This is a genomic window from Actinomadura parmotrematis (assembly GCF_019458805.1).
GTDB lineage: Bacteria > Actinomycetota > Actinomycetes > Streptosporangiales > Streptosporangiaceae > Spirillospora > Spirillospora parmotrematis.
The window spans coordinates 167,482-276,643 of record NZ_JAIBOA010000006.1 but is presented as its reverse complement, the minus strand read 5'-3'; the positions used below and the strand labels follow the sequence as shown (position 1 = coordinate 276,643).

At 75.4% G+C, this 109,162-nt stretch carries 108 protein-coding genes, 1 pseudogene and 1 riboswitch (1 of these 110 cut by a window edge); of the genes and pseudogenes, 51 read left to right on the top strand and 58 right to left on the bottom strand.

The features are described 5' to 3' along the window. The first annotated feature begins 222 nt into the window (after positions 1-222). Positions 223-582 (top strand): hypothetical protein, encoded by a 360-nt coding sequence (locus K1Y72_RS12100; protein ID WP_220166095.1) that lies wholly within the window; start codon positions 223-225, stop codon positions 580-582. 142 nt (positions 583-724) lie between these two features. Here K1Y72_RS12100 and K1Y72_RS12095 read toward each other — a convergent pair whose 3' ends face one another. Then, positions 725-1,405, bottom strand: coding sequence for a FadR/GntR family transcriptional regulator (locus K1Y72_RS12095; RefSeq protein ID WP_220166094.1), 681 nt, complete (start codon positions 1,403-1,405; stop codon positions 725-727). Between the two features lie 21 nt (positions 1,406-1,426). Here K1Y72_RS12095 and K1Y72_RS12090 point away from each other — a divergent pair, with 21 nt between their 5' ends. Continuing rightward, positions 1,427-2,641, top strand: a complete 1,215-nt coding sequence (locus K1Y72_RS12090; protein WP_220166093.1) for an MFS transporter — start codon at positions 1,427-1,429, stop codon at positions 2,639-2,641. Here the strand turns inward: K1Y72_RS12090 and K1Y72_RS12085 are convergent. Then, entirely contained in the window at positions 2,629-3,921 is a 1,293-nt protein-coding gene (locus K1Y72_RS12085; protein WP_220166092.1) for a hypothetical protein, read from the bottom strand. The genes K1Y72_RS12090 and K1Y72_RS12085 overlap by 13 nt on opposite strands. A 9-nt stretch (positions 3,922-3,930) precedes the next feature. Next, positions 3,931-4,767, bottom strand: coding sequence for a sigma-70 family RNA polymerase sigma factor (locus tag K1Y72_RS12080; RefSeq protein WP_220166091.1), 837 nt, complete (start codon positions 4,765-4,767; stop codon positions 3,931-3,933). 98 nt (positions 4,768-4,865) lie between these two features. Between K1Y72_RS12080 and K1Y72_RS12075 the strand changes: the two genes are divergently transcribed. Beyond that, positions 4,866-5,465 (top strand): flavodoxin family protein, encoded by a 600-nt coding sequence (locus K1Y72_RS12075; protein ID WP_220166089.1) that lies wholly within the window; start codon positions 4,866-4,868, stop codon positions 5,463-5,465. A gap of 7 nt (positions 5,466-5,472) precedes the next feature. Here the strand turns inward: K1Y72_RS12075 and K1Y72_RS12070 are convergent, their stop codons facing one another. Together K1Y72_RS12070 and K1Y72_RS12065 are read right to left on the bottom strand one after the other, a co-directional pair. Then, a complete protein-coding gene (locus K1Y72_RS12070) occupies positions 5,473-6,099 on the bottom strand; it encodes an MBL fold metallo-hydrolase (protein ID WP_220166087.1) in 627 nt (208 codons plus the stop codon). Continuing rightward, a complete protein-coding gene (locus K1Y72_RS12065; protein ID WP_220166085.1) occupies positions 6,089-6,970 on the bottom strand; it encodes a 3-methyladenine DNA glycosylase in 882 nt (293 codons plus the stop codon). Before K1Y72_RS12065 ends, K1Y72_RS12070 begins: the two co-directional genes overlap by 11 nt. A 54-nt stretch (positions 6,971-7,024) precedes the next feature. On the opposite strand from K1Y72_RS12065, the gene K1Y72_RS12060 reads away from it, so the two are divergent. Then, positions 7,025-7,399, top strand: a complete 375-nt coding sequence (locus K1Y72_RS12060) for a hypothetical protein (protein ID WP_220166083.1) — start codon at positions 7,025-7,027, stop codon at positions 7,397-7,399. 767 nt (positions 7,400-8,166) lie between these two features. Further along, positions 8,167-9,666, top strand: coding sequence for a DEAD/DEAH box helicase (locus K1Y72_RS12055; RefSeq protein WP_220166081.1), 1,500 nt, complete (start codon positions 8,167-8,169; stop codon positions 9,664-9,666). 70 nt (positions 9,667-9,736) lie between these two features. Here K1Y72_RS12055 and K1Y72_RS12050 read toward each other — a convergent pair whose 3' ends face one another. Next, on the bottom strand, positions 9,737-12,043 hold the full coding sequence (locus tag K1Y72_RS12050) for an SCO7613 C-terminal domain-containing membrane protein (protein ID WP_220166079.1): 2,307 nt from the start codon (positions 12,041-12,043) through the stop codon (positions 9,737-9,739). Positions 12,044-12,248: 205 nt separating this feature from the next. Here K1Y72_RS12050 and K1Y72_RS12045 point away from each other — a divergent pair, with 205 nt between their 5' ends. Genes K1Y72_RS12045 through K1Y72_RS12035 form a run of 3 tightly spaced genes read left to right on the top strand, consistent with a single transcriptional unit; the run spans position 12,249 to position 15,070 of the window. Next, a complete protein-coding gene (locus K1Y72_RS12045) occupies positions 12,249-13,130 on the top strand; it encodes a CE1 family esterase (protein ID WP_220166076.1) in 882 nt (293 codons plus the stop codon). A gap of 45 nt (positions 13,131-13,175) precedes the next feature. Then, complete coding sequence (locus K1Y72_RS12040; protein WP_258572289.1) at positions 13,176-13,856, top strand: hypothetical protein; 681 nt, start codon at positions 13,176-13,178, stop codon at positions 13,854-13,856. After that, positions 13,856-15,070: a helix-turn-helix domain-containing protein gene (locus tag K1Y72_RS12035; protein WP_308287025.1), complete on the top strand. Its 1,215-nt coding sequence runs from the start codon at positions 13,856-13,858 to the stop codon at positions 15,068-15,070. Before K1Y72_RS12040 ends, K1Y72_RS12035 begins: the two co-directional genes overlap by 1 nt. A 15-nt stretch (positions 15,071-15,085) precedes the next feature. Here K1Y72_RS12035 and K1Y72_RS12030 read toward each other — a convergent pair whose 3' ends face one another. Further along, positions 15,086-16,066, bottom strand: a complete 981-nt coding sequence (locus K1Y72_RS12030) for an isopenicillin N synthase family dioxygenase (protein ID WP_220166075.1) — start codon at positions 16,064-16,066, stop codon at positions 15,086-15,088. A 249-nt stretch (positions 16,067-16,315) separates the two neighbouring features. Here K1Y72_RS12030 and K1Y72_RS12025 point away from each other — a divergent pair, with 249 nt between their 5' ends. After that, positions 16,316-16,720 carry a hypothetical protein gene (locus tag K1Y72_RS12025; RefSeq protein WP_220166073.1) on the top strand — a complete coding sequence of 135 codons (405 nt, stop codon included), beginning with the start codon at positions 16,316-16,318 and terminating at the stop codon, positions 16,718-16,720. Between the two features lie 48 nt (positions 16,721-16,768). On the opposite strand, the gene K1Y72_RS12020 is transcribed toward K1Y72_RS12025, so the two are convergent. The 3 genes from K1Y72_RS12020 to K1Y72_RS12010 all read right to left on the bottom strand — a co-directional run bounded on the left by K1Y72_RS12020 (position 16,769) and on the right by K1Y72_RS12010 (position 19,349). Beyond that, positions 16,769-17,950 (bottom strand): low temperature requirement protein A, encoded by a 1,182-nt coding sequence (locus K1Y72_RS12020; RefSeq protein ID WP_220166070.1) that lies wholly within the window; start codon positions 17,948-17,950, stop codon positions 16,769-16,771. Between the two features lie 268 nt (positions 17,951-18,218). Then, positions 18,219-18,590, bottom strand: coding sequence for a DUF4267 domain-containing protein (locus K1Y72_RS12015; protein ID WP_220166068.1), 372 nt, complete (start codon positions 18,588-18,590; stop codon positions 18,219-18,221). 114 nt (positions 18,591-18,704) lie between these two features. Then, complete coding sequence (locus tag K1Y72_RS12010; protein ID WP_220166066.1) at positions 18,705-19,349, bottom strand: HAD family hydrolase; 645 nt, start codon at positions 19,347-19,349, stop codon at positions 18,705-18,707. Between the two features lie 68 nt (positions 19,350-19,417). On the opposite strand from K1Y72_RS12010, the gene def reads away from it, so the two are divergent. Continuing rightward, the gene (gene def, locus K1Y72_RS12005; RefSeq protein ID WP_220166064.1) at positions 19,418-19,948 is read left to right on the top strand and encodes a peptide deformylase; all 531 of its coding nucleotides are present in this window, start codon (positions 19,418-19,420) and stop codon (positions 19,946-19,948) included. On the opposite strand, the gene K1Y72_RS12000 is transcribed toward def, so the two are convergent. Both K1Y72_RS12000 and K1Y72_RS11995 read right to left on the bottom strand, forming a co-directional pair. Continuing rightward, entirely contained in the window at positions 19,927-20,526 is a 600-nt protein-coding gene (locus K1Y72_RS12000) for a DJ-1/PfpI family protein (protein WP_220166062.1), read from the bottom strand. The two genes, def and K1Y72_RS12000, sit on opposite strands and share 22 nt — an antisense overlap. Next, a complete protein-coding gene (locus K1Y72_RS11995; RefSeq protein ID WP_220166060.1) occupies positions 20,523-21,473 on the bottom strand; it encodes a GlxA family transcriptional regulator in 951 nt (316 codons plus the stop codon). The genes K1Y72_RS12000 and K1Y72_RS11995 overlap by 4 nt, the downstream gene beginning before the upstream one ends. A 1,075-nt stretch (positions 21,474-22,548) precedes the next feature. Between K1Y72_RS11995 and K1Y72_RS11990 the strand changes: the two genes are divergently transcribed. Beyond that, on the top strand, positions 22,549-23,043 hold the full coding sequence (locus K1Y72_RS11990) for a hypothetical protein (protein ID WP_220166058.1): 495 nt from the start codon (positions 22,549-22,551) through the stop codon (positions 23,041-23,043). Between the two features lie 16 nt (positions 23,044-23,059). On the opposite strand, the gene K1Y72_RS11985 is transcribed toward K1Y72_RS11990, so the two are convergent. Further along, on the bottom strand, positions 23,060-24,148 hold the full coding sequence (locus K1Y72_RS11985; protein WP_220166056.1) for an FAD-dependent oxidoreductase: 1,089 nt from the start codon (positions 24,146-24,148) through the stop codon (positions 23,060-23,062). A gap of 160 nt (positions 24,149-24,308) precedes the next feature. Here K1Y72_RS11985 and K1Y72_RS11980 point away from each other — a divergent pair, with 160 nt between their 5' ends. Continuing rightward, positions 24,309-25,166, top strand: coding sequence for a DUF1963 domain-containing protein (locus tag K1Y72_RS11980; protein WP_220166054.1), 858 nt, complete (start codon positions 24,309-24,311; stop codon positions 25,164-25,166). Positions 25,167-25,184: 18 nt separating this feature from the next. Here the strand turns inward: K1Y72_RS11980 and K1Y72_RS11975 are convergent, their stop codons facing one another. Then, positions 25,185-25,796 carry a dihydrofolate reductase family protein gene (locus K1Y72_RS11975; protein WP_220166052.1) on the bottom strand — a complete coding sequence of 204 codons (612 nt, stop codon included), beginning with the start codon at positions 25,794-25,796 and terminating at the stop codon, positions 25,185-25,187. A 47-nt stretch (positions 25,797-25,843) separates the two neighbouring features. Continuing rightward, positions 25,844-26,701, bottom strand: coding sequence for an enoyl-CoA hydratase/isomerase family protein (locus K1Y72_RS11970; protein ID WP_308287024.1), 858 nt, complete (start codon positions 26,699-26,701; stop codon positions 25,844-25,846). 77 nt (positions 26,702-26,778) lie between these two features. Here K1Y72_RS11970 and K1Y72_RS11965 point away from each other — a divergent pair, with 77 nt between their 5' ends. Beyond that, on the top strand, positions 26,779-27,357 hold the full coding sequence (locus K1Y72_RS11965; RefSeq protein WP_220166051.1) for a TetR/AcrR family transcriptional regulator: 579 nt from the start codon (positions 26,779-26,781) through the stop codon (positions 27,355-27,357). Between the two features lie 9 nt (positions 27,358-27,366). Here K1Y72_RS11965 and K1Y72_RS11960 read toward each other — a convergent pair whose 3' ends face one another. From K1Y72_RS11960 to K1Y72_RS11950, 3 genes are read right to left on the bottom strand one after another with little or no spacing between them, the layout of a single operon-like run. Further along, positions 27,367-27,822 (bottom strand): PPOX class F420-dependent oxidoreductase, encoded by a 456-nt coding sequence (locus K1Y72_RS11960; protein ID WP_220166049.1) that lies wholly within the window; start codon positions 27,820-27,822, stop codon positions 27,367-27,369. 12 nt (positions 27,823-27,834) lie between these two features. Further along, complete coding sequence (locus K1Y72_RS11955; protein WP_220166047.1) at positions 27,835-28,539, bottom strand: DUF5995 family protein; 705 nt, start codon at positions 28,537-28,539, stop codon at positions 27,835-27,837. A gap of 10 nt (positions 28,540-28,549) precedes the next feature. Next, complete coding sequence (locus K1Y72_RS11950) at positions 28,550-29,356, bottom strand: TetR/AcrR family transcriptional regulator (RefSeq protein WP_220166045.1); 807 nt, start codon at positions 29,354-29,356, stop codon at positions 28,550-28,552. 129 nt (positions 29,357-29,485) lie between these two features. Between K1Y72_RS11950 and K1Y72_RS11945 the strand changes: the two genes are divergently transcribed. Beyond that, complete coding sequence (locus tag K1Y72_RS11945; protein WP_220166043.1) at positions 29,486-30,241, top strand: nitroreductase/quinone reductase family protein; 756 nt, start codon at positions 29,486-29,488, stop codon at positions 30,239-30,241. Positions 30,242-30,345: 104 nt separating this feature from the next. Further along, a complete protein-coding gene (locus K1Y72_RS11940) occupies positions 30,346-31,761 on the top strand; it encodes a sensor histidine kinase (RefSeq protein WP_308287023.1) in 1,416 nt (471 codons plus the stop codon). A gap of 3 nt (positions 31,762-31,764) precedes the next feature. On the opposite strand, the gene K1Y72_RS11935 is transcribed toward K1Y72_RS11940, so the two are convergent. After that, positions 31,765-34,356: a helix-turn-helix transcriptional regulator gene (locus K1Y72_RS11935; protein WP_220166041.1), complete on the bottom strand. Its 2,592-nt coding sequence runs from the start codon at positions 34,354-34,356 to the stop codon at positions 31,765-31,767. Positions 34,357-34,649: 293 nt separating this feature from the next. Between K1Y72_RS11935 and K1Y72_RS11930 the strand changes: the two genes are divergently transcribed. Both K1Y72_RS11930 and K1Y72_RS11925 read left to right on the top strand, forming a co-directional pair. After that, positions 34,650-35,198: a hemerythrin domain-containing protein gene (locus tag K1Y72_RS11930; protein WP_220166039.1), complete on the top strand. Its 549-nt coding sequence runs from the start codon at positions 34,650-34,652 to the stop codon at positions 35,196-35,198. 138 nt (positions 35,199-35,336) lie between these two features. Beyond that, a complete protein-coding gene (locus K1Y72_RS11925) occupies positions 35,337-36,323 on the top strand; it encodes a YihY/virulence factor BrkB family protein (protein WP_220166037.1) in 987 nt (328 codons plus the stop codon). On the opposite strand, the gene K1Y72_RS11920 is transcribed toward K1Y72_RS11925, so the two are convergent. Together K1Y72_RS11920 and K1Y72_RS11915 are read right to left on the bottom strand one after the other, a co-directional pair. Further along, positions 36,310-37,188 carry a polysaccharide deacetylase family protein gene (locus K1Y72_RS11920; RefSeq protein ID WP_220166035.1) on the bottom strand — a complete coding sequence of 293 codons (879 nt, stop codon included), beginning with the start codon at positions 37,186-37,188 and terminating at the stop codon, positions 36,310-36,312. The two genes, K1Y72_RS11925 and K1Y72_RS11920, sit on opposite strands and share 14 nt — an antisense overlap. A 36-nt stretch (positions 37,189-37,224) precedes the next feature. After that, positions 37,225-38,235, bottom strand: coding sequence for a nitronate monooxygenase (locus tag K1Y72_RS11915; RefSeq protein WP_220166032.1), 1,011 nt, complete (start codon positions 38,233-38,235; stop codon positions 37,225-37,227). A 115-nt stretch (positions 38,236-38,350) separates the two neighbouring features. Here K1Y72_RS11915 and K1Y72_RS11910 point away from each other — a divergent pair, with 115 nt between their 5' ends. Both K1Y72_RS11910 and K1Y72_RS11905 read left to right on the top strand, forming a co-directional pair. Next, on the top strand, positions 38,351-39,259 hold the full coding sequence (locus K1Y72_RS11910; protein WP_220166030.1) for an NAD(P)-dependent oxidoreductase: 909 nt from the start codon (positions 38,351-38,353) through the stop codon (positions 39,257-39,259). Between the two features lie 122 nt (positions 39,260-39,381). Beyond that, on the top strand, positions 39,382-40,128 hold the full coding sequence (locus tag K1Y72_RS11905) for a phosphatase PAP2 family protein (protein ID WP_220166028.1): 747 nt from the start codon (positions 39,382-39,384) through the stop codon (positions 40,126-40,128). A 42-nt stretch (positions 40,129-40,170) separates the two neighbouring features. On the opposite strand, the gene K1Y72_RS11900 is transcribed toward K1Y72_RS11905, so the two are convergent. The 6 genes from K1Y72_RS11900 to K1Y72_RS11875 all read right to left on the bottom strand — a co-directional run bounded on the left by K1Y72_RS11900 (position 40,171) and on the right by K1Y72_RS11875 (position 43,680). Beyond that, positions 40,171-40,713 carry a GNAT family N-acetyltransferase gene (locus K1Y72_RS11900; RefSeq protein ID WP_220166026.1) on the bottom strand — a complete coding sequence of 181 codons (543 nt, stop codon included), beginning with the start codon at positions 40,711-40,713 and terminating at the stop codon, positions 40,171-40,173. Positions 40,714-40,900: 187 nt separating this feature from the next. Then, positions 40,901-41,998, bottom strand: coding sequence for an NAD(P)-dependent alcohol dehydrogenase (locus K1Y72_RS11895; RefSeq protein WP_220166024.1), 1,098 nt, complete (start codon positions 41,996-41,998; stop codon positions 40,901-40,903). Between the two features lie 65 nt (positions 41,999-42,063). Continuing rightward, positions 42,064-42,636, bottom strand: coding sequence for a PaaI family thioesterase (locus tag K1Y72_RS11890; protein ID WP_220166022.1), 573 nt, complete (start codon positions 42,634-42,636; stop codon positions 42,064-42,066). A gap of 134 nt (positions 42,637-42,770) precedes the next feature. Next, positions 42,771-43,100: a helix-turn-helix transcriptional regulator gene (locus K1Y72_RS11885; protein WP_220166020.1), complete on the bottom strand. Its 330-nt coding sequence runs from the start codon at positions 43,098-43,100 to the stop codon at positions 42,771-42,773. Further along, entirely contained in the window at positions 43,097-43,471 is a 375-nt protein-coding gene (locus tag K1Y72_RS11880) for a type II toxin-antitoxin system RelE/ParE family toxin (protein ID WP_220166018.1), read from the bottom strand. Before K1Y72_RS11880 ends, K1Y72_RS11885 begins: the two co-directional genes overlap by 4 nt. A 65-nt stretch (positions 43,472-43,536) precedes the next feature. Further along, positions 43,537-43,680: a hypothetical protein gene (locus tag K1Y72_RS11875; RefSeq protein WP_220166016.1), complete on the bottom strand. Its 144-nt coding sequence runs from the start codon at positions 43,678-43,680 to the stop codon at positions 43,537-43,539. A 171-nt stretch (positions 43,681-43,851) separates the two neighbouring features. Between K1Y72_RS11875 and K1Y72_RS11870 the strand changes: the two genes are divergently transcribed. After that, positions 43,852-44,706, top strand: coding sequence for a GNAT family N-acetyltransferase (locus tag K1Y72_RS11870; protein ID WP_220166013.1), 855 nt, complete (start codon positions 43,852-43,854; stop codon positions 44,704-44,706). A 239-nt stretch (positions 44,707-44,945) separates the two neighbouring features. Here the strand turns inward: K1Y72_RS11870 and K1Y72_RS11865 are convergent, their stop codons facing one another. After that, the gene (locus K1Y72_RS11865; RefSeq protein WP_258572288.1) at positions 44,946-46,067 is read right to left on the bottom strand and encodes a zinc-binding dehydrogenase; all 1,122 of its coding nucleotides are present in this window, start codon (positions 46,065-46,067) and stop codon (positions 44,946-44,948) included. Next, complete coding sequence (locus K1Y72_RS11860; protein ID WP_220166011.1) at positions 46,067-46,480, bottom strand: acyl-CoA thioesterase; 414 nt, start codon at positions 46,478-46,480, stop codon at positions 46,067-46,069. The genes K1Y72_RS11865 and K1Y72_RS11860 overlap by 1 nt, the downstream gene beginning before the upstream one ends. A gap of 134 nt (positions 46,481-46,614) precedes the next feature. Between K1Y72_RS11860 and K1Y72_RS11855 the strand changes: the two genes are divergently transcribed. Beyond that, on the top strand, positions 46,615-47,457 hold the full coding sequence (locus K1Y72_RS11855; RefSeq protein ID WP_220166009.1) for a patatin-like phospholipase family protein: 843 nt from the start codon (positions 46,615-46,617) through the stop codon (positions 47,455-47,457). On the opposite strand, the gene K1Y72_RS11850 is transcribed toward K1Y72_RS11855, so the two are convergent. Together K1Y72_RS11850 and K1Y72_RS11845 are read right to left on the bottom strand one after the other, a co-directional pair. Then, complete coding sequence (locus tag K1Y72_RS11850; RefSeq protein ID WP_220166007.1) at positions 47,454-47,636, bottom strand: hypothetical protein; 183 nt, start codon at positions 47,634-47,636, stop codon at positions 47,454-47,456. The two genes, K1Y72_RS11855 and K1Y72_RS11850, sit on opposite strands and share 4 nt — an antisense overlap. Positions 47,637-47,750: 114 nt before the next feature. Further along, entirely contained in the window at positions 47,751-48,590 is an 840-nt protein-coding gene (locus K1Y72_RS11845) for an aldo/keto reductase (protein ID WP_220166005.1), read from the bottom strand. A gap of 109 nt (positions 48,591-48,699) precedes the next feature. Here K1Y72_RS11845 and K1Y72_RS11840 point away from each other — a divergent pair, with 109 nt between their 5' ends. Beyond that, complete coding sequence (locus K1Y72_RS11840; protein ID WP_220166003.1) at positions 48,700-49,731, top strand: alpha/beta fold hydrolase; 1,032 nt, start codon at positions 48,700-48,702, stop codon at positions 49,729-49,731. An 88-nt stretch (positions 49,732-49,819) separates the two neighbouring features. Then, the gene (locus K1Y72_RS11835; protein WP_220166001.1) at positions 49,820-50,482 is read left to right on the top strand and encodes a class I SAM-dependent methyltransferase; all 663 of its coding nucleotides are present in this window, start codon (positions 49,820-49,822) and stop codon (positions 50,480-50,482) included. Between the two features lie 10 nt (positions 50,483-50,492). Here the strand turns inward: K1Y72_RS11835 and K1Y72_RS11830 are convergent, their stop codons facing one another. Together K1Y72_RS11830 and K1Y72_RS11825 are read right to left on the bottom strand one after the other, a co-directional pair. Then, positions 50,493-50,945, bottom strand: coding sequence for a nuclear transport factor 2 family protein (locus tag K1Y72_RS11830; protein WP_220165999.1), 453 nt, complete (start codon positions 50,943-50,945; stop codon positions 50,493-50,495). A gap of 85 nt (positions 50,946-51,030) precedes the next feature. Continuing rightward, entirely contained in the window at positions 51,031-51,714 is a 684-nt protein-coding gene (locus K1Y72_RS11825) for a Clp protease N-terminal domain-containing protein (RefSeq protein ID WP_220165997.1), read from the bottom strand. Between the two features lie 225 nt (positions 51,715-51,939). Here K1Y72_RS11825 and K1Y72_RS11820 point away from each other — a divergent pair, with 225 nt between their 5' ends. The 3 genes from K1Y72_RS11820 to K1Y72_RS11810 all read left to right on the top strand — a co-directional run bounded on the left by K1Y72_RS11820 (position 51,940) and on the right by K1Y72_RS11810 (position 53,788). After that, complete coding sequence (locus K1Y72_RS11820; protein ID WP_220165995.1) at positions 51,940-52,341, top strand: VOC family protein; 402 nt, start codon at positions 51,940-51,942, stop codon at positions 52,339-52,341. Positions 52,342-52,399: 58 nt separating this feature from the next. Continuing rightward, entirely contained in the window at positions 52,400-52,789 is a 390-nt protein-coding gene (locus K1Y72_RS11815) for a RidA family protein (RefSeq protein WP_220165993.1), read from the top strand. Positions 52,790-52,981: 192 nt separating this feature from the next. Next, on the top strand, positions 52,982-53,788 hold the full coding sequence (locus tag K1Y72_RS11810; protein ID WP_220165991.1) for a type IV toxin-antitoxin system AbiEi family antitoxin: 807 nt from the start codon (positions 52,982-52,984) through the stop codon (positions 53,786-53,788). A 319-nt stretch (positions 53,789-54,107) separates the two neighbouring features. Here the strand turns inward: K1Y72_RS11810 and K1Y72_RS11805 are convergent, their stop codons facing one another. The 3 genes from K1Y72_RS11805 to K1Y72_RS11795 all read right to left on the bottom strand — a co-directional run bounded on the left by K1Y72_RS11805 (position 54,108) and on the right by K1Y72_RS11795 (position 55,761). After that, on the bottom strand, positions 54,108-54,464 hold the full coding sequence (locus K1Y72_RS11805) for a DUF397 domain-containing protein (RefSeq protein ID WP_308287022.1): 357 nt from the start codon (positions 54,462-54,464) through the stop codon (positions 54,108-54,110). A 287-nt stretch (positions 54,465-54,751) separates the two neighbouring features. After that, positions 54,752-54,946 (bottom strand): DUF397 domain-containing protein, encoded by a 195-nt coding sequence (locus tag K1Y72_RS11800; protein WP_220165987.1) that lies wholly within the window; start codon positions 54,944-54,946, stop codon positions 54,752-54,754. Next, positions 54,943-55,761 carry a helix-turn-helix domain-containing protein gene (locus tag K1Y72_RS11795; protein ID WP_220165985.1) on the bottom strand — a complete coding sequence of 273 codons (819 nt, stop codon included), beginning with the start codon at positions 55,759-55,761 and terminating at the stop codon, positions 54,943-54,945. The genes K1Y72_RS11800 and K1Y72_RS11795 overlap by 4 nt, the downstream gene beginning before the upstream one ends. Before the next feature lie 148 nt (positions 55,762-55,909). On the opposite strand from K1Y72_RS11795, the gene K1Y72_RS11790 reads away from it, so the two are divergent. Together K1Y72_RS11790 and K1Y72_RS11785 are read left to right on the top strand one after the other, a co-directional pair. Next, complete coding sequence (locus tag K1Y72_RS11790; protein WP_220165983.1) at positions 55,910-56,317, top strand: ATP-binding protein; 408 nt, start codon at positions 55,910-55,912, stop codon at positions 56,315-56,317. A gap of 26 nt (positions 56,318-56,343) precedes the next feature. After that, positions 56,344-56,547: a hypothetical protein gene (locus K1Y72_RS11785; protein ID WP_220165981.1), complete on the top strand. Its 204-nt coding sequence runs from the start codon at positions 56,344-56,346 to the stop codon at positions 56,545-56,547. A gap of 46 nt (positions 56,548-56,593) precedes the next feature. Here the strand turns inward: K1Y72_RS11785 and K1Y72_RS11780 are convergent, their stop codons facing one another. Then, positions 56,594-58,000 carry an MFS transporter gene (locus K1Y72_RS11780; protein WP_220165979.1) on the bottom strand — a complete coding sequence of 469 codons (1,407 nt, stop codon included), beginning with the start codon at positions 57,998-58,000 and terminating at the stop codon, positions 56,594-56,596. Positions 58,001-58,075: 75 nt separating this feature from the next. Between K1Y72_RS11780 and K1Y72_RS11775 the strand changes: the two genes are divergently transcribed. Continuing rightward, positions 58,076-58,387: an ArsR/SmtB family transcription factor gene (locus tag K1Y72_RS11775; RefSeq protein ID WP_220165977.1), complete on the top strand. Its 312-nt coding sequence runs from the start codon at positions 58,076-58,078 to the stop codon at positions 58,385-58,387. 926 nt (positions 58,388-59,313) lie between these two features. Here the strand turns inward: K1Y72_RS11775 and K1Y72_RS11770 are convergent. From K1Y72_RS11770 to K1Y72_RS11760, 3 genes are read right to left on the bottom strand one after another with little or no spacing between them, the layout of a single operon-like run. Next, positions 59,314-59,478 (bottom strand): hypothetical protein, encoded by a 165-nt coding sequence (locus K1Y72_RS11770; protein ID WP_220165975.1) that lies wholly within the window; start codon positions 59,476-59,478, stop codon positions 59,314-59,316. Between the two features lie 56 nt (positions 59,479-59,534). Next, a complete protein-coding gene (locus K1Y72_RS11765; RefSeq protein ID WP_220165973.1) occupies positions 59,535-60,530 on the bottom strand; it encodes a ribonucleotide-diphosphate reductase subunit beta in 996 nt (331 codons plus the stop codon). A gap of 23 nt (positions 60,531-60,553) precedes the next feature. Beyond that, on the bottom strand, positions 60,554-62,827 hold the full coding sequence (locus K1Y72_RS11760) for a ribonucleoside-diphosphate reductase subunit alpha (RefSeq protein ID WP_220165971.1): 2,274 nt from the start codon (positions 62,825-62,827) through the stop codon (positions 60,554-60,556). An 89-nt stretch (positions 62,828-62,916) separates the two neighbouring features. Beyond that, positions 62,917-63,118: riboswitch (cobalamin riboswitch) on the bottom strand. A 108-nt stretch (positions 63,119-63,226) separates the two neighbouring features. On the opposite strand from K1Y72_RS11760, the gene K1Y72_RS11755 reads away from it, so the two are divergent. The 3 genes from K1Y72_RS11755 (at position 63,227) to K1Y72_RS11745 (ending at position 65,107) form a co-directional block, all read left to right on the top strand. Beyond that, positions 63,227-63,805 carry a hypothetical protein gene (locus tag K1Y72_RS11755; RefSeq protein WP_220165969.1) on the top strand — a complete coding sequence of 193 codons (579 nt, stop codon included), beginning with the start codon at positions 63,227-63,229 and terminating at the stop codon, positions 63,803-63,805. Between the two features lie 73 nt (positions 63,806-63,878). Next, on the top strand, positions 63,879-64,595 hold the full coding sequence (locus K1Y72_RS11750; RefSeq protein WP_220165968.1) for a YcnI family copper-binding membrane protein: 717 nt from the start codon (positions 63,879-63,881) through the stop codon (positions 64,593-64,595). After that, positions 64,592-65,107 carry a copper resistance CopC family protein gene (locus K1Y72_RS11745; RefSeq protein WP_308287021.1) on the top strand — a complete coding sequence of 172 codons (516 nt, stop codon included), beginning with the start codon at positions 64,592-64,594 and terminating at the stop codon, positions 65,105-65,107. Before K1Y72_RS11750 ends, K1Y72_RS11745 begins: the two co-directional genes overlap by 4 nt. Before the next feature lie 46 nt (positions 65,108-65,153). On the opposite strand, the gene lepB is transcribed toward K1Y72_RS11745, so the two are convergent. Further along, a complete protein-coding gene (gene lepB, locus K1Y72_RS11740) occupies positions 65,154-65,921 on the bottom strand; it encodes a signal peptidase I (RefSeq protein ID WP_220165967.1) in 768 nt (255 codons plus the stop codon). Positions 65,922-66,220: 299 nt separating this feature from the next. Here lepB and K1Y72_RS11735 point away from each other — a divergent pair, with 299 nt between their 5' ends. Continuing rightward, the gene (locus tag K1Y72_RS11735; RefSeq protein ID WP_220165966.1) at positions 66,221-67,927 is read left to right on the top strand and encodes a hypothetical protein; all 1,707 of its coding nucleotides are present in this window, start codon (positions 66,221-66,223) and stop codon (positions 67,925-67,927) included. A gap of 4 nt (positions 67,928-67,931) precedes the next feature. Here the strand turns inward: K1Y72_RS11735 and K1Y72_RS11730 are convergent, their stop codons facing one another. After that, entirely contained in the window at positions 67,932-69,092 is a 1,161-nt protein-coding gene (locus tag K1Y72_RS11730) for an MFS transporter (protein ID WP_220165965.1), read from the bottom strand. 85 nt (positions 69,093-69,177) lie between these two features. Between K1Y72_RS11730 and K1Y72_RS11725 the strand changes: the two genes are divergently transcribed. The 11 genes from K1Y72_RS11725 (at position 69,178) to K1Y72_RS11675 (ending at position 83,201) form a co-directional block, all read left to right on the top strand. Continuing rightward, complete coding sequence (locus K1Y72_RS11725) at positions 69,178-69,531, top strand: ArsR/SmtB family transcription factor (RefSeq protein WP_220165964.1); 354 nt, start codon at positions 69,178-69,180, stop codon at positions 69,529-69,531. A gap of 88 nt (positions 69,532-69,619) precedes the next feature. Then, a complete protein-coding gene (locus K1Y72_RS11720; protein ID WP_220165963.1) occupies positions 69,620-71,302 on the top strand; it encodes an AMP-binding protein in 1,683 nt (560 codons plus the stop codon). Then, positions 71,299-72,963, top strand: coding sequence for an AMP-binding protein (locus K1Y72_RS11715; protein WP_220165962.1), 1,665 nt, complete (start codon positions 71,299-71,301; stop codon positions 72,961-72,963). The genes K1Y72_RS11720 and K1Y72_RS11715 overlap by 4 nt, the downstream gene beginning before the upstream one ends. Before the next feature lie 31 nt (positions 72,964-72,994). Continuing rightward, positions 72,995-73,837, top strand: a complete 843-nt coding sequence (locus K1Y72_RS11710; RefSeq protein ID WP_220165961.1) for a helix-turn-helix transcriptional regulator — start codon at positions 72,995-72,997, stop codon at positions 73,835-73,837. A 115-nt stretch (positions 73,838-73,952) separates the two neighbouring features. Then, positions 73,953-74,627 (top strand): TetR/AcrR family transcriptional regulator, encoded by a 675-nt coding sequence (locus K1Y72_RS11705; protein ID WP_220165959.1) that lies wholly within the window; start codon positions 73,953-73,955, stop codon positions 74,625-74,627. Further along, positions 74,624-75,046 (top strand): RidA family protein, encoded by a 423-nt coding sequence (locus tag K1Y72_RS11700; RefSeq protein WP_308287020.1) that lies wholly within the window; start codon positions 74,624-74,626, stop codon positions 75,044-75,046. Before K1Y72_RS11705 ends, K1Y72_RS11700 begins: the two co-directional genes overlap by 4 nt. Before the next feature lie 98 nt (positions 75,047-75,144). Continuing rightward, positions 75,145-76,023, top strand: coding sequence for a polysaccharide deacetylase family protein (locus K1Y72_RS11695; protein WP_220165957.1), 879 nt, complete (start codon positions 75,145-75,147; stop codon positions 76,021-76,023). A gap of 130 nt (positions 76,024-76,153) precedes the next feature. Further along, positions 76,154-80,149, top strand: coding sequence for a bifunctional nitrate reductase/sulfite reductase flavoprotein subunit alpha (locus K1Y72_RS11690; protein WP_308287019.1), 3,996 nt, complete (start codon positions 76,154-76,156; stop codon positions 80,147-80,149). A gap of 122 nt (positions 80,150-80,271) precedes the next feature. Then, positions 80,272-81,543: a sensor histidine kinase gene (locus K1Y72_RS11685; RefSeq protein WP_220165956.1), complete on the top strand. Its 1,272-nt coding sequence runs from the start codon at positions 80,272-80,274 to the stop codon at positions 81,541-81,543. Then, complete coding sequence (locus K1Y72_RS11680) at positions 81,516-82,166, top strand: LuxR C-terminal-related transcriptional regulator (protein WP_220165954.1); 651 nt, start codon at positions 81,516-81,518, stop codon at positions 82,164-82,166. Before K1Y72_RS11685 ends, K1Y72_RS11680 begins: the two co-directional genes overlap by 28 nt. Positions 82,167-82,313: 147 nt before the next feature. After that, positions 82,314-83,201 carry a hypothetical protein gene (locus tag K1Y72_RS11675; protein ID WP_220165952.1) on the top strand — a complete coding sequence of 296 codons (888 nt, stop codon included), beginning with the start codon at positions 82,314-82,316 and terminating at the stop codon, positions 83,199-83,201. Positions 83,202-83,227: 26 nt separating this feature from the next. Here K1Y72_RS11675 and K1Y72_RS11670 read toward each other — a convergent pair whose 3' ends face one another. Beyond that, positions 83,228-83,986, bottom strand: a complete 759-nt coding sequence (locus K1Y72_RS11670) for an enoyl-CoA hydratase/isomerase family protein (RefSeq protein ID WP_220165950.1) — start codon at positions 83,984-83,986, stop codon at positions 83,228-83,230. 607 nt (positions 83,987-84,593) lie between these two features. On the opposite strand from K1Y72_RS11670, the pseudogene rho reads away from it, so the two are divergent. Beyond that, a pseudogene (gene rho / locus K1Y72_RS11665) lies at positions 84,594-85,736 on the top strand (transcription termination factor Rho); the annotation flags it as partial. Positions 85,737-85,775: 39 nt separating this feature from the next. On the opposite strand, the gene K1Y72_RS11660 reads toward rho, so the two are convergent. Genes K1Y72_RS11660 through K1Y72_RS11650 form a run of 3 tightly spaced genes read right to left on the bottom strand, consistent with a single transcriptional unit; the run spans position 85,776 to position 89,135 of the window. Beyond that, on the bottom strand, positions 85,776-87,221 hold the full coding sequence (locus K1Y72_RS11660; RefSeq protein ID WP_258572287.1) for a protein kinase domain-containing protein: 1,446 nt from the start codon (positions 87,219-87,221) through the stop codon (positions 85,776-85,778). Positions 87,222-87,270: 49 nt separating this feature from the next. Continuing rightward, entirely contained in the window at positions 87,271-88,326 is a 1,056-nt protein-coding gene (locus tag K1Y72_RS11655; protein WP_220165948.1) for a lysylphosphatidylglycerol synthase domain-containing protein, read from the bottom strand. Continuing rightward, positions 88,323-89,135, bottom strand: a complete 813-nt coding sequence (locus K1Y72_RS11650; protein WP_220165947.1) for a PIG-L deacetylase family protein — start codon at positions 89,133-89,135, stop codon at positions 88,323-88,325. The genes K1Y72_RS11655 and K1Y72_RS11650 overlap by 4 nt, the downstream gene beginning before the upstream one ends. A gap of 112 nt (positions 89,136-89,247) precedes the next feature. Here K1Y72_RS11650 and K1Y72_RS11645 point away from each other — a divergent pair, with 112 nt between their 5' ends. After that, on the top strand, positions 89,248-90,372 hold the full coding sequence (locus K1Y72_RS11645) for a glycosyltransferase family 4 protein (RefSeq protein WP_220165946.1): 1,125 nt from the start codon (positions 89,248-89,250) through the stop codon (positions 90,370-90,372). Here the strand turns inward: K1Y72_RS11645 and K1Y72_RS11640 are convergent. Both K1Y72_RS11640 and K1Y72_RS11635 read right to left on the bottom strand, forming a co-directional pair. Further along, a complete protein-coding gene (locus K1Y72_RS11640) occupies positions 90,330-91,916 on the bottom strand; it encodes an acyl-CoA synthetase (protein WP_220165945.1) in 1,587 nt (528 codons plus the stop codon). The genes K1Y72_RS11645 and K1Y72_RS11640 overlap by 43 nt on opposite strands. 119 nt (positions 91,917-92,035) lie before the next feature. Then, positions 92,036-93,337 (bottom strand): esterase-like activity of phytase family protein, encoded by a 1,302-nt coding sequence (locus K1Y72_RS11635; protein WP_308287018.1) that lies wholly within the window; start codon positions 93,335-93,337, stop codon positions 92,036-92,038. Between the two features lie 191 nt (positions 93,338-93,528). On the opposite strand from K1Y72_RS11635, the gene sigE reads away from it, so the two are divergent. Together sigE and K1Y72_RS11625 are read left to right on the top strand one after the other, a co-directional pair. Then, entirely contained in the window at positions 93,529-94,077 is a 549-nt protein-coding gene (gene sigE, locus K1Y72_RS11630; RefSeq protein WP_308287017.1) for an RNA polymerase sigma factor SigE, read from the top strand. Positions 94,078-94,148: 71 nt separating this feature from the next. Then, positions 94,149-94,943 (top strand): alpha/beta fold hydrolase, encoded by a 795-nt coding sequence (locus tag K1Y72_RS11625; RefSeq protein WP_220165944.1) that lies wholly within the window; start codon positions 94,149-94,151, stop codon positions 94,941-94,943. Positions 94,944-94,945: 2 nt separating this feature from the next. Here the strand turns inward: K1Y72_RS11625 and K1Y72_RS11620 are convergent, their stop codons facing one another. Then, positions 94,946-95,722: a patatin-like phospholipase family protein gene (locus K1Y72_RS11620; protein ID WP_220165943.1), complete on the bottom strand. Its 777-nt coding sequence runs from the start codon at positions 95,720-95,722 to the stop codon at positions 94,946-94,948. Between the two features lie 58 nt (positions 95,723-95,780). Continuing rightward, entirely contained in the window at positions 95,781-96,359 is a 579-nt protein-coding gene (locus K1Y72_RS11615) for an HD domain-containing protein (protein WP_220165942.1), read from the bottom strand. Positions 96,360-96,432: 73 nt separating this feature from the next. Between K1Y72_RS11615 and K1Y72_RS11610 the strand changes: the two genes are divergently transcribed. Then, positions 96,433-97,377, top strand: a complete 945-nt coding sequence (locus K1Y72_RS11610; RefSeq protein ID WP_220165940.1) for an NADP-dependent oxidoreductase — start codon at positions 96,433-96,435, stop codon at positions 97,375-97,377. Between the two features lie 46 nt (positions 97,378-97,423). On the opposite strand, the gene K1Y72_RS11605 is transcribed toward K1Y72_RS11610, so the two are convergent. Then, positions 97,424-98,659, bottom strand: a complete 1,236-nt coding sequence (locus K1Y72_RS11605; protein WP_220165939.1) for a hypothetical protein — start codon at positions 98,657-98,659, stop codon at positions 97,424-97,426. Between the two features lie 209 nt (positions 98,660-98,868). Between K1Y72_RS11605 and K1Y72_RS11600 the strand changes: the two genes are divergently transcribed. Next, the gene (locus K1Y72_RS11600; RefSeq protein ID WP_220165937.1) at positions 98,869-99,561 is read left to right on the top strand and encodes a TetR/AcrR family transcriptional regulator; all 693 of its coding nucleotides are present in this window, start codon (positions 98,869-98,871) and stop codon (positions 99,559-99,561) included. Here K1Y72_RS11600 and K1Y72_RS11595 read toward each other — a convergent pair. The 4 genes from K1Y72_RS11595 to K1Y72_RS11580 all read right to left on the bottom strand — a co-directional run bounded on the left by K1Y72_RS11595 (position 99,558) and on the right by K1Y72_RS11580 (position 104,695). Continuing rightward, positions 99,558-101,243: a WD40 repeat domain-containing protein gene (locus tag K1Y72_RS11595; protein WP_220165935.1), complete on the bottom strand. Its 1,686-nt coding sequence runs from the start codon at positions 101,241-101,243 to the stop codon at positions 99,558-99,560. The genes K1Y72_RS11600 and K1Y72_RS11595 overlap by 4 nt on opposite strands. Positions 101,244-101,265: 22 nt before the next feature. Continuing rightward, positions 101,266-102,129, bottom strand: a complete 864-nt coding sequence (locus K1Y72_RS11590) for a hypothetical protein (protein WP_220165933.1) — start codon at positions 102,127-102,129, stop codon at positions 101,266-101,268. Between the two features lie 95 nt (positions 102,130-102,224). Then, entirely contained in the window at positions 102,225-103,082 is an 858-nt protein-coding gene (locus K1Y72_RS11585; protein WP_220165931.1) for a MaoC/PaaZ C-terminal domain-containing protein, read from the bottom strand. A gap of 29 nt (positions 103,083-103,111) precedes the next feature. After that, the gene (locus K1Y72_RS11580; RefSeq protein ID WP_220165929.1) at positions 103,112-104,695 is read right to left on the bottom strand and encodes an acyl-CoA synthetase; all 1,584 of its coding nucleotides are present in this window, start codon (positions 104,693-104,695) and stop codon (positions 103,112-103,114) included. 162 nt (positions 104,696-104,857) lie between these two features. Between K1Y72_RS11580 and K1Y72_RS11575 the strand changes: the two genes are divergently transcribed. Then, a complete protein-coding gene (locus K1Y72_RS11575; RefSeq protein WP_220165927.1) occupies positions 104,858-106,048 on the top strand; it encodes a lipid-transfer protein in 1,191 nt (396 codons plus the stop codon). A gap of 45 nt (positions 106,049-106,093) precedes the next feature. Here K1Y72_RS11575 and K1Y72_RS11570 read toward each other — a convergent pair whose 3' ends face one another. The 3 genes from K1Y72_RS11570 to K1Y72_RS11560 form a co-directional block, all read right to left on the bottom strand. Then, positions 106,094-106,840, bottom strand: a complete 747-nt coding sequence (locus K1Y72_RS11570; RefSeq protein WP_220165925.1) for a hypothetical protein — start codon at positions 106,838-106,840, stop codon at positions 106,094-106,096. Further along, complete coding sequence (locus K1Y72_RS11565) at positions 106,841-107,752, bottom strand: DNA-processing protein DprA (protein WP_220165923.1); 912 nt, start codon at positions 107,750-107,752, stop codon at positions 106,841-106,843. 241 nt (positions 107,753-107,993) lie between these two features. Further along, positions 107,994-109,162, bottom strand: the 3' portion of a protein-coding gene (locus K1Y72_RS11560) for an ABC transporter permease (protein WP_220165921.1). It continues 19 nt past the right edge of the window; only the last 1,169 of its 1,188 coding nucleotides appear in the window; the start codon falls outside the window, past its right edge; it ends in the stop codon at positions 107,994-107,996.

The following is a 109,162-nucleotide window of genomic DNA, read 5'->3' as shown; positions in this document are numbered from 1 at the left end:
GCAGGCCCCGATCCGCGCTCTCCTCCACGGGCGTCCCCCTTCGGCTCGGTGTCGTTCCGAGCCTGCGCGGCGCGCATGAGAGACCGATGAAGGCCGATCTGGGCCGCGATGAGAACCGGCGGCCATGATCACGAGTCCCATCAGTGAAGAAACCGGACAAGGGGGCGATGGGGCCCCCTAGTATCCGCACACCGGATCCGTCCCGACCCCCAAGGAAGTCCCATGGCCGACAACGGCATCGTGGTCCACCTGAAGTCCTCGCCCGACGAGGCGGTGCAGCTCGTCGAGAACACCCTGCGCCCCGACGGCTGGAAGGTCTCCTGGACCTCCCCCGGCACCGGCTCGCTGGAGAAGGGCAACCGCACGAAGGCCCTGCTGCTCGGGGCCTTCCACATCCACTACCAGTACCACGTGCGGGTCACCCAGAACCCCGACGGGACCTCGGCCGTCAGCGTCTTCCCGAGCAACTCGGGGATGGCCGGCGGCCTCATCGGCGTGTCCAAGGTCAAGAAGGGCCTCGGCGGCGTCCGCGACCTCCTCGCCGGCGCCGCCCAGGCCAACGGCACCCTCATCGGCGCCTGACCCGGACCTGGCGGGCCGCCCTCCCGGCGGCCCGCCAGGCCAGTGACCACCCGGTCGCCATTCGTTGACATGCGGCGTGTTGCGTCTTTGGATCGTTCCAAAGACGCAACACGCCGCATCTCGACGTTGAGCGACCAGGGGGTCAGGCGGGCGGGGCGGGCGGGCAGGTCGCGGTGTGGGCGGCGGCCTCGGCGGCGGCGGACGGGGCGTCGCCCGCCCGGATCGCCTCGACGAGGCGGGCGTGGTCCATGTAGCCCGCCTGGTCGAGGCCCGCGCCGAAGAAGTCCCGCAGGGACGCGCGGACGACCTCGCCCAGGTCGGCGTAGAGGCCCGACAGCACCTCGTTGTGCGAGGCCGCGACGACCGACAGGTGGAAGGCGGCGTCGGCGTCCGCGAACGCGTCCGGGTCGCCGGTGGCCCACGCCTCGTCGCGGCGGGCGAGGAGCGCGTCCATGCGGTCCAGGTCGGCGGCGGTGCGGCGGGCCGCGGCGAGGCCCGCGGCGGCCGTCTCCAGCGAGGCGCGCACCTCCACCACGTCGCGCTGCGGGGCGCCCTCGAAGCGGCGCCGCATGACGCCGGCGAGCTCGCTCGTCGCGACCACGTAGGTCCCCGCGCCCTGCCGGATGTCCAGCAGCCCGTTGTGCGCGAGCGCCCGCACCGCCTCGCGGACGGTGTTGCGGGCGACGCCGAGCCGCGCGACGAGCTCGGGCTCGGTCGGGACGCGGGTGCCGACCGGCCAGGCGCCCGAGGCGATCTGGGCGCGCAGCTGGGCGATCACCTGGTCGGACAGGCCGGCCGAGCGGGGCACTGGACGCAGATTCATCCCATCATTCTATGATGAGCCATGCCCTCCGAGAAGGCGATCCGGCCGCTCCCCCCGCCGCCCGCCGGCGCCGCCCCCCGCGCGGTCCCCGTCCTCGCCGCCGCCGCGCTGGTCCTCGCCGCGCTCAACCTGCGGCCCGCCGTCACCAGCCTCGGCCCCGTCCTGGAGGAGGTGCGCGCCGACCTCGGCATGAGCGGCGCCGTCGCGGGCCTGCTCGCCTCGCTGCCCGCGCTCTGCTTCGCGCTGGTCGGGTTCACCGCGCCGCGCCTGGCCCGCCGGCTCGGCCCGGACCGGGTCGTCGCGGGCGGCCTCGTCGTCGTCGCGGCGGGCCTCGCGCTCCGGCCGCTCGCCGGGAACGCGGCGGCGTTCGTCGCGCTGAGCGCCGTCGCGCTCGGCGGGATCGCGCTCACGAACGTGCTGCTCCCCGTCGTGGTGAAGCAGCGCTTCCCCGACCGGGTCGGCCCGATGACGGGCCTGTACTCGATGGCGCTGAACATCGGCGCGTCCTCGGCGGCGGGCCTCACCGTCCCGCTGTCCGACGCGCTCGGCGGCGGCTGGCGCGGCGGGCTCGGCGCGTGGGCGGCGCTCGCCGCCGCCGCGATCGTGCCGTGGGCGCCGCTCGCGCGCCGCCCGGTCGCCGCGCCGCCCGCCGCGGACCGGCCGCCGGTGCGGATCACCCGCAGCCCGACGGCGTGGGCGCTCGCCCTGTACTTCGGGCTCCAGGCGAGCGCCGCCTACGTCATCATCGGCTGGCTCCCGCAGATCTACCGGGACGCGGGCCTGCCGGCCGAGGCGGCCGGGCTGCTGTTCGCCGTCACCTCGCTGCTCGGCATCCCGTTCGCCTACGCGCTGTCGGCGATCGCCGGGCGGCTCCGCGGCCAGGGGTCGCTCGCCGCCGGAACCGCGCTGTTCGGCCTGGCCGGGTACGCGGGCCTCTGGGCCGCGCCCGCCACCGCCCCCTGGCTGTGGGCGGTGCTGCTCGGCGTCGCGAACTGCTCGTTCCCGCTGGTCCTCACCATGATCGGGATGCGCGGGCGGGACGGCGCGACCGTCATCCGGCTGTCGGCGTTCGCGCAGAGCACCGGCTACCTGCTGTCGATCCCCGGGCCGTTCCTGGTCGGCGTCCTCTACGACCGGACGGGCGGGTGGGGCGCGCCGCTCGCGCTCATGTCGGGGCTCATGGCGGTGCAGCTCGTGGCGGGCCTGTTCGCGGGGCGCGACCGTCAGATCGGCTGACCGCCCGACGCCGGCTTCCGCTCCATCCGGTAGTGCAGGACGAGGAACGGCAGCCCGAAGACCCAGAAAGCGTGCTCGGCGCGCAGTTCGCCGTCGCGCACGTATACGTCGAGGCGCTCCGCGAAGCCGTGCACGGCCAGTGAGGTGAGTTCGCCGGTCCTCTCGTCGACGTAGGTGAGGTAGTGGCCGGGCTGGTCGAGGCTGCTGCGGCTGGTCAGGGTGAGGCCGCCGTCCGCGCGGTCGCGGGGCTCCAGCGTGGCGGTGAAACTGGCCTGCGGCAGCGGGAAACCGACGCTGACGTAGCCGCGGCCCTCGTGCCGGTACGTGGTGTAGACGCCGATGTAGATGGGCTCGTCCGTATCGGCGAACGACCGGATCCAGCCGCGGATCGCGATGGTGTCGGTCCCGGTGGGGGTGACGGTGTCGATGCGGCCGTGCACGCCGCGCTGCGCCTCGCGCTGGTTCATCGGGACGTTCGCCTGGCCGAGCGGCCGCGCGAGCAGCGTCCGGTAGAGCAGGTAGCCGGGCCGCACCCACGTCCGCCACTCGGGGACGATGTCGAGGGTGAAGCGGGTGGTGTGCTCGTAGAACTCGCGGACCTCGGGGTCGACGCGGGACGGGTCGAAGTCCGGCCCGGCGAGGGAGTCCAGCGTCGCGACGATGCCGACGTCGGGCGCGTCCGCGACGTAGGCGCCGCCGAGCCGCTCGGCGAGGTCGGCGATGTAGCCGGTGCCGACGTAACGGGTGCGGGCGGTGTGCGGGACGACGAACGGCAGGTCCTCGCGGGCGACGCCCTCGGCGAGCAGCGCGACCTGCGGGTCGCGGAACGCGAGCGCGGCGGCCGTCCGGTAGGCGACGACGGCGCCCGCCGCCGCGAGCGCCGGGGACGCGCCCGCGCGGCGCGCGGCCAGCCCGGCGGCGGCGCCGACGACCGGGCCGAGCGCGACCTTCTGCGGGCGCAGGCCGAGCGCCCCGGCGGCCGTCCCGGCGGCGGTGGCGGTGAGGGCGGGGCCGGCCCGGCGTCCGGCGAGCCAGCCGAGCGGGGCGGCGATCGCGCCGCTCGCCACGATCCGCGACCAGAGCGCGGGGATCTCGTTCGGCTTCTGCCGGGCCCGCGCGACGGCGTCGGAGGCGCCCACCGCGACCGCGCCGGCGGCCGCGCCGAGCAGCACCGCCCGCCGCCCGCGCCGCGCGCCGAGGGCCGCCCCGGCGAGGGCGCCGAGCGTCCCGGACGTCACCAGCTGCGCCAGACGGCTCGGGCCGCGCTCTCGATCGCTCACCCGGGCAAGCTACACCGACAGGGCGAAACGGTTGATCATCGCGGGGTCGGACACGACGTCGTAGGCGGTGACGCGGCCGCCCTCGACGGTGACCGCGAGGACGAGCCGGGCCCGTCCGGCGGGCGCGACGACGAGGCCCGGCGCCCCGTCCACCGTGATCGGCACGGCGTTCCGGGCGGCGGCGGCGAAGAGCAGCGTCTCCTCGGCGACCGCGCGGGCGCCGCGCACGACGGGCGCACGGCCGGGCAGGTCGGTGCGGCGGACGACGTCCGGGGCGAGCACGGCGAGCAGGCCGTCCACGTCGCGGCCGCGCGCCGCCGCGAGGAACGCGTCCACCACCGCGCGGTGCCGGGCGGCGTCCACGGCGGGCGGGTCGCCGGCACCGCGGACGCGGGCGCGGGCGCGGCTCGCGAGCTTCTTGGCGGCCGCGGGAGTGCGGCCGACGATGGGGGCGATCTCGTCGAAGGGGACGGCGAACGCGTCGTGCAGCACGAACGCGACGCGCTCGGCGGGCGGCAGCCGGTCCAGCACGACCAGCAGGGCGCGGCCGACCTCCTCGGCCATGAGGACGTCGTCCTCGGGGCCGGGGACGGCTTCGTCGCGCGCGGCGGGGCGAGGCCTGCGCGCGCGCAGCATGTCCAGGCAGACGCGGCCGGTGACGGTGGTGAGCCAGGCGGCGGGGTTCCGCACGTCCGCGGTGTCGGCGCGGGCGAAGCGGAGCCAGGCGTCCTGCACGGCGTCCTCGGCGTCGCCCGCCGAGCCGAGCATGCGCTGCGCGGCGGCGCGCAGCAGCGGCCGGTGCTCCTCGAAGAGCGCGGCCTTGCCGTCGGGATCGAGGGTGTCCATCGGTCACCTTTCCGGGACGGGGTTCGTCGGGAGGGCGGAGACCGAGGGCCGGGATGCGTCGCGGCACCCAGCCCAACGACCGGAACGGGAGATCGGACATGGCAGTGATCAGCGTCGCGGTGGCGTACCACAGCGGCTACGGGCACACGGCGCGGCAGGCCGAGGCCGTCGCCGAGGGCGCCCGCGGGGTGCCCGGCACGAAGGTCGACCTGCTGCCGGTGGACGCGCCGGACGCCGCCCTGTGGACCGCGCTCGACGGCGCCGACGCGATCGTCTTCGGCAGCCCCACCTACATGGGCGGCGCGTCGGCGGCGTTCAAGGCGTTCGCGGAGCGGACCGGCGCGGTGATGCAGGACGGGCTGCGCTGGAAGGACAAGGTGGCCGCCGGGTTCACCAACAGCGGCAGCATGAGCGGCGACAAGCTCCACACCCTCGTCGGGCTGGCGCTGCTCGCCGCCCAGCACGGCATGGTGTGGGTCGGGATGGCGCAGCCGGCGGGCTGGAACACCAGCACCGGCTCGGCCGAGGACCTGAACCGCCTCGGCGGCTGGCTCGGCGCGCTGGCCCAGTCCGACCACGACCTGGGCCCCGACGTCGCCCCGCCCGCCACCGACCTCCGCACGGCCGCGCACCTCGGCCACCGCGTCGCCACCGTCACGCACCTCCTGCGCCGCGGCCAAGAGTCACCGGCGGCCTGAACCGCGGCTAGAACTCGACGGAGCCTCCGTCGGGGATGCGGGTGTAGACGGCGGCCTCCTCCTCCAGCCAGCCGTCGATGTTGTCCATGCCGATCCCGCTGAGGCCGGCGTCGTGGATCGGGAAGGCGCGGTCGGGGCTGACGTCGCGCAGGAACAGGACGGCCTCGCCCGTCTTCAGCCACGGGCCGGACGCCGGGACGAGCAGCGTCCCGACCTCGGCGTCGGGGATGAACAGCGCGTCGCCGGGGTGGTAGACGCCCTCCACGACGAACCCGATGTTCGGGCAGCCGGGCAGGCCGTCCACGATCTCGGCGTGCTCGCCGCCGACGGCCGTCACATCGAACCCGGCGGCGCCGAAGACGTCGCCCGGCGCGACCGCCCGCACGTCCCCGCCGAGGGTGCGGGCGAGCCCGGCGGCGAGCGCCGGGTGGGCGTGCACGGTGAGGGAGGGGTCGGCGGCGCGGGCGGCGGCGAGCGCCGCGACGTCCAGGTGGTCGTCGTGCTCGTGGGTGACGAGGACGGCGCCGGCGCCGGCCAGCGCCGCCGGGTCGGAGAACGTGCCCGGGTCGATGACGAGGGCGCGCCCGCCGTCCTCGATGCGCACGCAGGCGTGCCCGTGCTTGCTAAGGATCATGCGCCATTCTGCCCACGGAACGGGGCCGGGGGAGAAGTCGGGCGCAGGCCGCGTGGAGGCGGGCGCGGAGGGGCGCGGCGCGCTCGGTGAAGGAGCGCTGGAGGCCCGCGTACTCGGCGCGGCCCTCGGCGGTCTCGACGCGGATCGGCTCGTGGCCGAGGGGCGCCAGGTCGTACGGGCTGGCCCGCATGTCGACGAGGCGGATGTCGCGGGCCAGCTCGAAGCAGTCGGCGACGAGCTCGGACGGCACCAGCGGCGACAGCTTGTACGCCCACTTGTACAGGTCCATGTTGGCGTGCAGGCAGCCCGGCTGCTCCAGGTCGCGCTGCGTCTCGCGGGTCGGCCGCAGGACGTTCAGCGGGCGGGCCGGAGCGGTGAAGAACCGGAAGGCGTCGAAGTGGCTGCACCGCACGCCGCGCTCCTCGACGACGGCGGCGATGTCGCCGGGCGCGAGGCGCATCGGCCAAGAGTCATGCCGCGCCCGCGGCGTCCGGTAGACCATCGCCCACTCGTGCAGGCCGAAGCAGCCGTGGAACGCAGGGCGGGACGCGGTCGCCGCCAGCAGGTCGGCGATCCAGGCGACGGACGTGCCGCGCCGCTCCATCAGGGCGGCGACGTCGAGCGTCGCGCCGCCGGGAGTGTCGGTGTAGTCGCGGCCGTAATCGGCGGCGCCCGCGAGGACGACGCCGGCGCCGGGGTGCCACTGGGCCAGGCGGGACGGCCGGTGGCTGTAGTAGGTGAACAGGAAGTCCTCGACGGGGTGCGCCTCGCCGGCGCGGCGCCGCGCCAGGTGCGGGGCCGTCCAGGCGTCCGTGCGGCGGCGGTGCGCGTCCGCGCGCGCCTGCCATTCGGGCTGCTCCAGTACCTCCACGGGGTCATGCTATGCGGGGCCGCGGACAGCATCTCCGGGCCTTGATGATCATGGGTGGGGTATGACGGGAACGCGGACCGCGCGATCGGCGCCGGGGACCGGACGGCGCTCGCGCCCGGCTCCGCCGCCGCCATCGCGGCCGCGCGCGGCGGCCCGGTCGCCGGCATGCTCGTCACGACGGCGCTGATGACGGCCGTCGCCTTCGGCCTCACGCTGCTCGTCGGCCGCGCCGAGGAGACGAACGCCGCCCGTCTCGCGCTCGCCGCCGTCGAAGAGGAGCGGCCGCGGGTCGCGGCCGTCCTCGACGAGGGCGCCGGCGCGGGCCTGGACGCGATCGCCGCGGCCCGCCCCGGGGACCTGCCGGCGGTGCTGAGCACCGCCCGCTCGACCCTGGCGACCGCCCGCGCCGCCCTGCGCCCCCCACACTGACCACCTGGTCATGAGCGGTGCGGGGGTGGTGACTCTTCGTGATCGGCGGGGTGGGGGCGGGCCGGGAGGGTGGACGGGCGGGCGGGCTGGAGGCGGGTCGGGGAGGTGGAGCGGGGGCGGGCGGACCGGGCCGCGGGCGCGGGCTTTCGGCTTGGTCAGCGGGGGGACGGGCGGAGGGCTTGGCGGGCTGCGCGGCGCGGGCGGCGGGGTGATCGTCACGGCTGCACCGCCGGTCCGGCTATGTCCGGGGTGTGCTAACGTGACGCACAGTTGCGGTCTCCGTGGTCCTCCCCGGGGACCGTGCGCCTGGTGGTCCTCTCCTCGGGCGCTCTTCCGCCTCCCGGCCCGCCGACGCGGCCGGGACCGCCGCGGCGACCCGGCCCGCGGGCCCGCGGCCCAGGGCCGCGCCTCACAAGGAGACAGATCATCACTACCGGCACCGTGCAGTGCTCCGCTCCCGCCCGAGTCCCCCGCGCGGACCTCCCGGCGGCGGGCACCGCCGACTGACCCGAACCAGCGCGCGGCGGCCGTCCGGCCCCGCGCCCGCGCGGACCGCTCCCCGTCCGCGCGGACGGCGGCCCACCGCCGCCGTCCACCCGGCGCCGCGTCCCGCGGCGGCCCGGAGCCGACCGCACCCGGCCAGCGCGCCGTGCGGGCGGCCCACCGACATCCGGCTCGTTCTTGCGACTCCTTCGCCCACCCCGCCGCGCGCGGCCGGGCGCGGAGCACTCCTCGACACGCGCCGTCCCGAGGAAGGGGTCTCCACCATGACCGACACTCCCCGCAGCGGCTCGTCCCGCAACCCCCGCCGCCGCCCGTCGCGCAACGGCGGCGGTGGCGGCGGCGGGAACGGCGGCCGCCGCTCCGCGCAGCAGCAGGGCGGACGCCAGCGCCAGCAGGCCGCGCCCGCCGGGCAGGGCGGCGACTTCGCCGTCCCGCGCAGCAGCACGCCCGCGCTCCCGCCGATCTCCTCCTTCGAGGAGCTCGACATGCCCGAAGCGCTGCTGAAGACGCTCGCCGACCAGGGCGTCACCGAGCCGTTCCCGATCCAGGCGGCGACGCTGCCGAACACCCTCGCCGGGCGCGACGCGCTCGGCCGGGGCCGCACCGGGTCCGGCAAGACGCTGGCGTTCGGCCTCGCGATGCTCGCCCGCACCGCCGGGCGCCGCGCCGAGCCGCGGCAGCCGCTCGCGCTCGTCCTCGTGCCGACGCGCGAGCTCGCCCAGCAGGTCACCGAGGCCCTCGACCCGTACGCGGGCGCGCTCGGGCTGCGCGTCGCGACCGTCGTCGGCGGCATGTCGATCACCCGGCAGGCGGCCGCGCTGCGGGCCGGCGCCGAGATCCTCGTCGCCACCCCGGGCCGCCTCGCCGACCTCATCGACCGCGGCGACGCCGCCCTCGGCCGCGTCACGATCACCGTGCTGGACGAGGCCGACCAGATGGCCGACATGGGCTTCCTGCCGCAGGTCACCCGGCTGCTGGAGCAGGTCGCGCCGGGCGGGCAGCGGATGCTGTTCTCGGCCACCCTGGACCGCAACGTGGACCGCCTCGTCCAGCGGTTCCTGAACGACCCGGTCTCCCACTCGGTGGACCCGTCGGCGGGCGCCGTCACCACGATGGACCACCACGTCCTGCACGTGTCGGCCGAGGACAAGCAGGAGGTCGTCGCGCGCATCGGCGCCCGCGACGGCCGCGTCATCATGTTCGTCGGGATGAAGTACGCCGCCGACCGGCTCGCCCGCCGGCTGCTGCAGCGCGGCGTGCGCGCGGGGGCGCTGCACGGCGGCAAGACCCAGCCGCAGCGCAACCGGACGCTGGAGGGGTTCCGCACCGGCGACGTCACCGTGCTCATCGCCACGAACGTGGCGGCGCGCGGCATCCACATCGACGGCCTGGACCTCGTCGTCAACGTGGACCCGCCGACCGACCACAAGGACTACCTGCACCGCGGCGGCCGCACCGCCCGCGCGGGCGAGTCGGGCACCGTCGTCACGCTGGTGCTGCCCGACCAGCGGGCCGAGAACCGGCGGCTGATGGCGGACGCCGGGATCACCCCGGTGACGACCGCGGTGACGCCGGACGGCCCGGAGCTGGCGGAGATCACCGGCGCCCGCGAGCCGTCGGGCGTCGCGGTGACGCTGCGCCCGGCCGCGCCGCAGCCGCAGGCCCAGGCGCAGAAGCCCGCCGCCAAGAAGCAGGGCGGCGGCGGCGGGGGCGGTTCGCGCGGGCGGCGCGGCGGCCGCGGTCGCCGCGGTCCGCGCGACTAGCGAGCGAGATGCCCGGAGGGCCCGGTCCCGATGTTCGGGGCCGGGCCCTCCGGCGTCCGCGCGGCGGGGCTCACGCCATGCGGCCGACGGCGGCGCGCATCCGCCGCAAGTCGCGGAGCCGCGCCTCGTAGGTGGCGCCGGCGCCGAGGGCGAGCAGCCCGATCGCGGCGAGCGGGAGCCAGCCGGGCAGGTGCCCGAGCAGCGGCAGCAGGTAGCGCAGGGCGTCCAGCAGCAGGACGGCGGCGCCCGCCAGCAGCGGCGCCCGGAGGCGGTGGTGCGCGCCGGCCAGCATGACGGCGGCCGCCGCGACGGCGAGCAGCAGCGGGCGGACCGCGCCGTCGCGCGCCCACGCGGCGAGCAGGCTCGGGACCAGCGCGGACGCCAGCGCGGGGCCGTAGGCGGTCCAGGACGGCACGCCCGGGTCGCGGCGGCGCCGCATCGCGCCGACGACGAGGAGCGCCGCCGCGACCGGCACCGCGTACGCCTCGGGGACGTCCACGGACGCGGTCGCCAGCCGCAGCCACCAGGCGGCGCCGAGCAGCACCGCCCCGGCGTACCCGCCCTGGCGGCGGTCGGGACGGAGCGCGGTCGCGAGGGCGAGCGCGCCGGCCAGGCCGAGCAGCGTGCTGGTCGCGCCCCAGTGCGGGACGGCCATGGCGACCGCGGCTGCGGCGGCCGTCCAGCCCGCCGCCTCGACGGCCGGGCTCCGGACGGCGGTCGCGGCGAGCGCGGCGGCGAGGGCGGCGACGGCGAGCACCCCGAACGCCGTCCACCGCGCGGACACGCCGGCCACGTCGCCGGTGGCGGCGACGACGGCGGCCACGGCGAGCACGGCCAGCGTCGTCGCGGCGCTCCGGCGGGCCCGAACGGCGACCGCGTAGGCGGCGGCGGACAGGGCGAGCGATCCGAGGACGGCCAACGTCGTCGCGTCGGTGCCGAGGCAGGCCGCCGCGAGCCAAGCCGAGCCCGCCAGGACGGTCACTCCGGCGGGCGTGCTGTTCCGCCACAGCGCCAATGCGGCGAGGGCCGCGAACACGGTCGCGAGCATGCCCTCGTAGGGCAGGACCGGAACGCTCATCGCCAGCAGGAGCACAACGGGCGGGACAAGCGCGCGCGGGCGGAACAGCACCAGCCCCGTCCCGGCCACCAGCAGTGTCAGGAACGGAATGTACGTGCCCGCGACGTAGTCGTTCCCGATGGCCAAGGGCAGCGGCCACACGAACCGGTTCCACAGGTCGGGCCGCTCCGGGATGAGCGCGACCAGCAGCATCAGGCCCGTCCCCGCGTACACGGGACGGCGCAGCCGCGCGGACAGCGGTCGCGCCGCGACGGCCGTCAGGACGGCGGCGACCGCGAGGACGAGCGGCAGCGCGTGCCGCGGCGCGGGGACCGCCGCCGTCAGCGCGGCGGCGGCGGTCACGCCGCTCAGCACGCCGGCCAGGCGCTCCAGCCGCGCCGCCCACACGAGCGTGACGGCGGCCGCGACCGCGAGCGCCCCCGCGAACCGGAACGCGGACGGCGCCGCCAGATAGGCGGTGCCGAGCGCGACGCCCGTCCCCGCCAGGAGCGCGACCATCCCGGCAGCCGTCGCGGCGCCGCGCACCGCGGCCCGTCTCCCGCCGCGCGCGGCCTCGCGGACGCCGAGGTCCAGCAGGCTCAGGAGCAGCAGGGTCAGCGCGGACGTCGCGAGCGGCACGTCGCAGGCGACGAGCGCGAGCAGCGGCGGGACCTGCGCCAGCACCACCGTCGTCGGCGCGGCCGACCGCACCGGCGCGATCCGCCCGTACCCCGCCCACAGCGCGGCGACCAGCAGGGACGCGCCGGTCGCGTACCAGGCGGCGTCCAGGCTCCGCAGGCCGGCGAGGTCGGCGCCGTAGGCGGCGGCGCAGTCCACCGCGAGCAGCAGCAGGCCGACGAACGCGGCGGCCTCGGCCGTCGCGGGCAGGCCGCGGCGCGCGAGCGGCCGGGCGGCGCCGAGCGCCAGGACCGTCAGCGACGCCAGCACCGCCGTCCGGCCCGCGATGCCGAGCGTGCCCCAGCTGACCAGGGCGAACACCAGAGCGGCGAGGCCGGTCAGCAGCACCCCGGCGGCGAGCAGGACGGTGCGGGCGCCGGCCCGGGACACCTCGCGGCGGGCCGGCTCCGGCGTACGCGGCCCCTCGTGCGCGTACGGCGGAGCCGGCGCCGCCTCGGCGGGACCGGACCGGTAGAGGCGGCGCAGCAGGTCGAGCCGCTGCTCGGCGAGCCGCGCCAGGTGCCGGTCCAGATCCCAGAGCTCCGCGGCCCCGGGGCCGGTCAGCGCCAGCCCGCAGCGCGGGCACGCGGGCTCGGGCGGGACGGGCAGCGGCGCGCGGCAACCGGGGCACGGAGGAGTCATGCGTCCAGGCTCGGGCCGGGCGGGGGTCCGGCGGATCCGCTCACGTACTCAGAACCGGCCGGGTACCGGTACCCGGTCTCCGCCCTCACCTGCGACGGACCGGAAGCGCCGCGTGACTTGCTTCGGCAACTACGGACGGCGGGGCGGGAAATCCTCGTCCGGGCGCATATCGCCGCCGCCCCGCCGTCGTTCATGATCCCGAGCCATGAGGAATGTGATCCACGCCATGGCCGCCGCGCTGCTGCTCGCCGCGCTCGCCTGCCTCGGCGGCCCCGCCGGAGCGGCCGCGGCCACCGCCCCGGAGCCGGGCACGCACACCCGGTCGGTCACGATGCCCGGCGGCTGGAAGCGCGAGTTCCTCCTGCACGCGCCGACCGCGCGGTCGGCGAAGCCGCGGCCGCTCGTCGTCGCGCTGCACGGCGGGCTCGACAACATGCAGTCGATGGAGCGCACGACCGGCTGGGACGACGTCGCCGACGCGCACGGCTTCCTCGTCGCCTACCCCAACGGCTTCCTCGGCACCTGGAACGCCGGCGGCTGCTGCGTGTTCGCGCGGGCCGCCGGGATCGACGACGTCGGCTTCCTCGACAAGATGATCGGCTCGCTGGTGCGGAGCGGCGCCGCCGACCCGCGCCGCGTCTACGTCACCGGGTTCTCCAACGGCGGCGGCATGGCCTACCGGTACGCGTGCGAGCGCGCCGGCCGCGTCGCCGCGATCGGCGTCGTGTCCGGGTCGCTCGCGGTGCCCTGCGAGCCCGCCCGGCCCGTCTCGCTGCTCGCCTTCCACGGCACCGCCGACCAGACCGTGCCCTTCCTCGGCGGCGGCGACCAGGACTGGGACAACCACACGCCGTTCCTGCCGGTCACCGCCGTCCTCGACATCTGGCGGACGCTGGACCGGCTGCCGCCGCTCGACCGGATCGTCACCGACACCGTCGCCGCCAAGTGCACCGCGACGTCCGCGCGGCCGGTCGGCCTCCAGGTGCAGCTGTGCACCATCTTCGGCGGCGGCCACGAATGGCCCCGCGGCAAGGGCGTGGAGGCGACACCGCAGCTCTGGGACTTCTTCCGGCACCGGCACGTGTAGGCGCCCCACGCGAGAATGTCGGACCCGCCGCCTACCCTCGGTGTCATGGCTGCTGACGAAGGCTGGGAGGAACTGAGGGCGGCGGGTTTCCTGCACGCCGCGCGCGACGCGCACCGCAACGCGACGCTCGCGGTGTTCGGCGCCCTCAGCCGCGACGACGGCTTCACCGACCGCTCGTTCGGGTTCGCCTCGTTCGACGTGCTGGCGTCCCAGCTCGACCGGGTCCTGCGGCGGGGCCTCGCCGGGCCGGTGACGCGCGACGACCTGAACGGCTCGCCGGGCTGGCGGTACGGGCGCTTCCGGGTGCTGCTGAAACGGCACGAGTTCGGCGGCGTCCGCGGCGTCCGCTGGGACCGCGACAGCCCCACCAAGCAGGCCGTCGCCCGCCAGACCTACCGCGCCGACCCGCAGCTCGCGCTCGACATCGGCCTGCCCGACGAGCCCGACACGCCCGGCGTGGTCACGCTCGTCCTCGCCCACAGCGCCAGCCCCGAACCGCTGGAGCTGGAGCTGTTCCTCGGCCTGCCCAGGCTGAACGCCGACGGCGGCCCCGCCTGGCACTGGCTGCGCCGCCTCGACGACGAGGCGCTCGGCGCCGATCCACGCCGTAAGCTCGTCGAGTCCACCCTGCCTCTGTGGACCGACGGCGACGGCGAGGCGGACGTGCCCCTGCGGCTCCGCCGGCCCCGCGCGCGGAACGGAGGCCCGACCAGCGAAACGGCATAGTGAACGAGCGCACCGACCCCGCCCTTGCCACCCCGGCGGCCGCCCTGGCCCCAGGCGACGGCCCCGAGCGCCCGCCCGCCGCGGACGACCGCCGCCCGCGCCTGGCCGGTGCGGGGCGCGGGGAGGGGCGGACGCCGCTGGACGGGCGGCGGGCGGCGGAGGTCCGGCCGTCGTTCGACTGCGCGCGGCTCACCCTGGCGCGCCGCCTGCGCGGGCTGCGCAAGAACCAGCTCGCCCAGGCCGTCGGCACGACCCCGGCGGCGATCGGCCGCTACGAGGCGGGTGTCGCTCACCCGGGCGCGGCCACGCTGCCGCGCCTCGCGATCGCGCTCGGCGTCCCGCCGGCCTTCTTCCGGCCCGGATCCGGGCCCGTCGCGCCGGCCGCCGACGCCGCGCACTTCCGGTCGCTGCGCTCGACCACCCAGATCGAGCGCGACCAGGCGCTCGCCTACGGGCGGCTCGCCGCCGACATCGTCGCCGCGCTGGAGGACCTCGTCGACTTCCCCCGCGCCCGCCTGCCGGAGTTCCCCGTCCCCCCCGACGAGATCGGCGGCGCCGCGCCCGTCGAGGCGGCCCGGCTGGCGCGCAGGGAGCTGGTCGGCGCCGACGGCCCGATCCCGCACCTGGTGCGGGTGCTGGAGCAGCACGGCGTCATCGTGCTGACGCTGCCGCCGTCGACCGAGCGGGTGGACGCCTTCAGCATCGGCGCGCACCCGCGGCCGCTCGTCCTGTTCAACCCGGCGAAGGGCGACCGCGCGCGCAACCGCTTCGACGCCGCGCACGAGCTCGGCCACCTCGTCATGCACGCCGACGCCGAGCCCGGCTCCAGGATCGTGGAGGACCAGGCGCACCGGTTCGCCGCCGAGTTCCTCATGCCCGCCGACCAGATCGCCGGCCGCCTGCCCGCCACCGCCGACTGGGACCGCCTCGCCGAGCTGAAGGGCGTCTGGGGCGTCAGCATCGCGGCGCTGCTCTACCGCGCCCGCACCCTCGGCGTGATGCGCGAACCCGTCTACCGCGCGGCGGTGGCCGCGCTCGCCCGCCAGGGCCACCGCCGCGCCGAGCCGGGCCCGCCGCGTCCGCTGGAGTCCCCCACGATGCTGGTGCGCGCCGTCGAGCTGGCCGCCGAGGCGGGCGTCGACCGCGACCGCCTGGCCGCCCTCGCCCGCGTTCCGCGCCCCGACCTGGACCTCCTCGTCCCGCCCCGCCGCTGACCCGGGCGGGGCGGGCTAGGCGCGCGGGGCGAAGTTGGCCGCGATGCGCCGCTGGATGTAGTCGCCCGCCGTGATCGGCGGGTAGGTCCCGGCGGGGCTCTCGATCAGGACGTCCTTGTTCGCCTGCGCGAAGAACGCGACGCTGTAGCGGGGGCCCTGGTCCTCGTCCGGTCCCGGGCTCCTCACGCGGTGGAAGTTCGACGGCAGCCGGTCGTCGCTCCAGCGCATCAGCATGTCGCCGATGTTGCAGGTGACGGCGTCCTCGGACGGTTCGATCGGCGTCCACTCCTGCGCCGTCATCTCCCGCCCCGGGCACACCTGGAGCCCGCCCTGCCCGGCGCGCTGGAACAGCAGCGTGAGGCAGTCGAAGTCGGTGTGCGCCCCGGCCCGCCAGCGGTCGGGCGCGCCGCGGAACTCCTCGGGGACGGCGTAGTAGTGCAGCAGCCGCAGCGTGCTCTGGTAGGTGTCCGCGGACGGGTCGTGCGCGCGGTCGAAGAAGCCGGCGTCGAGGCCGAGGCGGGTCGCGAAGCACGACAGGATCCGCATCGCGAGGTCCCGGCAGCGGGCCTCGAAGTCCAGCAGGACGGTGCGGAAGCCGGCCGGGTCGTCCGGCCAGAGCCCGTCCATGTGGGGGCGGGTGAGCTGGTAGGACTCCTTCTGGTCGGGCGTCCCGATGGACGGGCGGACCTGGGTGCGGCTCTCCCAGCCGGCGTTCAGGCCCTTCTTCAGCGCGTGCCGCGCCTTGACGTCGTCCGGCAGCGCGAAGAACGCCTCGGCGGCGTCGAACGCGGCGCGCGCCGCGGCCGCGTCGATGCCGTGGTCGACGACCTGGAAGAAGCCGATCTCGACGGCGGCGTCCCACAGCTCCGCGGTGATCTCGTCGCGGCGGGCGGCGAAGTCCGCGAGGCTGATCCGCCGGATCTCGCGGGCGCCGGTGACGGTGCCGGGCCCGCCCATGGCCGTCTCGCGGTTCAGTTCGGTCATGTCGTAGGTCATGGTTCCGACCTCGTGCTCACGAGACCGCGCCGCACTTTCGAAGCGGGCGTCCGCAGCGCAACCGCGGGCGTCGGTGCCGGCGGTTACGGGCGGTCTCTGCGATGCCGCCATCATGCGCCGCCCGCGGCCCGCGCCGGGTGACGGGGACGTTAAATCGTCCTCACCGGCCGCTGTCCCGGCCGGGTTCCGGAGCGGGCCGGGACGCGGCGCCGTGTCGCCCGGGACGGCGGCGCGCCTAGCGTCGGCGGCATGAGATCCCTGGTCTGGCTCATGATGGGCTCCACCGGCAGCGTCCCCGGGGAACTGCACCTGTCCGACGGCCGGCTCGTGTTCGAGGCGTACGGGCGCGGCGCCCTCACCGGCGGGCAGCTCCGCGAGCTGGAGGCCCGCGCGGGCCGTCCCGGACTCGGCGGGCACCTGGACGCGGGCCGCGCGGGCGTGGTGTTCGACGCGCCGGTCGACGCCGTCGGCGCGGTGTCGTTCCCCTGGTACTACTTCGGCGGCGGGATGCGGCTGCGCGTCGGCGAGGCCCCGTACCGCTTCTCGTTCCTGCAGCCGCAGAACACGCGGCTGCCCGGCGACCTGCGCGGCGCGGGCGACATCCCGGCGGGACGCGCCGCCGGCCGCGGCTGGAAGCAGGCCCTCCGCCGCTGAGGCCTCACCCGTCAAGGTTGTCCACAGCCTGTGGACGACCTTGACGGCTCAGCCCGCCGCCAGGTCGCGTCCCGCCAGCCGCGCCCCGGCGACGACGGCGAGCACGGCGACCGCGCCCGCCGCCGGCACCGCCCACGTCCCGGCGAACGTGCAGGCCAGCAGCAGCGCGGCGGTGACGGGCAGGACGGCCTGCTCGGCGGCGTCGCGCTTGGAGTGCCGCGAGTGCAGCGCCCACACCATGAACACGAACACCGCGGCGGGCACCGTCACCGCCGCCGCCGCGGCGAGCGCGGGGATGTGCGCCTTGTGCTCGATGCGCTCGACCGCCACTTCCAGGCCCGCGCCGATCGCCGCCGCCGACGCGAAGATCAGGTAGTGCCCGTAGCCCCACAGGAACGCGCGCCGGTTGGACGTCAGGTGCTCGGCGATCGGCGCCGCGAAGTAGATCCAGAAGGCGGCGAACACCAGGAGCAGGCCGCCCGCCGCGACGGGCAGCAGGTGCGCGAGCGCGACCTCGTCGTCCAGGGACGCCTGCACGGCGAGGGCCGCCGCGGTCACCGACTCGCCGAGCACGATCAGCGTGAACAGGCCGTAGCGCTCGGCGATGTGCTCGGGATGCCAGGCGGTGGCGCGGTCGCGCTCGGCGACCGCCGGGACGGCCACGTCGGCGGCGATGCCGAGGAGCGCCCCGTACCACCAGAGACCGTCCGGCAGGAACAGCAGCAGCACCCACCACGCCTGCACCACCAGCAGGCCGCCCGCGTAGCGGAGCGCCGTCCGGCGGGCGGCGGCGTCGTCCTCGCCGCGCGCCGCCCGCAGCCACTGGAAGCAGAGCGCCAGCCGCATGACGACGTAGCCGGCGACCGTGACGGAGAAGTCGGCCTCCTCGAACGCGCGCGGGATCCCGGCGGAGAACACCAGCGCCCCGGCGATCTGCACGAGCGTCGCGACGCGGTAGAGCGGCCCGTCGTCGTCGTAGGCGGAGGCGAACCAGGTGAAGTTCATCCACGCCCACCAGATCGCGAAGAACACGACGGCGTAACCGGCGAGGCCGTGCGCGTAGCCGCCCTCGCCGACCGCGTGCACGAGCCGCGCCCCGACCTGCGCGACCGCCGTCACGAAGCAGAGGTCGAAGAACAGCTCCAGCGGCGTCGACGCGCGGTGCTCCTCGCCCGGGTCGCGCGGCCGCAGTCCGGGCAGGCGCGGGCGGGCGGTGGACGGTTCGGTCATCGGGGCACCCTTCGCGCGGACGTACCGCACGATCCTGCCGGGACCGGGCGCCGGTCACCAGCGGTGACCAGTAATAACTCACCCCCCGATCCGGACAGCCGCAGGAAACAACTGTAAGGAGCGATTCAGTTCACGCCGCTGACCTGCGGAGTTATCGTCAAGGCCCCCGAGCGAGCACCGGTCCCGCGTCCCAGCGCCGCCGGTGCGGCCCCCGGAGCGAGGGGGGACGGCCGCCGGGCCCCCGCCCGGGCCCGGCGACCGCCGGGGGTCAGACGAGCAGGAGCAGGATCCCGCTGAGGACGACCACCACGGCGGTCGCGAAGTGGATGCCGAACGCGACGGCCCGCGACCCGCCGTGGCGCAGCACGATCAGGGTGTCGCCGAACGGGACGACCGCGACGGCGAGCATGAACCAGCCCGCCGCGTGCGCCCCGGCGAAGACCAGCAGCGCGAGCCCGATGACTCCCGACGCCATGTCGCGCAGTCCCTTGATGGTGAGGTAGGCGGGATCCCCGTCCGCCTTGGCCGGCACCCCGTACCCGGCGGCGGCCGCCTGCGGCGCGTACAGGAAACGCGCCCCGATGAACAGGATGAACGCGATGAGGACGTAACCGAGGGTGTAGGCGACGGGCGTCAGCATGGTGCTTCTCCTAGAACCGCGCGGCCGGGCCCGAACGCCCGTCCCGCTGATGTCCACCAGCCTCCGCCGCCCCGCTTGGAACCCGCTTGCCCCGCGCTTGGAACCCGCCGGACGTCAGCCCAGGGCGGCGAGGAGAGCGGGGAGGTCGCGCATGTCGTCGAAGACGGTGGTGGCAGGTCCCTCCAGCCAGGCGGCGGGGGTGAGGCCGCCCGCGTAGCCGAGGGCGCGCATGCCTGCGGCGCGGGCCGCCTGCACGCCGTAGCGGCTGTCCTCCACGACGACGCAGCGCGCCGGGTCCGCGCCCATCCGGGCGGCGGCGTGCAGGAACAGGTCGGGCGCGGGCTTGCCGCGGGCGACCTCCGCGGCGCTGAAGATGCGCCCGGCGAAGTGCTCGTAGAGGCCGGTGCGGCCGAGGGTGTGGCGCATCTTGGCGTGACTCCCGCTGGACGCGACGCACGTCGGCCCGTCGATGGCGGCGAGGGCGTCGGCGATGCCGTCCACCGCCCGCAGCCCCGCGTCCACGGCCTCGGTGTGCAGCCGGACGAAGCGCCGCTCGGCCTCGGCGGTCGCCGCGGCGCCGAGGCGGGCCTCGATCAGCTCGTTGATGGAGGCGGTGGAGCGGCCCACGAACCGCTCCATCACCTCGTCCTCGGTGATGGGCCAGCCGAGGCCGGCGAGCACGCGGACGTGGGTGCGGACCGCGATCGGCTCGCTGTCCACCAGCACCCCGTCGCAGTCGAAGATCACAAGCTCGGGCACCGGGACAGGGTAGCGGCGGCGCTGACTACGATGCGTGGTGGACGCAGGGTTAGGGGAGGGCGGGGACGATGGCCGGGACGGCGCGACCGATCACGCTGGTGGGGACGCCGGTGCTGCACGCGCGGTGCGCGGACGTGGAGACGTTCGACGCGGCGCTGGCGGAGCTCACCGAGGACATGTTCGCCAGCATGTACGAGGCGAACGGCGTCGGCCTCGCCGCCAACCAGATCGGCGTCGCGCTGCGCGTGTTCGTCTACGACTGCCCCGACGGCGACGACGTCGCCCGCAAGGGCGTGATCGTGAACCCGGAGCTGGAGCTGCCCGGCCCGGCCGGGCGCCACCTCGACGACTCCGAGGAGGGCTGCCTGTCGGTGCCCGGCCCGCACGCGTCCGTGGCGCGGCCCGACCACGCCGTCTGCCGCGGCTTCGACGTCGAGGGGCGGCCGGTCGCCGTGCACGGGACGGGGCTGCTCGCCCGCTGCCTCCAGCACGAGACCGACCACCTGGACGGCAAGCTCTACATCGACCGCATCTCCGCCAAGGCCCGCAAGCGGGTGCTGAAGGAGATGGCGGAGCTTCAGAACTCGTCGGAGGTGTAGGGCGGGGCGGGCTCGTACTGGATGTAGCGGCGGACGGCGCGCGAGTGGTCGCGGCCGTGCAGCCGCCCGACCAGCCAGAGCGCCATGTCGATGCCCGCCGACACGCCCTGGCTCGTGACGAGGTCGCCGTCCACGACGTAGCGGGCGTCGCGGACGACGGTGACGTCGCCGCGGGCGTCCAGCTCGTCCTCGTAGCTCCAGTGCGTGGCGACGCGCCGTCCCCGCGCCGGGCCGGCGGCGTGCAGGAGGCCCGCGCCGGTGCAGACGCCGGTCGTCCAGGACGCCGCGGCGGACGCCTTCGCCAGCCACGCCTTGACGGCGTCGCCGGACGCGATGAGGGGGCGGGTGCCGCGCCCGCCCGGGACGAGCACGACGTCGAGCGGCGGATGGTCGTCCAGGGTGCGGTCGGGCAGGACGCGCAGGCCCTTGGCGCAGCGGACCGGGCCCGGCGCCTCGGCCAGCAGCAGGGCGGTGTCGGCGTCGCCGCGCAGCATCGAGGAGGCGGTGAACACCTCCCACGGGCCGGCGAAGTCCAGCTCCTCGGCGCCGTCGAAGACGAGCAGGCCGTAGGTCGTCATGCGTTCTCCCTGGTGGATCTGAAACGGTCGCGGTAGTCGGACGGCGCCACGCCGAGGCGGCGGTGGAAGGCGCGGCGGAGCGTCTCGCCGGTGCCGAACCCGAGCCGCCGCGCCAGCGCCTCGACGGGCTCGCCGCCCTCGGCGAGGGCGCGGGCGGCGGCCTCCACGCGGACCCGCTCGACGTACGCGGCGGGCGGCATGCCGATCTCGGCGGTGAACCGGCGCTGCAGGTGGCGGGGGCTCAGCCCGGCCGCGTCCGCGAGGTCGGCGATGTGGTGGCGGGCGCCGGGGTCGGCCTGGACGGCGGCGAGGACGCCGCGGATCGGGTCGCTCGCCCGCCGCGCGGCGCGCAGCGGGACGCTGAACTGTGCCTGGCCGCCGGGGCGGCGCAGGAACAGCACGAGCTCGCGGGCGACGGCGTGCGCGGCGTCCCGGCCGTGGTCGTCCTCGACGAGCGCGAGGGCGAGGTCCATCCCGGCGGTGACCCCGGCGGACGTCCAGAACCGCCCGTCCCGGATGAAGATCGGGTCGCAGTCGACGCGCAGCTCGGGGTGCTCGCGGCGGAGCTGCGCCTCGCGGCCCCAGTGCGTGGTGACGCGGCGGCCGGCGAGGGCGCCCGTCGCGGCGAGCAGCAGGACGCCGCTGCACACCGACGCGGCGCGGCGCGCCCCGGCGGCGGCCTCGGCGACCCAGGCGACGAGCGCCGGGTCCTCGCGGGCACGGTCGGCCCCGTGGCCGCCGACGACGATCAGGGTGTCCAGGCCGGCGGGATCCAGGTCGAGGCCGTGCGCCGCGTGCACCGGCAGCCCGCTGTACGAGCGGACCGGCCCGGCGGCGGGAGCGACGACGCGGCAGTCGTAGCGGCCGGACGTCTGGAAGACCTCGTAGGGACCGGTCAGGTCGAGGCTGTGGAACCCGTCGTAGACGACGAAGGCGACCCGTTGCATGCCTCCAGCCTGCGGGAACGCCGCTCGCGGCGTCAACGACGCGCACCCCACGCTTCGCGCCACCGCTTAATTCGGTTGCCGCGCCCGGCCGCTCCGGACGATAGTGGGCGCATGATCTCCTGATCGCTCGCTCGGTAGAGCCGCCGCGCGCCCGCTCGCAAGGCCCGCGGCCCGCTCCCGCCCTCCCCGCACCACCCCACCCGAGAGCCGCACTCGCCCAGCGCCCGCCCGACGTGCGCCCTGCGTGCGCTCGACGTGCGCCCTGCGTGCGCTCGACGTGCGCTCGACGTGCGCTTTGCGCCTGTACGACGTGCGCCCTGCGCCCGCAGGGCGTTCGCCCGCACGGCGTTCGCCTGCGCTCTCGGCTGAAGGCCGGTGCACCCGCCCGCCCTGAGAGCGGTGCTCGCATCCGCGTGTACCGCTCCCCTCCTGCGCCGCTGCTCTGACCGAGCACGGCACACCCGATCCGCTTTCCGAGCGGTGCTCGCATCCGCGTGTACCGCTCCCCTCCCGCGCCGCTCCTCTGACCGAGCAGCGGCGCACCCGATCCGCCTTACGAGCGGTGCTCGCGGCAGTGCGCACCGCTCGCCTTTGACTGCTCTGCTCTCCCTGCGATTCGGAGGTCCCGCATGCGTGCACCTGTTCCTACCGGCGAGCCTTTCGGCAAGCCCACCGCCGGCAAGAAGAACAAGAAGAACCGCCGGAACGACCCGGCGTCCGTCCGTTTCGGTGGCGGCGCACCTCAGCGCAACGCCCGGCAGATGCCGACCCGCCGCCTCAACCGCGGCCGCTGACCCGGCCACCCACCACCCCCAGGCCCGCCGCGCCCCGCGCGCGGCGGGCCTCTCTCTGCCCGCCCCCTACCGGGTGGCACGCGGCGAGCTTGCCAGGCGCCGCTGGGTCGGGCTTCGCGCTCCGTCGTGGCCGGCACGCCCGCGGGGCGGCCGGGTGGGTTGTGGGTCGGGTGGGGGCGTGACATTTGTCCTGTGGATGAGGTGATCGGCGGCTCTGCCGGGGCGGCGCCTCCGGCGGGAGGCTTGGGGGGTCAGCGAGACACTGCCCCCAGGGAGCGGACATGAAGGTCAGCGGGTTCATGCGCAGGGCCGCCGTCGAGGTCACCGACGAGGAGCTGCGCGCCATCAGGCCCCTCCCCTTCTGGTTCTTCGCCTTCGAGGGGCTGATGGGCGCCGCGTTCGACATCGTCAAGCTCTGGGACGGCGCCTGGATGCTGCTCGCCGGGCTCGCCGCGGTCAACGCGGTCGTCGGGCTCACCGTGCTGCGGCGCCGGGTGAAGCTGGTGAAGGCGATGCTGCGCAAGGGGCGCACCCGCAAGATCATGCTCGGGTTGATCGGGCTGCGCGTCGGCGTGCACGTGGTGCTCGGCGCGGTCGGCGCGGAGGCCGGGTCGGCGGCCGCGCACCTGGCGCTCGCCGTCGGGATGACGGCCGTCACGATGGCGCTGCTCTGGTTCGACCAGCGGGTCACCTTCCGGGCACTCGGGCTCGCGCCGGAACCGGTCGCGGAGCCGGTCGCGGAGGACGCCGCGGTCCGCGTGCCTGTCGCTGCCTGAGCGGGCGCGGGCGCGGTCAGCGCAGGGTGCCGCTGACCGCGCGCATGAGGGCGCCGAACGCCCAGGTGTGCAGGTCGTCGGAGGCGAGGGCGACGGCCCGCAGCAGGAGCGGGAAGCGCTGCCCGCTCGTGACGCCGTGGGTCGCGACGGTCGCCGCGACGGCGGCCTGGCGGCGGCGGCGCCGGGGATAGGCCGGGCCGGGCAGTGCCCGCGCCAGCGCGGCGGCGTCCTCCAGGGCCTGGTTCATGCCCTGCGCGAAGACGGGCGGCATGGCGTGCGCGGCGTCGCCGACGAGGACGCAGGGCCCGTCGCCCCAGCCGCGCGGGATGCGGTGCCGGACGTGCGGGAACACCTGCAGGTCGTCGTCGGTCAGCGCGTCCAGCAGGGCGGGGACGGGGTCGGCCCAGCCGCCGAACCGCTCGCGGAGGGCGGCGAGGGGAGCCGCCGGCGGGTGCGCGCCGGGCGGCCACGGGACGTCGAACCAGCAGTTCAGCAGGCCCTCGCCCGCCCGGGAGTAGCCGCAGTTGCCGGTGCGGGCGACGAGCATGTCGATGACCGGTCCGGGGTCGAAGGGCAGCGGCACGAGTGCCTGCCAGGTGGCCTGCCCGGTGCGGCGGGCGGCGCCGCGGGCGAACGCCGACCGCACCCGCGAGTGCACGCCGTCGGCGCCGACCAGCAGGTCGGCGGTGTGCTCGGCGCCGTCGCCGGTCGTCGCGCGGACGCCGTCGCCGGCCCGCTCGAAGCCGGTGAGGGCGGCGCCGAAGCGGATCGGCAGGCCCTCGGCGAGGCGGGCGACGAGGGCGCGGCGCGCGACGGCGAACGCGCGGGCGCCGAAGCGGCCGGCGAGCCGGTCCGCGTCGGCGGTCATGATCCGGCGGCCGTCCGCGTGGCGCAGCGACAGCACCTCCAGGGTGCTGCCGAGCCCCTCGGTGGAGACGCCGAGCCCGGCGAGGGCGGCGGTGCCGTTGTGCCAGATGGAGACGCCGCCGCCCATGTCGCGGAGGGCGGGCGCCCGCTCCAGCACGGTGACCTCGTGGCCGGACGCGATGAGGCCGCGGGCGGCGGCGAGCCCCCCGACGCCCGCGCCGGCGATGAGTACGCGCATGGCGAACCTCCTCTACTACGTCTTGTAGTACTACGATTTGTAGAACATTCCGCGGCCCTATGCCAGACCTAACCGGCCGCCGTCGAGATCATCCGTAAGGGCACCGCCTCGGCCTGGGAAAATCCCCCGCGCCGGGCCCGCGCACGGCACCATTTCCGATATGGCCGACATCTTCGAGGCGGAGCGCGCCCGCCTCATGGCCCTGCACGCCGGCCGGGTGGACCCCGAGCACGACCGGCTCGTCGCCGAGCTCGTGGTGCCCGCGCTGCGCCTGGAGCTCGGGGGCGAGGGGCGGACGCGCCTGGGCGGTCCCGCGCTGCTCGACCCCGGGACGCCCTGGCCTTATCTCGGCGCGCTGCCGCTGAACCTCGTCGCCGTCGTCGACCTCGCCGAGCTGCCCGAGGTGCCGGGCCTGGAGGTGCCGCGCGAGGGCCTGCTGAACTTCTTCGACTACAACCCCGACGTCCCCTACGAGCGCTACCGGGAGAACGAGGACGAGGTCCCGTGGAACGCCCGGACCGGCCACGTCGTCGCCGCCTCGCCCGCGCGCGCCGTCGAGACGGCCGCCCCGGACGAGGCGGTGACCTTCCTGCCCGAGCCGGTGGCCTTCACCCCGATCGTGAACGTCCCCGGCCCCTGGGACGACGTCACCGCGCCCCTGCGCGCGCTGGACCCCGACCTCGACTGGGTCTTCGGGGCGGTCACCGCCTGGGAGGACGACTACCCCTCGACCGGCCCCACGCACCAGATCGGCGGCTACGGGCGGCCGGTCCACAACGCCCCCGCCGACGACGCGATCCGCGAGTGGAAGGGCCGCGACCCCGAGTCGCCGGAGGCGTCGACGCCCGCCGCCGGCTGGCGGTGCCTGCTCCAGCTCTCCAGCGACGGCCGGCCGACCACCCCCGACGGCCGCCGCCTCTGGCAGTGGGGCGACTTCGGCGACGTCTACTACATGATCACCAGGGCGGCGCTGGCGGCCGGCGACTACGGGCGCGCCGTCCAGATCTGCCAGCAGTGACGGCGGGCGGGGCGGCGCTCAGCGGCGCACCCGGTACCGCAGGTGCGTGACGTGCGGGTCCTGCACGACCAGGTACGGCCCCTCCAGGTCGGCGGGCGCGACGGCGAGCCCGTCGAAGTAGGGGGTGCCGCCGCCGAGCAGGACCGGCGCGAGCGAGATCCACACCTCGTCGAGCAGCCCGGCCTCCAGGCACTGCCGGGCGATCGAGCCGGCCGTCACGCCGACGTGCCGGCCCCGCGCCAGGGCGCGGGCGCGCTCGACGGCGGCGCCGACGCCGTCCCGGCAGAACTCGTAGGGCACGCCGGGGCGCGGCCAGCCGTCCGGGACGCCGTGGCTGACGACGACGATCGGCCGCTCGAAGGGGTGCCGGCCGTCCCAGCCGCCGGTGAGGTCGAACAGCCGCCGCCCGACGACCATCGCGCCGACCGAGGCGAGGTCGGAGAGCAGCAGCCGGGCGCTCTGCGGGCTCATCCGCCACGTCATGCCCGGCCGCGCGGTGTCCACCTCGACCTCGCCGCCGTCGTACCAGGCGAACAGCCGGTCGAAGCCGGACTCCCCGGGCCCGGAGATGTAGCCGTCCAGTGACATCGTCGCCATGGAAATGACCTTGCCGGCGGTCCGCTCGCCCATCGCGCGCTCCTCTCGTCGCCGGAAAGGACCGGCGGGCGGCCCGGAAGTCATCGGCGGCGCAGGGCCTCCACGGCCCGCCCGAAGGCGCCGGTGGTGAAGCAGGCCGGCTCGGCGAACTCCTCCATGACGAGGGACTGCTCCCACGTCAGGCCGGCCGCCTGGCGGAGCAGCGGCAGCGCCATGTGCTGGGCGTGCGCGGGCATCTCCAGGGCCCGCCCGCACCACCAGAGGGCGCGCTCCAGCAGCTCGCCGTGCGGGACGACCTCGTTGACGAGCCCGCACTCCAGGGCCGTCGCGGCGTCCAGGTGGTCGCCGGACAGGTGGTACTGGACGGCGCGCTGGTACCCGAGCCGGTGCGTCAGGTGCCAGCTCGTGCCGACCTCGGGCAGCAGGCCGAGCCGGCCGAAGGCGGGCACGAGGACGGCCCGCTCGGACGCCACGACCAGGTCGGACGCGAACGCGAGCGCCAGCCCGACGCCCGCCGCCGCGCCGTTCAGCGCCGACACGACGAGGGCGTCGGTGCCCGCCATCAGCCGGACGAGGCCGCCGAACTGGTAGCGGATCCAGCGCCAGGGCAGCGTCGCGCCCTCCTCGCCGGCCAGGCCGTCGATCGCCTCGGCCATGAGGTCGAGGTCGCCGCCGGCGCTGAAGCCGGGGTCCGCGCCCGTCAGCACGATCGCGCGGACGTCCCGGTCGGCGGCGAGACCCGCGAGGGCGTCCCTGAGCTGCACGGTGAGGGCGGCGCTCAGGATGTTGAGCTTGCCCGGATCGGACATGGTGACGATCGCGACGCCGGGGCGGCGCTCCACCTCGACGAGCGTCCGGGGGTCGGCCTCGGCCGCCGCGACGATGTCGGCGTACTGCCGGACGTTCTCCTGCACGTTCTCCTGCACGGGTTTCTGCACGGGCGCTCCCTCGCTCGGTGACAGAACATTATTCTGTTGCAGAGGAAGGAAGTTCTACAAGGGCATAATCGAGCTCGATGGACGACTCGACGGGCCTCGACCGCATCCTGCGGGCGGCGCTCACCCTCTTCGCGCGCGACGGCACGGCGGCGACGACGCTGACGGCGCTCCGCCGCGAGGCGGGCGTCAGCGTGGGCAGCTTCTACCACCACTTCCACGACAAGGAGGAGGTGGCCGCGGCGCTGTTCACCGCCTCGCTCCGCCTCTACCAGCGGGGCTTCGTGGCCGAGCTGCGCCGCCACCCCGACCCCGGGGACGCGCTCGCCGCGATGGTGGCCTTCCACCTGGACTGGTGCGGGCGCGAGCCCGAGCGCGCCCGGTTCCTGTTCACCGAGCGGCGGCCGCGCCCCGGCGGGCCGGGCGCGGCGGCGCTCGCCGAGCAGAACCGGTGGTTCTTCGGCGAGATCACGGCATGGTGGGAGATCCAGCGGCACCACGGCGCGCTGCCGCCGCTCGACCTCACCACCGCGCTCGTGCTGTGGCTCGGGCCGGCGCAGGAGCTCTGCCGGCTCTGGCTCGCCGGGCAGGCGGACGCGCCGTCCGCCGGGCAGGCCGCGGCGCTCGGCGACGCCGCCCGCCGCGTCCTGCTGCCCTGAGCCCGCGGCTCACTCCTTGCCGGGCGGGAAGCCGCCGGTGGCGATCGGGCCCCAGCGGTCGAGGGTGACGCGGATCAGCGACTTGCCGAGGCGGTGCATCGCCGCCCGGTAGTCGTCCCAGTCGGGGTGCTCGCCGGAGATGCAGCGGTAGTACTCGACGAACGCCTCCTCGGCCTCGGGCATGTCGAGGATCTCGGCGCGGCCGTCCACCTGGACGTAGGGGCCGTTCCAGTCCTGCGACAGCACGCAGACCGAGACGCGCTCGTCGCGGCGCGCGTTGCGGACCTTCGCGCGCTCGGGATAGCTCGCCACGACAAGACGGCCCTCGCCGTCGATGCCGCAGGTGACCGGCGACATCTGCGGGCGGCCGTCCGCGCGGACGGTGGCGAGCAGGCCGCGGTGGCGCGGGCGCAGGAACTCCAGCAGCTCGGGCAGTTCAGGACGGTGCTCGGTTGCGGTTGCCATCCCCCGATTTTCTCAGAGGAGCGCGCCGTCGGGGGCGACGGGGGTGAGCAGCAGGCGTCCGGCGAGTCCCACGGACTCGGCCATGATCCCGACGGCGGCGCGGTAGGGGTGGCCGGTATGGCGGATCGGCCAGAGCGACCGCACCGAGAACCAGGCGAGGTCGCGGGCGCGGGCGACGCTGAAGCTGCCGACGATGTGCTTCAGGCCCTCGGCCTCGCGGGTCGCGAGCCGCAGCAGCTCCGGCTCGACCTCGCGGCGGACCTCGGCCTCCACCTCGGCGAGCAGCCCGTTGACGCGGCGGAAGTCGGCGTGCACCGGCGGGTCGTCGGGCTCGACGCCGCGCTCCTCGCACGTCGCGATGACCGCGAGCGCCAGATCGTGGTTGATGTGCGCGTTCATGCCGGCGAGGACATATTGCAGGTTCCAGACGCCGCGGTGCCGGCGGCACTCGAACAGCGGGCGCCAGGACGGGTCGGCGCCGCCGTCGTCGACGTTGGCGAAGTACAGGCCGGCGAAGACCTCGTCCAGGCGGGCGACGAACGCCGGATCCTCGAACGTCCCGGCGGCCAGGTGCGCGGCGACGAGCTCGGTGACGCGCAGGTAGACGCGGTTGAAGCGGGCCACGCCGTCCTCGGCGGGCAGGGCCGCGCCGATCTCCCGCATCCTGGCGATGACGGCGCCGACGCCGTCCCCTCCTCCGCTCCCCGTGCCGTCCATGGCGCCCAGCCTAGGCGGGCGGGGCCGGGGCGTCAGGGGGATCGGCGGGCAGGCCGATGAGCGTCGCCATCGCCTCCACGGTGTGGGCGAAGAAGGCGTCGGCCGGGTCCAGGGTGCCGGCCAGGTGCCCGAACAGCTCGAAGCCGACCATGCCGAACAGCTGCGTCCAGGCGATCCCCGTCCGGACGACCGTCCCGTGCGGCAGCTCGATCACGTTCAGCGCGCCGGTGATGATGGCCGCCTGCATCTCCAGCTCGGGCAGGAGCGCGTCGCCCGGATCGGCGAGGGCGCCCGCCGTCCAGGCGTCGACGACCACGCCGAACAGCGCGAACGGCACCCGGGCGGCGGGACCGATCGTCGCTTCGGGGGCGATGTAGCCGGGCACCGGCGAGCCGTAGAGGAGCGCGTACTCGTGCGGCTGCCCGGCGGCCCACTCGCGCACCGCCCCGCACACCGCCCGCCACCGCGCGCGGTGCGCGCCCCGGTCGGCGACGGCCCGGTCGGCCGCCTCGACCCGCGCGCCGAGCGCGTCGTAGGCGTCGATGATCAGCGCGGTGAGCAGGTCGTCCCGGGACGGGAAGTAGCGGTAGAGGGCCGAGGAGGCCATGCCGAGCTCCCGGGAGACGGCGCGCAGCGACAGCCCCTGCGCGCCCTGGTCGGAGAGCTGCCGGCGGGCCTCCCGCTTGATCTCGGCGGTGAGCTCCGCGCGGGCGCGCTCCCGCGCGGTCCTCCCGGCGTGCTTCGGACCGGTGCGCTCGGGGCCCGCGCTCTTCGGGCCCGCGCTGCTCGGACCGGTGCTGTGCGGAACGGCGTCCATGACACCATCCTGGCACCTTTCAGAGCGGTGGACAAATTCGAGATCAGTGCTCTTGTTTTCACGGACCGATGGGTGCACACTGATCTCAAGCGAGAGCACTGCTCTCCAAACGGAACGAGGAGCACCGACATGAACACCGCCCCGAACCACGACGCGGACACCGCCTCGACCGCCCAGCGCAACGCCACCCCGGACGCCACCCCGGACGCCACCCCGGACGCCACCCCGGACGCCACCCCGGACGCCGTCGTGGGTGCCGCCCCGGGCAGCACCTCGGGCGCCACCTCGGCCAGCACCCCGGGCGCCGTCGCGGGGGCCAACCCGGAGGCCGTCGCGGGGGGCGCCTCGGACGCCGTCGCGGGGGGTGTGCGGGACGGTGCGGCGGGTGTTGGAAGGGAGGCCGGGGCCGAGGCCGAGGGCGTGCGGGGTGGGGCGCCGGGGGGTGCGGGTGAGAGCCGGAACGTGCGGGCGGCCGGGTTCGAGGTGTACTTCAACCGGTTCGCCGCGTTCCTCACCCGGCACGGGGTCAGCCTGCTCGGCACCCGCATCCTCGCCGTCCGCGGCCGGAAGAGCGGCGAGTGGCGGACGACGCCGGTCAACCCGCTCACCTACGAGGGCGAGCGCTACCTCGTCTCGCCGCGCGGGCACACCCAGTGGACGCACAACATGCGCGCCGCCGGCGGCGGCGAGCTGCGCCTCGGGCGCAAGGCGGAGGAGTTCCGCGCCACCGAGCTGCCCGACGAGGTGAAGGTGCCGCTGCTCCGCGCCTACTTCGAGCGCTGGGGCTGGGAGGTGGCCCGCTTCTTCGACGGCCCGATCAAGGGCGTCGACGACGCGCGCCTCGCCGAGCTCGCCCCCGGCGTGCCCGTCTTCAAGATCGTTTGATCGGGTGCGGCACCGCCGGACCGCCCCCCGGACGCCCCCCGGACGTCCCGCCGGTCCCGTGACCGGGGATGATGGGAGGACGTCCAGGGGGTTCGGGGGGATCCGTGACGCAGGAGCGGGCCGCGCACGCGCGGCTGCGGCGGCACCTGGCGCGCCTGCTCTACTCGGTGCGGGGGCGCGCCACGGTGCTGACCGTCACGCTCTCGGCGGCCGTCGGCCTCGTCTGCCTCGCGCTCAGCCTCCTGCTCATCCGCGACTACGCCTACAACCAGGCGGCCGAGCGGGCCGCGCCCACGGTGGAGCGCGTGGTCCGCGAGGTGTACCAGGGGAGGCTGGCGAACCCCATCCCCGTCGGCCCCGACGACGTCCCGCTGATCCAGGTCGTCGCGGGCGACGGCGCCGTCCTCGCCGCGAGCCCCGACCTGCGGGGGCGCCCGAGCCTCGTCCCGCACGCCGTGCGGGAGAACGAGATCCTCGTCAACCGGCAGGTCTGCGACCGCGGCGACTGCATCTGGGTCGTCGGGCTGCGCCTCGGCGGCACCCGCTACGGCGGGGACGTCATGGTCTACGCCGGCGAGCGGCCCGCGCTGCTGCTGCGGGGCTGGCGGCTCGTCGCCGAGGGCGTCGCGCTGCTGCTCCTCGTCCTCGCGGTGATCGGTGCCTGGACCTGGTGGACGATCGGCCGGGCGCTCGCCCCGGTCGAGCGGATCCGCTCCCGGATGGCCGAGATCACCCTGTCCGAGCTGGACCAGCGGGTGCCGGTGCCGTCCACCGGCGGCGAGATCCAGCGGCTCGCCGAGACGGTGAACGCCACGCTCGGCCGGCTGGAGGACGCGACCGGCCGCGAGCGGCGGTTCATCTCCGACGCCTCCCACGACCTGCGGAACCCGATCGCCGGGCTGCACACCCGGCTGGAGGTGCTGCTGGAGGAGGACGACGGCCACGACTGGAAGCCGGAGGTGCGGGCCGCGCTGCTCGACACCGACCGCCTGAACGACATCGTGTCCGACCTGCTGGAGCTGTCCCGGCTGGACGCGCGGGCGCCCGCCCCGGCCGAGCGGGTGGACCTCGCCCGGCTCGCCGAGCGCGAGGTGGAGCGCCGCCCGCAGCGCGTCCCCATCACCACCCGCGTCGTCTACGGCGCGGTCGTCGAGGCGAACGTGCTGCGCCTCGCCCGCGTCCTCGGCAACCTGCTGAGCAACGCCGAGCGGCACGCCGCGTCCGCCGTCGAGGTGTCCGTGCGAGCCGAGGGCGGCGAGGCCGTGCTGGAGGTCGCCGACGACGGCGCGGGCGTCCCGCCCGAGTCGCGCGAGCGGGTGTTCGAGCGGTTCGCCCGGCTGCCCGAGTCGCGGCGCCGCGACCCCGGCGGCACCGGCCTCGGGCTGCCGATCGCCCGCGAGATCGCGCAGACGTACGGCGGCTCGCTCACGATCGCCGACAGCGGGCGCGGCGCCCGCTTCGTCCTGCGCCTGCCGCTCGCCGACCCGCCGGACCCCGCCCCGCCCGCCGCCGCGTCCTGAACGTCAGAGGGCGAGGGCGGCGAGCTCGCCCCGGGAGGAGACGCCGAGCTTCGGGTACGCCTTGTACAGGTGGTAGCCGACGGTGCGGGGGCTGAGGAAGAGCTGCGCGCCGATGTCGCGGTTGGTGAGGCCCGCCGCGGCCATCCGGACGACCTGGAGCTCCTGCGGGGTGAGCCGGGACGCCAGGTCGGCGGCCGGTGCGGGGGCGGCGCCCGCGCTCTCGCCGGTGGCACGGAGCTCGGCGCGGGCGCGCTCGGCCCACGGGACGGCGCCGAGCCGCTCGAAGGTCTCCAGCGCGGCGCGCAGCCGGGCGCGGGCGTCGGAGCGGCGCCGCTCGCGGCGCAGCCACTCGCCGTACAGCAGTTCGGTGCGGGCCTGCTCGAAGGGCACCGGATCGCGGCGGTGCAGCTCGATCGCGCGCGTGTACAGGTCGTCGGACGGGTCGAGCAGCGCCGCGCTGCGCAGCGCGACCGCCTCCACCCAGGGCCGCCCGGCCCGCTCCGCCCACGCGGCGAGCCACGCGGCGGCGCCGCGGCCCTCCTCGGGGCGTCCCGCGCGGACGGCGGCCTCGACGAGATCGGGCAGGCTCGCGGCGCCGCCCTGGGCGTGCGGGCGGCCGAACAGCGCGGCGAGGCGGTCCAGGGCGGCGTCGTGGCGGCCGAGCCCGAGGTCGAGCAGGGCGAGCGCGCCGGTGGCGTGCGCGGTGCCGGGCGCGACGTCGCGGGCGAGGGCCTCGGCGGTGTGCTCGGCGCAGGCGGCCTCGTCGCCGCGCTGCGCGGCGAGCAGCGCGAGGACGGTCGCGAGGTAGACGCGGATGCGGTGCTGGCCGGTGTCGGCGGCGATGCGGAGGCCCTCGGTCCCGGCGGCGAGCGCCTCGCGGGGGCGGCCGAGGACGAGCTCGGCGCGGGCCAGCACCATTAGGGCGGGGGCGAGCAGCCCGGCCCGGCCGTCCCGGCGGAACCCGGCGGCGAGCGAGGACGCGAGGTCGCGGGCGCCCGCCGCGTCGCCCGCCATGACGTGCCAGAGCGCCCGCCGGACGCGGTCGCGGGGCTCGTCGCGGGCGCCCATCGCGTCGAGGAGGCGGCGCAGGGCGGGCATCCCGCCGTCGCCGACGAGCGGCCGCTGCCCGGCGAACACGTCGGCGAGGGCGCGGACGAGCGGCGCGTCCGGGACGCCGAGGCGCTCGGCGTGCCCGGCGACGCGGGCGAGCTCGCCGGCGTCGCCGGCGTTGGCGGCGGCGGCCGCCGACTCGAACAGCAGCCGGCCGGCGAGGGCGGCGTCGTGCGGGGCGGTCTCCAGGGCGCTGTCCAGCAGCAGCCGGTGCGCCTCGCGGGTGCGGTCCTGCTCGTCGGCGAGGGACGCGCGGAGCAGCGCGAGCTCGGCGCGCGGCGCGGGGCCGTCGACGTCGGGGGCGGCGCGGTCGGCGAGGGCGGCGGCCGCGGCGTGGCGGCCGCCGTCCGCGGCGGCGCGCGCGGCGGCGAGCAGGCGGCGGCCGCGGTCGCGCGGGTCGGGGCTGCGCTCGGCGGCGGCCTCGTGCATCCCGGCCGTTTCGAGGGCGGCGGCGGCCTCCTCGTCCGGGCCGGTCGTGGCGTGCGCGGCGTGCCAGGCGTGGTGGCAGGCGTCGCCGCGCGCGGCGTAGACGGCGGCGAGGCGGCGGTGCGCGGCGAGCCGGTCGGCGACGGGCGCGTCCCGGTAGGCGGTGGTGCGGAGCAGCGGGTGCCGGAACTCGATGCGGCCCGCCCCGGACCGGACGAGGCCCGCGCGCTCGGCGGGCTCCAGGTCGGCGGCGCCGGCGCCGAGCGGGCGGACGGCGGCGAGCACCGTCCCGAGGTCGCCGAGGTCGTCGGACGCGGCGGCGGCCAGCAGCAGCCGGGTCGCGGCGGGCAGCTCGGCGAGCCGCCCGGCGTAGCCGCGCTCGATGCGCTCGTAGTCGCTGGTGGACGGGCGCAGCAGCGCGAGCGGGTTCCCGCGCGCCTCGCTGATCGCGTGGTGCCCGGCCGGGGCCCGGTCGGTGCGGGCGGCGAGCAGCGCGGCGGCGTCGGCGTCGCCGAGCGGGCCGAGGGTCGTCTCGGGCAGGCCGGGGGCGGCGAAGTCGGGGGCGTCGGCGGTGCGGGCGGCGAGCAGCAGCGCGACCGGTTCGGCGGCGAGGCGGCGCGCGGCGAACAGCAGGGCCTGCGCGGACGGGCCGTCCAGCCGGTTCGCGTCGTCGACGAGGACGAGCAGGGGGCGCTCCTCGGCGAGGTCGGACAGCAGGGTGAGGACGGCGAGGCCGACGAGGAAGCGGTCGCCGGGGGCGGTGCCCCCGCCGAACGCGGCGCGCAGCGCGGCGGCCTGCGGGCCGGGCAGGGCGTCCGCCCGGTCCAGGTGCGCGCCGAAGAGCAGGTGCAGCGCCGCGTACGGGAGGGTCTGCTCGGCCTCGCTGCCCGCGCCGTGCAGGACGCGCATCCCGGTGGCGGCCTCGCGCGCGTGCGCGAGCAGGGCCGTCTTGCCGATGCCCGCCTCCCCCCGGACGACGAGGACGCCGCTGCGGCCCGCGCGGGCGCCGTCCAGCAGCTCCCCGATCGCCGCGATCTCGGCGTCCCGCCCGAACAGCATGACGTCACCCTAAAGGGAGGCGGGTCCGGCGCTCCCGCCACCGCCGCCGGAACCTTTCCCGGCGTCCCCGGCGGGGTTATCGTCCGACGTGACCGGCTTCGGCGGCGCGCGGCGCCCGCCCCGCCCTCCCGGTGCCCGCGTCCGGCTCCTTCCGGTGCCGCCGGACGCGGCCGGCCGGGGCCTTCGCGCCCTCCCCCGGCACGGGGGCCCCGGTCCCCGGGACCGGCATGGTTCAACCCCGCCCGGTGGGCAGGTGAGGGACAACCGTCATCTGCCCCGTCCAGGGAGGAACCATGACAGGCCAGGACGACAACGTGATCGAGCTGCTGCGCGCGCAGCACGCCGAGATCCGCCGGCTCGCCGGCATCGTCGCCGACAACACCGGCGCCGTCCGGCAGGACGCCTTCGAGCGGCTGCGCGCGCTGCTCGCGGTGCACGAGACCGCCGAGGAGGAGATCGTCCACCCGTTCGCGCGGCGGTCCGCCGCCGGCGGCGAGAAGATCGTCGAGGCGCGGCTCGCGGAGGAGCACGAGGCCAAGGTCACCCTCCAGGAGCTGGAGAGGCTCGGCCCGGACGCGCACCAGTTCGACGCGCTGTTCACGCAGTTCCGCGCGGACGTGGAGGAGCACGCCGGGCGCGAGGAGAGCGAGGAGTTCCCGCGCATCGCCGAGGAGGCGACGCCCGAGCAGCTGCGCGGCATGGTCGCGGCGGTGAAGGCGGCCGAGGCCGTCGCGCCGACGCACCCGCACCCGGGCGTCGAGTCGCCGCTGGCGAACGCGGTGCTCGGCCCCGGCGCCGCCATCGCCGACCGCGCCCGCGACGCCATCCGCAAGGCCCGCTGACTCCCGGCGGAACGGGCGCGCGGCGGCCGGGACGCCTCGTCCCGGCCGCCGCCCGGCCCTGTGATCCGTTCGGCCGCCGGCGCAGGCATCCTCGCGCCCTGGCGGGGTAGGGCGAGCGCAGAGGTCGAGGGAGGGTGCGTGGCCAAGAAGGTGCTGCTCGGGAAGGCCCCCGAGAATCCGGTGAGGCTCGGCGTGCGCGGCTGGTGGGGGGTGCTGCGGCGCACCGTGCGCGAGTTCACCGACGACAAGCTGCTGGACCTCGCCGCGGCGCTCACCTACTACGGGCTGCTGTCGCTGTTCCCGGGCCTGGTGCTGCTCGTGTCGCTGGTCGGGCTCGCCGGCGTCGACGGGCAGCAGACGCTGATCGACAACGTGCGGCAGCTCGCGCCCGGCCAGTTCCGCGACAACCTCGTCTCCATCATCGAGGGCGTGCAGGGCACCGCGCCGACGGCCGGCACCGTCGCGATCATCAGCCTGGTGGTGGCGCTCTGGTCGGCGTCCAAGTACGTGGCCGCGCTGATCCGCGCGCTGAACCAGGTCTACGACATCCCCGAGGGGCGCCCCGTCTGGAAGCTCGCGCCGCTCCGCGTCGCGCTGACGCTCGCGATGGTCGTGCTGCTCGCCGCGAGCGCCCTCGCCGTCACCTTCACCGGGCGGCTCGCCGAGCAGGCCGGGAAGGTCCTCGGGTTCTCGTCGGCGTTCGTCGGCACCTGGAACGTCGTGAAGTGGCCGGTGCTGCTCTGCGTCGTCATCGTCGCCGTCGCGACGCTGTACTGGGCGGCGCCGAACGTGCGCCAGCCCAACTGGAAGTGGATCACGCCGGGGTGCGTGCTCGCCGTCGTGTCCTGGGTGATCGCCTCGGCCGCCTTCGCGCTGTACGTCACCCGGTTCGGCTCCTACAACAAGACCTACGGGGCGCTCGCGGGCGTCGTGGTGTTCCTGATCTGGGTGTGGGTGTCGAACGTGGTGATCCTGCTCGGCGCCGAGTTCGACGCCGAGCTCGTCCGCGGCCGCCGCATCGCCGAGGGCGCCGAGCCGGACGTCGAGCCCTACGCCGTCCCCCGCGACACCCGCAAGCTGTCGGAGTCCGAACGCGAGGAGCTCCCCGAGGTCACCGAGGAGTAGGGCCGGCGGGCTCGCCGGGGAAGGCGACGTAGTCGGTGAGGGACGCGACGGCGAAGCCGCGCCGGCCGATCTGCTTGAGGAGCGCCGCGAACATCTGCGTCATCGTGCGGCCCTTGAGCTGCGCGGGGCCGCGGAAGTGGGCGAGGACGACGTCGCCGGGGTTCAGGCGCTTCGGGTCGTCGTACTGCATGTCGTTGATCTGCATGGACTCGTGCCACAGCACGATCCCGCTGATGCCGCAGTCGGCGGCGGCCTGCTGCGTGAGGGAGTTCCAGGAGCCGTAGGGCGGGCGGAACAGGCGCGGCGCCGTCCCGTAGTTGCGCTTCAGGGACCGCTGGTCGCCGCAGATCTGCCGCCGCTGGCCGTCCAGGCCGAGCGAGGGCATGACGGGGTGCGACAGCGTGTGGTTCTCGATCGGGTTGCCGAGCGCCTGGAGCCGGGAGAAGTAGGCGTAGTCGTCGCGGATGATGTCGTCGGTCAGGAACATCGTGACCGGAACCTTGAGGTCGGTGAGCATCTCGACGAAGCGCGGGTCCTTCTCGGCGCCGTCGTCGATGGTGACGAACACGACCTTGTCCTTGGTGGGGACGTTGGAGAACACCGGGACGGGGCCCTTGGCGGGCAGCTTCAGCGGCTTGTCGGCGGGCGGGGGCGGCGCGGCGGGCAGCGGCTTCAACCCCCACTTGGCCCACGCCGCCGCCGGATCCGGCGCGGGGGGCGCCGTGCCCTCGGCCTGCTGGAACACCGGCGCGGCGCCCGGATCGGCCGGCGGCCGGGCCGGTTCGCCCGCACCGGCCGCCAGGACGCCGGCGACCACCAGCGCGCCCGCCGCCAGGCGCGCACCCCATCCCCCGAAACGCAGCACTGTCCCCCGTACCCCCCAAACGACAACGAACGGAATCTAGCGGGCGCCGCGCGCCAGGTCGGCGACGATCTGCGCGGCGGGCGCGTCGCGGGCCGCGCGCCAGCCCTCGCCCGCCCACAGGTTGACGCCGCCCGCGTCGCCCCGGTTCGCGGCGGCGCGGCGGAGCGGCGCCGTCAGGTAGTGGACGTCCGGGTAGAGGGCGGGGGCGTCCGCGTCGTGCTCGGTGAGGAAACGGTTGACCAGGCCGCGCGCCGGGCGCCCGGAGAAAGCCCTGGTCAGGGCGGTCGCGGTGAAGGCGGGGTCGGCGAGCGCGGCCTTGTGGACGGCGGTGGCGCCGCTCTCGGGGCTGCGCAGGAGCGCCGTGCCGATCTGGACGGCGGCCGCGCCCAGCCCGAGCAGCTCGGCGACGGCGCCCGCGTCCGCGATGCCGCCCGCCGCGATGAGCGGCCGGTCGGTGACGTCCCGCACGGCGCGCAGCAGGTCGCGGACCGGCAGGCGCGGCCCGTCGTGGTTGCGGAACGACCCCTGGTGGCCGCCCGCCTCGGCGCCCTGGACGCAGAGCGCGTCGGCGCCGCCCGCCTCCCGCGCCTCGTCGGCGCTGGTCACGGTGACGACGACGCCGGTCCCGCGCTCCTGGAACGCCCGGACGACGTCGGGGGCGGGGTTGCCGAAGGTGAAGGACACGACGGGCGGCGGGTCGCGGAGGAGGTCGGCGACCTTGGCGCCGTAGCCGTCGTCGCGGGGGCCGGGGCCGCCGGGCTCGGCGCCGAGGCGGGCGGCGTCGGCGGCGAGCAGGTCGCGGTAGCGGGCGAGGGCCGCGCCGTCGGGCGCGTCGGCGGACGGCAGGAACAGGTTGACGCCGAAGGGGCCGGCGGTGCGGGACCGCAGGTCGTCGATCTCGGCGCGCAGCGCGGCGGCGGTCTTGTTGCCGCCCGCGAGGAAGCCGAGGCCGCCCGCCCCCGCGACGGCCGCCGCCAGCGCGGGACCGCCCGGCCCGCCCGCCATCGGGGCCTGCACGATCGGCACTTCCGGCCACCATCCGGTCATGGGCGTCCTCCCGGTTCCGCGTCCGCACCCTCTGATCGGCAAGATAACGGGCGGGACCGGGCCCGGCCGCACCCGGTTCACCGATCGTGAACGGCCCAAGGGGAGAGGAAGGCCGATGCGCGTCCTGCTGCACTACGCCATGGACTACGCGGGTCCCGGGCTTGACGTGGCGAGCTGCCCGGAGCAGGACGACGAGCGGTTCGCGTCGCTGCTGCCGGACGCCGAGGTGATCTGGCACGTGCTCCGCCCGCTCGGCGCCGCCGATTTCGACCGGGCGCCGAAGCTGCGGCTCGTCCAGAAGCTCGGCACCGGCGTCAACACCATCGACCTGGACGCGGCCGCCGAGCGCGGCATCGCGGTCGCGAACATGCCGGGCGCGAACGCGCAGGCCGTCGCGGAGACGGCGCTGCTGCTGGCGCTGGCGGCGCTCCGCCGGGTCCGCGCCTTCGACGCGCTGACGCGGGCCGGGCGCGGCTGGCCGGCGCCGCCGTCGCTCACCGGCGGCGAGCTCGGCGGCCGGACGGTGGGGCTGCTCGGCGGCGGGCGGATCGCGACGCTGCTGCGCGGCATGGTGGAGGCGGTCGGGGCGCGGGCCCTGTTCACGACGCGGACGCCGCGGCCGTCCGACCCGTCCTGGCGGCCGCTGGACGGCCTGCTGCGGGAGAGCGACGTCCTGTCGGTGCACGTCCCGCTGACCGCCGAGACGCACCACCTGCTCGACGCGCGGCGGCTGGCGCTGCTGCCCGAGGGCGCGATCGTGGTGAACACCGCGCGCGGCGCGGTCGTGGACGAGGCGGCGCTCGTCGCGGCGCTGGCGTCGGGGCGCCTGGCGGGCGCGGGCCTGGACGTGTTCGAGCGGGAGCCGGCGGCGGCGTCGAACCCGCTGTTCGCACTGGACAACGTGGTGACGATGCCGCACGCGTCCTGGCTGACCCACGAGACGTGGGCGCGCTACTTCGAGGTCGCCGCCGAGAACTGCCGCCGCCTCGCGGCGGGCGCCCCGCTCCTCCATCGCGTCCGCTGATCCGCCCCGGCGGTCAGGAATCGGCATGCGTGGGTCAAGGAGTGGCCGGAAGCGTGCGCGGGGGCCGCCGGGGCGGGCCGCCTTCCTAGCGTTGACCCGCACGGGTCTACGGGGAGGGCGGCATGGGCGGCGGGGCGTCGAAGGGGCGACCGGGACTCCTGGGGGAGGCCCTGCTGATCGGCGTCGGCTACGTGCTCTACTCGATGATCCAGAACGGCATCACCGGGCACGCCGGGACGGCGTTCGCGAACGCGCGGCGCGTCCTGGAGCTGGAGGAGCGGCTCGGGATCGCGGTCGAGCGGCGGGTCAACCGGTACACCGACGGCGTGCCGTGGCTCGTCGTCACCGCCGACTACTTCTACTCGATCATGTGGATCGCCGGGACGCTCGGCGTCCTCGGCTGGCTCTACCTGCGGCGCCCCGGCGAGTACCGGCCCGCGCGGCGCACGCTGTTCGCCACGACGCTGCTCGCCCTGCTCGGTTTCTGGCGGTTCCCGCTCGCGCCGCCGCGGCTGCTGCCCGGCTACGTCGACACCGTCGTCGCGCACGGGACGTGGGGCTCGTTCTCCGACGGCGAGCTCGCCAGCGTCTCCAACCACTTCGCGGCGATGCCGTCGATGCACTTCGGCTGGTCGCTGTGGGCGGGCCTGGTGCTGATCCGGTACGCCCGGCCGGTGTGGGTGCGCGTCCTCGGGGGGCTCTACCCGGTGGCGACGCTGCTGGTCATCATCGCCACCGCCAACCACTACGTGCTGGACGCGGTCGGCGGCGCCGCCGCGCTGCTGCTCGGCTACCTGGCCCAGCGGGCGGCCGTCGCCGCCGCCCGATCCGTCCGGAGGGCGGTGTTCCGCTCCCCCGCTGAGGGCTAGGCAGGGCGGGCCCCGCGACCGCGGAGCGGACTCGCCGCGTCCTCAGCCGGCCGTCGGGATCCAGTGGCGCAGCTTGCCCTTGCGGGTGTCCTCGTAGACGCCGCCGCACGCCTGGATGACGCGCCGGGACGGCTCGTTGCCGACGTCGCAGGTCACGAGGGCGCGGTCGATGCCGAGGGACGCCGCGACCGGCAGGGCGGCGCGCAGCATCGCCGTCGCGTGGCCGCGCCGCCGGGCGGCCGGGCGGACGTCGTAGCCGATGTGGCCGCCCCGCTCCAGCAGCCAGTCGTTCAGCTCGTGCCGGATGTCGAGCCGCCCGAGGAACTCCTCCCCCTCGACGTACCAGAGCGTCGTGCTGGGAACGAACCCCTCGGGGCGCGGCGTCTCCGGCAGCGCGTCCGCGCGCAGCGCCGCGACGTGGCGGGCGAAGACGGCGGGGTCGCGCCAGGCGTCGCCGTGGGCGCGCAGGTCGCGGCCGATGGCCGAGGCGTCGTCGGGGGCGCCCCGGCCTTCGGCGCGGAACTCGGCCATGGCGGCCAGGAACGAGGCGTGCACATCCGTCGAGGGCGGGACGAGTCTGGGCATCGCGCCATTATCGCGCGGTCCGTGCTCGGGGGGAGGGCGGGGCTCAGGGTGTGCGAGCGCAGGGCGGTCCCCGCCGGTCTGTCCACCGAGCGGACGGCGATGTTCGCCGGCGCCGCGCCGGGCGACGTCCTCCGGTCGGCGGTCAGCGCGGGCCTCGTCGGCGCGGCGCTCGCCGTCCGGCCCCGGGCTAGGGGATCAGCACGGGCTTGACGACCTCGCCCGCCAGCGCGTCCGCCTCGGCCCGGCCGATGTCGGCGAGCGGGTAGGTCGCGACGAGCCGGTCGAAGGGGAACCGGCCCTGCCGCCACAGCTCGATCAGCTTCGGGATGAACCGCTGCGGGACGGCGTCGCCCTCGATGATGCCGCGGACCGTGCGGCCCGACAGCATGAGGCCCGGGTCCAGGGTGTAGGGGCGGGCGCCGACGCCGACGAGCCCGCAGGTGCCGGTGGTGCGGAGCGCGGCGACGGCGGTCGCGACGACCTCGGGGACGGCCGTCGTGTCGAGCGCGTGCTCGAACCCCGCTCCCCCGGTGATCGCCTTGAGCTGCCGCAGCAGGTCGGGGTCGGCGCCGTTCAGGGCGTGCGTCGCGCCGAGGCCGCGGGCGAGGTCGAGGCGCGCCGGGTTGAGGTCGACGGCGGCGATGCGGGTGGCGCCCGCCAGGTGCGCGGCCATCACGGCGGCGAGGCCGACCGCGCCCGCCCCGAAGACGGCGATGCCGTCCCCGGCCCGCACGCCGAGCGAGATCAGCACCGAGCCCGCGCCCGTCTGCATGCCGCAGCCGAGCGGGCCGAGCAGCTCCAGCGGCAGGTCGTCGTCGACGGGCACGGTGTTCGCGACGGTCGCGAGGGCGTGCGTGGCGAACGACGACTGCCCGAACCAGCGGTTGTGGACGGCGCCGCCGGACGCGTCGGTGAGGCGCGGCTCGCCGTCCAGCGGCATCGCGAACATGTTGCGGGCGGCCATCTGCGCGCAGGCGCCGGGGCGGGCGTCGCGGCAGTCCGCGCACGCGCCGCAGGAGTCGAACGACAGCACCACCGGCGTCCCCGGCGCGATCGCGACGCCCGGCCCGGCCGCCTCGACGGTGCCGGCGCCCTCGTGGCCGAGCACGACGGGCTTCGGGACGCGGCCGCCGGGCGCGCGGCCGAGCAGGTCGGTGTGGCAGAACCCGGCGCCCGCGATGCGGACGACCAGCTCGCCGGGCCCGGGGTCGGCGAGGTCGAGCGGCTCGATCGCGTAGGGGCCGTCCGCGTCGCGGAGGACGGCGGCGGTGGCGCGCGTCGGCATCGCGGCTCCTTCCGGCGGCGCGCCGGGCGGCGCCCGACGAACCTAGAAGCCGAACGACGTTCGGGTCAACCCTCCGCGCCGGCGGCGGCGGGGCGCGCCTCCGCCGTCCGGTCCCTGGTGAAGTGCTCCTCGGGGACCTCGACGAACAGCCCGGCGGCGCGGATCGCGACCGGCCCGTCCGGCCCGCCGATGCGGCCCTCGCCCTCGACGTAGACCTTGCGGCCGTGCACGCCGGTGCACCAGCCGCGCAGGTGCAGCACGCCGCCGACGGGGACGGGCGCGAGGTAGTCGGTCTCCAGCCGCCCGGTGACGCAGCGCTTGCCGAGGTGCCAGGCGACCGAGCCGAGCGTCTCGTCCATCGCGGTGGCGAGCAGCCCGCCGTGGGCGAGGCCGGGAGCGCCCTGGTGCGCCTCCCGGACGGTGAACTCGGTGCGCACCTCGTGCCCGGTGACGTCGCGGTGCGCGACGCGCAGCCCGTCCGCCGCGTCGGCGCCGCAGCCGAAGCAGCCCTGGAAGTCCATCATCCGCTCGGTGGTGTGCCGCGGGTCCGGGCCGGTCGCGACCGGCGCCGCCGCCCCCTCGGGCGGCGTGGTGCGGGACGAGGCCGGGCCGGGGCGCCGGACGGAAGGGGTCGTCATCGGGTCAGTGCTCCTCACGCGCGACGAATACCGAGCAATGTTCGGTTTCTGTCCCGTCCGAGGTTACGCGGCGCCGCCCCCGGCACGCCGCGCGAACCGGAGTGGCGCCGCTCACGGCGCCGCCCCGCGCCGCGCTAGGCGACCTGGATCGAGTGGGGCCCGACGCTGACGGTGACGTCGACGTGCCCGCCGAGGGCCCTGGCGTAGGCGCGGAGCGTCTCCAGTTCCATCGCGGCGGGGTCGCCGTTCTCGATCTGCGACACGCGGGCCTGGGTGACCCCGAGAATCTGGGCGACCTCGGCCTGCGTCTTTCCGACGGCCTTGCGGAGCTCCTTCAGGTGATGCCCGGCCACGTAGGCGTCCAGCTCGGCACGCGCCTGCGCCTGCCGCTCGGGCGCCCCCAGCTCGGGATTGCGGCGGCGGGCCTCGGCCTTGACGTCCTGCCAGCGGCGTCCGGCGCTCATCGTCCGGCCTCCTTGTCCTGCGCGGCCCGGTACTCGGCGTACCGGGCTTCGGCCAGTGGGATGGCTTCGTCGTACCAGCGGGACCACTGCCCCGCTTTGTCCCCGGCTACGAGAAAGATAGCCGCACGGTCGGGATCGAAGACGAAGAGCATGCGGATCTCCGTTCGCCCCCGGCTGCCGGGCCGCAGTTCCTTGAGATTGCGCAGCCCGCTGTGCTCCAGCGTGTCGACGAGCGGCCGTCCCAGCGCAGGGCCGACCATGGCCAGCCGGTCGACGGCCTGCTCGATCAAGGCCGCGGTGCCCACGTCGGACTCGCACAGGTCGAGGAACCAGCTCTCCACCGGTTCGAGAAGAATGATGTCCCAGCCCATCGGGTCAACATAAGCTCTATCTTATGTCCTCCGTCGCGCTTTCGGCCGGAAGCGCGACGCCGGGGTCAGACCACGCAGCCGCAAGGGGAGAGGGCCAGGAGGTCGTCGCCGACCTGGGCGGCGTCCTTCACGGGGCTGCCGCACATCTGGCAGGGGCGGCCGACGACGTCGGGGGCGGGCGGGGTCCGGGTTTCGGCGGTGTTCTCCACGGGCCGCCATGCTAGGGCCGCCGCCCCGCCCCTCCCAGCCGCCGTGCCGATCTTTCCCGGACGCGGACCGGCACGTCCCCTGCCGCGCGTCCACCGTCCCGGGGTATGACTTCCGCCTCTTCCGCACGGGTCGGGTTGGTGCGCCGCGATCGGCGCTCCTACGGTTCCCTCATGACCGTTCTGTCGCTGGGGTTCCGAAGCGACCTCATGTTGCTCGGGCTCCAGGGCAGCACCGTCGAGCAGCGCGACGGCCATCTCGCCGTCCGCACGCCCGGCAACCCCGGCTTCTACTGGGGCAACTTCCTCCTGCTCGCCGGGCCGCCCGCGCCCGGGACGGTGGCCGGCTGGGTGGAGGTGTTCCGCCGGGCGTTCCCGGACGCCGCCCACGTCGCGATCGGCATCGACGGCGTCGCGGGCCTCGCCGGGCACACCGGGGAGCTGGCGGGGGCCGGGCTCGACATCGACCGCAACACCGTCATGACGGCGAGCGCGGTGCGGCCGCCGCCGCGCCCGAACGAGGACGCCGAGTTCCGCGTCCTGGCCGGCGACGCGGACTGGCGGGCCGCGCTGGAGCTGCGGGTCGCCACCCACGCGGACGCGGGCATCCCCGGCTACCGGGAGTTCGCCGAACGGCACCTGACCGCGATGCGGCGGCTCCAGGACCGCGGCCACGGCGCCTGGTTCGGCGCGTTCCAGGGCGGCCGGATGGTGTCGGGCCTCGGCGTCTTCGGCGACGGGTCGGGCACCGTCCGCTACCAGAGCGTCGACACCCACCCCGAGCACCGCAACCAGGGCCTCGCCGGGACGCTCGTCCACCTGGCGGGCCGGTACGCGCTGGAGCGGATGGCGGCGCGCACCCTGGTGATCGTCGCCGATCCCGGGTACGCGGCGATCCGCATCTACCGGTCGGTCGGGTTCACCGACAGCGAGACGCAGGTCCAGCTCCAGCGGACGCCCTCGCCGCACCACGGCACCGCCGAGGACGGCACCCTCCCCAACGGCACCGGCCGCCACTCCGCGCCCTGAGCCCGGACGCGGCGACGGGCCGCCCCCGCGAGGCGCGGGGGCGGCCCTAGGGCCGCGGCCCATCGGCGGGCTCCCGTAACGGCGTCGGGGGGGATGACGCCCTGGCGGGAGTCCCGCGTGCCGACCTTGTACCCCGCCGCGCGGCGGGAAGCCTCCTGTGGCGGGATGTGGCCAGGCGCGGGAGGGCCGCCCGAGATCGGGTAGGCCCGTTGGCTTGGGCCCGTGCCGGCCGGCCGCCGTCAGAAGGTGACGACCTGCCGGACGGCCTCGCCGGTGTGCAGCAGGTCGAAGCCCGCGTTGACGTCGTCCAGCGGCAGCCGCCCCGACAGCAGCGCGTCCACCGGCAGGACGCCCGCCCGGTACATCGCGATGAAGCGGGGGATGTCGCGGCGCGGCACGCTGGACCCGAGGTAGCTGCCGCGCAGCGTCCGCTCCTCGGCGACCAGGCTGAGCGCCGGGAGGGTCAGCGGCTCGCCGGGGGCGGGCAGGCCGACGGTGACGGTGGTGCCGCCCGGCCGCGTCGCGGCGTAGGACTGCTCCAGCACACCGACGACGCCGGTCGTGTCGATGACCTTCTCCGCGCCGCCGCCGGTCAGGTCGCGGACGGCTTCGACGGCGTCCGGCCCGCCCTCGACGGTCCGGGTGGCGCCGAGCGTGCGGGCGAGGTCGCGCTTGTGCGCGACGACGTCCACCGCGATCAGCTCGGCCGCGCCCGCGGCCTTCGCGGCGAGCAGCGCGGCGAGGCCGACGCCGCCGAGCCCGAACACCGCGACGCTGTCGCCCGGCTCGACCCGCGCGCTGTAGAGGGCGGCGCCCGCGCCGGTGAGGACGGCGCAGCCGAACAGCGCGGCGATGTCGAGCGGCAGCTCCGCGTCGATCTTCACGGCGGAGCGGGCCGACACCACCGTGTACTCGGAGAAGGCGGAGACGCCGAGGTGGTGGTGCGGGCGGGTGCCGTCGGCGGCGGTGAAGCGGCGGCCGCCGCCGAGCAGCGTCCCCGCGCCGTTGGCCTGCGCGCCGGGCGTGCAGAGCGCGGGCCGCCCGCCGGTGCAGCGCTCGCAGCTCCCGCAGGCCGGGACGAACGCGAGCACGACGCGGTCGCCGGGGGCGAACTCGGTGCCCGCGCCGGTCTCCACGACCTCGCCGGCCGCCTCGTGGCCGAGCGCCATCGGCAGCGGCCGCACCCGCGAACCGTTGATCACCGACAGGTCGGAGTGGCAGAGCCCGGCCGCGCCGATGCGGACGAGCAGCTCGCCCGGCCCCGGCGGGTCCAGCTCCAGCTCGGTCACCTCGATCGGGCGCGAGGCGGCGTAGGGGGCGGGGCGCCCCGCCTCGACGAGGACGGCGGACCGGGTGCGCATCAGGCGGTCACCAGCTTCTGCATCGCGTCCCGGACCGCGCCGGTGATCTCCACCGGGCGCCGGGTGTCGCGGCCCACGAACACGTGCACGAAGTGGCCCTCGGCGACGAGGGTGCCGTCCGAGCGGACCATGCCGATCTCCCAGCGGACGCTGGACCGGCCGAGCTTGCCGACCCGCAGCCCGACCTCGATCGTGTCGGGGAAGGAGACCTCGGCCTTGTAGACGCAGTGCGACTCCACGCACATGGCGATCGCGTCGCCGCCCAGCGGGTCGAAGCCGGCCGTCCGGATCATCCACTCGTTGATCACGGTGTCCATCAGCGCGTAGTGCACGACGTTGTTGACGTGCCCGTAGACGTCGTTGTCCTTCCAGCGCGTCGGGACGGTCTCCCAGTACAAGTAGTCGCCCTTCATGCCGCACACCCTATGTAACCGGGAACCGTCCGGTATCGGCGGTCTCGCCGGTCCCGGGGTTCCGCTTCCCGGGCGGAGGTGGTCGAATGTGCGTCGATGGCTGCACGATGCACAGACCTCCGGGAGGGGACGGCATGAGCGGACGCGCACTGGTGCTCGGCGGCGGCGGGGTCGCCGGGATCGCCTGGGAGGCGGGCCTGGTCGTCGGCCTGCGCGAGGCCGGCGCCGACCTCGCCGCCGCCGACCTGATCGTCGGGACGTCCGCGGGCTCGGTCGTCGGCGCCCACCTCGCGCAGGGCGCCGACCTCACCGCCGCCGTGGACCGCGTCGCCGAGCGGGACGCGGCCGCGCCGCCCGAGCGCGCCGCCGCCGACATGACCGCGGTGATGAACGCCTTCGCGATCCTCTTCGACGCCTCGATCGAGCCGCGCGAGGCGCGGCGCCGCGTCGGCGAGCTCGCGCTGAGCGCCCCCGGCACCGCGGCGCTCGCGCCCCGTCTCGCCGAGCTCGGCGAGACGCTGGCGTCCCCCGCGTGGCCGGACCGCGCCCTGAAGATCACCGCGGTGGACGCGGCGGACGGCGCGTTCACCGTCTGGGACCGCGACGGCGCCGCGACGCTGCCGCAGGCCGTCATGGCGAGCTGCTGCGTGCCGTGCGTCTTCCCCCCGCAGGAGATCGCCGGCCGCCGCTACGTGGACGGCGGCGTCCGGTCCGCGACGAACGCCGACCTCGCGGCGGGCGCGGACCGCGTCGTCGTCCTGGAGCCGCTCGCCCACCTCATGCCGCGCACCGGCCTGGAGCGCGAGCTCGCCGCGCTCGGCTCCGCCGAGGTCGCGGCGGTCGCGCCGGACGCGGCGTCGGTGGAGGTGTTCGGCCTGGACTTCCTCAGCCCGTCCCTCTGGCGCCCCGCCTACGCGGCGGGCCTCGCCCAGGCCGCGGCCGCCGCCCCCGAGATCCGCAAAGTCTGGAACGGCTAGCGCGGCGGCCGGCGGCGGCGGCCGGTGAGGCGGTTCAGGAAGCGGCGCAGCCCGGACTCGGCCCGGCCCCCGGTGCGGGCGCCGGCGCCCGCGCCGCGGCGGGCCGTCCGCCCCGCCGTGCCGGTGCGGGGCCCGCGCTTCGGGCGGAGGGCCAGCCGGACGCGGTCGACGATCGACATCGTTCCTCCAGCGGCGCCAAAGGGGTCATAGGTGACACTTCGCCGCGTCCCGCGCCCGTACCCGCCCGCCGCCCGCCCCCAACGTCACCGGAAGGTGAGAACGTCCAGCGCGCGCTACGCCGCCTCGGCCAGGCGGTCGAGGCGGGCCCGCTGGTCCGCGGACAGGCGGAACCGCTCGGCGGCGAGGTTCTCCTCCAGGTGCGCGATCCGGGCGGTCCCCGGGATCGGCAGGACGACCGGCGAGCGGCCGAGGAGCCAGGCGAGCGCGACCTGCGTGGGCGTGGCGCCGAGCTCGGCCGCCACGGCGGCGACCTCGGCCGTCGCGCCCGCCTCCCCGGCGACGACGGGCCGCCACGGCAGGAACGCGACGCCCGCCGCCTCGCAGGCCGCGAGCACGGGCTCGTACGCGCGGTCGAACAGGTTGTAGCGGTTCTGCACGCTCGCGATCGCGGTGACCCGGCGGGCCCGGTCGAGCTCGCCGGCGGTCACCTCCGACAGCCCGATCCGGCCGATCTTGCCCTCGTCCCGCAGGTCGCGCAGCGCCCCCACCTGGTCCTCCAGCGGCGTGCCCGGATCGATCCGGTGCAGCTGGAGCAGCTCGATCCGCTCGGCGCGCAGCCGGCGGAGCGCCCCCTCGACCTGCTCGCGCAGCGAGTCCGGCCGCCCGTCGTGCCGCCAGCCCTGCGGGCCGTCCGTCCGCACGACGCCGACCTTGGTGGTGACCAGCAGCCCGTCCGGGTAGGGGTGCAGCGCCTCGGCGAGGAGTTCCTCGTTGGCGCCCCAGCGGTACAGGAAGGCGGTGTCGATCAGGGTGACGCCCAGCTCGACGGCCCGCCTCGCCACCGCGATCGCGCCCTCCCTGGCCGGGCCGGGCTCCGTCGGCAGGCGCATGGCCCCGAACCCGAGCCGCCGCACGTTCAGGCCGCCCCCGAAATCGAACCCGGTCGAAAGCATGCGTCCCCTCTCAGATCACCGGGAAGCAACGCTAACAGCGCGAACCGCCCGGCCACGGGATGTGCGACGTTAGGAGGGTCGGTTCCAAGGGCGGCAGGGGGCGTGGGCGATGGACGGCGGGCAGGGGCCGCGCTTCGAGATCCGTTTCTGCCCCGCCGGGGACGGGACGCGGATCGCCTACGGCGCCGTCGGCACCGGCCCCCTGCTGATCCTTCCGCCCGCCTGGATCAGCCACCTGGAGCTGCTCTGGCAGGACCCGGCCGTCCGCGCGTTCCTCGTCCCGCTCGCCGCGCGCCGCACGGTCGTCCTGTACGACAAGCCCGGCTGCGGGCTGTCCGACCCGTCGCCGTCGCGCCAGACCGTGGACGCCGGCGTGCGCGCGCTGGAGGCGGTCGCGGACCATCTGCGGCAGGAGCGGTTCGACCTGCTGGGCGTCTCGACGGCCGCGGCGGTGTCGCTGGCCTTCGCCGCGCGGCGTCCCGAGCGCGTCGGGCGCCTCGCCGTCTACGGCGGCTACGCCGACGGCCGCCGCGTCGCGTCCCCGCAGGTCAGGGCGGCCGTGCTCGGCATGGTGCGCGCGCACTGGGGGCTGGGCTCGGACGTGCTGGCCGACATCTTCATGGCCGACGCCGATACCGGCGCCAAGCGCGACTTCGCGCGGTTCCAGCGGGACGCGTCCACCGCCGAGTTCGCCTGCGAGCTGCTGGAGCAGTGCTACGAGGCGAGCGTGGCGGACCTGCTGGACGCCGTGGCCGCGCCGACGCTCGTCCTGCACCGGCGCGACGACCGGGCGATCCCCTGCCGGCTCGGCCGCGACCTGGCGGCGCGGATCCCCGGCGCGCGGCTGGTGACGCTCCCGGGCCGCAGCCACTTCCCGTGGGCGGGGGACGCGGCGCCGGTCGTCCGCGCCGTCCTGGAGCACCTCGGCGAGCCGGTGCCCCCGCCGGCCGGCGACGTCCTCACGCCCCGGCAGCTCCAGGTCGCGGCGCTGGTCGCGGACGGGCTGAGCAACCGCGAGATCGCCGGGCGCCTCGGCATCGAGGAGCGCTCCGCCGAGGGCCACGTCGAGCGGATCCGGCAGCGGCTCGGCGTCCGCTCCCGCGCCCAGGTCGCCGCCTGGTGGGCCCGGCGCGACCGGTGAGGTAGCGGACTGGGGTAGTTCCCCGCCTGACAGGACGCCGCGCGCCGTCGCATCCTGCGGGGATGAACCGCGGACCGAAGGAGCGGCCATGACCGACACCAGCACGCGCGCGACGCCACCGCGGGCGCCGCGCCCGAACCCGGTGCGCGGGCGCCTGAACTCGGCGTTCTTCGCGCTCATGGGCGGCTACATCGACCGGAAGCTCGCCGCCCACAAGCGGCGGATCCTCGACGGCGCGGGCGGCGTCGTCGCCGAGATCGGCGCCGGCAACGGCCCCAACCTGCGCTACCTGCCGCCCGGCACGACCGTGCACGCCATCGAGCCGAACCCCCACTTCCACCGGCGGCTGGAGCGCGCGGCCGCCGCCCGCGGCGTCCACCTGACCGTCCACCCGGTCCCGGGCGAGGCGATCGACCTGCCCGACGCGAGTGTGGACACCGTGCTGTGCACGTGGGTGCTCTGCACCGTCGGCGACCTCGACGGGGTGCTCCGCGAGGTCCACCGGATCCTGCGGCCGGGCGGCCGGTTCGCCTTCATCGAGCACGTCGCCGCGCCGCCCGGCGCCGTCCGGCGCGTCCAGCGGCTCGTCCGGCGGCCGTGGCGGTGGGCCTTCGAGGGCTGCCGCACCGACCGGGACACCGCGGCCGCCATCCGCGCGGCCGGGTTCGCCTCGGTGGACATCACCGAGTTCCCGTTCCGCTCTACTTTCGTTCCCGTCCGGACACAGATCGCCGGCTTCGCCGTCCGCTAGGCGCCGCCCGTCAGGGGGCGTGGTGCCGCCCGACGGCGGCGAGGACCTCGCCGAGGTGGCCGCGGGCCGCGGCGGAGCGCAGGTGGTCCAGGTAGTCGCGGGACTCGACGATCTTCCCGTTCCGGACCCGCAGCACGAAGATCGCCGGGATGGCGAACGGCGCGCCGGTCTCCACCACGACCCCCTCGTACCGGAACTCGGCCACGATGACCTCGGGGTCCGCGGTCTCGTGGACGGTGATCCCCGCCGGCCGGCGGCGCAGGGTGCGCCCGCTCCCGCCGCCGGCGCCGAAGTGCGCGCGCAGCTCCGCCAGGGACCGCATGGGGGGCGTGCCCTCGGGATGGAACGGGTGGTCCACGTGGGTCTGCTCGGCGTAGAGGTCGAGCACGTCCTCCCAGCGTTCGTCGCAGACGCCGTGCACGAGCTCCAGGAAGACCTGGCGCGGGGACAGGGAGTCGGGCATGGCGCTCCTCCTCCGGGGGGCGGGGGCCACCGGCCGCAGCATAGTTCGCTGACGAGTTATTCGTCAACGAATTAAAGCTCCGGCGTCACTCGTCGCGCGCGGCGCCCTCGACCGCCTCGCGCAGGCCGTCCGGCGTGAAGCCGAGGTCGCGCAGGATCCGCGCGGTCGCGCACTCCTCGACGCGGATCAGGCCGAGCAGCGTGTGCTCGGTGTCGACCCGGTCGTGGCCGAGGTCGGCCGCCGCGCCGGACGCCTGCTCGATGACCTCCTTACCCTCCGACCGGAACGGGATGTGCCCCCGCGGCGCCTTCTTCCCCGCCGGCGGCAGCGCCTCCTCGATCGCGGCGCGGACGGCCTGCTCCGTCCCGGCCCGCGCCACGAGCAGCTCGTAGGCGAGGCCCTGCGGCTCGCCGAGCAGGCCGAGCAGGATGTGCTCGGTGCCGATGGAGTCGTGCTTGTGCGTCCGGGCGGCCTCCTGCGCGAGCACGATGACGTGCCGGTTCCGGTCGGTGAACCGCGCGAACGGGGCGGGCGCGTGGCGCTGCTGGGCGGCCTGCCGGGTCACCCCGATGGCGCCGCCGATGTCGTTCCAGGACGCGCCGGCCCGCTTGGCCTTGTTGACGTAGTGGTCGACGAGCTGGTCGCCGAGGTCGATGAGGGTCCGGTTCCTGAGCTGCGCCTCGGCGATGCGGTCGAGGTCGCTCGCCTCGGGGAGCTCCGCGTCGAGGCGGGCGATCAGGTCGGCGAGGCTGATGTTGAGTGGACTCATGTGTCAACCGTAGATTGACACCCGCCGAGCGTCAACCCCCGATTGACACCCGGCGGCTATCCGCCGGCGCCGAGAATCGCCGGATGCGCGAACCGAGGCCGTCCGACGGCGTCACCACCCTCTCCCCACTGCGCCCGGACGCCATCGCCCGAGCGTTCGAGGCGGGACCCCGATAGGGGCACGCGGGCGTCCGCCGGCGCCCGCGCGCTGTGGCAGGATCGCGGGATGCTGCGACTCACCGACTTCATCATCGACGCCCCGGACACGATGAAGCTGGCGGCCTTCTACGCCGCCGTGACGGGCCGCCCCGTCAAGGAGAGCAGCGACGCGGACTGGGCCGGCGTCCAGTTCGGCGAGATCGAGCTGGCCTTCATCCGGGTGGACGACTACCGCGCCCCGCAGTGGCCCGACGCCGAGCACCCCAAGCAGTTCCACCTGGACTTCGAGGTGGACGACATCGACGCCGAGCAGCGCCGCGTCATCGACCTCGGCGCGACGCTGCGGCAGGACTTCATCAACCCCGAGGGCTACGGCTGGCGCGTCTTCACCGACCCGATCGGCCACCCCTTCTGCCTCTGCCGCAACAAGGGCGTCACCTGGACCGAGGACGGCCCCGTCTGGTCCTGACGCGCCCGGGACCCGCCCGCCGCCGGCGCGTCCACCCCGACCCCCTAACGTTCGGCGCATGACGGAACGACGCGCGATCCTCAGCGGTTCGACCTTCGAGGAGCAGATCGGCTACGCCCGCGCCGTGGTGGACGGCGACCGGGTGCACGTGTCCGGGACGACCGGCTTCGACTACACCACCATGACGATCCCCGACGACGTCGTGGAGCAGGCCGAGCAGTGCCTCCGGAACATCGGGGCCGCGCTGGCCGAGGCGGGATGCGCCTTCGCCGACGTCGTGCGGGTGCGCTACCTGCTGCCCGACCGCGCGGACTTCGAGCCCTGCTGGCCGGTCCTGCGCCGCCGCTTCGGCGACGTCCGCCCGGCCGCCACGATGCTCGTCTGCGGCCTCGCCGACCCCCGCATGAAGATCGAGATAGAGGTCGACGCCCGCCGCCCCGGCGCATGACCTTCGCTTTCCACCCCTATGGGGAGCCGTGACTCACGGAAGCGGAACGGCACAGTAGCGATACGGTCACGGTACGCATGGATCGACGGCTCGAAGTGCAGCTATCCCGCCATGGACATCCCGGCCCCCCTGCCGAAGCCGGCCCCTTTCCGCTCGGCGAACGCCTCCGCGTCCGGCCTGACGTACAGGCAGTTGAGGAGTCGCGCGTTCCGCCGCGTCTTCCACGACGTGTACGTCGCCGCCCGCACGCCGGACTCCGTGCACCTGCGGGCGGACGCCGCCTCGCTCCTGCTCCCGCCCGAAGCCGCCTTCTGCGGACTGACGGCGGCGCGGCTGTACGGTCTCACGGTTCCGGAGCGGGACATGCGCACTCACGTTGCCGTGCCGTCCAGCGCGGCGACGTTCCCCCGCAGCAAGGATCCGCGCGTGCACCGCTACACGATCCCCGCCGACCAGATCACGGTGCACGAGGGGCGCAGGCTCGTCGGTCCCGCCCGGCTGTTCCTCGAACTGGCCGCGACGCTGCCGCGCCTGGACCTACTGGTCGCCGGCGACGAGATCCTGCGCCGCGGCCTCGCCGAGCGCGAGACCATCGCGGCCTTCCTCGCCGGGAGCCACCGCCGGCGCGGCGTGCAGCGCGCCCGCGACGCGCTGCCGCTCCTCGACGCGCGGGCCGACTCGCCGCCGGAGACCCGGCTGCGGATCCTGCTGACCGACCACGGACTGCCCCGGCCCATGGTCAACGAGGACGTCCTCAACGGCTGGGGCGTCTGGCTGGCCCGCCCCGACCTGTCCTACCCGGCCCTCAAGATCGCGATCCAGTACGAGGGGCGGCACCACCAGCAGGATCCGCAGCAGTACGCCTACGACATCGAGCGGGACGCCCGGCTCATCGACGCCGGCTGGATCGTCATCCGCGTCGACGCGGACGCCCTCTTCCGACACCCGCGCCACGTCGTCCGCCGCGTCCGCAACGCCCTCGCACAGCGCCGCCCCTGACCGCCCACGGACGTTGAGCTGCGGCGTGCCGGCCACTTTCGATCTCCCCAGAGCCCAACACGCCGCAGCTCAACCCCGGACGACCCCCGTTCACAGCCCAGCCCACCACCGCACGCCCCACCCGCCCGAGCCGGCTCGGCCGATCCCGCCCGGCCCGCCCGTCATGACCGCCTGGTCACCCTCGGTTGAGATGCGGCGTGTTGGCCACTTTCGATCTTCAAAGTGCCCAACACGCCGCATCTCAACTTTCGGCGACCAGGTGGTCATGGGCGATGGGGCGGAACGTCCGGAGTCCTGCGCCGCCAGCGAGTAGAGCCGGTCAGAGGTCGAGGACGCCGGACTTGATGCGGTCGAGCAGGGCCGTCAGCGTCTCGCGGCCGATGGTCAGATGGCCTGACTGCGGGGACGTACTGTCGCGCACGCCCACGACGTCGTGCAGGACGGCCAACTTGACGCACGTTCCGCCGGTGCCGCCCTCGCTGCGGGCGCTCTTGCGCCATGCGACGCCGCACAGGTCGGCAGGTTCCACACACGTGCCGCCACCGCCCGCGTCATCGCCACTAAAGCTGCTCTTTCGCCATACGACATCGTGCAGAACGGCAAGTTCCGCGCAGGCTCCGCCGCCGCCCGCGTCAGCATCTCCAAAGCTGCTCCTACGCAGTTCGATTACGATCACAGCTTCCCCCTGACGGCGAGGAGATGATCGAGGCTCCACTCCTCCGACCATGCCCTCGCGTCGATGTGATCGAACCGCTGGAACCCCGCCAACCGCCCGGCTCGGTCGACAAGGAGTCGACCGACTCCGCGCCCGCCCCGCCATGACCGGCTGGTCATCCAAAGTTGAGATGCGGCGTGTTGGGCACTTTCGATCTTCAAAATGCCCAACACGCCGCATCTCAACTTTCGGCGACCAGGTGGTCATGGGCGTGGCAGGGTTCGGGCGTCGTCGGCGGGGAGATGCGGTCAGAGGTCGAGGGTGCCGGACTTGATGTGGGTGAGGAGGGTCGTCAGCGTCTCGCGGCCGAGGGACAGGTGACCGGACTGGGGGGACGTGCTGTCGCGGACGCCCACGGCGTCGTGAAGGACGGCCAGTTCGACGCAGGTTCCGCCGCTGCCGCCCTCGCTGCGGGTGCTCTTTCGCCACTCGATCTCGGTCACAGGCTTCCTCTCATCTGCACGATGAAATCCCGGCTCTGGTCCTCCGACCAGGCACGCGCGGCGAGCCGCTCGAACCGCAGGAAAACAGCGGCGGCTTCGGACTGATCTTCAATGACGCGGCCGATCTCGAAGACTGTACCGGCGAAGCCCACCAGCATCCGGCTGGGCAGCTCGAACACCGAGAAGGACCCGTCGACTCCGATGTGAGGCGCACTGGCGTCCGGAATCATGCGGAAGGAGAAGGAGGTCGGCGGCGTCATGAGCTCCAAGAGCCGGTCGAGCTGCTCGGCCATGATGTCGCGGCTTCCCATGGTCCGCAAAGCGGGCTGGTCCAGCACGAGCCAGATTTGAGGATCATTGGCGAGGATCTTTCGCTGGTGCTCCATGCGCCGTTCCACCGCCGCGTCCACGTCTTCGACGTGGCCCGCCGCCCACCCCGCCTCCAGCAGGCATCGTGCGTACGCCTCGGTCTGGCAAGGGATGGGAATGAGGTTGTTCTGGAAGATCCGATGTTGCGTCGCTGTGCGATGGAAGTGCAGCAGACGCCTGTACCAGTCCGGATCCGCGCCCAGCTTGGCGTAATGCGACATGGCTGAGAACAATTTTCCCAGATCCCAGGCGTTTTCCAGGCGTTGGCAGTCCCGGTCATCCAGGGGCGCGGTTCCGGCTTCGTGCTTGGAAACTTGGCTGACCGAGCAACCCATGATCTCACCGACCTGGGTCTGCGTCAGGCCGTGCTTTTCCCGGAAAAGCCGCAGCGCGTAAGCCATGAGCGCGTAGATCGACTCGGTCGGTTCGGGGGACGGCCTGACCATGAATCCACCCTCTGCTCGAGAGACGGTTTTTCCAAATTGCAGGGCAACAGTGACAAGCGTAGTCAGGCGAGCGCACTCTGTGAGCGGAACACAGAAGTTCGCCGGGGTGTGTCGGGCGGACATAACTTCCGCACCGAAAGGGGAGCAAATGCCCGTTCTGGAAATGATCGGGAGCGGCCGGACCTACGTTGCTCTGAAGCAGCCGGCGGTCGCCACCGCGGCCGGACGGGCGCGGGAGCTCGCGGCCGAGGCCCTGGGCGCCTGGCGGGTCGGGGACGAGCGCGCGTACGAGATCCTCCTCTGCCTCTCCGAGCTGGTCGCCAACGCCGTCCTGCACGGGGCGCGCGAGCTGGCCCTCACCGTGGAGCTGCGCGGCGGGCTGATCGAGATCGCCGTGCACGACGACGCGGGCGGGCGGCCCGAGATCCGGGCGCTCGCCGACACCGCCGAAGGCGGCCGGGGCCTGCCGATCGTGGACGCCCTGGCCAAGGAATGGGGCCACCGCCCCGGCGCGCACGGCAAGGCCGTGTGGGCGCGGTTCACCGCCCACGACTGAGATCACCACTCCCTGGAGACGGAGCGATGGACGACGTTCCCCTGACCGACCGCTGGATGGTCCCCGCCGACGGCGGGCCGCCGCTCGTGCCCGTGCGGGCCGCGCTCGACATGGCGCGGGGCGCCTACGAGGAGGCCATGCGCACCTACGGCCTCATCCCTGGCACGATCACCGCCATCACCGCGCTCGCCGGCCAGGCCCTCGACGCCTTGGACGAGGACGGGTCCTGAGGCCGGGGCCGGAAGCCGGCAGCCGGACCTGGCGGCGTCGCGCTCGTCAGCGCGGTGACTCCGCTCCGCACGCCGCTGGCTGAGGGGCTGCCCGCCGGGACGTGGCCGGGGCGCGGCCGTCGCCGCCGAGGGCGCCGAGTGCCAGGGCGGCGACGATGGCGGCCGCGCCGATGAGCACGCACAGCGCGAACCCGTCCCCGATGTCGTGCCCGGCGCCGAGCAGCGGGCCGAACGCGGCGACGCCGACGGCGCCGCCGATCTGCCGGGACGTGTTGAACGCCGCCGACGCGGCCCCGTGCAGGGCGGGCTCGACGGCGGCGATCGACTGCGAGGTCATCGCGGTCACCAGCAGTCCCGAGACGAATCCCGCCGGGACGAGGGCGAGCGCGAGCGGCCAGAGCGGCGCCAGCGTCCCGGCCCAGGCCGCCGCGAGGAGCGCGGCGGCCAGCGCGACTTGAGCGACGGCGATGACGGCGCGGCGCCCGAAGCGCTGCGCGAGCGCGGCGCCGCTGAGGCCGCCGACCGGGATGAGGCCGGTCAGCGGCAGGAACAGCAGCCCGCCCGTGAGGGCGCCGAGCCCGCGGCCCTGCTGGAGCATGAGGCTCATCGCGAACAGCAGACCGTAGAAAGCGAAGTTGAACAGCGCCCCCTGCGCCGCCGTGACGGCGACCCGCCGGTCGCCGCGGACGCTCCGCGGCAGCAGCGGCGCGGGGACCGTCCGCTCGGCCCACGCGAACCCCGCCAGCCCGGCGGCCGCCAGGACGGCGGCGGAGACGACGGCGAGGCTCGCCCAGCCTCGCGCCGGCGCCTCGATGAGCGCGAAGACCAGCCCGCCGATCAGCACGGTCGCCGCGCCCATGCCCGCGACGTCGAGCCGCCGCTCGCGGCGCGCGACGGCGGGCATCGACCGCACGCTCCACAGCAGGGCGGGGACGCCGATCACGACGTTGACGGCGAACACCGCCCGCCAGTCGGCGAGCGCGACGAGCGCCCCGCCGAGCAGCGGCCCGGCGGCCATCCCGGCGCCGCCCGCGGCAGCCCACCGGCCGACGAGACGGTGCCGCGCCCGCTCGCCCGGCGCGGCCGCCGTCGCCAGCACGAGCGCGCTCGGCAGCAGCAGCGCCGAGCCCGCGCCCTGCACCAGCCGGGCGACGTCGAGCACCGCCATCGAGGGCGCGGCCGCGCAGACGGCGGAGGCCGCCGTGAAGACCGCCAGCCCGGCGACGAACGCGCGCTTGGCGCCGAGCGCGTCGGTGATCGCGCCGGCGCCGAGCATGACCGCGGCGAAGGACAGCGTGTAGGCGTTGACGGCCCATTCGAGCTCGGCGCGGGTCGCGTCCAGGTGCTCGGTGAGCTGGGCCAGGGCGAGGTTCACGATGGTGCCGTCGACGAAGACCATGAAGGCCGCGACCAGCGCGAGCGGCACGGCACCCCGACGGTGTTCGATGTTCATCGAACTACTATGGCACGAGTTCGATGAACATCGAACAGCCGGATAGGCTCGGAGCCGGCAGACCGAGGAGGAGCCATGACAGCGCACGCGCCGGCCGGAGCGCCCGCCCGCCTGGAGGTCATCGCCGTCCTGCACGCCCTCGCGGACCCGGTGCGGCTGGACCTCGTCCGGCAGCTGTGGGACGCGGACGCGGCCATCGCCTGCGGGCGGTTCGACGCGCCGGTGGCCAAGAGCACGCTCAGCCACCACTTCAAGATCCTCCGCTCGGCGGGCGTCATCGCCACCCGCCGCGAGGGCGGCCACGCCTTCAACGTCCTGCGCACCGAGGCCCTGGACGCCGCCTTCCCCGGCCTCCTCGCCGCCGTCCTCCCCGCGGCCCGCCCCTGACCGCCGCCGGCCCCGGTCGCCCGCCGATGACACCCCCGCCCGGCAGCCGCAGCGGCCGCCGGCGGCAGGAGAAGGTGGCGGGCGGCTGCTGGTTGGGGTGGCGCCGGGGGGCCGCCCGGTTCGGATGGCCGCCTTGGTGAAGATGAGGGCCGGTTCGCCGATCAATGTTGTCGCGGTGCCCATGCTCGCGGCGCCGGGGACCCGAGGCAATGGAACGATCCACTTGGGCCGCCAAGAGGAGGACTGCGGCCCCAGGGAGCGATGCACGTGCATCGGCTCATGCATCAGCTCATGCAGATGCACCAATTTTCCCTCTGCCATCTGCCGCCTGAGCTGCGCCAATAGCGACACGGCCACCGTTTTTCGCGGGATTCGTGTGCACGATTGTTCGGGAGGTAGTAGGGCACGCGCTATCGTTTTCCTGCCGGCCCGGCCCTCGGAATGCGTATGGCCATCGCAGTCCGCGGTGGCGGGTGAACCGGCCGCTCCGTCCTGCGGCCGAAAGGGAGGCGGCGCGATGGAGCACCGCCGTCCGGCAGGGGACAGGGAAGCTCGCTTCTGGCGGGTCCGCTTGGTGCTCGAACTCGTGAAGTTCGGCGCCTGGGCGGCCTTCCAGGCAGCGCGCGACCACGTGTTCTAGGACAAGGAACGGCCCCCTGCCGGGCTCTGTGCGAGAGACATGCCGGCTGGGGGCCGTTTCTATTGCGGCACGGCTTCCGCTCAAGTTACCGAGCGGTAAGCGAATGGCCGACTTTCGTACCTTACATCAATCGCGCAGGTCCCAGAGGTAATGGCGGGAGCGGGCCCCGGCCGCCTCCCTCCCCTTTCGACCGGCGCGGCCGATGTCCCGATCGGGATTCGCCTTGATCTGCGTGGGGGGGGCCGGGGGCGGCTGCGGGGGTCGGCGGGCCGCAGGAGAGCGCGGGTCAGCGGGGATGGCGGCGGGTTCCGCTGCTCTTGAAGCGGGCGAGGACCTGCTTGGCCTTCGCCTGGTTGCGCGGGTCGCGGGCCGCGGCGATGGCGCGCTCCTTGTGGCGCTGCCCCTGGGGGCTGCGCAGGTACGCCTTGGCGCGGGTGATGATCGAGGCCATGTCGTCCTCCCGGGGGTCAGGGGCCTTCGCGCAGGCCCCTACCCCCGGGAGGCGGGTCAGAACGCCTCGTCGAACGCGACGCTGCCCTCTACGCCGATCTGGTACGCCGAGACGCGCCGCTCGAAGAAGTTCGACAGCTCTTGCACGTCCTGCAGCTCCATGAACGCGAACGGGTTCGCGGTGCCGTAGCGGACCGGCATGCCGAGGCGGGCGAGGCGCTGGTCGGCGACGTACTCCAGGTAGCGGCGCATGTCGTCGGCGGACATGCCGGGCAGGCCGTCGCCGCACAGGTCGCGGGCGAAGGCGAGCTCGGCCTCGACGGCGCCCTCCATCATGCGGGTGACCTGCGCGGCCAGGTCGGCGTCGAAGAGGTCGGGCTCTTCGGCGCGGACGGTGTCCACGACGGAGAAGGCGAACTCCATGTGCATGCTCTCGTCGCGGAACACCCAGTTCGTGCCGGACGCCAGGCCGTTCAGGAGGCCGCGGGAGCGGAGCCAGTAGACGTAGGCGAAGGCGCCGTAGAAGAACAGGCCCTCGATGCAGGCAGCGAAGCAGATCAGGTTGAGCAGGAACGCGCGCCGGTCGGTGGCGGTGCGCAGCTCGTCGAGCGTGTCGATCGAGCCGATCCATTCGAAGCAGAACCCGGCCTTGGCGCGGATCGACGGGATGTGCTCGACGGCCGCGAACGCGCGGGCGCGCTCGTCCATGTCGGGCAGGTAGGTGTCGAGGAGCGTCAGGTAGAACTGGACGTGGACGGCCTCCTCGAACAGCTGCCGCGACAGGTAGAGCCGCGCCTCGGGCGCGTTGACGTGCTTGTACAGGTTCAGCACGAGGTTGTTCGCGACGATCGAGTCGCCGGTGGCGAAGAACGCGACCAGGCGGTTGACCAGGTGCAGTTCCGCCGGGGTGAGGCGGGCGAGGTCGGCCAGGTCGGAGCCGAGGTCGACCTCCTCGACGGTCCAGGTGTTGCGGATCGCGGCGCGGTAGCGCTCGTAGAAGTCGGGGTAGCGCATGGGGCGCAGGGTCAGGTCCATGCCGGGGTCGAGCAGCATGCCGTGTCCTCCGGTTCGCTCGCTCACTGGCAAGCCTCGCAGGCCTCGGGGTTCTCCAGGGAGCACGTGACGGCGTCGACGGGGGCGACGGTGGTCTGCGCGATGCGCGTGGCGGGGCGCGAGCGCAGGTAGTAGGTGGTCTTCAGGCCGCTGCGCCAGGCGTAGGCGTACATCGACGAGAGCTTGCCGATGGTCGGCGTCTCCATGAACAGGTTCAGCGAGTGGCCCTGGTCGATGTAGGGGGTGCGGCCGGCGGCCATGTCGATGAGGGCCTTCTGCGGCAGCTCCCACGCCGTCAGGTACAGGTCGCGGAGGCCGCGCGGCAGGTCGGCGAGGCCCTGGACGGAGCCGTTCGCGCGCTTGATCGCCTCGCGGACGGGTGCGGTCCACCGGCCCAGGCGCTTGAGGTCGGCGACGAGGTAGCCGTTGATCTGGAGGAACTCCCCCGACAGCGTCTCGCGCTTGAACAGGTTCGACACCTGCGGCTCGATGCACTCGTAGCAGCCCGCGATGGACGCGATCGTGGCGGTCGGCGCGATCGCGACGAGCAGCGAGTTGCGGAGGCCGGTGCGGGCGACGCGGGCGCGCAGCGCCTCCCACTCGCCGGCGAGGACGGGCGCCGCGTCCGGGAAGTGGTCGGGGTGGAGCTGCCCGCGGGCGGTGCGGGTGGCGGCGTAGGCGGGCAGGGTGCCGAGTTCCTCGGCGAGGTCGGCGGACGCCTGGTAGGCGGCGAGGGCGACCTCCTCGGCGATGCGCGTGGACAGCGCCCGCGCCTCGTCGGAGGCGAACGGCAGCCGCAGCTTGAAGAACACGTCGGCGAGGCCCATGGTGCCGAGCCCGACGGGCCGCCACTTGCGGTTGGCGCTCTCCGCCTCGGGCGTCGGGTAGAAGCCGCGGTCGATGGTGCGGTCCAGGAACCGGACGGCGGTGCGGACGGTGCGGCGGAGCCGCGCCCAGTCGACGCCGTCCGGGCCGACGTGCGCGGCGAGGTTGACCGAGCCGAGGTTGCAGACGGCGGTCTCGCCGTCGGCGGTGACCTCCAGGATCTCGGTGCACAGGTTCGACAGGTGGACGACGTTGCCGGGCTCGGCGGTCTGGTTGCAGGCCCGGTTGGCGGCGTCCTTGAAGGTCATCCATCCGTTGCCGGTCTCGGCGAGGGTCCGCATCATCCGCCCGTAGAGGCGGCGGGCGGGGACCTGCCGGACGTACCGGCCGGCGGCCTCGGCGGCCCGGTAGGCGGCGTCGAACTCCTCCCCCCACAGGTCGGCGAGCTCGGGGACCTCCTTGGGGTCGAACAGCGACCAGGTCGCGTCGGCCTCGACGCGGCGCATGAACTCGTCGGGGATCCAGTTGGCGAGGTTCAGGTTGTGGGTGCGGCGGGCGTCCTCGCCGGTGTTGTCGCGCAGCTCCAGGAACTCCTCGACGTCGGCGTGCCAGGGCTCCAGGTAGACGCAGGCGGCGCCCTTGCGGCGGCCGCCCTGGTTGACGGCGGCGACCGAGGAGTCCAGCGTCCGGAGCCAGGGGACGACGCCGTTGGAGTGGCCGTTGGTGCCGCGGATCAGCGAGCCGCGCGAGCGGACCTTCGTCCAGGAGATGCCGATGCCGCCCGCGTACTTCGACAGCCGGGCGACCTGCCCGTACCGCTCGTAGATCGACTCCAGCTCGTCGCGGGGCGAGTCGAGCAGGAAGCAGGAGGACAGCTGCGGGCGGCGCGCGGCGGAGTTGAACAGCGTCGGCGACGACGGCAGGTACGACAGCGTGGACAGCAGCGCGTACAGCTCGGCGGCGTCCTCGACGGTGTCGGACAGGCCGACGGCGACGCGCAGGAAGAAGTACTGCGGGCGCTCCAGGACGTTGCGGGTGACGGGGTGCCGCAGCAGGTACCGGTCGTAGACGGTACGGAGGCCGAAGTACTCGAAGCGGTCGTCGGCGCCGTCGTCGACCAGCGCGTCCAGCGCGGCGGCGTTCGCGGCGACGAACGCGGCGGCGTCGTCGGCGAGGAGGCCCTGCGCGTGCGCGGCGGCGACGGACGCGGAGAAGCGGGTGACGCCCTCGCGCGCGGCCTCGTCCGCGATGTGCGCGCCGAGGAGCCGCGCGGCGGCCCGCGAGTAGGCGGGCTCGACGGCGACGAGCGCGGCGGCCTCGCCGATCGCCAGCTCGCGCAGCCCGGCGGCGTCCACGGCGCCCCCGGCGCGGACGGCGGCCAGCACCCGGGCCGGGTCGGCGCCCGGCAGGCCGGCGCAGGCGCGCTCGACCTCGGCGGCGAGCCCCGCCGGCGCGATCAGTTCCTGTGTCACGTGCTCTTCTCCCCTCGCGAGCCCCCCGCCGAGCGCGCGAAACGGGAGCGCGGGCACGCCGCGCACCGTCCCGGCCCTCCCACGGGGCTGGACGTCCAGACGTGCGGGCAGGTCTTCGGACTCACGGGCGCCGAGCTCTCCGCCTACTGGCCGTCGCTTCCCAGCCCCGTCCGGGGCCAGTGCTCATGACGGCGGTCGTTCCCGTTCACCGCTGCGGGGCAGTCCCGGATTCCCACCGGGTTCCCTCTTGCGACGCCCCTCGCGGGGCGAACCAGCACGAGGCAAGACCCTACATGTAGTCCGGCCCGCGGGCGCAATCCCTAGATGTAGGGCGCGTCACGCCGTAGGGGCGGGGTAGGGGTGGAGTCCGGCGGGGACCGGTGGGACGATGTCCCCGACATGTCCCCGCAGCCCCCGCGCCCCGTCTCCCGAGCCGGCCGGGCGGTGGTGTTCGCCGCCGTCTGCGTCGTCCTCGCGACGCTCGGCCACGCCCTGGCGTCCCCGGACGCCGTGCCGGCGTGGGCCGTGCTCGCCGGGTTCGGCGGGACGCTGCTGGTGGCGGGGACGCTCGCCGGGCACGAGCGGTCGCTCGGCACCATCCTCGGCGGGCTGCTCGGCGGCCAGTTCGCGCTGCACAGCCTCTACACGAGCGCGAGCGCCCCGGCCGAGCTGATGGCGCACCACCCGGCGGACGCGCCCGCCGCGCACCACGGGTCCGGGCTCGCCATGACGCTCGCGCACGTCGCCGCCGCCGCCGTGTCGGCGTGGTGGCTGCGGCGCGGCGAGCGGGCCGCCTGGTCGCTGGCCCGGCGGATCGCCGCGCGCCCGCTGCGGCTGCTCGTCGCCGCCGAACCCCCCGCGCCGCCCGCCCGTACTCCGGTCGTGCCGGGCGCGGACGTTCCCCGCCCGGTGCGCCGGGCGCTGCGGCACCTGGTCGTGCGGCGGGGGCCGCCGGCTCCTTCGAGGGCGCTCGCCTGAGCGCCGAAGCACCACCGGACGCCGACCACCGGCGCTCCGGCCCTTCCGGCACGCCTCGAACGGAGCAACACCCATGTCCGCACGCCGCATCACCACGCGCCGGTCCACCACGGTCGCCGCGCTCACCGCCGCCACCGTCCTCGGGCTCGCGCCCGCCGCGCTCGCGCACGTCACCGTCAACCCCGGCACGGCCGAGCAGGGCGGCTTCACCAAGGTGTCGTTCCGCGTCCCGAACGAGCGGGACGACGCCGGCACCACCAAGCTCGTCGTGAACCTGCCCGCCGACCACCCGATCGCGTTCGTGTCGGTGCGGCCGGTGCCCGGCTGGACGGTGCAGGTCACCAAGTCCAAGCTGAAGAAGCCGGTGCAGGCCGAGGGCAGCGAGCTCACCGAGGCCGTCACGCGGATCACCTGGTCCGGCGGGAGGATCGACCCCGGCCAGTTCCAGGAGTTCGACGTCTCGCTCGGCCCGCTGCCGACCGACGTCAAGGAGATCGCCTTCCCCGCCGAGCAGACCTACAGCGGCGGCGAGGTCGTGAAGTGGAACGAGGCGCAGGCGCCCGGCCAGGAGGAGCCCGAGCACCCCGCGCCCGTCCTCGCCCTCACCCCGAAGGGGACCGGCGACGCCGAGCCCGCCGTGCTCACCGCCACCAAGGACGGCGGCGGCGGCAAGGCCGACGATGGGACGGCGCGGCTGCTCGGCGGCCTCGGCATCGCCGCCGGCGTCGTCGGGATCGGCGTCGGCGCGTTCGGCCTGAGCCGCGCCCGGAGCGCGCGGAGCGGGTCGTGAGGCGAGCGGCCGCCGTCGCCGTCCTCGCCGGGGCGGCGGCGCTGCTGCCCGCCGCGCCCGCGTCGGCGCACACCACGCTGAAGTCGGCCGACCCGGCGGCCGGGGCGGCGGTGGCGCCCCCCGCGAAGATCACGCTGACCTACGCCGACCCGGTGATGCTGCCGCAGGTCGTGCTGCTGGACGCGGGCGGCACCCGGCTGTCGTCGGCGGGCGCCGCGCACGCGGTCGACAACGTCGTCACCGTCCCGATCACCGGGACGCTGCCGAACGGCGCCTACAAGGTCGGCTGGCGGGTCGTCGCGACCGACGGGCACCCCGTCACCGGGACGTACCCGTTCACCGTGACGGGCTCCACCGGCACCGCCGCGCCCGCCGCGGCGGCGCCGTCCCCGGCCGCGCGGGCGGACTCGGGGTCGGGCTCGGCGGGCTGGCTGTGGATCGGCCTCGGCGCCGCCGCGGTCGCGGCGGTCGCGGGCGGCGCCGCCGCGCTGCGGCGCCGGCGGGCCGCCTGAGCGCCGGGCCCGGCGCCCGCCGCGCGGAGGCGGGCGCCGGGCCCGGTCAGGACGTCTTCGGGATCGGCAGCGTCTTGGCGTCGCCGAACGGCCAGACGACCACGAAGGCGCGGCCGATGACGTTCTTCTCGGGGATCGTGCCGCCGTCCGGGCCGTCCTGGTGGGAGCGCGAGTCGGCCGAGTCGGCGCGGTGGTCGCCCATCACCCACAGGCGGCCGGGCGGGACGGTGATGTCGAACTTGGTGTCCGACGGCGTGTTGCCCGGGTACAGGTAGGACGTCTCCTTCAGCGGCGTGCCGTTGACGACGATCGGGGCGCCGTCGCCCGCGCACGTCACGTGGTCGCCGGGGACGCCGATGACGCGCTTGATGTAGTCCTTCTCGCCGTTGGCGACGCCGAACCAGCCGCCGACGGTGTGCAGCGCCTTGGACACGGGGTTGCCGTAGTGCTGCGGCACCTCCACGCCCCACGACTCGGGGCCGCGGAACACGATGACGTCGCCGCGCTCGATGTCCCGGGTGTGGTAGACGATCTTGTTGACCAGCACCCGGTCGCCGACCATGAGGGTGTTCTGCATCGACTCCGAGGGGATGTAGAACGCCTGCACGGCGAACGCCTTGATCAGCAGCGCCAGCGCCAGCGCGATGAAGATCAGGACCGGCAGCTCCTGCCAGAACGGCCGCTTCCTCTTCGGCTCGGCCGCCTCCTCCGGCTCCGCCGCGGCGCCGTCCGCCGCGCCGTCGCGGGCGCCGTCGTCCCCCGCCGGCCCGTCCGGCTCGCCGGCCGTCGCGACCTCCCGGTCCTCACTCGTCATGTAGGTCCCTTCGCAAGACCGAGTCCGCCGCCGCGCGGGGGTTCGCCCCGCACTGAACGCCTCCAGTATCGACCCCGGTTCCCGATTCCCGGACCCCGGACCGGTCAGACGGTATCGGGGACGCCGGACCCGCGCGATCGGACCGCGAGGACGACATCTGTCGCAGCTCGCCGCGCCCCGTCGCGCCGCCCCTTCGTCCCTGGCGCACAACCCGCCGGGGCGTTCTTGCGCGCCGGGAGGCTAGCGGCCGCGCGGGCGGGGGGTCCATCGTTCTCCGCAAGCGCCTGGAGGAGATCGTGATGAGTCCCTGGAAGCCCGCCGCCGTCCTCGGCGGAGCCGCGCTCGCCCTCGCCGCGGCCGTCGCGCCCGTGCGGGCGGCCCCGCAGGCCGCGGCGGACCGCACCGAGACGCCCGTCGCGTCCACGTCGCCGGTGACCTCGGTCGCCGAGACGGCGGTGCGGCTCCGGGTGCCGCTGCCGGCGTCCGCCGGAGCGCACCCGGCGGCCTGCGACTACCTGTCCTACCTGCGGTTCCGGTCCAAGGACGGGCCGGCGGCCTCGGCCGACGCGGACCGGATCCTCGTCGCGCAGCCCGGCATCCTGGAAGGCGCGGGCGCCTTCGACAGCGTCGCGCGCAACACCGTCGCGAAAGCGGCGGCGGCCGGGAGTCACATCGAGTTCTGGGCGCTGGACCGGCGCTCGAACTGCCTGGAGGACAACAGCGGCGTCCTCGCGGGCCTCGCCGCCAAGGACACCCACGTCGCGGTCGACTACTACTACCGGCAGCGCGAGGTGGACGGGCACAGGTTCGCCGGGTTCCAGTCCAACGACCAGGTGAAGTGGCTGCAGAACGTCGGGCTGGAGCAGACCGTCCGCGACCAGTACGACCTGCTCGCCGCCGAGCTGCCGAACCAGCCGCTCCGCAAGCGGAAGGTGCGGTGCGGCGGGCACTCCCTCGGCGGCATCATCACCGGCTACTTCGCCGACTGGGACTTCGACGGGAACCCCGCCACCACCGCCGACGCCGGCTACAACCAGTGCGGCGGCTACTTCGCGCTCGACACCCGCGTCCAGACCGACCCGTTCGGGCAGGTCCCGACCGACCTCGTGCCCGCCATCAAGTTCGGCGCGGACGCGGTGCGGACCGGCCTGGACACGGGGATCGTGCCGCGGACGCTGTCGGCGCCCGCCCTCATCAACACCGAGACGATGACGCTGCTGTCGATCGCGGGCCTCGCCGCGCGCCTGTCCCCCGGCGGCCTGTCCGACCTCGCCAGCTACGTCCCGTCGAGCTTCAACACCGACACGACCTACCGGTTCCTGTTCTCCAAGGACCTCGCGACGTTCGCCAAGGGCAGCCCGCGCGTGCAGGACTTCAAGTTCACCAACGCCGCCGCGCTCGGCGGCCTGATGGACGACGACTCCGAGCCGCTCGCGTTCATCCAGGCCAGCGTCGGGTTCTTCGACGGCGGCAGGATCGTCGACAAGGACTTCCCCGTCCCGAACGACCTCGCGCAGGCCGGCCTCGGGGTGTTCCGCAACCTGCTCGGCACCGAGCAGAAGGCCATCCCCGACGAGCCGAACGGCCCCCTCTACGGATGGCGGAACTACGACGACGTCGCGGGCCTGCCCTACGTCTCCAAGAGCGGCAAGCCGTTCACCACGCCCGCCAAGGAGGTCACCGACATCGGCGAGCTGGCGCGCAGCCTGTCGGAGCACCCGCTGGACTTCACCGAGGACTACTTCCCGACCAGGATCGTCACCGACATCGCGCTGGCGTCCGCGCCGGGCGTCGCGGACGGCGCCGTCCACACCGGCGGCGTCGCCGCGAACCCGACGCTGAACCTGGAGGCGGGCGACGGCGTGAGCCTGACGAGCGGCACGCGGCCCGGCGACGTCGTCGCGGCCGGCTACCAGCACCTGGACGTCCTCACCGCGTCCGCCGTCCAGAACGACGGGAAGCCGGAGCCGATCTCGGCGGCGCTCGCCGCCTGGGCGGCCCGCTGACCGCTCAGTCCCGCAGGGTGCGGGCGCCGAGCAGCGGCCAGGCGAGCGCGAGGGCGAGGACGGCCGCGGCGAACACCGTCACGGCGGCGGGCAGGCCGGCCGCGTCGCCGAGGTAGCCGGTGGCGACGGGCAGCGTCCCGGCGGGCAGGTAGCCGCCGATGTTCAGGGCGGCGTTGGCCTCGGCGAGGCGGGCGGCCGGGACGTGCGCGTTCAGCAGCGACAGCCCGCCGAGCTGGCCGAGGCCCTGCCCCGCGCCCGCGAGGAGCCCGGCGGCGAGCAGCGCGGTCACCGACCGCAGCCCGACGGCGGCGAGCAGCGCGAGCATCGCCGCGGACGTGGCCGCGGCGCCGAGCAGCAGGACGGTGCGGGCGGCGCGGCCGCGCACCGCGAACTGGACGGCGGTCGCCGTCCCGAAGGTCGCGAAGGCGATGCCGCCCGCCAGCAGGCGGTCGGCGGAGCCGAGCAGGTCGGCGAGCAGCGACGGCATGAGCGACAGCACGAACGAGGTCGCGGTGATGCCGGGCCCGAACACGCCGATGCCGGCGGCGAGGCGCCCGCGGTTCCCGGCGGGGACGCGCGGGACGCGGATCCAGGAGCCCGTCCCGCCGTGCCCGGGGCGGGCGGGCAGGCGCAGCACGACGGCGACGGCGGAGGCGAGCAGCGCCAGCTCCAGCCAGAACACGCGCTCGCCGAGCAGCCCGGCGAGCAGCGGCCCGGTGCCGGCGCCGAGCACCATCGCCGCCGACGCCGCGAGCGCCGCGCGCCGCTCGCGGCCGGGCGCGGCGGCGTCGGTGACGGCCGCCATGCCCGCCGAGACGGCCGCGCCGACGGCGGCGCCCGACAGCAGCCGGGCCGCGATCAGCGCGGCGACCGACGGCGCCGTCCCGAACAGCGCGGCGGCGATGAGGGCGAGGCCGAGCGCGGGCAGCAGGACGCGGCGGCGGCCGAGCCGGTCGGCGGCGACGCCCGCGACGAGCAGGGACGCGACGAGCGCGGCGATGTAGGCGGCGAAGACCAGCGTCATCGTCCCGGCGGACAGCCCCATCCGGGCGCGCCAGGCCGGGTAGAGCGGCGTCGCGGCGTTCGACAGCGTGAAGACGGCGGTGACGGGCCAGGCGGCGGCCCAGACGAGGGCCGGATGGGGGGCGGGGGCCTTGCGCAGCATGGGCGCTCCAGTTCGAGCAGAGTCGTACTTGTACGAACGGAGTCGAACATAACAGCAGTTCGAGAAAACTCGTACCATGGGGCGCATGACGACCTGGCCCGCCCCGCTCCCCGTCCCGCCGGACGCGCCCGCCCCGCTGCCCGAGCCGGCCCGCGCCGAGCTGCGCCTGGAGACCGTCCTCGGCGCGCTGAGCGACCCGCTGCGGCTGACGATCGTGCAGCGCCTGCTGCTCGGCGCGCAGGAGTACGACCACACCTGCGGCTGGTTCGGGTTCGACCGGCCGAAGTCCTCGCTCACCCACCACTTCAAGGCGCTGCGCGCCGCCGGCCTGATCCGGCAGCGCCAGTACGGCCTGGAGCGGCGCAGCCACGTCCGGGTGGACGACCTGGAGGCGCGCTTCCCCGGCCTGCTCGCCCTCGTCGCCGCCTGGACGCCCTGACCGCGCCGCCCACCCCCGTCCGGGGGTGGCGTGGGTCACAGCGGCTCCCGAAGATCGGCGTAGCAGTGCCGAGGAGAGGAGGAGGCGCATGCCGGGAGTCGAGTTCCGGGCGGCCCGGGATCTGCTGCTCGCCCACCGGGAGGACCTCGCGGGGGCGCGGGAGGAGTTCCGCTGGCCGGTGCTCACCGGGTTCAACTGGGCGCTGGACTGGTTCGACGCGATCGCGCGCGGCAACGACCGGCCCGCGCTGTGGATCGTCGAGGAGGACGGGAGCGAGGCGCGGTACTCCTTCGCCGACCTGTCCCGCCGGTCCGCGCAGGTCGCCAACCGGCTGCGGGCGGCGGGGGTCCGGCGGGGAGACCGGATCGTCGTCATGCTCGGCAACCGGGTCGAGCTGTGGGAGACGCTGCTCGCCGCGATGAAGCTCGGCGCCGTCGTCATCCCCTGCACGCCGCTGCTCGGCGAGGCCGACCTGCGCGACCGCCTCGACCGCGGCGGCGCCGGGCACGTCATCGCCGAGTCGGGCGCGGCCGCCAAGTTCGCCGCCATCCCCGGCGACTACACGCGCGTCGCCGTCGGCGAGCCCGTCGACGGCTGGCTGCGCCACGACGACGCCTACGGCGAGGACACCGAGTTCACCCACTACGGGGTGACGCTCGCGACCGACCCGCTGCTGCTCTACTTCACCTCCGGGACGACCGCGCGGCCGAAGCTCGTCGAGCACACCCACGCGTCCTACCCGGTCGGGCACCTGTCCACGATGTACTGGCTCGGCCTGCGGCCCGGCGACGTGCACCTGAACATCTCCTCGCCCGGCTGGGCCAAGCACGCGTGGAGCAACGTGTTCGCGCCGTGGAACGCCGAGGCGTGCGTGTTCGTGCACAACTACACGCGGTTCGACGCCGCGCGGCTGCTCGGCGAGATGGAGCGGTGCGGCGTCACGAGCTTCTGCGCGCCGCCGACGGTGTGGCGGATGCTGATCCAGGCCGACCTCGGCGCGCTGCGCACCCCGCCGCGCGAGGTCGTCGCGGCGGGCGAGCCGCTGAACCCCGAGGTGATCGAGCGGGTCCGGGAGGCGTGGGGCGTCACCGTCCGGGACGGCTTCGGGCAGACCGAGACGACCGTGCAGATCGCCAACACCCCCGGGCAGCCGGTGAAGCCCGGCTCGATGGGCCGGGCGGTGCCCGGCTACACCATCGCGCTGCTCGACCCGGTCACCGGGCGGCCCGGCGACGAGGGCGAGATCGCGATCGACCTGCGGGAGCGGCCGCTCGGCCTCATGACCGGCTACCACGGCGACCCCGAGCGGACCGCCGAGGCGACCGCGGGCGGCTACTACCGCACCGGCGACATCGGGTCGCGCGACGCCGCCGGCTACATCACCTACGTCGGCCGCGCCGACGACGTGTTCAAGGCGTCCGACTACAAGATCTCGCCGTTCGAGCTGGAGAGCGTGCTGATCGAGCACCCGGCGGTCGCCGAGGCCGCCGTCGTGCCGTCGCCGGACCCGGTGCGGCTCGCGGTGCCGAAGGCGTACGTGACGCTCGCGGCGGGCTGGGCGCCGGACGCCGCCACCGCCGCGTCGATCTTCGCGCACAGCCGGGCGGAGCTGTCGGCCTACAAGCGGGTCCGGCTGCTGGAGTTCGGCGAGCTGCCGAAGACCGTCTCGGGCAAGATCCGCCGCGTCGAGCTGCGGGCGGCCGAGGTGGACAAGCACCCGCACGAGGAGGCCCGGCCGGAGGGCGAGTTCAGGGAAGGAGAGCTGCTGTGAGCCTGTCGTACGCCTCCGGCACCTCGGCGGTGCCGCTGCTCGGGGAGACGATCGGCGCGAACCTGGACCGGACGGTCGCGGCGTTCCCCGACCGGGACGCGCTCGTGGAGTGCGAGACGGGCCGCCGCTGGAGCTACGCGCAGCTCGCCGCCGACGTGGACGCCGTCGCGCTCGGCCTGCTCGCGCGCGGCGTCGCCAAGGGCGACCGGGTCGGGATCTGGGCGCCGAACCGCGCCGAGTGGTTCCTCGTCCAGTACGCCACCGCCAAGATCGGCGCGATCCTCGTCACGATCAACCCCGCCTACCGGGTGCACGAGCTGGAGTTCGTGCTGAACCAGGCGGGCGTCCGCACGCTCGTCGCCGCGCCGTCGTTCAAGACCTCCGACTACGCCGCGATGATCGAGCAGGTGCGGGGCCGCTGCCCCGCGCTGGACGACGTCGTGCTGCTCGGCGAGGAGTCCTGGGACGCGCTGGTCGACGACGGCCGCGCCGGCGACCCGGCGGCGCTCGCCGCGGCGGGCGCCGCGCTCGGCGCCGACGACCCGATCAACATCCAGTACACGAGCGGCACGACGGGCTTCCCGAAGGGCGCCACGCTCTCCCACCACAACATCCTGAACAACGGCTTCTTCGTCGGCGAGACCTGCGGCTACGACGCCGAGGACCGGATCTGCGTCCCGGTGCCCTTCTACCACTGCTTCGGCATGGTGATGGGCAACCTCGCGGCGACCAGCCACGGCGCGTGCGTCGTCGTCCCCGCGCCCGGGTTCGACGCGGCGGCGACGCTCGCCGCCGCCGAGGCCGAGGCGTGCACCTCGCTGTACGGGGTGCCGACGATGTTCATCGCGATGCTGAACGACCCCTCGTTCGGCGACCGCGACCTGTCCGCGCTGCGCACCGGGATCATGGCCGGGTCGCCGTGCCCGGTCGAGGTGATGAAGCAGGTCATCGAGCGGATGGGGATGGCCGAGGTGACGATCTGCTACGGCATGACCGAGACGTCCCCGGTGTCCACCCAGACCCGCGCGGGCGACTCGCTGGACCGGCGCGTGTCGACCGTCGGGACGGTTCACCCGCACCTGGAGGTGAAGGTCGTCGACCCGGCGACGGGGGCGGCCGTCCCGCGCGGCGAGCCCGGCGAGCTCTGCACCCGCGGCTACTCGGTGATGCTCGGCTACTGGGACGAGCCGGCGAAGACGGCCGAGGTGATCGACGCGGCCCGCTGGATGCACACCGGCGACCTGGCGGTCATGGACGCCGACGGGTACGTCTCGATCACCGGGCGGATCAAGGACATGGTGATCCGGGGCGGCGAGAACGTCTACCCGCGCGAGGTCGAGGAGTTCCTCCACACCCACCCCGACGTCGTGGACGCGCAGGTCATCGGCGTCCCGGACGCCGTGTACGGGGAGGAGCTGATGGCGTGGGTGCGGCTGCGCGACGGCGCCGAGCCGCTCACCGCCGACGCGGTGCGCGCGTTCTGCCGGGACCGCCTCGCGCACTACAAGATCCCCAGGTACGTGCACCTGGTGGACGCGTTCCCGATGACGGTCACCGGCAAGGTCCGCAAGGTGCAGATGCGGGCCGAGGCGGTGGAGCTCCTCGGGCTCGGCGACGGGCCGGGCGGGTCCGGAACGGGGGCGGCGCCCGCCTCCGGGTGACCGGCGTCACGATTTCGGGCATGCTGGCGGCATGGGCGACGTCACGGCCGACGACTCCGCCGCGGTCCGCGCCTCGGTGCTGCGGCTCCGGCGCACCACGGGGCTGCCCATGGTGTTCGGCGGGGCCCTGTCGGGCCCGGACCGGCTCCGCATCACCGAGCTCGTCGGCGGCCGGGCCGGCTCCCTGGACGGCCTCGTCGTGCGGGCCGGCAACGGGCTCGGCGGCAAGGCGATGGCGCTCGGCCGGCCCGTCTGGGTGAGCGACTACCCGCGCTCGGCCGCCATCAGCCACGACTACGACGGGCCGGTCGGCCGCGAGGGGCTGCTGTCGATCGTGGCGGTGCCGGTCGTCGTCCGGCACCGGCTGCGCGGCGTGCTGTACGGGGCGCTGCGCGAGCCGCTCGGCCTCGCCGACCGCGTCGTCGGCGCCGTCGTCGGCGCGGGCCGCGACCTGGAGCAGGACCTCGCCGTCCGCGACGAGGCGCGCCGCCTCGCCGCCGCGGCCCCGCCGGCGCCCGCGCCGGGCGCGGCCGCCTGGGAGCAGGTGCGGGCCGTGCACGCCGAGCTGCGCGACCTCGCCGAGCGGATCGACGACCCGCAGGTGCGGGCGCGGATCCTGGAGGCGTCGTCGCGGCTCGCCGCCGCCGGGCAGGGCGGGCCGGACGGGCGCCCGGCGGGGCCCGCGCTGTCGCCGCGCGAGGTGGACGTCCTGTCGCAGGTCGCGCTCGGCTGCACCAACGCCGAGGCCGCGCAGCGCCTCGGGCTGCTGCCGGAGACGGTGAAGAGCTACCTGCGGTCGGCGATGCGCAAGCTCGACGGCCACACCCGGCTGGAGGCCGTCACCGCGGCCCGCCGGGCCGGCCTGCTGCCCTGAGAGCCAGAGCGGCGGGCCGTGCGGCGCGCCCCCGCAGCCGCGCCGCCCGCGCCCGGCCTTCGGCGAACAACGCTGTACATGGTAACGCGGGCCCGGCGATTGGTACGTTGGATCGGTGGAACCCCCCGGCTACACGACCCTGCCGCGGGGACGACATCGGCTGACCCGCGAGCAGGTCGCCGCGTCCCAGCGCGACCGCCTGCTGCACGGCATGATCGAGGTCGTCGCGGACCAGGGCTACGCGCGCAGCTCGGTCGCCGACGTGCTGAAGCGCGCCCGCGTCTCGCGGGAGACCTTCTACGAGCACTTCACCGACAAGCGGCACTGCTTCCTGGACGCCTACCAGCGCGCCGCCGGGGAGATGGTCGCGGTGGTCGCCGCCGCGGTCGAGGACGCCGCCGGCGGCACCCCCCTGGAGCGGTTCTCCGCCGGGCTCACCGCCTACCTGGCGGGCCTCGCCCGGGACGGCGCGCGGGCCCGGGTGTTCCTGCTGGAGATCTACGCGGCGGGCCCGGAGGCGGCGCTGGAACGGTACGCGGTGCAGCGCCGGTTCATCGGCATCATCACGACGCTGCTGCTGTCGGATCCGCGCTGGCGGCGGCTGCCCGACCCCGAGTTCGCCTGCCGGATGGTCGTCGGCGGCATCGCCGGGCTCGTCAGCGGCAAGGTCGCCGACCACCGCACCGACGAGCTGCCGGAGCTGCACGGCCCGATCGTCGAGCACGTGCGGGCGCTGCTCGACGCCGCGCCCGTTCCCCCCGCCGTCCCCGACGAGAGGACCCCTGAGTGAGCGACGCGACCGGCCCGGCGGGCAAGCTGGAGATCCGCACCGACGGCGCCCCGGCGCCCGCGTGGGCGTTCTCCCAGGGGGTCCGCAAGGGCCCGCTGCTCCAGGTGTCGGGGCAGGGCCCGCAGGACCCGTTCACCGGCGAGTTCGTCGCGCCCGGCGACGTCGGCGGGCAGACCGCGCGGACCCTCGCCAACGTCAAGGCGGTCCTGCTCGCGGGCGGCGCGACCGTCGAGGACGTCCTGATGTTCCGCGTCTACCTCACCGACCGGGCGCACTTCGCCGAGATGAACGATGCGTATACGGCGTTCGTCGAGGAGAACTGCCCGAGCGGCGTGCTGCCCTGCCGCACCACCGTGTTCGTCGGGCTCCCGCACGCGTCCATGCTGGTGGAGGTGGACGCCCTCGCCGCCGTCGGCTGACACCGCCCCATATCGGGCGGACCGCCGCACGCCCGGCGGGCCGACCGATGATCGCCAACGGCTCCCGCGGGGACGTCTTCTCCCACTAACGTGGACTTATGGGGGTAAGTGAACCGACCGGCCCGGACCGGCGCACGGCACTGGCGCTGCTCGGCGTCGCGGGGCTCGCAGGGCTCGCGGCGCTCGGCGCCGACACCGTCGTCCCGTCCGAGGGCCGGGCCGCCGCCTGGCGCCGGCCGGCGCCGCGGGCGCGCGCCGCCGTCAACCCGGCCGGGCCCACCGCCCCGGCCGCGCCTCCCTCGCCGACCCCGCCACCGCCGCCGCCCCCGCCGGAGCCGCGGATGGCGGCCTGGTCGCCGCGGGCGCCGCTCACCAGCACCGCGCACCCCGTCCGCTACCTGCACGAGCTGACGCCCCCGCCGCCGCCGAAGTCGATCGCGCTGACCATCGACGACGGGCCGAGCCCGCTGTGGACGCCGCGCGTCCTCGACCTGCTGGACGAGCACGGCGTCAAGGCGACGTTCTTCATCATCGGCGAGCAGGTCGAGGAGTTCCCGAAGCTGACCCGGCGCATCGCCGACGCCGGCCACCAGGTGTGCAACCACACCATGACGCACCCCGACCTGTCGAACGCCTCCGCCAGGAAGGTGAAGCACGAGATCGTCGAGGCGCACGACAAGATCGCGCAGGTGACCGGGGTCGTCCCGTCGTTCTTCCGCGCGCCCGGCGGCGGCTGGTCGCACCGCGTGTACGACTGCATCGCCGAGCACAAGATGGTCCCGATCGACTGGTCGGTGGACCCGCGCGACTGGTCGCTCCCCGGCGTCGGGCACATCCGCCGGACGATGCTGTCGGCCAAGGCCGACGACATCCTGCTCTGCCACGACGGCGGCGGCGACCGCTCCCAGACGTTCGCGTCGCTGAAGACCGTCATCCCGGCGCTGAAGAAGCGCGGCCTCGCCTTCGTGGCCCTGTGACGCCGGGACCTCACCGGGCCGGGTTCCGGCTGTGCGAAGGACGTAACGGGGCGGACCGGGCGGACGTCACAACCGGGTAACAGGAGATCCCTACCTTTCCCGATGTCGCGGACATCGGGGAGGGACGACAGTGCCGGCTGCCACCACCGTGAAGTCCGTCTGCTCCTACTGCGGCGTCGGCTGCGGGATGCTGCTGGACGTCGAGACCGACCCGGCCACCGGGCGGCGCCGCGTCGCGGCGGTGCGCGGCGACCGCGACCACCCCGCCAACGCCGGGCGGCTCTGCACCAAGGGCGCCTCGACCGCCGAGATGCTCGCCGCACCGGGCCGCGCGACGACCGCGCTCGTCCGCGCCGACCGGGGCGCCGCGCCCGAGCCCGCCGGCGTCGACGAGGCGATCACCGGGACGGCGCGGCGGCTCCGCGCGATCGTCGACGAGCACGGCCCGGACGCGCTGGCGTTCTACGTGTCCGGGCAGATGTCGCTGGAGGCCCAGTACCTGGCGACCAAGCTCGCCAAGGGGTTCGTCGGGACCGCCCGCGTCGAGTCGAACTCGCGGCTCTGCATGGCGAGCGCGGCGAGCGGCTACAAGCTGTCGCTCGGCGCCGACGGCCCGCCCGGCTCCTACGACGACCTCGACCACGCGGACGTGTTCCTCGTCATCGGGTCGAACATGGCCGACTGCCACCCGATCCTGTTCCTGCGCATGATGGACCGCGTCCGGGCGGGCGCCAAGCTGATCGTCGTGGACCCGCGCCGCACCGCGACCGCCGCCAAGGCCGACCTGTTCCTCCAGGTCAGGCCGGGCACCGACCTCGCGCTGCTGAACGGCCTGCTGCACCTGATCGCCGCCGCCGGGGACCTCGACGAGGCGTTCATCGCCGCGCACACCGAGGGCTGGGACGCCGTCGAGGCGCTGCTCGCCGACTACCCGCCGGAGGCCGTCGAGGCGGCCACCGGCGTCCCGGCGGCCGACCTGCGCACCGCCGCCGCCTGGATCGGCGCGGCCGGCGAGTTCACGAGCTGCTGGACGATGGGCCTCAACCAGTCCACCCACGGCACCTGGAACACCAACGCCCTGGTCAACCTGCACCTGGCGACCGGGAAGATCCTGCGGCGCGGCAGCGGCCCGCTGTCGCTCACCGGCCAGCCGAACGCGATGGGCGGCCGGGAGATGGGCTACATGGGGCCCGGCCTGCCCGGCCAGCGGTCGGCGCTGAACGCCGCCGACCGCGCGTTCACCGAGGACCTGTGGGGCGTCCCGGGCGGCACGCTGCGCGCCGACCCCGGTGAGGGCACCGTCGCGATGTTCGAGCGGATGGCCGCGGGCGAGATCAAGGCGGCCTGGATCATCTGCACCAACCCCGTCGCGTCCGTGGCGAACCGGCGGACCGTCATCGAGGGGCTGGAGGCGGCGGAGTTCGTCGTCGCCCAGGACGGCTTCGCCGACACCGAGACGAGCGCCTACGCCGACGTGCTGCTGCCCGCCGCGATCTGGGGCGAGTACGACGGCGTCATGGTGAACTCCGAGCGGAACGTCACGCTCGGCCGCCGCGCCGCCGACCCGCCCGGCGAGGCGCTGCCGGACTGGCGGATCATCGCGCGGGTGGCGTGCGAGATGGGCTACGCCGAGGCGTTCTCCTACGCCTCCGCCGAGGAGGTCTTCGCGGAGATCCAGCGGGCCGCGAACCCCGCGACCGGCTACGACCTCGGCGGCGCCGGCTACGAGCGGCTGCGGCGCGCGCCCGTCCAGTGGCCCGCCGCGCCCGGCGGCGGCGACCGCAACCCCGTCCGCTACCTGGCGGACGGCCGCCCGCGCTTCCCGACGCCGAGCGGCCGCGCCGCGTTCCACGCCCGCCCGCACACGCTCCCCGCCGAGATGCCGGACGGCGACTTCCCGTTCCTGCTGAACACCGGCCGCGTCCAGCACCAGTGGCACACCCTGACCAGGACCGGCAAGGTCGCCAAGCTCAACAAGCTGAACCCCGGGCCGTTCGTGGAGATCCACCCGGACGACGCGGGGGCGCTCGGCGTCGCGGACGGCGACCGCGTCGAGGTCGCGTCCCGGCGCGGCAAGGCGGTGCTGCCCACCGTTGTCACCGACCGCGTCCTGCCGGGGAACTGCTTCGCGCCGTTCCACTGGAACGACCTGTTCGGCGAGTACCTCAGCGTCAACGCGGTGACGAGCGACGCCACCGACCCGGTCTCCCTGCAACCCGAGTTCAAGGCGTGCGCGGTGACGCTGGCGAAGGTCCCCGTGCCGGCGGACGTCGCGCCGGGCGCGGCGGGCGGGGTGGCGGCGGCGCTCGGCGTCGCGGACGTCCGCCCGCCGGCGTTCACCGGGCCGCAGCGGCACTACCTGGCCGGGTTCCTCAGCGGCCTGGAGGCGGCGCCGCCCGCCGCACCGCCCGTCCTGCCGGCCGGCGCCCCGTTCGACGAGGACGCGGCGGCGTGGGTGAACGGCCTGCTCGCCGCCCTCTCGGCGGCCCCCGCCGCCGCGCCCGCCCCCGCCGAGGAGGGCCGGGAGATCCTCGTGCTGTGGGCGTCGCAGACCGGCAACGCCGAGGAGGCCGCCGGGCTCGCCGCGCAGCGCCTCACCGGCGCGGGCTGGCGGCCCCGGCTCGTCCCCATGGACGCCTGCACGCCCGAGCGGCTCGCGGGCGGCACGCCCGTCCTGTTCATCACCAGCACCTTCGGCGACGGCGACGCCCCCGACAACGGCGCCGCGCTCTGGGAGGCGCTCGCCGCCGAGGGCCCGCCCGACCTGAACGGCAAGCCCTACGGCGTCCTCGCGCTCGGCGACTCCAGCTACAGCAGCTTCTGCGGGCACGGGCGGCGCCTCGACGACCGGCTGTCCGAGCTCGGCGCGACCCGGCTCGTCCCCCGCGCCGACTGCGAGCCCGACTACGCCGACGCCGCCGCCCGCTGGATCGACCGCGTCGTCGAGGCCCTCGGCGGCGCCGCCCCGGCCGCCGCGCCCGCGCCCGTCCCGGCGGCGGCGCCCGGCTCCTCGCGGACGGCGCCGTTCACCACGACGCTCCTGGAGAACCGGCTGCTCAGCCTGCCCGGCGCCGCCAAGGAGGTCCGCCAGTTCACCTTCGACACCCGCGGCGGCGAGCTCGCCTACGAGACCGGCGACTCGCTCGCCGTCCTGCCCGTCAACGACCCCGCCCTCGTCGCCGAGTGGCTGGCGGTCACCGGCCTGGACGGGGCGCGGCCCGTCGCCCTCGACGACGGCGCCGAGCTGCCGTTCGCCGAGGCCCTCGCCACCCGGCTGGAGATCGCCCGGCTGCACCCCGGGCTGCTCCGCCTCGCCCTCGACCTCACCGGCGACCGGCACCTGCGGCGCCTGCTGCGGCCCGGCAACGACGACGAGCTGGCCAAGTGGACCTGGGGCCGCCAGCCGCTCGACGTGATCGCCGAGCTGGACCTGCCCGGCACCGAGCAGGACTGGGCCGAGCGGCTCCGGCCGCTCCGCCCCCGCCAGTACTCGATCTCCTCCAGCCCGCGCGCCGACCCCGGCGTCGTCCGGCTCACCGTCTCGGTGATCCGCTACGAGAGCGCGGCGGGCGCGCCGCGCGGCGGCGTCTGCTCCACCTACCTCGCCGACCGCGCCGAGGGGGCGGAGGTACGGGTGTTCGTGCAGCGCGCCCCGCACTTCCGGCCGCCCGCCGACCCCGCCGCCCCCATGATCATGATCGGGCCGGGGACCGGCGTCGCGCCCTTCCTCGGCTTCCTGGAGGAGCGCCGGGCGCGCGGCGCCGGCGGCCCGAGCTGGCTGTTCTTCGGCGAGCAGCGCGCCGCGACCGACCACTACTACCGCGCCGAGCTCGCCGCCTACCGCGAGGCGGGCCTGCTGGAGCGCCTCGACCTCGCCTTCTCCCGCGACCAGCGCGCCAAGGTCTACGTCCAGGACCGGATGCGCGAGCACGGCGCCGCGCTCTGGCGCTGGATCGAGGACGGCGCCCACGTGTACGTGTGCGGCGACGCGACCCGGATGGCCAAGGACGTCGACGCCGCCCTCCGCGAGATCGCCGTCAAGCACGGCGGGATGGACGCCCCCGCCGCCGCGGCCCGCCTGAAGCGCCTCGCCGCCGAGCGCCGCTACGTCCGCGACGTCTACTGACCCCCCGGTCACCGGCGGCGGGGTGGACCCAGGTCCACCCCCGGGACGGGGTCCCGGCGCACTGCGGTTTCCGGGCGGGGCGCCCAGACTGGGATCATCGGTCGACGGGCGGAGGAAACCCCATGAACATCCGAGCGAGTCTGCAGGCCCCGGGACGGGGATTCCGGCTCTGGCTGCTGAGCGTGCCGGCACTGTTCGCGGCCACCGCGCTGCTGGTCTCGCTCGGGCTGGCCGGCGCCGGGATCGGCATCGTGCTCGTCCCGGCGGCGGTCGTCGCCGTCCGGCGCCTCGCCGACACGGCCCGCCGCCTCACCGGCGAGTGGACGGGCCACCGCGTCGAGCGCCCCTACCTGCCCGAGCCGGCCGGGCCGGAGAGCGCCTGGGGACGGTTCCTGCGGCTGGTGTCGGACCCGGCGACCTGGCGCGACCTCGCCTGGCTCCTCGCCGACCCGTTCGTCGCGATGTTCACCGCGCTGCTGCCGGCGCTGCTGCTCCTCTACGGGGCGTGGGGCTGGTTCCTCGCGCTCGGCGGCGGCCGCCTGCTGGTGGGGTACGGGATGAACGACTGGTACGCCTTCGTCCACGTCCACGAGGGCTACGGCGACGACCTCGGCGTCGTGGCGCTCACCGCCGCGCTCGGCACCGCCTTCCTCGGCCTCGGCCTGCGCTACGGGCCGCGCCTGCTGGACGTCTACGGCTCCTGGGCCGAGCTGATCCTCGGGCCGACCGAGGCGGCGCGGCTCGCCCTCCGCGTCGAGCACCTCACCGAGACCCGCTCGGACGCCCTGGACGTCTCGGCCGCCGAGCTCCGCCGCATCGAGCGCGACCTGCACGACGGCGCGCAGGCCCGGCTCGTCGCGATGGGCATGAGCCTCGGCGCGATCGAGCACCTCCTCGACACCGACCCGGCGCGGGCGCGGACGCTGCTCGCGCAGACCCGCGAGTCGTCCGCCAGGGCGCTGCACGAGCTGCGCGACCTCGTCCGCGGCATCCACCCGCCGGTCCTCGCCGACCGCGGCCTCGGCGACGCCGTCCGCGCCCTCGCCCTCGACCACCCGCTGCGCGTCGAGGTGAACGTCGACCTGCCCGAGCGGCCGGACCCGCCGGTCGAGTCGGCCGCCTACTTCGCCGTCGCCGAGCTGCTCACCAACGCCGCCAAGCACTCCGGCGCGGACCGCGTCTGGGTCGACCTGCGGCGGGAGGGCGGCGCCCTGCGGATCAGCGTCACCGACGACGGCGCCGGCGGCGCGACGCTCGCCGGCGGGACGGGGCTGCGCGGCATCGAGCGCCGCATCGGTACCTTCGACGGGGTGCTCGCCCTCACCTCCCCGCCGGGCGGCCCCACCACCGTCACCCTGGAGCTGCCGTGCGCGTCGTCCTCGCCGAAGACCTAGCCCTGCTGCGCGAGGGCCTCGTCAGCCTGCTGGAGGCGCACGGCTGCGAGATCGCCGCCGCCGTCGACAACGGGCCCTCGCTCCGCAAGGCGCTCCTCGACCACCGCCCGGACGTGGCGGTGGTCGACGTGCGGCTGCCGCCGACGTTCACCGACGAGGGGCTGCAGGCCGCGCTCGCCGCCCGCCGCGAGGTGCCCGGCCTGCCCGTCCTCGTCCTGTCGCAGTACGTCGAGCGGCTCTACGCCCGCGAGCTGCTCGCCGACGGCACCGGCGGCATCGGCTACCTGCTGAAGGACCGGGTGTTCGACGCCGCCCAGTTCGTCGACGCGGTCCGCCGCGTCGCGGCCGGCGGCACCGCCATGGACCCCGAGGTGATCTCCCGGCTGGTGGCGCGCGGCGGCCGGGACGAGCCGCTCGCCCGGCTCACCCCGCGCGAGCGCGAGGTGCTGGAGCTGATGGCCGAGGGCCGCTCCAACGCCGCGATCGCGCAGGCCCTCGTCGTCACCGAGCGGGCCGTCACCAAGCACACCGCGAACATCTTCGGCAAGCTCGGCCTCGCCGTCTCCGACGACGACAACCGCCGCGTCCTCGCCGTCCTCGCCTATCTCGACCGGGACCGCTGACCGCCCGGAAGGGGCACCGCAAATAAGTCACCGGGGAATTTTCCGGACGAAGGTCATCGCCATGTGCCCTTTTCGCTTTTGCCGGCCCCGCGCGGGAAGAGATAGTGAAGCGTCTTGCCCGGCAAGATGGCCCCGTTGGAGGGGATGATGACGACGGTTCTGCTGGTCCTGCTCTGCCTGGCGATCGCGGGGCGGGAGCTCTACCTGGCGACGGAGCGGAAGCGCACCTCGCCGGCCCCCGAGCTCGCCGAGCTGCGCCGGCGCCTCTCGGGGACCGCCGGGGACGTCGCCGAGCTGCGCCGCGAGCACGGCGCGCGGCTGGACGAGCTCGCGGGCGCCGCCGGCGCGGACGGCGCGGCCCCCGACGGGGCGCGGGACGCCGCCGTCGCCGAGCTGGACGCCCGCATCGGGTCGCTGGTCGCCCAGATCAACGACCGGGTCGTGCCGCAGGTCAACGACGGCCTCGCCGCCCAGCGCGAGTCGATCGACCTGCTGGCGGGCGAGGTCGCGGCGGTGCGCGAGCAGCTCGCCGGGCGGCTGGACCAGGCCGTCGCCGCGTCCCTCGGCGCCGACCCGGTGGACACCGTCGCCGGGGCGCTCGCCGCCGGGGACGCCGGGGCGCGCGCCGAGCTGGCGCGCTCCTACGAGCGGCTCGCCGGCCTGCACGGCCTGCACACCGAGATGGCGCTGCCCGTCGACGGCGGCGCGAGCGGCTGGCGCCTCCGCTACTACCTGTCGGGGCGCAGCCCGCGCGCGCTGGAACGCGACTTCATCGACCTGCTGCGGGTGCTGCGCGAGGGCGGCGCCGTCGAGCCCGAGGCGCGCGCGCTGCTGGACTGCCTGGACGCCATCGAGCGCGGCGGCGCGCAGATCGGGCCGCTCGTCGTCGTGCGGACGCCCGCCGGGCTCGCCTGCGGCGTCCTCACCCTCGCCGAGCTTCGCCGCAAGGACACCGCCGAGCTGCTGGCCGACCCCGACGGCACCGCCGCCGCCCTCGGCCGCCTCCCCGAGTCCCGCTTCTACGCCGCCCGCTGACCCGCGCCGGGACGCATCGGGACGCGCTAGGAGCGGCCCGTCCAGGTGAAGGCGGGGGTGCGGCGCTCCAGGAAGGCCGCGACGCCCTCGGCGGCGTCGCCGCCCGCGGCGACCTCGGCGAGCCAGCCCGCCACCGTGTCCTCCACCGGCCCGCCCGCCGCGATCGCGTCCACGATCTGCTTGGTGGCCTGCTGGGTGAGCAGCGACCGGGTGGTCAGGGTGGCGGCGAACGCGGCGACGCGGGCGTGCACGTCGGGCACCACCTCGTCGACGAGGCCGATCCGGAGGGCGTGCCCGGCGTCCACCAGCTCGGCCGAGAACAGCAGGTACTTGGCCGCCGCCGGCCCGACCAGCCGGACGATCCGCGCCGTCGCGACCGCCGGGTAGACGATCCCGAGCCGCGCCGGGGTGATCCCGAACCGGGCGCCCGCGGCGGCGAACCGCAGGTCGCAGGCCGCCGCGAGCTGGCAGCCGCCGCCGACGCAGAACCCCTCGATCGCCGCGATCGTCGGCTTCGGGAACGCCGCGAGCGCCTGCTCGGCGGCGGTGGACAGGTGCGGCTCGCCCGGCCGGTCGATGACGCCGAGCTCGCCGATGTCGGCGCCCGCGCAGAAGTCGCCGCCCGCGCCCGTCAGCACGACCACCCGCACGGCGGGGTCGGCGGCGAGGGCGTCCAGGTGGCCCGGCAGCGCCCGCCACATGTCGGCGGTCATCGCGTTGCGCTTGCCCGGCCGGTCGATGGTGATCGTCGCGATGCCGTCCGCGACGGCGCGGCGCAGGGCCATGGATCCCCCCTCTGAGCTCGCCCGGCGCTCGGTCGCCCGGGGCTCGTCCGCCGTCATCGTACGGGGCGGGACGGAACCCCTCCCGCCCCGGGCGCCGCCGCGCCCACCGCGCTGCCCCGGTACGCGAACCCGGCGCCCGCTTCGGGCGTCTCACCTCGCAGGACCACCGGTTCCTCCCCGCGGAAGACGCCGGGGACGCGGCGGAAGAGCCGCCGCTGATTCCGGCCGGTGAAGCGGGGAATGCGGAAAGGGCGCACGTTGCTGTACTCTCGTGGTAGCGCCCTGGTTCCCCGCGCGATCGAGCGGCCGGGACGTGATTTCCCCGCCCGGGCCATCTGAGCGCCCGGTGGTTCGAGTTCCCCATTCGTCAGTGCCGGGGTATACGCATGGTGTATTCCAGGCCATCGCACCAAGGGAGCCGTAGCCGGTCCGGTGAACCGAGCTGCCATTCTTTCGTTCTTTCCGCCAGCGCGCCGCGGGTACAGCGGCCGTACGCGGGAACAGACTTCCATGCGGACGCGTGCTGACGCGTCCGCCTGAGAAGGGAACCGCATTGCCCACCACCGCCATCTCCCCCGATCGGACGCTGCCCGCGAAGGTGCCGCGGCAGCAGTCGGCGGAGCCGGTCGCCACCTCGGCCGAGGAGCTGACCGTCCCGTTCAGCGGGGTCCTGTCCATCCAGGACAAGCACGCCTTCGTGCGCACCTCCGGCTACCTGCCCGGCCCCGACGACGTCTACGTCTCGCTGGCCCAGGTCAAGGCCAACCACCTGCGCCCCGGCGACATCGTCGAGGGCTCGGCCCGCACCCCGCGCTCGGGCCGCGAGAAGTTCAGCGCCCTCGTCCACGTCGACACCGTGAACGCGCTGCCGCCGAAGCAGGCCGCCGGCCGCCCCGAGTTCGGCCGCCTCACGCCGCTGTTCCCCGACGAGCGGCTGCGCCTGGACACCGGCCCCCTCGCCACCCGGATCATCGACCTGATGTCCCCCATCGGCAAGGGCCAGCGCGGGCTCATCGTGTCGCCGCCCAAGGTCGGCAAGACCATGGTGCTGCAGGCCCTGGCGAGCGCGATCAGCGCCAACAACCCCGAGGTGCACCTCATGGTGGTGCTCATCGACGAGCGCCCCGAGGAGGTCACCGACATGCTGCGCACCGTGCGCGGCGAGGTGGTCCACTCGACCTTCGACCGGCCCGCCGAGGAGCACACCGCGCTCGCCGAGCTCGCCGTGGAGCGCGCCAAGCGCCTCGTCGAGCAGGGCCACGACGTGGTCATGCTGCTCGACTCCATCACCCGCCTCGGCCGCGCCTACAACCTCGCCGCGCCCTCCAACAGCCGCATCCTCGCGGGCGGCGTCGCGACGACCGCGCTCTACCCGCCGAAGAAGTTCTTCGGCGCCGCCCGCAACATCGAGAACGGCGGCTCCCTCACCATCCTCGCGACCGCGCTCGTGGAGACCGGCTCGCGCATGGACGAGGTGTTCTTCGAGGAGTTCAAGGGCACCGGCAACATGGAGCTGAAGCTCGACCGGTCCCTCGCCGACCGCCGCGTCTTCCCCGCCGTCGACCTGGAGGCCTCCAGCACCCGCCGCGAGGAGCTGCTGATGGCGCCCGAGGAGCTGGCGCTCAACTGGCGGCTCCGCCGCGCGCTGTCCGGCATGGACAAGCAGGGCGCCGTCGAGCAGCTCCTGGAGAAGATGAAGGGGACGGCCTCCAACGCCGAGTTCCTGCTGCGCGTCCAGCAGTCCGCCTGATCCTCCGGCCGTACCGGCCGGTCCCTCGAAGAGACGGGGTCAGTGGCCCTCGGGGCGGAAGCTGCCGAGGATCTTGTCGTAGAGCCGCTGGCCCGGCGTCCAGCGCGCGTCCGGCGCGGAGAAGGACAGCTCGTAGCCGCCGGCGCGGCTGTGCAGCCCGTGCAGCTCGGGCGTGCCCGGCAGGCCCCGGTAGGTGAACTCCCACTCGGCCGCGCCGCCCGCGAGGTCGGGCGTGCGCTCCAGCCGCAGCCGGTGGTACCCGGCGTACAGGCCGCCGTCCTCGGCCGTCCGCTCCGCCGAGCGGAGGCCGCCCAGCGCGTCGCCGGGCGCCGGGGCGATCCGCAGCCGCTGCGGCGCGTCGGGGTCGTCCCACTGGACGGTGCCGTCCCGCTCGGTGCGCCGCCAGTCGGCGGGGACGTCCACCGAGTAGCCGCCCGGGACGCGGTAGTCGACGGTCCGCTCGACCGCGCCCGCGACCGGGACGAGCGTCGCCGCGTCGCTCTGCCCGACGGCGTTCCAGCGCGCCGTCCAGGCGCCGAGCACCACGACTGCGCCGGCGAACGCCGCGACGCTCGCGAACGCGCCGATCCGCGGGTGCCGCCGGCCTTCCCGGGGCGGTCGCCGCGCCCCGCCGCCGTCGTCCTGGGCGTCGTCGTCATCGTCGATCAGCGCGTCCAGCATGCGGGCCGTCTCCGCCGCCGTCAGCCGCTCGGCCGGGTCGGGCCGCAGCAGCCCGACGATCACCGGGCCGAGGACGCCCGCGTCGCGCGGCGGCTCGAACTCCTCCATCAGCACCGCCAGCATCGAGGCGAGCGCGTGCGGGCGCAGGAACGGCGGCGCGCCCTCGACGGCCGCGTACAGCGTCGCGCCGAGCGCCCACATGTCCGCCGCCTCGCCGCCGGGGTCGCCGCGGACCCGCTCGGGCGCCAGGTACGCCGGGGACCCCTGGATGCCGGGCGCCAGCGTGTCGGCGATGTCGCCGTCGTCGTCCAGGTGCACGGCGAGGCCGAAGTCGGTGAGCAGCACCCGCCCGTCGGCGCAGAGCAGCACGTTGCCGGGCTTGACGTCGCGGTGCGCGATGCCGGCGCCGTGCGCGGCGCGCAGCACCGCGAGGACCTCGCGGCCGACGCGGGCGGCGCGCGCGGGCGTCAGCGGCCCGTCCTCGGCGACGACCTGGAACAGCGACCGGGCGTGCACCAGCTCCATGACGATCCACGGGCGGCCGTCCTCCACGACCACGTCGTGGACGGCGACGACGCCGGGATGGGTGAGCGCCGCGGTGGCGCGGGCCTCCTCGACCAGGCGGCGGCAGAGCACCCGCCGCTCGCCCTCGGAGGCGCGCGCGGGCAGCCGCACCTCCTTGACGGCCACCTCGCGGTCGAGCACCTCGTCGTAGGCGCGCCACACGGTGCCCATGCCCCCGTGGCCCACCGGCGCGATCAGGCGATACCGCCGAGCTAGCGGTATCCGCCGTTCGACCCCCATGGGGCATTTATTCGTCGGATCGGGCCGGTGCAAGCGTGCCGCCGGGCAATCATTTCTTGACCAGGGACGGGCCGGGCGCGCGCGCCGCCCCGTCCGCGGGCGCCCGGCCGCGCGGGCGGGCCGCCGTCCAGGCCAGCCAGGCGAGGCCGCCGAACGGGACCTCGATCGCGAAGGTGTAGAAGGAGTAGAGCACCGTCGCGGCGGCGGCCGGGCCGGGCGCCACCCCGAAGTGCAGCAGCAGCGCGGCCGTGCCGGTCTCGCTGATGCCCGCCCCGCTCGGGGTGACGACGGCGGTCGTCAGCATCCGGTTGATCGCGAAGACGGCGGCGGTCTCGGCGACGCCGAGGCCCGCGCCGACCGCGCCGAGGCACGCCTGGAGCAGCCACGCCTGGAGCAGCAGGTAGGCGATCATGCCGAGGGTGAGGCCGGGGCCGCCCGTCCGCAGCACCCCGAGCGTCCGGTTCCGGACGTCCAGCAGCGCCCCGTCGGCCTTCAGCAGCAGCGCGCGGGGCCGGCCGGGGAGCCGCAGCGCGAGCCGGCGGACGAGGCCGTCCAGCGCCCGCGCCGCCTCCTCGGAGCGGAGCGCGAGCACCAGCGCGAGGAGCGCGGCGAGCAGCACCGCCGCGCCGAACCAGGCGAGCGTCGCGAGGCGCTCGTCCGGCACCCGGCCGGCGAGGAGCAGCGCGACGATCCCGACGGCCGGCAGCAGCAGCCGCGCCATCACGTTCCACACGCCGGTGACCAGCGTCGACACCGCCAGCGCGGCGTTGCGGTGGCCCCAGCCGCGGCCCATCGCGAAGGTGACGGCGACGCCCGCCGCGCCGCCGAGCGGCAGCAGGTTGCTGACCGCGCTGCCGACCGCGTTCATCAGGAGCGCCCGGTGATGCCGGAGGCCCGGCAGCGACGCCGTCAGCACGAACGTGTAGGCCGCGAGGCCCGCGAACCAGAGCGCCGTCAGGCCCGCGACCTGCACGGCGCCGAGGCGTCCGAGCTCGGCGCCGATGCGCTCCCAGTCCGCGCCGACGACGTAGGGCAGCGCGGCGAGGAGCGCGGCGGCGCCCGCCAGGGACAGCGCCGACAGCGCGACGCGGGCCGGCCTCCTCACCCGCCCGCCGGCGCGGGCTGGGGCGCGGGCCAGGCGGCGAGCGGGTGGTCGTGGACCTCGCCGGGCGGCAGGTCGCGCCGCACGTAGTACTCGGTGCCGAGCGCCCGCCGGAACAGCGGGCCCGGCAGCCGCAGCAGCGCGGCGAGGGTCCGGACGGAGCCGCCGCCCGTCGCCTGCGACGCGTGCGCGGCCATGCTCGCCCGCTTGGCGCCCGCCCACGCCCGCACCCGCACCCGGTGGGTGATCTCCGCGCGGCCCGCGTACGCCGCCTCGAACCGGGCGACGTCCAGGGCGCGCGGCACGAGCCGCCACCGGGCGAGCGGGCGGAGCGCCCGCAGCAGCAGGTCCCGGTCCACGGTGGCCTCCAGGACGACGGGCGTGCCCGCGAGCGCGGCGGCCGCGACCCCCGTCCGGTGGACCTGCACGTGATCGGGATGCCCGTACCCGCCCGCCGGGTCGTAGACGGTGAGCAGGTCGGCGCCCTCCTGCCGGAGCAGCCCGGCCAGCTCGGCGGCGACCTCGGCGACGTCCGCGGACGCGAACCCGCCGGGCGCGGCGCCGTCCAGGCCGGAGTCCCCGTACCCGAGCGCGACGACGCGGGCGCAGCCGAGCGCCGCCGCCGACGCCCGCACCTCCCGCATCCGCACCGCGCCGAGATCCCCGGCGCCCCCGGTCAAACCCAGCTCACCGGCCGTGGCCACCACGAGCACCACCCGGTGCCCCTCGGCGGCCAGGCGCGCCATGGTGCCCGCCGTCAGCAGCGCCTCATCGTCGGGATGGGCGTGGAAGAAGACGCAGGTCCGTCGCACTGCTTCTAGATGCCCGGCGGTCCGTGAAGATCAGGTCTGGGCGGCGTCAAACCTGGGCCATGCGGCGGCTGCCGCGCCCGCCGGGGCGGCCGCACTGCCGAGACTGCCAGCGATGAGAATCCTGCACGTCAGCGACTGCTTCCTGCCCCGGCTCGGCGGGATCGAGGTCCAGGTGGACGGGCTCGCGCGGGCGCAGCGCGCCGCCGGGCACGACGTCGCCGTCGCCACCGCCACGCCCGAGCGGCCCGGCGACGGCGCGGGCGCGGTGCCGCCGTTCCCGGTGGACCGGCTCGTCGCGCCGCTCCCCTGGGAGCTGCCGGTCGGCCGGTCGCTGGCGCCCGTGCTGGGCGCCCGCAAGCCCGACGTCGTGCACGTGCACGCGGGCGCGGTGTCGCCGTTCGCGTGGCGGGCCGTGCGGCGCGCGGGCCGGGCCGGGGTGCCGGTCGTCCTCACCGTGCACAGCCTGTGGGGGCCGTTCAGCCGGGCCTGCTACCGGGTGCTGTTCGCGGCGTGGGCGCGGCGCGGCGGGCTCGTCGTCACCACGGTGAGCGAGGCCGCCGCCGTGCCGATCCGGCGGGTCGTGGACGGCCGCGTCCCGGTGCGGGTCGTGTCGAACGGCATCGACGTCGCGCACTGGCGCGAGGATTTCGCGACGCACGCGCATCTGCGGGTGCGCGGCGCGGACCGGCTGCACGTCGTCGCGGTGGGCCGCTTGGCGCCGCGCAAGGAGCCGATGCGGCTGCTACGGCTGCTGCGCGACGTCGGCGCGCGCGCGCCGATCCGCGCGACCGTCGTAGGCGACGGCCCGGCGCGGCGCCGCATGGAGCGCTACGCGCGGCGGCACCGCATGGGCTGGGTGCGGTTCACCGGCCGCCTCGACCGGCCCGCCGTCCGGGCCGTCCTCGCGGGCGCGGACGTGTTCCTGGCGCCCGCGTCCCGCGAGTCGTTCGGGCTCGCCGCGCTGGAGGCGCGCCTGGCGGGCCTGCCCGTCGTGGCGCGGGCGGCGAGCGGCGTCGCCGACTTCGTCGAGCCGGGCCGCGAGGGGCTGCTCGGCCGGTCGGGCGCCGACCTGGCGGCGGCGCTGCTGCGGCTCGCCGCCGACCCGGCGCTCCGGCACGGCATGGCCGCGCACAACAGGACCACCGCGCCGGTGCGCTGCACCTGGCCGGCGGTCCTGTCGGCGTTCGACGGCTGCTACGAGGCCGCGTCGGCGAAGACGCCCCTCGCCCACTTGTAGTCGGACTTGCCGACGGCGGTGCGCTGCACCTCGTCCACGATCCGCACCTCGCGGGGCAGCTTGTAGCCGGCGAGGCGGCCGCGGCAGTGCTCGGTCAGCTCCGCCAGCGTCGGCGCGGTGCCGGGGCGGGGCGCGACGACGGCGGCGACGCGCTGCCCGAACCGCTCGTCGGCGAGGCCGACCACGACGACGTCCTCGACGTCCGGGTGGTCCTTGAGGGCGACCTCGACCTCCTCGGGGTAGACCTTCTCGCCGCCCGTGTTGATCATCAGGGAGCCGCGGCCGAGCAGCACGATCGTGCCGTCCTGCTCCAGCTGCGCGAAGTCGCCGGGCACCGACCAGCGGACGCCGCGCGCGTCGGTGAAGAACGTCGAGGCGGTCTTGGCCGGGTCGTTGTAGTAGCCGAGCGGGATGTGGCCGGTCCGGGCGAGCTTGCCGATGGCGCCGGGCGCGACGGGCTCCAGGTCGTCGTCCAGGACGGTGATCCCGGGCTTCATCGCGAACCGGGCGGTGCCCTCCTTGCCGCCGACCGACGGGCCGCACGCGCCGGTCTCGGACGCGCCGTAGTTGTCGAGGAACAGCACGTTCGGGAGCCGCTCCTGGAGCGCGGCCTTGGCGCCGTCGGTGAGCGGCGCGCCGCCGGAGGCGATCGCGAACAGCGAGGAGGTGTCGTGGCCGCCCTTGGCGAGCTCGGCGGCGATCGGCCGGCCCATCACGTCCCCGACGATCATGAGGACGTTGGCCTGCTCGGCGGCGAGCAGCCCGAGCGCCTCGACGGGGTCGAAGGCGTGGCTCGTGTAGAGGACCACCTTCGCGCCGCTGAACAGGCCCATGAACGCGACCCACTGGCCGGCGCCGTGCATGACGGGCGCGCAGTCCAGGACGGCCATCGGCGGCTGCTCGGCGTTCGCGGCGATCGCCTCGGGGCTGGTGATCGGGTCGCCGAGGACGTTGCCGCCGCCGAGCGCGGCGAAGAAGATGTCCTCGCAGCGCCACTCGACGCCCTTCGGGTACCCGGTCGTGCCGCCGGTGTACATGATGTAGCGGTCGTCGCTGGAGCGCTCGGGGAAGTCGTCGCCGGACGCGGCGGCGGCGAGCGCCTCCTCGTACCCGACGGCGTCCGGGACCTCGTTGGCGCCGCCGTCCTCCAGCACCACGACGTGGCGGAGGCCGGGCAGGTCGGCGCGGACCTCCTGCACCCTGGCGAGCAGCGAGCGCTCGCCGATCAGCGCGACCGCGTCGGAGTCGGACAGCACGTGGTGCAGCTCGCCCGCGACGTAGCGGAAGTTCACCGGCACCGGCACCGCGCGGATCTTGAAGGCGCCGAGCATCGCCTCGATCCACTCGGCCCGGTTGTAGGCGAGGATCGCCACGTGCTCGCCCGGCCGCACGCCCGCCGCGTCCAGATGGTGCCCGACGCGGCTCGCCCGCTCGTTCAGCTCCCGGTAGGTGCGGCGCTCGCCGCCGGCCACCAGGGCCGGCCGGTCGGGCCCCGCCGCGGCCAGGAGTTCGAGCAGATCGGCCAGGTTGTAGCTGCGCGCCATGCCGGTACCTCGCTGGGTCGGGGTGGTGAGGTGGTCGTCCCGATCATCCTCACCACCCCGTAAGTGTTCAATTACCCGTTGACAGGCCGTCCAATGAGATGGGTCACAGGGCGTCCGGATCAGCGCGGCAGCGGCACGTAGTGCAGGGACGTCGGGACGCCGCTGTCGACGAGGCGGCCGTCCGCGCCGAAGGTGCCGAGCCCGAAGTCGTTGTCGTTGATCACGGCGAGGGTGCGCGGGGTGGCGAGCGCCATCCCCTCGATCTTGCCCGGGAGGCCGGCGACCTTCGCGAGGTCGACGGCGAGCGTCTTCGGCAGCGCGGCGACGCCGGCCGGGACGTCCGCGGACTTCTCCAGGGACGGCGCCGTCGCCGGGTCGTCCCACGCGCTCCCGGCGATGTCGGTGGCCGCGCGCAGGTCCACGGTGTAGACGCGGGCGACCTTGTCGGTCCGCTCGTCCACGAGGACGCGGCGGCCGTCGAGGGCGGTCAGCGCGGAGATCTTCATCTCGTTCTGCGACCCGCAGGACGCCGGGTCGAACGAGCAGACGTCCTCGAACCGGTAGACGTACTCGGCGGACACCGTCCCGCGCCGCACGTCGAAGGCGAAGATCCGGGTGTTGCGGGACGCCTTGTAGGTCTTCTTGTCGGGGTTGGACAGCGGGCTCTGCACGGCGGCGAGCAGCGTGCGGCCGTCCGGGGAGACCGTGAGGCCCTCGAACCCGCGGTTGTAGGTGCGGGCGTTCAGGATCGCGGGCAGCGTGTCGCGCACGGGGTAGCCCACGCCCCGGGCCTTCCAGCCCTTCGGCACGAACCGCTCGATGACGCGGCCGCGCGCGTCCAGGTGCAGCAGCGACGGCCCGTACTCCTCGGCCACCCAGAACTCGCCGTTCCGGGTGCGGACGAGGCCCTCGGAGTCGATGCCGTCGGGGTCGTAGGCCAGCCTGGTCCGGCCGTCGACCGAGTACGGCGCGTCCTCGCGCCCCTCGACGTTCGGCAGGCCGGTGACGGGCCTGCCGTGCGCGCCGGTGATCGGGATGGCGCGCCGGACGGAGATCCGGCCGCCGCGCACCTTCAGCTGGACGATCGTCGGGTCGAAGGAGGCGACGGGGAAGGTGGTGCGGTCCTCGCCGTCCACGGTGACGGTGCCGTTCGGGCCCCGGTCGGTGATCGCCCAGAACTCGTCGGCGGGCGCGCCCGGCTCGTGGAACAGGTCGCTGCCGATGCCGCCGAGCGCGACGCCGCGGTCGTCGGCGATCGTGCCGGGCAGGACGCGGTTCTGGAACGCCTTCAGCGGGACGCGCGGCAGGACGGCGGATCCGGCGGGCTCGTGGCGGGGGTGGGCGGAGGCGGCGCCCGGTACGGCGACCGCGGCGGCGGCGGCGAGCGCGGCGGCGGTCCGGAGGGCGGAACGTGAGATCACGGCGCGACGCTAGGGCCCGCCGGTGACGTGCGGGTGAGCGGCGGGTGAAACCCCTGGTGATGCCCGCGCCGTGAGCGGTGTCACGTGCGCGGGGGCCGCCGCTTCCGGCCAATCGCGGGCGTTCTTACAGCCCTCTTATCCGGGTACCGGCATGCTGTGCCGTAACGATTCAGTATCAGACGGGGGTACCGGTGAGCGCAAGCGCGGTGGCGTGGACGCCTCCCTCCTGGGAGGAGATCGTCAGCGAGCACTCGACCAGGGTGTTCCGGCTGGCCTACCGGCTGACGGGCAACCGCCACGACGCCGAGGACCTCACCCAGGACGTCTTCATCCGGGTGTTCCGCTCCCTGTCGTCCTACAGCCCCGGCACGTTCGAGGGCTGGCTGCACCGGATCACCACCAACCTGTTCCTCGACCGCGCCCGCCGCAAGCAGCGCATCCGGTTCGACGCGCTCGGCGACGACGCCGCCGAGCGGCTCCAGGGCCGCGAGCCGACCCCGGCGCAGGCCTACGACGAGAGCCACCTGGACGCCGACATCCAGCGGGCGCTGGACGCGCTCGCCCCCGAGTACCGGGCGGCGGTGATCCTCTGCGACATCGAGGGCCTCACCTACGAGGAGATCGCCGCCTCGCTCGGGGTGAAGCTCGGCACCGTCCGGTCCCGCATCCACCGCGGGCGGGCGCAGCTGCGCACCGCGCTGGAGCACCGGCGGCCCGCCGAGGCCGCCGCGTCCTCCTGACCGGCCGGCGCCCGCCGGAGTGACCACCGTCACCCGTGACCGGTAAGTCCGCACTGTCCTAACCTCGGCGCGTGGACATCGTCTTCGAGCGCCGCGGGTCCGGCCCGCCGCTGGTCCTGCTGCACGGCATCGGGCACCGCTGGCAGGCGTGGGAACCGGTCCTCGACCGGCTCGCCGCGCACCGCGACGTCATCGCCGTCGACCTGCCCGGCTTCGGCGCCTCGCCGCCGCTGCCCGCCGGCACCCCCTACACCCTGGACGCCGCGCTCACCGTGCTGGCCAAGGCGTTCGCCGACCTCGGCCTGGACCGGCCGCACATCGCGGGCAACTCGCTCGGCGGCCTGTTCTCGCTGGAGGCCGCCGACCGCGGCCTCGTCTCGTCCGCCACGGCCCTCTCCCCCGCCGGGTTCTTCAACGCGCTGGAGCTGCGCTACGCCACGGCGGTGCTGCGCGCCTCCCGGCTCGCCGCGAACGTCCCGGACGCGGTGCTGGACGGCCTCGCCCGCTCGCCGCGCCGCCGCGCCGCCATGTTCGGGATGATCTACGGCCGGCCGCACCTGCTGGACGCCGCGGTCCTCGCCGCGGACGCGCGGGCGATGCGCGACGCCGCCGGGTTCGAGCCGACGCTCCGGGCGGGGCGCGCGACGCGGTTCCTCGGCGCGTGCGCGGACGTCCCGGTGACGCTCGCGTGGGGCACCCGGGACCGGCTGCTGCGGGCGTCCCAGGCCGTCCGCGCCCAGCAGCGCCTGCCGCACGCCCGGTTCGTGTGGCTGAAGGACTGCGGGCACGTCCCGATGGGCGACGACCCGGACCTGGTCGCGAAGGTGCTGCTCGAAGGCAGTGATCATCCGCTGCTGACGGGCTGAGGTCAGCGCGGCCAGGTCGCGAAGGTGGCCGCGGCCTCCGTGCGGCCCTGGCGGCGGCCCTCGGCGAACACCGGCGCCCACCGCGACCGGTCGCCGAGGTCGTCGCCGAACGCGGCGCGGCCCCGCTCGTCGGGGACGAGGCTGCCCGCCGACGCCATGCGCGCGATCGGCTCGACGACCACGACGGTCGCCGCGCCCGCCGCCAGGTGCGGGTAGGCGCCGCCGCCGAACGCGCCGTCGAGGTAGGGGCGGCCGTCGATCGGGACGGGCCGGGCGTAGCCGGGCGCGGCGCTGCTGGCGGCGACCGCCCGCGACAGCGGGGCGCCGCCGTCCCAGACGCGCGGCTCGCCGCGCTCGGCGTCCACCGTCGTGACGAGCAGCCGCTTCGCGGGCCAGGCGTCGGTGCCGAGCAGGGCGCGCATGTTGGCGACGTGCTCCTCGGGGTCGAGGGCGTCGGCGGCGAGCGCGAGCCGGCCGACCCGGCGCAGCCGCTCGGGGTGGTCGACGGCGGGATCGTTCAGCAGCTCGAAGACCCGCGCCATCGTCGGGCCCGTCGAGGTGGGCCGGGACGGGCGGGCGGGGACGCCGGCGAGCTCCGCGAGGTCGCGCCCCGACCTGATCGCCGCGCCGGCGATGGCGCCCGCCGACGTCCCGACGATCAGGTCCGCGGCGTCCGGGTCGGCGCCGCCGTCCCGCAGCCCGGCGGCGAGGCCGAGCAGCCACGCCGTCCCGACGGGGCCGCCCGCCCCGAGCACCAGCGCCGTGCCTGTGGTGTCCATGCCCCCGACGCTAGGGGCGCCGGGCGGCGCGCGGATCCGTCAGGTGACCGGTCGCGGGTCAGCCGTCCCCGCGGACGGCCCGCACGTACCACTCCGCCGACCCGACGCGGATCGCCTCGCTCGCCAGGCGCCGCGCGGACGCGGTCGCGAGCTGGGCGAGGGAGCTCTCCACCCACGGCCCGGTGTTGTGGTTGCCGTGCTCGCCGTACTCCACGGCCTGGAGCAGGCATTCGAGCTTGTCGGCGTCGCGGGCGCAGCGGGCCTCGGCGCTCTCGCCGCCCTCGTACTCGCCGACGGCCGACCCGACCATGGCGGCGACGGCGTCCGGCAGGCCGCGCGTCTGGTGCGCGGTGACCTCCTCGTTCGGCATCGTCGCCGTGTAGGGGCGGGCCAGGTACGGCAGGTCGGTGATCCGGGTCTCCTGCGTGTCGTGGAAGAGGGCGAGGAGCGCGGCCCGCGCCGGGTCGGCGCCCTCCAGGACCGCGAGGACGCTCGCGACGACCGCCGCCCGGTGCGAGTGGTCGGCGATGCTCTCGGGGTCGCGCACCCCGGCGACCAGCCAGCCGGCCCGCTTGTAGCGCTTCAGCAGCCCGACCTCGTACAGGAACCCGGCCAGCCGCGCGTTCTCGTCCGCCATCCCGCCATTCTCCCAGCGGCATCACCCGTCCCGAGAGCCATAGGAACCTCACCCGGAGGGTAGGTAAGGGGCCATGCGAGCCATCACCGTCGCCGCCTACGGGGACACGCCCGAGATCATCGACGTCCCGCGGCCGGATCCCGGCCCCGGCGAGGTGCTCGTCCAGGTCGTCGCGGCGGGCCTGAACCCGCTCGACTGGAAGATCGCCGACGGGCTGCGCAAGGACGTCCACGACGTGCGGTTCCCGCTCGTCCTCGGCGTGGACGGCGCCGGCACCGTCGCCGCCGTCGGCCCCGGCGAGCGGCGGGTGAAGGTCGGCGACCGGGTGTTCGGGTCGTTCTACCAGACGGCGCGGGGCCTCGGCTCGTACGCCGAGTACGCGATCGCCGGGCCGGACGACCCGCTCGCCGTGATCCCCTCCTCGCTCAGCTTCGCCCGCGCGGCCGCCGCGCCGATCCCGGCGCTCACCGCCTACGGGCTGCTGTGGAAGGCCGACGTGGACGCCGGGCAGAAGGTCCTGGTGATCGGCGCGACGGGCGGGGTGGGGCGCGGCGTCGTCCAGCTCGGCGCGAACCTCGGCGCGCACGTCATCGGCACCGCGGGCGACGGCCGCGCGGACGCGCTGCGCGGGCTCGGCGCGGCCGAGACCGTCGGCCGCGACGCGGGCGAGCTGTCCCGCGAGGTGTACCGGGCGCACCCGGGCGGCGTCGACGTGATCGTCGACCTGGTGCACGGGACCGCGGACACCGGCCGCCTCGCGTCCCTGCTCCGGCCGGGCGGCACCTACATCAGCGCGGTGCGCGGCGTGGACGCGGACGCCCTCACCGCCCGCGACCTGCGCGGCATGAACTTCGCCGTCCGCGACACCCCGCAGTCGCTCGGCGAGGTCGCGGCGCTGATCGAGGCGGGCCGCCTGGACGTCGCCGTGGACCGCGAGCGCCCGCTGGAGGACGCCCCGGCCGCGCTCGCCGCGAGCCGCGCGGGCGAGGCGAGCGGCCGCACCGTCCTGCTCGTCTGACCCCGCTCGGGCCGGACCGCGGGGGCGCGCGGCCCGGCCCGCCCGGTCAGGTGACGGGGTTGTCGACCAGGTAGACGCGCGGCGACGGGGTCGCGCAGGACGCCGCGACGGCCGGGCCGCCGTCGAACGTCAGGCTCGCGGCGGCGTCGCCCAGCGACACCGCGACGCTGGCCGCGCCGGGCGCCGGGGTGAACGGCCCCGCGGTGAGCGTGCCGTCCGCGGGCAGCGGCACGACGATCTGCCTGCCGCGGACGAGCGGGGTGCTCGGGATGGCGATGCCGCCGGCCGGGATGACGTTCTGGGCGGCCGGGGTGCCGCCCTCCACCGCCAGGTTCAGCGCGGTGACCCGCCCGGCCGCCGTCGTGTGCCCGGCGGCGATGAGCCGGTCCACGGTGGCGGCGGGGATGACGAGGGCGCCGCTCGCCTGCGTGAAGGAGAACGCGGCGCCCTTCTTGGCGATCAGCGGGATGTGCGCGCCGACCGCGATGCCGACGTCGAGGGTGTCGGCGCCGACCTTGCAGGCGTAGGGGGCGTCGACGATGCCGACGAGCTCGTTGGAAGCGGGCTCGGGGAAGTTCAGCGGCACCCCGGTGATCTTGGCGGGCGGCTGGCCGGGCGCGCCGCCGACCGCGATCGTGAGCAGCGCGTTGCCGGCCGACGGCGTGCAGTCGGCCTTGATCGGAATGCTGAAGCCGAGCGAGGACTTCAGGTCGATCTCGGCGACGGCGTGGTCGAAGGCGAGCGTCACCTTGCCCGACGAGGGCGCGGTGTAGGGGCCGACGTCGAAGGTGCCGTCGAGCGGCAGGCCGACCTTGAGCGCCTGCCCCGCCTTGATCGCGATGTCCTTGATCTCGAAGGGCTCGTCCTTCGCGATGTTGATGACGGACGGCGTCGAGTCGCTCGCCCCGATGCTGAGGTCGGTGACGCGCGCGTCGGCCTTGTCGATGCCGAGGATCGGCGCGAGCGACGTCAGCCAGGACGGGAACGTGATGCTGCCCGAGCCCTGGCTCAGGTAGAACCGCTGGCCGGGGCCGAGCTGGACGGGCGCGACGCCCTGCACGTCCACGTCGGTCGGCAGGTAGAAGACGGGCAGGCCGCCGAGAGTGATGGTGCAGCCGATCGGGAGCTTGAACCGGCCGGTGTCGGCGCCGACGGCCGGGACGTCGCCTGGCGGCAGCGCGTGCGCGGGCGGCTGGACGAGGGCGAGGAGCAGCAGGCAGAACGCCGCCGTCGCCGCCGCCAGCGCGGCCGCGGGCCGCCGCAGGGGGTGGGGGACTCGCATGGGAGAGGACCTCCGGTTCCACAGGTATACGGGGATACTCCTGGGTACGCACAGGATCTCCGCGGGGCCGGAGCGGCGATATCCATGCCGGTACCGAAAAGGCGCGGCGGATTTAGCAGCGGTCTTCGGAAGCGGCATTTCACGGGTGCCGCACAAAGGCGTTCGCGGCCTCGCTAGGATGGCGCCGTTCACCGAACGGGACGGGATGGATGAGCGACTCCGGGAGCCGGCTGGCCGAGGTGTACGGGGCGGACCGCCCCGGGCTGCCGCGCGGCCGCAGCAGCCTGCCCGCCGAGGTCGTGCGGGCGGCGCAGCGCGGCCGGCTGCTGCGCGCGATGATCTCCTCGGTGGCCGAGCTCGGCTACACGGGCACCACCGTCGCGGGCGTGGTGGGCCGCGCGCGCGTGTCCCGCAAGGCGTTCTACGATCACTTCGAGGATCTGGAGGACTGCCTCCTGGCCGCCGTGGACGAGGCCGAGCGCGCCGTCGTCGGCGAGCTGACGGCGCGCCGGGAGGCGGCCGGGCCGCCCGGCCGCACCGCCCGCGACCTGCTGCGCTCCGGGCTCGCGGCCTACCTGGCGCTCTGCGCGAAGGAACCGGAGTACACGCGCTGCCTCATGCTCGAACTGCCCGCCGCGGGGCCGCGCGCGCTGCGCCGCCGCCAGCGTTCCTACGCCTCCATCGCGGAACTGCTGAAAGCGTGGCACGCACGCTCCTCGCGCGACCATCCCGAATGGCCGGAGCCGTCGGAATATGATTATGCGGGGGCCGTCGGAGCCGTCGCCGAAATCGTTTTTGTGAAGTGCGCCGAGAACGACACCGCGAGCCTGCCGCGGCTCGTCGACGAGGTGACGGCGATCGTGCTGCGCGTCCTCGCCGTCCCGCCGGACCGGCCGGTCTAGCCGGCGCAGGCCGCGAGGAAGCGCGCCATGGCGGGGTCGTCGGCGACGTCGTCGGCGCCGAAGGCGGCCCGGACCTCGGCGGCGAGCTCGCGGACGCGGTCGCCCGGCGGCGCGCCGTGCACCGGGCCGGGCGCGTCGCCCTTCCCGGCGAGGGCCGCCGCGACGATCCGCGCGGCGAGGTCCAGCAGCTCCGCGTGGACGGGGCCGTCGCCGTCCCGCTCGGCGACGGCGAGCAGGCCGAGCAGCGCGAACGAGGCGGCCTCGGACAGGTCGCCGCCCGGCGCGAGCAGCGCGTCCAGGTCCGCGACGGCCGCCGCGTCGCCGCCGCGGGCCGCGGCGAACAGGCCGGGGAAGGCGGGGGCGCCGAGCGCGTCCCAGTCGAGCCGCCGGAAGAGGGTCAGGACGGAGCGGAACGGCCAGAGGCCGCGGGGGTCCAGGTCGAGGACGGCGGTGCCGGTCGGGCCGCCGGCGCGGAGCCGGCCGTCCGGCGCGAACGCCAGCGCCGCGATCCCGGGGCCGAGGCGGACGTCGGCGCTCTCGCCGGACCCCACGTCCCACAGGCGGGCCAGGCCGTCCTCCCAGACGGCGGCGAACGCCGGGCCCGCCGACGTCGCGCCCGCCGCGACGGCGCGGACGGCCGGGCGGCGCTCCGCCACCTGCGCGACGCCCTCGTCCGCCTCCTCCACGCGCACGCCGCCGCCGGAGCCGATCACGACGGCGGGCTCGTAGCCGTCGGCGTCGATCGTGGCGCGCAGGCCGCCCGCCTCGGGCGCGGGCGCCTCCAGCGGCTCGTCGAGGACGGCGGCGACGGCCCACCCGTCGCCCTCGTCGCCTTCGGCGAGGGCGAGGAGCGGCGGGAGCGCCTCGGGCCGGAACACCTCCCAGTCCTCGCCGAGCGCGCGGGCGGCGGCGCGGACGGCGTCCTCGGTGCGGCCGCAGACGAGCAGGCCGGGGCGGTGGAGGCTGTCCCCCGCCTCGTGGAACAGGATCACGTCGGGGCCGCCGTACAGGTGGACCTCGGCGCCGAGCTCGCGCCACGGCGCCAGGCCGAGGGACGGGTAGCGGGCGCGGACGCGGTCCAGCAGCGCCTCGTCGGCGTCCTCCTCGGCCGTCCAGCCGAAGTGGGAGCAGAGGCGGTCGACGGCGAGGAGCAGGAAGAACTCCGAGATGGACGCCGCCTGGAACTCCCACTCGTCGTCGCCGACGCCGACCAGCACCTTGGGGTCGTCCTCGCCGGACTCGGCGGCGAGGTAGGCCCATTCGTTGCAGTGCTGGTTCTCGGCCATGAACATGCAGAGCCGCGCGTCGCCGTTCGCCGGCAGGTACGGCGACCCGGCGGGCAGGCCGCCCGAGACGTTGTAGCCGTCGGGGTCGGGGCAGAGCGTCGGCGGGTAGGCGGGGTTCGTCCCGTACAGGCCGGGGCTGTGGGTGAAGGAGTTGAAGGGCAGGTCCCACCACTCCTCCAGGGCGGCGGGGACGGGCAGGCCGGGGTCGGTGTCGCCCGCGCGCCCGGCGAGGTCGCGGACGTACGCGCGGTGCTCGTCCTCCAGCTCGCGCCGCCACGGCTCGGCGCCCTCGGGGACGCGGTAGCCCCACTCCTCCTGGAGGCGGCGGAGCGCCTCCCAGCGGCCGCCCGCCCGGCGGCGCTCCGCGAAACGCCCGTAGTCGATGATCTCCCCCATGGGGGGTCAATCTAGCCGCCGGTCAGGTGGTGCGCAGGCAGATCAGCCCGGGGTAGTGGCCGCTGTCGGAGACCTGGCGGTCGGCGCCGCCGGGGCAGCGGCGGCCGATGTCGACGGTGGCGACGACGCGCGCCCAGGCGTCCTCGCCGCAGCCGGTCTCGCGCAGCCCCCCGAAGATCATCGTGCCGAGGGGCATCTCGGTGGTGGCGGGCTTCTCGACGCAGGTGCCGTTCTCGAACTGCGGCCCCGGCTCGCGGACGTCCGCGCCGTAGCCGTGGCAGATGACGGGCAGGGACGGGTGCGTGCGGCGGGTGCTGTTGAAGTCGGCGAGGTCGCCGTTCTTGTCGCGGCACCGCGACTTGGACTTCTGGAAGCTGCTGATCTTGCCGGGGCCGTACCGGTCGTAGCAGGCGCGCTCGACCGGCCCGGCGGCGCCGGCGGCAGGCGGCGCGGCGTAAATGCAGTCGCCGACGCGCAGGACGCCGCCACCGTGGCCGGGCCGCCCGGGGTGCGGGTCCCTGGTGTTGACGGTGCACGCCCAGTCGTCGGCCGGCGTCCTCACGAACCCGTCGGTCTCGGCGGGGCAGGCGGTCCGCGCGGCGTCCGATCCGCCGCGCACGAGCTTGACGATCCGCCCGGCGGCCTCGGGGGCGCCGCACGGCACGGCGCGTCCGGCGGGGGTGGTGGCGGGCTCGTCGCCCTCGTCCCAGCGCAGGTTCACGCACTGCCCGGCCTCCCACGGCGCCGTCGGGACGGGCGAGGCGGAGGCGGACGGGGACGGCGGCGGCGTGCTCGCGGCGCGCTCCGGTTCGGGCTCGCCCGAGCACGCGGCGAGCGCCGCCAGGAGGAACGTCACGGCGAGGATCGGCCGCATGGGAGCTCCCACGGTCGTTTCCCCGCATGGTGCGGGCCCGCCGCGCCGGGCGCAATCCCCGCCCCCGCCCCGGCCGCATCCGGCCGCCGGGGCGGGGGCGGGACGGGTCAGCCGATCTCGGCGCGGCCGTCCTTGATGACGACGTCGCCGCTGCCGGACGTCGTCTCGAACGCGTAGGCGCCGCCGCCCGCGTCCCAGATGCGGGTGGTGACGTCCTCGCCCGGCAGGACGGGCTTGGAGAAGCGGACCGCGAGGCGCCGCAGCCGCCGCGGGTCGCCCGCCGCGACCGACTCGATCACCGCGCGGGAGGTGAACGCCATGGTGCAGAGGCCGTGCGCGATGATGCCGGGCAGCCCGGCCGACTTCGCGAACTCCTCGTCCAGGTGGATCGGCATCGGGTCGCCGGACGCCTCGGCGTAGCGGAACGTCTGGTCGTCGTCGACGTGCTGGACGACCTCGGCGACCGGCGCGGCGTCCCGCAGCTCCTCGGGGAAGGGGTGCGGCGGCGCGACCTCGCCGGCGTCCTCGCCCGCCTGGAAGCCGCGGAAGAACGACACCATCCACTGCTCCACGACGAGGTCGCCGGCCCCTTCCGGCGACGCGGTGCGGGTCTCCAGCTTCACCGACACCGTCCTGCCGGACCGCTTGGACGAGAAGCCCGTCACCATCGCGCGCGACACGAGCGTCGCGCCGGGCTCGATCGGGCGGTGGAACACCATGTCCTGCTCGCCGTGCACGACGAACGGGATGAGGCTGTCGGGGACGACGGTGAACAGCGGCCCGATCATGCCCTCGAAGACGGGCACGATGGCGAAGACCGGCGGCGCCGTCTCGCCCTCCAGGTAGACGGGGTTGGCGTCGTTGGTCGCCTTCGCGTAGGCGACCGTGCGGTCCCGCTCGACCTTGAACTCGAACGGGTCGCTCCACACGCCGAGGTTCTCGGTCCTCAGCCGCTGCTCGCTCATCGGGGATGCTCCTACAGGGGTTTCGGGGGTCAGGACAGGGTGGACTTGGCCCAGCGGTAGTCGGCCTTGCCCGCCGGGGAGCGCTTCACCTCGTCCACGATGACGACGCGGCGCGGCACCTTGTACCCGGCGAGGGTGGCGCGGCAGTGCGCGGTGAGCTCGTCCGGCGTCACGCCGGCGGTGGTGGACACGACGGCGGCGACGAGCGAGCCGTACCGCTCGTCGGGGACGCCGGCGACGAGCGCGTCGTAGACGGCCGGGTGCGTCTTCAGCGTCGCCTCGACCTCTTCGACGAACACCTTCTCGCCGCCGGTGTTGACGACCAGCGAGCCGCGGCCGAGCAGGACGATCGCGCCGTCGGCGTCGACCTTCGCCATGTCGCCCTGGAGCGCCCACCGATTCCCGTCGGCGCCGGTGACGAACGTGCGGGCGGTCTTGGCCTCGTCGTTCCAGTAGCCGAGGGGGATGCGGCCGGTGCGGGCGAGCTGCCCGATCTCGTCCGACCCGGCGGGGACGCGGCGCAGGTCGTGGTCGAGGACGGCGACGTCGTCGCCGCGCGGCATGAAGCGCGGCGACCCGTCGGCGGCGGGCTCGACGGCCTGCCCGGACGCGCCGGTCTCCGACCCGCCGAACGCGTCCAGCACCGCGAGCAGCGTCGGGATCAGCTCGTGCAGGCGCGCCTTGACGTCCGGGGACGTCGCGGCGCCGCCGGTGCCGATCGCGGCGATCGAGGACGTGTCGCGGCCGCCGCGCTCCAGCTCGGCGACGATCGGGCGGGCCATCACGTCGCCGACGAGCAGCAGCACCTGCGCCCCCTCGGCGGCGGCGACGTCCAGGACGCGCGCGGCGTCGAAGGCGTGGCCGGTCCACAGGATCAGGGTGGAGCCGGAGGTGAGCGCGATCCACGCGACCCACATGCCGGCGCCGTGCATGAGCGGCGCGCACACCATCGTGGTGACGCCGCCGTCCTGGACCTTCTCGGTGAGCGCCTCGGGCGAGGGGATGGGGTCGCCCATCATGTTCCCGCCGAACATCGCCGACATGAAGATGTCCTCCGAGCGCCACATGACGCCCTTCGGCAGGCCCGTCGTGCCGCCGGTGTAGAGGAGGTAGAGGTCGTCGCCGGACCGCTCGCCGAAGCCCCGCCCGGGCGAGGCGCCCTTCAGCGCGTCCTCGTACCGGACGGCGCCGGGGACGTCGTCCGCCGAACCGTCCTCGATGACCAGGACGTGCCGCAGCTCCGCCAGCCCGTCGCGGGCCTCGCCGAGCCGCGCGATGAGGGCGCGCTCCCCGACGAGCGCCGCCGACCCCGAGTCGCCGATGACGTGCGCGAGCTCCCCGGCGGTGTACCGGTAGTTGACGTTCACCGGCACGGCCCGCAGCTTGTAGGCGCCGAGCTGCGCCTCCAGCCACTCGGCCCGGTTGTAGGACAGGATCGACACCCGGTCCCCCGCCCCGACCCCGGCGTCCGCGAGGTGGTGCGCGACGCGGTTGGCGCGCTCGTCCAGCTCCCGGTACGTCAGCCGCGCGTCCCCGGCGACGAGCGCGGGCTTGTCCGGCACGGCGTCGGCGACGACCTCGAACAGGTCGGCGAGGTTGAAGGTGCGCGGCATCCGTCCTCCAGGGGCGCTCGGGACTGGTCCGGAGAAAAACATACAAGCCCGACTGTTTCTCAAACAGCCCCGGCGCCCTCCGCCGGCGGCCAGAAACATACATGCTTGACTGTTTCTTAGGTGGGGCCTAGCGTCACCGGCGACTCCAGGGAGGCGCGAAGCATGAGCAACCGGACCTTTGTCGTCGGCGTCGGCATGACCAAGTTCGAGAAGCCCGGCAGCCGGGACTGGGACTACCCCGACATGGCGCGCGAGGCGGGCACCAGGGCGCTCGCGGACGCCGGGGTGGCCTACGACGCGATCCAGCAGGCCTACGTCGGGTACGTGTACGGCGAGTCGACGTCGGGGCAGCGGGCCGTCTACGAGCTCGGGATCACCGGCATCCCGGTCGTCAACGTCAACAACAACTGCTCGACGGGGTCGACCGCGCTGTTCCTGGCGCGGCAGGCGGTGAAGGCCGGCGTCGTGGACTGCGCGCTCGCGCTCGGGTTCGAGAAGATGCAGAAGGGCTCGCTCGGCACCACCTACGAGGACCGCGAGCAGCCGATGCTGAACCACATCAAGGAGACGTTCGAGCTCTTCGACTGGGGCGGCGAGCCGATCGCGCCGTACATGTTCGGCGCGGCGGGCCGCGAGCACATGGCCAGGTACGGGACGACGGCCGAGCAGTTCGCGCGGATCGGGCTGAAGAACCACAAGCACTCGGTGAACAATCCCTACGCCCAGTTCCAGGACGAGTACACGCTGGAGGAGATCCGGGCGGCCCGCACCATCTACGAGCCGCTGACGAAGCTCCAGTGCTCGCCGACGTCGGACGGGTCGGGCGCCGCGGTCATCGCGAGCGAGCGGTTCGTGGACGAGCACGGGCTGTGGGACCGCGCCGTGGAGATCGCCGGGCAGTCGATGGTGACCGACACCCGCGACACCTTCACCGACAAGAGCGCGATCACGCTCGTCGGAGCGAAGATGAGCGCCCTCGCCGCGCGGCGCGCCTACGAGGAGGCGCAGATGGGCGCGGACGAAGTGCAGGTCGTCGAGCTGCACGACTGCTTCTCCACCAACGAGCTGATCACCTACGAGGCGCTCGGGCTCGCCGCCGAGGGCGAGGGCGGCGCGCTCGTCGACTCCGGCGACAACACCTACGGCGGCCGCTGGGTGGTGAACCCCTCCGGCGGGCTCATCTCCAAGGGCCACCCCCTCGGCGCGACCGGCCTCGCCCAGTGCGCCGAGCTGACCTGGCAGCTGCGCGGCCAGGCCGACGCCCGCCAGGTGGACGGCGCGACCGGCGCCGTCCAGCACAACATCGGCCTCGGCGGCGCCGCCGTCGTCACCGTCTACAAGCCCGCCCGCTGACGCCCGCCGCCGCGGCCCCGGGCGTCCGGGGCCGCGGCGGAGGGGTCAGGGACAGACGCTGCCGGTCCACGGACAGATGTAGGGGTCGAAGTCCGGGAGTTCGCCGAGAAACCGGGCGTTGTGCTGGTAGTCGCTCTTCATCCAGCGTGCGGCCACGAGAACGGATATCCGGTCGGCGCCGGCCTCGCGGAGCGACAGCGCGGCCGACTGGGCATGCCCGCCACTCGTCCACGTGTCGTCCAGAAGGAGCACATGCGCTCCCTTGGGGAGGGGACCGCGCACGGTGAAATGGCCGCCGTCCACGGCCCGCGCGTTCGCGACTCCTGAAGCGGCCTCCAGGACGGCCTCCCTGCCGGGCGCCGTGCCGCTGACGATCCGGTGGAAGGGGTGCTCGCCCGGCTTGACGGGCAGAGAGGGCACCGAGGCCCAGTGCGTCACCGCGGCGTCGGCCATCGGCTCGGCGCACAGGGCGTGCTTCTCCAAGGCGAGCACGGTGAGCAGCGACACGACCCGGTAAGGACCTTCGACCTTTCGGGGGAACGCCTTGTAGCCCCGCATCATGTATCCCGACTGCGAGCCTGCGACGGCGTAGGTGACGGGCGCCACCGCATCAGCGACCCCGCTGTGCAGACGATGCTGCTTGCATCGGTAGCAGGTCCGGTACCCGCCCTCCACCGGTGTCGTGCACACGTCGCACGTGACCCCGCTCTTCCGTACGGGATTGCGCAGGTAGCCGCCGGCGGTCGCGATCAGTGCGGCACAGAGGCGCCGCTCGACCTCCGATTCGAGCATCTAGGCCGATACCAGCCGCCGCAGTTCGGCATCGATCAACGTTTCCTCCTGGATCAACCCGTCGATGGCGTCGAACACGTCCCACAGGACCGACGCGACATGAACGCCGGGACGACCGACCAGCTCTTTCGCCCACCGGTTCCTCTCGACCACCAGGTCGGTGAGGACGACCGGGCGCCCATGTTCCACCGCCAGGCGGGCCTGCGCTCGGGCGCCGCTGTGCTCTCCCGCCTCCACGACGACCGTCGCCAGACCGTACCCGGACATGGTCGCGTTCCGCATCAAGAACGTGTGCTTCTGCGGCGGCGCGTCCGGCCAGAACTGCGAGAGCAGCAGGCCGCGCTCGGCGATCTCCCCGTGCAGGTCCCGGTTGGCGGCGGGGTACACCTTGTTGATCCCCGTGCCGATGACGGCGACGGTCCGGCCGCCCGCGTCGAGCGCCGCGCGGTGGGCGGCGGTATCGATGCCGAGTGCGAGACCGGCCATGACGGTCACCTCGCGCTCCACCAGGCCGCGCGCGATGCCGGCGGCGATACCGAGTCCGCGCTCGGACGCCTGCCGGGATCCCACCACGGAGACGGCCCGGTCATGGGGCGACACCGAGCCGAGCGCGAACAGGACCGGCGGCGCCTGATGGACTCCGCGGAGCCGGGCGGGGTACTCGCCGTCCAGGACGGTGAGCATCGCGTGGCCTTGCGCCGCCCAGGCCGCGATGTCCCCCGCGGCGCTCTCCAGCGGGTCCGCCTCTCCGGGCGAGGGCATGAGGGAGGGCTGGACCAGGCGCTCCCAGACCCGGAGCGCGCTTCCCGCCTCGACGACCTCGGCGGTGATGTCGGCCCACTTCATCCCGCCCGGCCTGACCTGCAGGAGAGCCACCAGGGCGGCCCGCTCCTCATGACTGGCCATGTCCATGCCGTCAGCGTACGAAGGCGATCCCGTCATTCCCCACCTCCACCCCGTTGTCGAACATGAGTTCGAGTATGGCGGAGCGGTGGGACATGTCCACTGCCGGCCCCTCCCTCTCCCTTCCGAAGCTTAGGCGACCCGCCTTTCTTGTCGTCGATGAACTCACGCCCCGGTCCGCCGTCGTCACCGTCTACAAGCCCGCCCGCTGACGCCCGCCGCCGGCCCCGGGCGGGGCCGGCGGCGGAGGTCAGGGGGCGGCGAGGGCCTCGGTCGGGGGGAGGCGGGAGGCGCGGACGGCCGGGTAGAGGCCGGCGAGGGCGCCGATCAGGAGGGTCGCGGCGAGGCCGCCTGCCAGCGCCCAGGGCGGGACGACCGGCGGCCAGCCCTGCCAGAGCGCGTACCCGGCGGTGACCAGGGCCCCGAGGACGGCGCCGCCGATCCCGCCGAGCAGGCTGAGCAGCAGCGCCTCGGTGAGGAACTGCGCGCGGACCTGCCCGCGCCGGGCGCCGAGGGCGCGGCGCAGCCCGATCTCGGCGCGCCGCTCCAGCACCGAGATCACCATCGTGTTCGCGACGCCGACGCCGCCGACGAGCAGCGCGACCGCGCCGAGCCCGAGGAGCAGCCCGGTGAAGGCGCGGCCCGCCGCGCGCTTGGCGGCGAGCGCGTCCGACGGCCGCGACACCTGCACCTCGTCCGGCGCCTCGGGGTTCGCGGTCGCGCCGAGCACCGACCGGACGCGCTCCACGGCCGCGTCGCGGGCGCGGGTGTAGACGGTCGTGGCGTGCCCGTCGAAGCCGAGCGCCGACGTCGCGGCGGGCCAGCCGACGAGGACGGCGGTGTCCAGCTCGGGCGCGAGCGCGACCGGCTCCAGGACGCCGATGACGGTGAACCAGCGGCCGCCGGCGAGGACCTGCGCGTCCGGGCCGGGGGCGGCGACGCCGAGGCGGCGGGCGGCGGTCGCGCCGAGGACGGCGGCCGGGTAGGAGCCGGTCGCGGCGTCCAGCCAGCGGCCCGCGGCGAGGCGCGCGCCGGTCGCGGACGGCAGGCCGGTGCGGGCCGCGTAGACGCCGATCCCGTTGGTGTCGGTCTTCGGGATCTTCCCGGTGCGGTAGGCGGCGACGCCGTCCAGGTGCCCGATCGCCGCCACCTCGCGGACGCCGTCCACCCGCCGCGCCATCGCTTCGGCGGTGAGCGGCAGCTCGGCCTGCGCGCCCGTCATGTCCGTGCCGGGTTGCGCGGTGAGCAGGTTGGTGCCGAGCCGCGCCATCTCCCGGTCGAGGCCGGCCCGCGAGGACGCCGACAGGCCGACGACGCCGACCATCGCGGCGATGCCGATGGCGATGCCGAGCGCGGACAGGAACGCCCGGAGCGGCCGGGTGCGCAGCCCGGCGCCGCCGACGGCGATCGCGTCGCGGG

What these genes read in the sequence shown, in the direction of transcription:
- K1Y72_RS11585 (WP_220165931.1), bottom strand. Translation starts at nt 103,082, where the DNA reads ATGAGCGAGCAGCGGCTGAGGACCGAGAACCTCGGCGTGTGGAGCGAC.
- def (WP_220166064.1), top strand. Translation starts at nt 19,418, where the DNA reads ATGGCCGGGACGGCGCGACCGATCACGCTGGTGGGGACGCCGGTGCTG.
- K1Y72_RS11765 (WP_220165973.1), bottom strand. Translation starts at nt 60,530, where the DNA reads ATGCTGCTCGACCCCGGCATGGACCTGACCCTGCGCCCCATGCGCTAC.
- K1Y72_RS11645 (WP_220165946.1), top strand. Translation starts at nt 89,248, where the DNA reads ATGAGAATCCTGCACGTCAGCGACTGCTTCCTGCCCCGGCTCGGCGGG.
- K1Y72_RS12050 (WP_220166079.1), bottom strand. Translation starts at nt 12,043, where the DNA reads ATGACTCCTCCGTGCCCCGGTTGCCGCGCGCCGCTGCCCGTCCCGCCC.
- K1Y72_RS11900 (WP_220166026.1), bottom strand. Translation starts at nt 40,713, where the DNA reads ATGCCCAGACTCGTCCCGCCCTCGACGGATGTGCACGCCTCGTTCCTG.
- K1Y72_RS11835 (WP_220166001.1), top strand. Translation starts at nt 49,820, where the DNA reads ATGACCGACACCAGCACGCGCGCGACGCCACCGCGGGCGCCGCGCCCG.
- K1Y72_RS11595 (WP_220165935.1), bottom strand. Translation starts at nt 101,243, where the DNA reads ATGGGGGAGATCATCGACTACGGGCGTTTCGCGGAGCGCCGCCGGGCG.
- K1Y72_RS11850 (WP_220166007.1), bottom strand. Translation starts at nt 47,636, where the DNA reads ATGTCGATCGTCGACCGCGTCCGGCTGGCCCTCCGCCCGAAGCGCGGG.
- K1Y72_RS11870 (WP_220166013.1), top strand. Translation starts at nt 43,852, where the DNA reads ATGACCGTTCTGTCGCTGGGGTTCCGAAGCGACCTCATGTTGCTCGGG.
- K1Y72_RS11640 (WP_220165945.1), bottom strand. Translation starts at nt 91,916, where the DNA reads ATGGCGCGCAGCTACAACCTGGCCGATCTGCTCGAACTCCTGGCCGCG.
- K1Y72_RS12025 (WP_220166073.1), top strand. Translation starts at nt 16,316, where the DNA reads ATGAGATCCCTGGTCTGGCTCATGATGGGCTCCACCGGCAGCGTCCCC.
- K1Y72_RS11930 (WP_220166039.1), top strand. Translation starts at nt 34,650, where the DNA reads ATGACAGGCCAGGACGACAACGTGATCGAGCTGCTGCGCGCGCAGCAC.
- K1Y72_RS11730 (WP_220165965.1), bottom strand. Translation starts at nt 69,092, where the DNA reads ATGCTGCGCAAGGCCCCCGCCCCCCATCCGGCCCTCGTCTGGGCCGCC.
- K1Y72_RS12075 (WP_220166089.1), top strand. Translation starts at nt 4,866, where the DNA reads ATGGCAGTGATCAGCGTCGCGGTGGCGTACCACAGCGGCTACGGGCAC.
- K1Y72_RS12055 (WP_220166081.1), top strand. Translation starts at nt 8,167, where the DNA reads ATGACCGACACTCCCCGCAGCGGCTCGTCCCGCAACCCCCGCCGCCGC.
- K1Y72_RS11710 (WP_220165961.1), top strand. Translation starts at nt 72,995, where the DNA reads ATGGGCGACGTCACGGCCGACGACTCCGCCGCGGTCCGCGCCTCGGTG.
- K1Y72_RS12070 (WP_220166087.1), bottom strand. Translation starts at nt 6,099, where the DNA reads ATGATCCTTAGCAAGCACGGGCACGCCTGCGTGCGCATCGAGGACGGC.
- K1Y72_RS11935 (WP_220166041.1), bottom strand. Translation starts at nt 34,356, where the DNA reads ATGCTGTTCGGGCGGGACGCCGAGATCGCGGCGATCGGGGAGCTGCTG.
- K1Y72_RS11580 (WP_220165929.1), bottom strand. Translation starts at nt 104,695, where the DNA reads ATGCCGCGCACCTTCAACCTCGCCGACCTGTTCGAGGTCGTCGCCGAC.
- K1Y72_RS11755 (WP_220165969.1), top strand. Translation starts at nt 63,227, where the DNA reads ATGTCCCCGCAGCCCCCGCGCCCCGTCTCCCGAGCCGGCCGGGCGGTG.
- K1Y72_RS12015 (WP_220166068.1), bottom strand. Translation starts at nt 18,590, where the DNA reads ATGCTGACGCCCGTCGCCTACACCCTCGGTTACGTCCTCATCGCGTTC.
- K1Y72_RS11985 (WP_220166056.1), bottom strand. Translation starts at nt 24,148, where the DNA reads ATGCGCGTACTCATCGCCGGCGCGGGCGTCGGGGGGCTCGCCGCCGCC.
- K1Y72_RS11840 (WP_220166003.1), top strand. Translation starts at nt 48,700, where the DNA reads ATGGACGGCGGGCAGGGGCCGCGCTTCGAGATCCGTTTCTGCCCCGCC.
- K1Y72_RS11815 (WP_220165993.1), top strand. Translation starts at nt 52,400, where the DNA reads ATGACGGAACGACGCGCGATCCTCAGCGGTTCGACCTTCGAGGAGCAG.
- K1Y72_RS11685 (WP_220165956.1), top strand. Translation starts at nt 80,272, where the DNA reads ATGAACATCCGAGCGAGTCTGCAGGCCCCGGGACGGGGATTCCGGCTC.
- K1Y72_RS11890 (WP_220166022.1), bottom strand. Translation starts at nt 42,636, where the DNA reads ATGACGACCCCTTCCGTCCGGCGCCCCGGCCCGGCCTCGTCCCGCACC.
- K1Y72_RS12000 (WP_220166062.1), bottom strand. Translation starts at nt 20,526, where the DNA reads ATGACGACCTACGGCCTGCTCGTCTTCGACGGCGCCGAGGAGCTGGAC.
- K1Y72_RS11795 (WP_220165985.1), bottom strand. Translation starts at nt 55,761, where the DNA reads ATGGTCAGGCCGTCCCCCGAACCGACCGAGTCGATCTACGCGCTCATG.
- K1Y72_RS11670 (WP_220165950.1), bottom strand. Translation starts at nt 83,986, where the DNA reads ATGGCCCTGCGCCGCGCCGTCGCGGACGGCATCGCGACGATCACCATC.
- K1Y72_RS11725 (WP_220165964.1), top strand. Translation starts at nt 69,178, where the DNA reads ATGACGACCTGGCCCGCCCCGCTCCCCGTCCCGCCGGACGCGCCCGCC.
- K1Y72_RS11990 (WP_220166058.1), top strand. Translation starts at nt 22,549, where the DNA reads ATGAAGGTCAGCGGGTTCATGCGCAGGGCCGCCGTCGAGGTCACCGAC.
- K1Y72_RS11750 (WP_220165968.1), top strand. Translation starts at nt 63,879, where the DNA reads ATGTCCGCACGCCGCATCACCACGCGCCGGTCCACCACGGTCGCCGCG.
- K1Y72_RS11660 (WP_258572287.1), bottom strand. Translation starts at nt 87,221, where the DNA reads ATGGGGGTCGAACGGCGGATACCGCTAGCTCGGCGGTATCGCCTGATC.
- K1Y72_RS11830 (WP_220165999.1), bottom strand. Translation starts at nt 50,945, where the DNA reads ATGCCCGACTCCCTGTCCCCGCGCCAGGTCTTCCTGGAGCTCGTGCAC.
- K1Y72_RS11995 (WP_220166060.1), bottom strand. Translation starts at nt 21,473, where the DNA reads ATGCAACGGGTCGCCTTCGTCGTCTACGACGGGTTCCACAGCCTCGAC.
- K1Y72_RS12100 (WP_220166095.1), top strand. Translation starts at nt 223, where the DNA reads ATGGCCGACAACGGCATCGTGGTCCACCTGAAGTCCTCGCCCGACGAG.
- K1Y72_RS11775 (WP_220165977.1), top strand. Translation starts at nt 58,076, where the DNA reads ATGACAGCGCACGCGCCGGCCGGAGCGCCCGCCCGCCTGGAGGTCATC.
- K1Y72_RS11980 (WP_220166054.1), top strand. Translation starts at nt 24,309, where the DNA reads ATGGCCGACATCTTCGAGGCGGAGCGCGCCCGCCTCATGGCCCTGCAC.
- K1Y72_RS11600 (WP_220165937.1), top strand. Translation starts at nt 98,869, where the DNA reads ATGAGCGACTCCGGGAGCCGGCTGGCCGAGGTGTACGGGGCGGACCGC.
- K1Y72_RS11785 (WP_220165981.1), top strand. Translation starts at nt 56,344, where the DNA reads ATGGACGACGTTCCCCTGACCGACCGCTGGATGGTCCCCGCCGACGGC.
- K1Y72_RS11910 (WP_220166030.1), top strand. Translation starts at nt 38,351, where the DNA reads ATGCGCGTCCTGCTGCACTACGCCATGGACTACGCGGGTCCCGGGCTT.
- K1Y72_RS11885 (WP_220166020.1), bottom strand. Translation starts at nt 43,100, where the DNA reads ATGAGCGCCGGACGCCGCTGGCAGGACGTCAAGGCCGAGGCCCGCCGC.
- K1Y72_RS11770 (WP_220165975.1), bottom strand. Translation starts at nt 59,478, where the DNA reads ATGGCCTCGATCATCACCCGCGCCAAGGCGTACCTGCGCAGCCCCCAG.
- K1Y72_RS12080 (WP_220166091.1), bottom strand. Translation starts at nt 4,767, where the DNA reads ATGGACACCCTCGATCCCGACGGCAAGGCCGCGCTCTTCGAGGAGCAC.
- K1Y72_RS11790 (WP_220165983.1), top strand. Translation starts at nt 55,910, where the DNA reads ATGCCCGTTCTGGAAATGATCGGGAGCGGCCGGACCTACGTTGCTCTG.
- K1Y72_RS11865 (WP_258572288.1), bottom strand. Translation starts at nt 46,067, where the DNA reads ATGCGCACCCGGTCCGCCGTCCTCGTCGAGGCGGGGCGCCCCGCCCCC.
- K1Y72_RS11570 (WP_220165925.1), bottom strand. Translation starts at nt 106,840, where the DNA reads ATGCTCGAATCGGAGGTCGAGCGGCGCCTCTGTGCCGCACTGATCGCG.
- K1Y72_RS11615 (WP_220165942.1), bottom strand. Translation starts at nt 96,359, where the DNA reads ATGGCGGACGAGAACGCGCGGCTGGCCGGGTTCCTGTACGAGGTCGGG.
- K1Y72_RS11675 (WP_220165952.1), top strand. Translation starts at nt 82,314, where the DNA reads ATGACGACGGTTCTGCTGGTCCTGCTCTGCCTGGCGATCGCGGGGCGG.
- K1Y72_RS11565 (WP_220165923.1), bottom strand. Translation starts at nt 107,752, where the DNA reads ATGGACATGGCCAGTCATGAGGAGCGGGCCGCCCTGGTGGCTCTCCTG.
- K1Y72_RS11915 (WP_220166032.1), bottom strand. Translation starts at nt 38,235, where the DNA reads ATGACCGGATGGTGGCCGGAAGTGCCGATCGTGCAGGCCCCGATGGCG.
- K1Y72_RS11825 (WP_220165997.1), bottom strand. Translation starts at nt 51,714, where the DNA reads ATGAGTCCACTCAACATCAGCCTCGCCGACCTGATCGCCCGCCTCGAC.
- K1Y72_RS11610 (WP_220165940.1), top strand. Translation starts at nt 96,433, where the DNA reads ATGCGAGCCATCACCGTCGCCGCCTACGGGGACACGCCCGAGATCATC.
- K1Y72_RS12095 (WP_220166094.1), bottom strand. Translation starts at nt 1,405, where the DNA reads ATGAATCTGCGTCCAGTGCCCCGCTCGGCCGGCCTGTCCGACCAGGTG.
- K1Y72_RS11955 (WP_220166047.1), bottom strand. Translation starts at nt 28,539, where the DNA reads ATGGACGGCACGGGGAGCGGAGGAGGGGACGGCGTCGGCGCCGTCATC.
- K1Y72_RS11965 (WP_220166051.1), top strand. Translation starts at nt 26,779, where the DNA reads ATGGACGACTCGACGGGCCTCGACCGCATCCTGCGGGCGGCGCTCACC.
- K1Y72_RS11575 (WP_220165927.1), top strand. Translation starts at nt 104,858, where the DNA reads ATGAGCAACCGGACCTTTGTCGTCGGCGTCGGCATGACCAAGTTCGAG.
- K1Y72_RS12020 (WP_220166070.1), bottom strand. Translation starts at nt 17,950, where the DNA reads ATGACCGAACCGTCCACCGCCCGCCCGCGCCTGCCCGGACTGCGGCCG.
- K1Y72_RS11620 (WP_220165943.1), bottom strand. Translation starts at nt 95,722, where the DNA reads ATGGACACCACAGGCACGGCGCTGGTGCTCGGGGCGGGCGGCCCCGTC.
- K1Y72_RS12090 (WP_220166093.1), top strand. Translation starts at nt 1,427, where the DNA reads ATGCCCTCCGAGAAGGCGATCCGGCCGCTCCCCCCGCCGCCCGCCGGC.
- K1Y72_RS11735 (WP_220165966.1), top strand. Translation starts at nt 66,221, where the DNA reads ATGAGTCCCTGGAAGCCCGCCGCCGTCCTCGGCGGAGCCGCGCTCGCC.
- K1Y72_RS11855 (WP_220166009.1), top strand. Translation starts at nt 46,615, where the DNA reads ATGAGCGGACGCGCACTGGTGCTCGGCGGCGGCGGGGTCGCCGGGATC.
- K1Y72_RS11945 (WP_220166043.1), top strand. Translation starts at nt 29,486, where the DNA reads ATGAACACCGCCCCGAACCACGACGCGGACACCGCCTCGACCGCCCAG.
- K1Y72_RS11895 (WP_220166024.1), bottom strand. Translation starts at nt 41,998, where the DNA reads ATGCCGACGCGCGCCACCGCCGCCGTCCTCCGCGACGCGGACGGCCCC.
- K1Y72_RS11975 (WP_220166052.1), bottom strand. Translation starts at nt 25,796, where the DNA reads ATGGGCGAGCGGACCGCCGGCAAGGTCATTTCCATGGCGACGATGTCA.
- K1Y72_RS11780 (WP_220165979.1), bottom strand. Translation starts at nt 58,000, where the DNA reads ATGAACATCGAACACCGTCGGGGTGCCGTGCCGCTCGCGCTGGTCGCG.
- K1Y72_RS11605 (WP_220165939.1), bottom strand. Translation starts at nt 98,659, where the DNA reads ATGCGAGTCCCCCACCCCCTGCGGCGGCCCGCGGCCGCGCTGGCGGCG.
- K1Y72_RS11695 (WP_220165957.1), top strand. Translation starts at nt 75,145, where the DNA reads ATGGGGGTAAGTGAACCGACCGGCCCGGACCGGCGCACGGCACTGGCG.
- K1Y72_RS11905 (WP_220166028.1), top strand. Translation starts at nt 39,382, where the DNA reads ATGGGCGGCGGGGCGTCGAAGGGGCGACCGGGACTCCTGGGGGAGGCC.
- K1Y72_RS11960 (WP_220166049.1), bottom strand. Translation starts at nt 27,822, where the DNA reads ATGGCAACCGCAACCGAGCACCGTCCTGAACTGCCCGAGCTGCTGGAG.
- K1Y72_RS11880 (WP_220166018.1), bottom strand. Translation starts at nt 43,471, where the DNA reads ATGGGCTGGGACATCATTCTTCTCGAACCGGTGGAGAGCTGGTTCCTC.
- K1Y72_RS11860 (WP_220166011.1), bottom strand. Translation starts at nt 46,480, where the DNA reads ATGAAGGGCGACTACTTGTACTGGGAGACCGTCCCGACGCGCTGGAAG.
- K1Y72_RS11820 (WP_220165995.1), top strand. Translation starts at nt 51,940, where the DNA reads ATGCTGCGACTCACCGACTTCATCATCGACGCCCCGGACACGATGAAG.
- K1Y72_RS11950 (WP_220166045.1), bottom strand. Translation starts at nt 29,356, where the DNA reads ATGGACGCCGTTCCGCACAGCACCGGTCCGAGCAGCGCGGGCCCGAAG.
- K1Y72_RS12040 (WP_258572289.1), top strand. Translation starts at nt 13,176, where the DNA reads ATGGCTGCTGACGAAGGCTGGGAGGAACTGAGGGCGGCGGGTTTCCTG.
- K1Y72_RS12045 (WP_220166076.1), top strand. Translation starts at nt 12,249, where the DNA reads ATGAGGAATGTGATCCACGCCATGGCCGCCGCGCTGCTGCTCGCCGCG.
- K1Y72_RS12030 (WP_220166075.1), bottom strand. Translation starts at nt 16,066, where the DNA reads ATGACCTACGACATGACCGAACTGAACCGCGAGACGGCCATGGGCGGG.
- K1Y72_RS11845 (WP_220166005.1), bottom strand. Translation starts at nt 48,590, where the DNA reads ATGCTTTCGACCGGGTTCGATTTCGGGGGCGGCCTGAACGTGCGGCGG.
- lepB (WP_220165967.1), bottom strand. Translation starts at nt 65,921, where the DNA reads ATGACGAGTGAGGACCGGGAGGTCGCGACGGCCGGCGAGCCGGACGGG.
- K1Y72_RS11720 (WP_220165963.1), top strand. Translation starts at nt 69,620, where the DNA reads ATGCCGGGAGTCGAGTTCCGGGCGGCCCGGGATCTGCTGCTCGCCCAC.